Origin of the sequence: Chenggangzhangella methanolivorans, from assembly GCF_042648545.1 — a bacterium.
GTDB classification, from domain to species: Bacteria; Pseudomonadota; Alphaproteobacteria; order Rhizobiales; family Methylopilaceae; genus Methylopila; species Methylopila methanolivorans.
This window is the reverse complement of the sequence record NZ_JBHRXS010000017.1, coordinates 23883-134105: the sequence shown is the minus strand read 5'-3', so window position 1 is coordinate 134105 and position 110223 is coordinate 23883. Positions and strand designations below refer to the sequence as shown.

Below are 110223 nucleotides of genomic sequence, written 5' to 3'. Positions count from 1 at the left end.
TTCCCGATGCTGCTGGTTCTCGGCCTCGCCAGCCGCCTCTCGGCGCTCGCGCTGCTCGCCATGACGCTCGTCATCGAGATCTTCGTCTATCCCGACGCCTGGCCGACCCACGGCGTGTGGGCCGCCTGCTTTCTCTATGTGATCGCCCGCGGGCCGGGCGCGATCTCGCTCGATCGGCTGCTGTTCGCGAGGCGTTGAGCCGCCCCGCGAGGCGCTGTCGTTGATTCGTCGCGTTCTTTCGGGTTTATCGGCGCCGCGACGCAGCGACACCCGAAGGAGAGAGCGAATGACCGATTGGCCCGTCTATGGAAAGATCACCGGCCCGATCGTCATCATCGGCTTCGGCTCGATCGGCCGCGGCACGCTTCCGCTGATCTACCGCCACTTCGAGTTCGACAAGGATCGGGTCGTCGCGATCGATCCGTCCGACCTCAACAAGCACATCCTCGACGAATACGGCGTGCCCTTCATCCAGAAGCACGTCACCAAGGAGAACTATCGCGAGCTGCTGACCCCGCTGCTCACCAAGGGCGAGGGCCAGGGCTTCTGCGTCAACCTCTCCGTGGACACCGGCTCCGCCGACCTCATCGAGCTCTGCCAGGAGCTCGGCTGCCTCTACATCGACACGGTCAACGAGCCCTGGCTCGGCTTCTATTTCGACAAGACCAAAGGCCCCAGCGAGCGCTCCAACTACGCGCTGCGCGAGATGACGCTCGACCTGCGCCGCCGCTCGCCCAAGGGCCTGCCGACCGCCGTGTCGACCTGCGGCGCGAACCCCGGGATGGTGTCGTTCTTCGTCAAGCAGGCGGCGCTCAACATCGCCTCCGACCTCAAGCTCAACGCGCCCGAGCCGAAGACCCGCGAGGAGTGGGCCGGCCTCATGCGCCAGATCGGCGTCAAGGGCGTGCACATCGCCGAGCGCGACACCCAGCGCACCGCCGAGCCCAAGCCCCGCGGCGTGTTCCTCAACACCTGGTCGGTCGAGGGCTTCATCTCGGAGGGCCTGCAGCCCGCCGAACTCGGCTGGGGCACGCATGAGAAGTGGGCGCCGGCCAACGCCAAGACCCATGAGGACCCGAAGGCGGCCGCCATCTACCTGATGCAGCCGGGCGCCGCCACGAAGGTGCGCACCTGGTGCCCGACGCCCGGTCCCCAGTACGGCTTTCTCGTGACCCACAACGAGTCGATCTCGATCTCGGACTTCTTCACCGTCTGGGAGGACGGCAAGGCCGTCTATCGCCCGACCTGCCACTACGCCTACCACCCGGCCGACGTCGCGGTGCTGTCGTGGCACGAGCTGTTCGGCGCCGAGGGCAAGACGCAGGAGACCCTGCACGTGCTCGACGAGGACGAAATCGTCGACGGGATCGACGAGCTCGGCGTGCTGCTCTACGGCCACGCCAAGGGCGCGTACTGGTACGGCTCTCAATTGTCGATCGAGGAGACGCGGTCGCTCGCGCCGTATCAGAGCGCGACCGGCCTTCAGGTCACCTCCGCGATCCTCGCCGGCATGGTGTGGGCGCTCGAGAACCCGAACGAAGGCATCGTCGAGACCGACGAGATGGACTTCAAGCGCTGCCTCGAGATCCAGAAGCCCTATCTCGGCCCGGTCGAGGGCTACTATACCGAGTGGACGCCGCTCGAGAACCGCCCTGGCTTGTTCCCCGAGGAGATCGACGAGAGCGACCCCTGGCAGTTCAGAAACTTCTTTGTGGGCTAAACGCCCGCAGCGAATACTTCCGGACTCGAATAAATAGAATTTTCATAAAATAACCGACCTTCGATCTCGGGGTTTTTACCGCCGGCCGGACTTGCGACTGCAAATCCGCCGGCGGTAGACTTCCGCGCCCGCTGTGATTCGACAGCAATCGGGGGACCTTCGATGAAAAGATCTCTTGCACTTGGCCTCGCGGCCGCGACGGCGCTCGCCGGAGCGCTCGCCACCCAGCCCGCGGAAGCCCGCATCGGCCGCGGCGGCGCGCTCGTCGGCGGCCTGCTTGCAGGCGCCGTGGTCGGCTCCGCGATCGCCGACGCCAATCGCCGCCCGAGGGTCAAGTACTACTACGGCGGCCCGGCCTATTACGCGGCCCCGGCCTATCCGTCCTATTGCGGCGCTCCGCCCTATCCGCCCTGCCCGGTTCCCTACTGAAGACGGCCGCGTCTCGCGTCTGATCAACACCTCGATCTCGGGAAGAACCTGAAACATGCGTCGCACCACATTCCTCGCCGCGGCCGCGCTCGCGGCCGTGCTCGGCCAGCCCGCCTTCGCGCAGGCCCCCACGGCCCCGCAGGCCGCCGACGACGACAACCGGCCGATGGACTGCACCATCGCGGCCGCCTATTTCTGCAAGGAGGGCGGCTGCTCGAAGACCGAGAGCTTCGGCGACCTGAAGCTGCCGGGCCGCTTGCTGGTCAACTTCGAAAGCCGCGTCATCGCGAGCGTCACCGCCGACGGGCTGCCGCACATCACACCGATCGGGACCTACGCGGTCGTCGGCGACGCCCAGATCATCCAGGGCGTCGAAGGCGGCACGGGCTGGATGGTCCACGTCAACAAGGCCGACGGCGACCTGAACTTCACCGTCACCTCCGACGACAACACGCTCATCGGCGACGGAACCTGCAAGAAGCTCGACTGACGATCGTCTTGACCAAAAATCGACTCGGGCGGGGCGCCGGACCGGCGCTCCGCCCGAACGTTTTTCAGCCCCTCAGGCCGGCTCCTGCTGCGCGGAGCGCTTCGGAACGCGCTGCCGAAACACCGGGCGCGTCTCCATCTCGGCCGCCGGCGCCGGGGCCCGGTGGCTGACGTCCGCGCGGTGGCGCGGCAGCGCGTAAGGGTGTTCGGCGTTCAGCCACGTGATCATCTTCTCGCGCATCTCGCAGCGCAGATCCCAGACCTTGGGCGAGGTGCCGGCCGACACCAGCAGGCGCACCTCGATCACGAACTCCTTGGCGTCGGAGACCTGAAGATTGACCACCTGCCCGTCCCAGAGCGGGCTTTCGGCGACGAGCTCCTCGAGCTTCTCGCGCATCACGGCGATCGGGGCCGAGTGGTCGACATAGATCATCACCGTGCCGATGATCGACGCGCCGTCGCGGGTCCAGTTCTGAAACGGGTTCTCGATGAAGTATCTGAGCGGCAGCACCAGGCGCCGCCAGTCCCAGAGGCGCACGACCACGTACGTGCTGGTGATCTCCTCCACCCAGCCCCATTCGTTCTCGACCACGATGGCGTCTTCGAGCCGGATCGGCTGGGTGATGGCGAGCTGGATGCCGGCCACGAGATTGGCCAGAACCGGCTGCATCGCGAGGCCGAGGATGAGGCCCGCCGCGCCCGCCGACGCCAGCAGCGAGACGCCGTATTGCCGGACGCTGTCGAAGGTCATCAGCGCGGCCGCGAGCGTCACCACGAAGGCGAGCGTGACGCCCGCGCGCTTTAGGATCGAGATCTGGGTCGCGTGCTTGCGGGCGAGCTGGTTGTCCTCGGCGTCGAGCTTGAAACGCCGCATGTAGACGACGGTCCAGATGTGGAGCGCCGTCACCGCTGTCCAGCCGATCAGCACCATGGTGGCGATCAGCAGGCCGTGGCGCAGCGCCCCCACGGCGACCTCCGGCAGAGGCGCGGCCGCGATCGCGACGCCGAGCGTGAAGATCAGGAGCGCGAGCCGCGACGGGCCCTGCGTGCGCTGGACCAGCGAGCGCCAGAACAGCGACCGGTTCTCGACCTTGCGCTGCAGGCGACGGAAGATCGCGCCGTGAACCGCGACCGGAATCGCGATCGCGCAGGCGAACAGCAGGAGGCTCACGGCCCAGTCGGGCAGCCAGTTCAGCTGCTCTGCGCCCTGCTCGACGACGGCCGCGACATCCTCCATGGCGGAAATCCCCGGTGTTTCCTCCAGCATGGGGGGCGAACGGACCGCCCTTCCAGAGGGTTCCCGCGGATGCGAACAAAATGCGTGCGCCGCAGCGAGAAATTTTAGGCGCCGTTCGGACGGCTTGGCGCGAGGGTCGGCCCGCTATAGGGATGCGCCCTTCAGCCTCCCTCAAGTTCAGCCGATGTCTGCTTCCGCCGTCTGGCGCCCCTTCACCCAGCACGCCGTCGAACCGGCCCCGCCGCGCATCGTCCGCTCGGAGGGCGCCTGGCTTCATGACGCCGAGGGCCGCGCGATCCTCGACGCGATCTCGTCCTGGTGGGTGACGACGCATGGGCACCGCCAGCCGCGCATCATGGCGGCGATCCGGGAGGCGAGCGAGAACCTCGACCAGATCATCTTCGCAGGACTGACCCACGCGCCCGCCGAAGACCTCGCCTCACGCCTCGTCGGCGTCGCGCCGCGCGGCCTCACGCGCGTCTTCTTCTCCGACTCCGGCTCCACCGCCGTCGAGGTCGCGCTGAAGATGGCGCTCGGGACGTTCCAGAACCGCGGCGACCTCAAGCGCGTGCGGATCGCGGCGCTCGAGGGCGGCTATCACGGCGACACGATCGGCACGATGAGCGTCGGCGCGCGCGGCGTCTTCAACGCGCCTTACGCGCCGCTGCTGTTCGAGGTCGAGCGCATCCCCTTCCCTGAGCCCGGCGCCGAGCAGGCGGCCTATGACGCGCTGGAGCGCGCCGGCCGCGACGGCGCGCTGGCGGCGCTCGTGCTCGAGCCGCTGATCCTCGGGGCCGGCGGCATGCTGACCTATCGGCCCGAGGCGCTCTCCGAGATGGCGCGGATCGCGCGCGCGGCCGGGGCGCTCGTCGTCGCCGACGAGGTGATGACCGGCTGGGGCCGCACCGGGACCATGTTCGCCTGCGACCAGGCGGGCCTCGTCCCCGACATCCTCTGCACGTCCAAGGGACTGACCGGCGGCGCCGTCCCGCTCGCCGCGACGCTCGCGCGCGAAGAGATCTTCGAGGCGCATCTGTCGCAGGACCGCGCCAAGACCTTCTTCCATTCCTCCTCCTTCACCGCGAACCCGATCGCCTGCGCAGCCGCGCTCGCCAATCTCGACGTCTGGCGCGACGAGCCCGTGGCGGAGCGCGTCGCGGCGCTCGCGCAAGCTCAGACGGAGCGCGTCCGGGCTTACGAGGACGACCCGAGGTTTGCGAACGCGCGGACCTGCGGAACCATCGCGGCGGTCGACCTGAAGGTTTCTGACGCCGGCTATCTATCTGAGATCGGCCCGAGGCTGCGCGCCTTCTTCCTGGAGCGCGGCCTGCTCATCCGTCCGCTCGGCGACGTCATCTATCTGATGCCGCCCTATTGCGTGACGGCGGCCGAGCTCGACCGCCTGCACGACGCGATCCTCGAAGTGCCCGGCGCGCTGGAGGCGGCGCGATGAGGGCGGCGGGAACCCGCATTCTCGGCCTCGGCCACGCCGTTCCGGCGCGGCGCGTCGGCAACGCCGAGATCGAGGCGCGCGTCGGCGTCGAGCCCGGCTGGATCGAACGGCGAACGGGCGTGCGCGAGCGGCGATGGGCGGAAGACGGCGAGACGCTGTCGGGGCTTGCGGTGGAGGCCGGAGGCGCGGCGCTCCGGGAGGCGGGGATCGATCCGTCCGAGGTCGCGCTGCTGATCCTTGCGACCTCGACCCCCGACCGCCTGCTCCCGCCCTCCTCTCCGCTCGTCGCCCATCGGCTCGGCTTGAAGGCCGGCGCGATCGACATGGCGGGCGCCTGCGGCGGCTTCGTCTATGCGCTCGCGCTCGCCGACGCGCAGGTCCGCGCCAGCGGCCGGGCGGCGCTCGTCGTCGCCGGCAACATCCTGAGCCGCAGGATCAGCTTCGCGGACCGCGGCTCGGCCGCGCTCTTCGGCGACGCGGCGGGCGCCCTCGTGCTCGGCCCGAGCGCCGAGCCGACCGGCGTCGCCGGGCAGTCGCTCGCCTCCGAGGGCTCGGGCTACGGCCTGGTCGGCATCCCGGCGGGCGGCGGCGAGCGGCCGTTTTCGGCCGACGTCCCGATCGAGGACACCCGGATGGCGATCACCGACGGCCGGGGCCTGTTCACCGAGGCGGTGCGGATGATGACCGGTTGCGCCGAGGCCGCGCTCGATGAGGCCGGCGTCGCGGCGGCCGCGGTCGACCGCTTCCTGCCGCATCAGGCCAACAGCCGGATCTTCGCCGCCGTCGGGCGCAAGCTCGGGGTGCGGGAGGAGGCCATGGTCAGCACCATCGCCGACTACGGCAACTCCTCGGCGGCCACGATTCCGCTGTCGCTCGCGCTGTCGCACGCCGCGAAGCCGCTTGGAAAAGGCGAGACGCTGCTGATGACCGCCGCGGGCGCTGGCCTGACGGGCGGCGCCCTGGTGTTCAGGACCTAAGACGCCGTCAGTTGCCCGAGAGCTGCTTCGGCAGGTTGACCGCGTCGGTCGCGGTGTTGGCGACGTTGCGCACCGAGCCGAGGATGTCGAGGAACTTCTTGAACTCGGCGGCGGCGGAGTTCGCCACGTAGAGCACGTCGCGGTCGCGGATCGTGAAGCCCTTGGCGTAGAAATAGGCCTTCGGGTCGCGCAGGTTCACGCGATAGACCACCGGCACCTTGGCCCCGTACGAGCCCTGATAGTCCGGCTTCATCTGCCGCACGGCCGATTCCGGCTCGTAGCGGAACACGAAGAACGCGCCCGGGTCGGAGCGCTGGTCGAGCAGGCCGCCGGCCTTGCCGACCGCCTCGAGCAGCGTGAGCTTCTCGAGCCCGAACTCGATCGGACCGGGCTGCGGCACCGCGCCGAAGGCGAGGAAGATCTCGGGATCCTTCGTCACGTAGATCCGGTCGCCGGCCTGCACGAAGACGTTCTCGGCCGGGTTGTCGATCATGTCCTTCATGATCGCTGAGCCCTGCTTCGAACCGCGCTGCAGGGTGATGCGGGTCTCGTAGGTCGCCTGCCTGGCGCCGCCGGCGTTGGCGATCGCGTCGAGGATGCGGTCGCCAGCCTGGGTGATGGGCTTGCGGCCCGACGTGCCGACCTCGCCGTTGACCACGTAGCTGCGCTGCACGGTCTCGGTGATCTGGACGAGCGCCTGCGGCTGGATCGCGCGGCCCTCGAGGGCGGCCACGATGTCCTTCTCGACCGTCTGGGGCGACTTCGCGCCGGCGATCACCCGGCCCGCATACGGAACCGTGATCGAGCCGTCGCTGTCGACGCGCTGGGTGAAGGTGACGCGGGCGCCGTATTCGCTGGAGAACAGGCCGCCTTGGCCCGCCTCGAACAGCGTGATGCTAAGCGTGTCGCCGACGCCGACGATCTGGCTCGGCGCAGGCGCAGGCGCCGCGAAGCGGCTGGAAAAGGCTGTGACGCGATATTGCGAGAGAATGTCGACGGCGCGCTGGTCGAGATTGACCAGGACATAGTTCTGAAGCGCCTGCTTCTCGGAAACGATATCCTGCGTCGACGGACCCGCCGCCGGCATCGCAGAGCAGCCGGCGAGAAGACCGGCGGCCGCGGCGATGATCGCCAGGCCGGACACCGTGCTGGACCGCATCAATTCCTCACGAACCCGTAACCCCGAGCGATCGGGTTAGCATTGAAGGTATGCGCTGCCAACCGATCGAGGGGCCCGGGCGGGCCGAGCCCCATTTGCGCCATCGCTTGGGCGGCGCGCTGAGACGTTTTAGCAACATTCACCTTAACGAAGCGTGCTCAAGCACCATTCGCCCGACCTCGTCGACGTCGAGGTCGCGCCGCGCGCCCGCAGCCCCGGCCTCAGCCCCGCGCGCGTCCCAGACGATGTAGTCGGCCGCGCGCCGGTCGGGCATGCCCGGATGGATCGTGCGCGCCGGCGCGTGGTCGCCATAGACGCACAGCAGTCCCCCGCCCGGCCGGCGCTTCAGCGCCTCGGCGAGCCGGCCGATCATCCGGTCGGAGTTTTGGAGATGGCGGGCGTATTGGGCGGCGCCGTCGTTGACGCCCGGCAGGCGCCCCGGCCCCCAGGGCCCGTGGTTCTCGATCGTCACGGCGAAGATGAAGAGCGGCCCCTCCGCCGCCTCCACCTCGCCGAGAATCGCCTCCGCGACGGCCGCGTCCCCGACATAGGGGCCGAACCGATCGCTTTCGGAGAACGCGCTCTGATCCACGAACCGGTCGAAGCCGAGCTTCGGCATGAGCTCGTCTCGGGCGAAGAAGCGGCGGTCATAGGGGTGGAGGAAGACGGTCCGCCGCCCCGCCGCCTTCATGCGGCGGCCGATCGAGGCCTCCGCGTAATCCTCCGCCACCAGATAGGGGTCGAACACGTCGAAGCCGACCGAGCCGAGCGGGATCGCGGTGAGGAATCCGAACTCGGCGCGCATGGTGTAGGCGCCCTCCGCCGGAACCCGACAGCGCCCCCAGGCGAGCGCCTCCCTGGACAGCGCGCGATAGGCGGCGAGCTCCGGCCCCGCCTCGCCGCGCGCCGCCACGTCGACGAAGCTCTCGCACTGGATCGCGATCACGACGTCGGGCCCCTGTCCTGCGCGGAGGACGGGGGCCGAGGCGATCGCGGCCCGGGCCTCGGGCGAGGGACGCTCCTGCCGTCGCCAGACCAGCCAGTGCAGCGTCATGGCGGCGCCGAGGCCGAAGCGCGCGACGTCCGCGTCGAGGTCCGGCCGGGCGCCGACGAGCCCCCGCGCGACGTCCGACGCGGTTTTTGATCGGAGCGCCAGAACCGCGGCCGCGCAGACGAGAACCGGGGCCGGCAGAAGCGCCCAGCCGCCCGGCGGCAGGATCGACGGCTCCAGCGCGAACCAGACCACCGTGGCGAGCGCGACCCCGGCGAACACGGCGAGCGCGCGCGGCTCCGCGAGCTTCTCGGCGTAATAGAGCCGCGGATGACGGATCGCGAGCTTCACCAGCGCGAAGTCCGAGAACACGACCGGCTCGCCGAGGATGCGGGCCTTCATGGCGCTGCCCGCCCCGAACAGGAACGCGATCGCGACCGTGACGAAGGCGGCGTGAAACGGACGCCAGGACAGCGCGAAGGCGCCGGCGAACAGCGCAAGATGAAGCGCCAGGCGAATCGCGAGCGCCCGCCGCGGCGCGCGCAGCCCGCCAAGCGACGGCGGCTGGCTCTCGAGCGTCAGCGAGACCAAGAAGGAGAGCGCGAAGGCGACGAGGAGAGCGGTCACCGCAGAAGCCGCCCGATCGGTCCGAGAACGCGATGGCGCGCGAGCGCGTAGGCGTGGCGCCCCCGCGCCAGGAGCCGCCCCTTCGGCGTATCGGCCTTCGCGCGCGCCTCGGCGAGCCGGTCGAGCGCGGTTTCGGGGCCGCAGGGCAGGCCCGAGACCGGGTCGCGGTAAAGCGGATAGAGAATCAGCGTCGCCGCCACGAGTTCGTCGAGGCTGCGGCGCCGGCCGCGGCGGGGATGGGGGGCGAGATCCTCGGTCAGGCCCCAGCCGGCGTAGAACGGCTGGCCGTGGGTCGTCACCTCAAGCCCCCTCAGCAGCGCCTCGAAGCCGCTCAGCGACGTCATGGTCTCGACCGCGCGGAATTGCGGATAGAGCGCGGCGATCGAGCCTTCGACCACCACCGCGTCGGCGAGGCGGGCGAGGTCGGAGGCCGCCACCGCGCCGCGCCGGTAACCGGCGACGACGTCGGGATGGGGCTTGTAGACGATGAAGGCCTCGGGCCGCCGCGCCCGCGCGGCTTCGAGCAGCGCGAGATTGGTGCGCGTCGCGCCCGCGCCCTTGAGGATCGAGGCGTCGTCCTCGACCTGGCCCGGCACGAGCACGCCGAACCGCCCCTCGGGCACCACCGCGCCGGCGGCCTCGCCGACATTGTATTTCGTGACCGCCTCGGCCACGAGCCGCGCCCGGAGCTCCGCCGCGCGAGCGACGAGGCGCGGCCCGATCTCGGCCTCGGCCAGCAGGACCTCGAGGTCGCTCGGCCGCGAGGGGTCGTAGTAGACGCCGCGTTCGTCGAGCACGAGCGAGAGCGGGCCGACGAAGGCCGAGCCGAGGCCGACGGAGCGCAGAAAACCGTCCTCCAGCCGCGCGAACGGAGCGCCGGCCTCCCGCGCCGCCGCCTCGACCTTCTCGGTCGGCCGCGACGCCCATGCGACGACCCGCCCATGGCCGCCGGCCGCGTCCCGCGCCGCCGCCTGCGCCGACGCCGCGAACACCGGCGCGCCGTTGGGGCCGGCGAGGAAGCCCTGCAGGAACGGGCGCTTCCACCGCGTGATCCCCACCGCATAGGAGCGCCGGGCGAGCCGCGCCCGCGCCTCGAGAATGTCCTGCGCGACGTCGAGCGCGCGCGACAGCGGGATCCGGCGGCGGTCGTAGGGGTCGAGCCAGACGAGGCCGGGATCGAGCAGGTCCGCGCCGCTCTCGATGAGCAACTCACCCGGCCCGGTTGTGGCGATTAGACGCGCCACAGCCTCGGCGGCCTCGTCGGCGGTCAAGCCGGGCGGAGGCCCGGGCGGCGCGCCGACGGCCCGATAGCCCAGCGACCGTTTCCGCCGATCTAATTCGACTATTCTTATGGGGTTTACGGACAGCGTTATCAGCGCGGCCTTTTTCGCAGTCGCAACATCGCGCGCTTCGGCTTCGCGATCGTCTCCGGCGGTCGTTAACACTGCGGTAATCATCGAACGACTACCAAAATGTCGTGTGACCGGACGCGCCGCGATCGCCTCGGCTTCCGCGGACTTCTCCTGCAACCGGCTGGAAATGATTGCGACTTCCCCGACGCTGTGGTTCAAATGGCTGGTCCGAGGCTTGTCTATGCGATCGACGGTCCAGCGCTAGCCGCGCAGGGCCGAGGATGCAACGCTTGGCTGGCCGAATCCGGAAGCGATTGTTCGCAATCGCAACAACCGGACGGACGGGGGCATCGAGAGGACGGGGGCCGCGTTCGAGCGGGGCTCGTTCGCGGGCAGGTTTTATGACCGAAGGCGCAGACCAGACCGGGGGGCGGCCAGGCCGCACGTTCCTGTTCCTGCAAGGCCTCGCGTCTCCGTTTTTCGTGCGGCTCGGCCACGCGCTCAAGGAGCGCGGCTACGGCGTCGCGCGCGTCAATCTTAACCTCGGCGATCGACTGTTCTGGAACATCCCGGGCGCCGTCGACTATCGCGGCGCGTTCGAGGACTGGCGCGGCTTCCTCTCGCGCTTCATGGACGAGCGCGGCGTGACCGACCTCGTCCTGTTCGGCGACGGGCGCCCCTATCACCGCGTCGCCATCGCCACGGCCCAGCTCCGCGGCGTGCGCGTCCACGTGTTCGAGGAAGGCTACTTCCGGCCGAACTGGATCACGCTCGAGGAAGGCGGCGTCAACGGCTTCTCGGGCCTGCCGCGCGATCCCGAGACGATCGACCGCGTCGCCTCCGAGCTCGCCGAGACGACCGAGCCGACGCCGATCGCCGGCGACATGCGCGCCCGCACCTTCTGGGACGTGCTCTACAATCTCAGCCAGGTGTTCTTCCCCTACTTCTTCCCGCGCTATCGCCGCTACCGCCCGAACCACTGCCTGGTGGAGTATGGCGGCTGGCTCGGCCGCATGGTGCGCAAGAAGGCCGAGGCGCGCCGCGCCGAAGCGGTGGAGCGCATGCTGCGCCGGGGCAAGGCGCCTTACTTCCTGCTGCCGCTCCAGCTCGACAGCGACTACCAGATCCGCCTGCATTCGCCGTTCAGCGCGATGACCGAGGTGGTGGAGTTCGTCGCCCGCTCCTTCGCGGCCCATGCGCCGGCCAACGCCAAGCTCGTGGTGAAGCTGCATCCGCTCGATAACGGCCTCGTGAACCGCCGCAAGGCGACGCAGATCGCCGCCCACCGCACCGGCCTCGGCGACCGCCTGGTCTATCTCGACGGCGGCGACGGCGACCAGCTCGTCCAGAACGCGGCCGGCGTCGTTGTGGTCAACAGCACCATGGGCACCATGGCGCTCGAGCGCGGCGTGCCCACCATCGCCATCGGTCAGGCGATCTACGACATCGAGGGCATGACCCATCAGGGCACGCTCGAGGGCTTCTGGACCGCGCCGATCGCGCCGCAGCCGGAGCGCGTGGCCGCCTTCCGCAAGGTCGTGGCGGCCCGCACCCAGCTCAATGGCGGCTTCTACTCGCGCGAGGCGATCAGCATCGCGGTCGAGAACTCGGTCGCCCGGCTCGCCGAGATGGCCCCTGTCGGTCATGCGCGCCCGGCCGCGATCGAGTGGACGAGCGGCTACCCGCCGGCCGCAGCCTCGGTCGTTCCGGGCGAGTGACCAACCGCATTTCGAGTTCGATCGTCCTGACAGGCGCCGGTCGCGGGATCGGCGCGGCGCTCGCGCGCGAATACGCCGCCGAGGGCGCCGCGATGCTGCTGATCGGCCGCGACGCCGGCCGCCTCGAAGAGGTCGCGGCCGATTGCCGGGCCAAGGGCGCGACGGTCGAGACGGCGTCCGTGGACGTGGTCGACTCCGACGCGCTCGCGGCCTCCATCCTCGCCTTCGACGCCGCCCATCCGGTCGATGTCGTGATCGCGAACGCCGGCGTGTCGGGCGGCCTCGAACCGGGCCGCCGCGCCGAGACCTTCGCGACCGCCCAGCGGCAGCTCCGCATCAACCTCGAGGGCATGGTCGCGACCGTGACCCCGCTGATCGAGCCGATGCGCGCGCGCAAGCGCGGCCGCATCGCGGTGATGAGCTCGCTCGCGGCGCTTCAGCCGGTCGGCGACACGCCGGCCTACTCCGCCTCCAAGGCCGGCGTGCTGGCCTGGGGCGAGGCGCTCGGCGACTTCCTCGCGCCTGAGGGAATTTCGGTCAGCGTCATCTGCCCGGGCTTCGTCACCAGCGACATGAGCCAACGCTATCTCGGGCCGAAGCCCTGGGAGATGTCGGCGGAAGCTGCGGCAAAGCTCATCCGCCGCAAGATCGAGCGCGGCGCGCCGGTCATCGCCTTCCCCTGGCAGATCGTGGCGGCGATCCGGGCCGGCCGCGCGCTGCCGCGCTTCGTGCGGCGCATGTTCCTCGCGCGCGTGCCGGTCGAGATCGCGCCTGACGCGAAGGGTTGAGGCGGTGGCGGCCCGCACCGGCGCCGAGATTCTCGTCGACGCGCTGCTCGCCAACGGGCTGAGGCTCGGCTTCGGGGTTCCGGGCGAGAGCTATCTCGCCGTGCTCGAGGCGATGCGGGCCAAGGGCTTCGACTTCCTCACCTGCCGGCAGGAAGGCGGGGCCGCGATGATGGCGGACGCCGCCGGCAAGCTCACGGGCCGGCCGGGCCTCTGCTTCGCGACGCGCGGCCCCGGCGCCGCCAACGCCTTCGCAGGCGTGCATGTGGCGGCGCAGGATTCGACCCCGATGATCCTGTTCGTCGGCCAGATCGCGCGCGGCTTCCGCCACCGCGAGGCGTTTCAGGAGCTCGACCACCGCGCCGTGTTCGGGTCCGTCGCCAAATGGGCGGTCGAGATCGACGACGCCGCGCGCATTCCCGAACTCGTCTCCCGCGCGATCCGCGTGGCGACGCAAGGCCGGCCGGGACCCGTGATCATGGCCATGCCCGAGGACATGCTGGACGAGGCCGCCGAGGTCGCCGACGCGCCGCCCGTCGTCGCGGCAGAGACGTGGCCCGGCCTCACCGACATGGCGGCGCTCCAGAAGCTGCTGTGGGCCGCCGAGCGCCCGATCGCGCTCGTCGGCGGATCTCGCTGGTCGGAGACCGCGGTCGGCCGCCTCAAGCGCTTCGCGGAGCGGTTCGCGCTGCCTGTGGCCGCCACCTTCCGACGCCAGATGCTGTTTCCGGCCGACCACGCCTGCTACGCCGGCGATCTCGGCATCGCGCCCAATCCGAAACTGCGCAAGCGGGTCGAGAACGCCGACCTCGTGCTGCTGATCGGCGGGCGGCTCGGCGAAATGCCGAGCCAGGGCTACGAGGTCCTCTCCGTTCCCGCGCCGCGCCAAAAACTCGTCCACGTCCATCCGGACCCGGAGGAGCTCGGCCGGGTCTACCAGCCGGCGCTCGCGATCAACGCCTCGCCGACGGCCTTCGCGGCGGCGCTCGAGGCCGTCCAGCCGCCGCAGGAGATCGGCTGGCGGGCTGAGACCGAAGCCGCCCGCGCCGACTATCTCGACTGGACCCGCGAGGTTCCGGCCCATCCCGGCGAAGTCCAGATGCGCGAGGTGATGGCGGCCTTCGCGACGCTGCCGCCGGACGCGATCGTCACCAACGGCGCGGGCAATTATTCGGGCTGGTTCCACCGCTTCCACCGCGTCACGCGCTACGGAAGCCAGGCCGCGCCGACCTCTGGCTCGATGGGTTACGGCCTGCCCGGCGCGATCGCGGCCAAGCGCCTCAATCCCGAGCGCGAGGTGGTGGCGCTTGCGGGCGACGGCTGCTTCCTGATGACCGGGCAGGAGCTCGCGACGGCGGTCCAGTACGGGCTCGGCGTCGTCGCGCTGGTGTTCGACAACGGCCAGCTCGGGACGATCCGCATGCATCAGGAGCGCGAATTCCCCGACCGGCCGTTCGCGACCGCGCTTCGGAACCCGGACTTCGCCGACTATGCGCGGGCCTTCGGCGCGGAAGGGTTTTCGGTCACGAAGGCGGGAGAGTTCGCGGACGCCTTCGGGCTCGCGCGGGCCGCCGCGCTCGAAGGCCGGCCCGCGGTGGTGCATGTCCGCATCCACCCCGACGCCATCTCGGCGACGAAGACGCTGGACGAAATCCGCGAAGGCAAACCCAAGGGCGACTAAACCTCAGCCGTCATCCCGGCCGAAGAGCCGGGATCCAGAACCGAACCGGCCAGCCAGGCTCACGAAGCGCGTCGGCTCTGGATCCCGGGTCAGGCCCGGGATGACGGGCTGAGGTTCAGTCGCCTATTTCCCCGCGCCGGCCTTCGCCTTTTCGATTGCGGGCATCAGCTTCACGCGCACCGCCTCTTCCGAGAGCGGCCCCACGAACTTGAACGCGATCCGCCCCTGCCCGTCGACCACGAAGGTCTCGGGCACGCCATAGACGCCCCACTCGATCGAGGCGCGGCCGGCGGCGTCCACGCCCACCTTGCCGTAGGGGTTGCCGAGGCCGCCGAGGAAGCGCCGGGCGTTCTCGGGCGAATCCTTGTAGTTCAGTCCGACGATCGGCAGGCCCTGATCCTTCAGGCGCATCAGCATGGGATGCTCGTCGCGGCAGGGACCGCACCAGGAGGCAAAGACGTTGACGAGCGTGACCTCGCCAGCCGCGAGGTCGGCGCGCGAGAAGCCCGGCACGGCCGCGCCGTCGCGGGTCAGGCCCTCGAGGGCGGGCAGCGTCATGTCGGGCGCGGGACGGCCGATGAGGGCGGAAGGGAGCGCCGCGGGGTCGCCGCTGTAGAGCCGCCCGTAGAGCAGCGCCGCGAGCGCGGCGAAGATCACGAGCGGAATGAGGAGATAGCGGCGCCGGCCCGACGTCGTCCGGGGCGCGTCGCCCGTCCGGATCTCGCTCATCGGGCGGACCTGCGGCGCGGGTTCGCGGCCTCGAGCGCCTTCAGGGCGCGGGTCTGGACGCGGTGGTCGACCCATGTCCAGAGGATGAGGCCCGCCACGACCACGAAGCCGATGCCGTAGGAGGCGGCGATGAAGCCGAAATGGGGGCCGGTCATTCCGCGGGCTCCGGGACGAAGGCGGCGGCCGCCGTGGTGATGCGCAGCGTGCGCAGGCGTCGGCGGATGAGCTCCGTGCGCATCGCCACGAGATGCAGCGTCAGGAACAGCAGCGTGAAGCCGAGCGCGCAGACGAGCAGCGGGATGAGGATCGAGGAGTCCATCGCGGGCTTGCCCGCCCGGATCACCGAGGCCGGCTGGTGCAGCGTGTTCCACCAGTCGACCGAGAACTTGATGATCGGGATGTTGATCGAGCCGACGAGCGTGAGGATCGCGCAGGCCTTGGCGGCGCGCGAGGGCTCCTCGATGGCCGAGCGCAACGCCATCAGGCCGAGATACATCAGGAAGAGGATCAGGAACGAGGTGAGCCGCGCGTCCCACACCCACCAGGTTCCCCACATCGGCTTGCCCCAGAGCGAGCCGGTGGCGAGCGCGAGGAAGGTGAAGGCCGCGCCGATCGGGGCCGCGGCCTTGGCGGAGACGTCGGCCAGCGGGTGCTTCCAGACGAGCACCCCGACGCTCGCGATCGCCATGATGACGAAGCCCATCATGCCGAGCCACGCCGAGGGCACGTGCAGGAACATGATCCGCACCGTTTCGCCCTGCTGGTAGTCGGCGGGCGCGACGAACAGGCCCTGATAGAGCCCGGCCCCGAGCACGAGCGCGGTCGCGCCGACGAGCCAGGGCGTGGCGCGGCTCGCGAAGGCGTTGAAGCGCGCAGGGTTCGCGAGCGAGGAGACGGCTGAGATCAGGCCCATTGGCGAAGCGCTCGTCATCCCGCACGGCGGCGCGAGCCGACGGGCCGGGATCGTCATCAGGTTGAGGCGCCCTCTCCGGAGCACGGTCCCGGCTCTCCGCTTCGCTTCGGCCGGGACGACGCCGTTTGTTCCGCGTCTAATTAGGACGCCTTGGCGCGCGATGAAACGGTCCTTCCGTCGCAATCGCTTGAACCACCGCAGTTATGCTCGGCCGAAGGCCAGGTATCCGCGATTTCGGCTCGCTTCGCAGGGCATGACGGGACGCGCGGTCCTCAGTCCCTGAGCGCCTTCAGCGCGCCTGCGGCGGCGAACGGCCCGAGCGCCGCATAGCCGAGCGCGAGCCCGGCGAGCGCCATCAGCGCGCCGGAGGCCTCCGGCCCGTCGCCGCTCGCCGCGACGCCGAAGATCAGCACCGGGATCGACAGCGGCAGGATCAGCACCGGCACCAGCAGCCCGCCGCGCCTCAAGCCGACCGTCAGCGCCGCCCCGACGGCGCCGAGGCAGGCGAGCGCGGGCGTGCCGACGAGCAGCGCGATCGTCACCCGGCCGAGCCCTTGCGAAGCGATGTCCAGCATCACGCCGAAGAGCGGCGCGGCGAGCACCAGCGGCAGGCCCGTGGTCAGCCAATGCGCAAAAATCTTGGCCGCCACCAGCGTCCCGAGCGAGGCGGGCGCGAGATGGAGGAGATCGAGGCCGCCGTCCTCGTGATCGGCCTGCAGCAGGCGGTCGAGGCCGAGCAACGTCGCGAGCAGCGCGCCGAGCCACAGGATCGCCGGACCGATCCGCCGCAGCAGCGCGAGGTCGGGGCCGATGGCGAAGGGGGTCAGCGTGACGACGATCAGGAAGAACACGACGCCGAGCCCCGCCCCGCCGCCGCGGGCGAGCGCGAGGTCGCGCGTCAGCACGGCCGCGACGGGTGAACGCATGAGCGTGAACTGGGCCTGTGAACGAGTGCTCGGCGACGGCGTTTCATCTCAAGCCGCCCGAGAGCGGCATAGCCCCTAGGGAGACTCCTGTCATGTCCGCCGTACGCATCCCGTTCCTCGCCGGTCTCGCGCTCGCCGCAGGCCTTGGCGGGGTCTTCGCTTCCCCCGCGCTCGCCGACAGTTCTGCGGCGCAGAACGCCAAGGTCGGGATCGCGCAGGCGATCGAGGCGGCGGAGAAGGCCGGCATGGGCAAGGCCACGGAGGCCGATTTCGACGACGACGGCGGCGGCCGCTGGGAGGTCAAGGTTCTGGCCGAGGGCGGGAACAAGCTCACCGAGTTCCATGTCGACCCGAATTCCGGGCAGGTGACGGGCCAGGAAGAGCAGACCTTTGAGAAGTACTTCGTGATGCTGAAGCCCGAGAACTTCCAGAAGGCGCAGGTCCAGCTCAAGGACGCGATCGCGGCCGCCGAAGCCATGGTCAAGGGCAAGGCGACCTCCGCGGAGGTCGAGCGCGACGGCGAGGCGGTCGCCTATGAGATCGACGTCGCGACCGCTGACGGCGACAAGGACGTCAAGGTCGACGCGATGGGCAAGGCGACTCCGGACTGATTTCCGGACGCTCCCGTCAGCCGCCTCCCTCCCTTGGTGACAGGGGAGGGAGAACCGCGGCCTTACTCCGCGGGAACAGTCACGACCGTCCCCAACTCCAGCGTCTCGGCCTCGAAACCGAGCGCGAGATGGGTGGCGGCCACCACCATGCCGCCTTTGGCGCGGTGCTCGGCGACGAGTTCGCCCAGCAGTCGCTGGCCTGCGGCGTCGAGCGCCGCGGTCGGTTCGTCGAGCAACCAGACGGGACGGGGCGCGGCGAGCAGGCGGGCGATCGCGAGGCGCCGCTTCTGGCCGGCCGACAGCGTCGATCCGGGAAGCTCGGCGATCGCCCCAAGCCCGACCCGGGCGAGCGCGGCCGTCAGATCGCCCTCCCCGCCCAGCAGATCGCGAGCGAAGCGAAGATTGCGGACGACCGACAGTCCCGGCTTCACCGCGTCCTGATGGCCGAGCAGATGCATCCGTTCGCGCGGCTCGAACTCGTCCTCGCCTTCGAGCCTCACCTCGCCCGAAAGCGGCTTCAGCAGGCCCGCGATCGTCCGCAGCAGCGTCGACTTGCCGGCCCCGTTCGGCCCGACGACGGCGAGCGCGCCGCCGGCGGGAACCGCGAAGCCGACGCCCGACAGCACCGGGCGTCCGCCGCGCGTGACGACAAGGTCGCTCGCAACGAGCCTCATGAGCGCCCCGCGACCATTGCGACTGACGCCCTCGCGCCCATATTCAGAAAAACTAGCGATCTGGTTTCAGAAAAAATTGAAGCCGTGTCTTTTGCGTCGCCGTCCGGCCGGGCGTCGCGGAGATGGACGCAACTCGGCGGGAAACCGGGCGAAAGCCGCTCTGGAACGCGTCGAAAAGTGCGCCGAAACCGCATGGCGGTCACGGCGTCAAGCCGCTTCAACCGCGGGCGAACATCTCCTATAACGGCCCCTACAGCCATCTTGTGCAGCGCACGCGTGACGGGTCCGTCCTCGCGATCTTGCGCAGCCAACATCAGGAGCGTGCTCACGTGTCCCATCCCGACAGCTACCGTTCGTCCAAAACCCTGTCGGCCGGCTCGAAGAGCTATCGCTACTACAGCATCCCGGACGCGGAAAAAAACGGGCTTGAGGGCGTCGCGCGCCTGCCGTTCTCCATGAAGGTGCTGCTCGAGAACCTGCTGCGCTTCGAAGACGGCCGCACGGTCAAGAAGGAAGACATCGCGGCCGTCAAGGATTGGCTCGAGAACCGCGGCAAGGGCGAGTACGAGATCGCCTACCGCCCGTCGCGCGTCCTGATGCAGGACTTCACCGGCGTTCCGGCCGTCGTCGACCTCGCGGCGATGCGCGACGCGATGGTGGCGCTCGGCGGCTCGCCCTCGAAGATCAACCCGCTGGTCCCGGTCGACCTCGTCATCGACCATTCGGTGATCGTGAACTTCTTCGGCAACGACGCCGCCTTCGGCAAGAACGTCGAGGAGGAGTATCGCCAGAACCAGGAGCGCTACCGCTTCCTGAAATGGGGCCAGTCGGCCTTCGAAAACTTCCGCGTCGTGCCGCCCGGCACCGGCATCTGCCACCAGGTGAACCTCGAATATCTCGCCCAGACGGTCTGGACGCGCGAGCTCGGCGGCGAGACCGTCGCTTACCCGGACACCTGCGTCGGCACCGACAGCCACACCACGATGGTGAACGGCCTCGGCGTGCTCGGCTGGGGCGTCGGCGGCATCGAGGCCGAAGCCGCGATGCTCGGCCAGCCGGTGTCGATGCTCATCCCCGAGGTGATCGGCTTCAGGCTCACGGGCGAGCTCAAGGAGGGTATCACCGCCACCGACCTCGTGCTCACCGTCACGCAGATGCTTCGCAAGAAGGGCGTGGTGGGCAAGTTCGTCGAGTTCTTCGGCGACGGGCTCGACCATCTCTCGCTCGCCGACCGCGCCACCATCGCCAACATGGCCCCGGAATACGGCGCGACCTGCGGCTTCTTCCCCGTGGACGCCGAGACGATCGCGTATCTCGACGAAACCGGCCGCGACCCCGACCGCATCGCGCTCGTCGAGGCCTATTCGAAGGCGCAAGGCATGTGGCGCGACGCCTCGACGCCCGATCCGGTGTTCACCGACGTGCTCGAGCTCGACATCTCCTCGGTCGAGCCCTCGCTCGCCGGCCCCAAGCGCCCGCAGGACCGCGTGCTGCTGCGTGAGACCAAGCAGGGCTTCCTCGCCGCGCTCGAGGGCGAGTTCAAGAAGCCGGGCGAGGCCGCCAAGCGCGTGCCGGTCGCAGGCGCCGACTACGACCTCGGCCATGGCGACGTGACGATCGCGGCCATCACCTCCTGCACCAACACCTCGAACCCGAGCGTGCTGATCGCCGCGGGCCTGCTCGCCCGCAACGCGGTCGCCAAGGGCCTGAAGTCCAAGCCCTGGGTGAAGACCTCGCTCGCGCCGGGCAGCCAGGTGGTCGAGGGCTATCTCGCCAAGGCCGACCTCCAGAAGGACCTCGACGCGCTCGGCTTCAATCTCGTCGGCTTCGGCTGCACCACCTGCATCGGCAATTCCGGCCCGCTGCCCGAGGCGATCTCCGAGGCGATCAACGCCGCCGACCTGATCGCCGGCGCCGTCATCTCCGGCAACCGCAACTTCGAGGGCCGCGTCAATCCGGACGTGAAGGCCAACTACCTCGCCTCACCGCCGCTCGTCGTCGCTTACGCGCTCGCGGGCTCGCTGCAGATCGACCTCACGACCGAGCCGCTGGGCGAAGGCTCGGACGGCCAGCCGGTCTACCTCAAGGACATCTGGCCCTCGACCGCCGACGTCCAGGCGACGATCCGCGAGAGCGTCACCAAGGCGATGTTCCAGGAGAAGTACGCCGACGTGTTCAAGGGCGACGACAACTGGCGCAAGATCGACGCCCCGAAGGGCGAGACCTACGCCTGGGTCGACACCTCGACCTACGTTCAGAACCCGCCCTATTTCGAGGGCATGGAGCGCGAGCCCGAGGCGATCACCGACATCGACGACGCGCGCGTCCTCGGCCTGTTCCTCGACTCGATCACCACCGACCACATCTCGCCGGCGGGCTCGATCAAGCAGGCGTCTCCGGCCGGCGAATATCTGCGCGACCATCAGGTCCGCCCGCAGGACTTCAACCAGTACGGCACGCGGCGCGGCAACCATCAGGTCATGATGCGCGGCACCTTCGCCAACATTCGCATCAAGAACCAGATGCTGGAGGGCGTCGAAGGCGGCGTCACCAAGCATTTCCCCGACGGGGAGCAGATGCCGATCTACGACGCCGCCATGAAGTACAAGGCGGAAGGGACGCCGCTCGTGGTGTTCGCCGGCAAGGAATACGGGACCGGCTCGTCGCGCGACTGGGCCGCGAAGGGCACCAACCTTCTGGGCGTGCGCGCCGTGATCGCGCAGTCGTTCGAGCGCATCCACCGCTCGAACCTCGTGGGCATGGGCGTCGTGCCGCTCACCTTCCAGGAGGGCCAGTCGTGGCAGACGCTCGGCCTCAAGGGCGACGAGACGGTCACGATCAAGGGCCTGGCCGAAGGGCTGAAGCCGCGCGTCACGCTGAACGCCGAGATCACCTCGGCGAACGGCGAGACGCAGGTCGTGCCGCTGCTCTGCCGGATCGATACGCTGGACGAGCTCGACTACTTCAAGAACGGCGGCATCCTGCACTACGTGCTGCGGAGCCTTGCGGCGTAAGACGATCGCTCGACATTCCGGACGGCGGCCCCAGGCCGCCGTCCGGGATCGTCAGGACCGGGCGTGGCTCCCTGGGTCCGCAGGGCGTTTTCCCGATCACGAGTCGGCGCCTCGCCGTGCTGTGAGTGGAATGACGGCCCCGGCGACGCCATAAAACTGTGACGTCTCCGCCCCGATTCACCCGCCGAGGAGCAGCCGGACCCATGCGCGCAGCAAGCCTCGTTTTCGCCTTCGGATGTTTTCTGGCCGCGCCCGTCGCGGCTCAGGAGACGCCGCGCGGCGTCGGGGCTGCGGGCGCCGGCTCTCCGACCAGCGTCGTCGAGCTGTTCACCAGCCAGGGCTGCTCGTCCTGTCCGCCCGCCGACCGCCTGGCGGCCGATCTCGCGGAGAAGGGCGACGCGCTCGTCCTCACGCTCGCGGTCGACTACTGGGACTATCTCGGCTGGAAGGACACGCTGGCGAGCCCGGCGAACTCCGCGCGCCAGCGCGCCTACGCCATGTCGCGCGGCGACCGTAAGGTCTTCACCCCGCAGGTCGTGGTCAACGGTCGCGAAAGCGTGGTGGGCGGCGACCATCGCGCCGTCGAGGCCGCGATCTCGCGCGCGCAGGGCAAGAGCGATCTCGCCCTGCCTGTCGAACTCGAGGTCGAGGACGGCCGCATCGAGGTCGCGGTGTCGGGTCCACGCCGCGCGCTCGCCGAAGGCCATGGCGAGGTCTGGGCCTTCGCGCTCCGCCGCGCCCAGGAGGTCGAGATCGGCCGCGGCGAGAACGCCGGCCGCAAGGTCGTCTACGCCAACGTCGTGCGCCACATGACCCGTCTCGGCGTCTGGGACGGCGGCCCCGCGCGCTTCGAGATCGCGGCCGACGAGGTTCTGGGCGACGACGCCCAGTCGGACGGCGTCGCGGTGCTGGTCCAGGCCGGCAACGGCGGCAAGCCGGGCGCGATCCTCGGCGCGGCGAAGGCCGTCGCGGCCCAGCCGCAGCCCGCCGCCACCACCACGTCGCGGCTGCTCGGCGACCCCTACTGAGTTTTTTCGCATGCGCATCGTCTGCATCGGCCTCGCTTTCGCGGCGCTCGCCGCGCCCATGGCGGCCAAGGCCGCCGAGCATCCGGCCTACGGGCTCGAGCTCGAGGGCTTCGACTATCCCCATGAGGTGAAGCGCTTCGAGTTCGTCTCGCAGGGGCGGACGATGTCGATGGCCTATATGGACGTCGCGCCCAGGGCCTCGGGAGACGCGACCCCGAACGGGCGCACGGTCGCGCTGCTCCACGGCAAGAATTTCTGCGCCGCGACCTTCGAGCGGCAGATTCGCGTGCTGTCGGAGGCGGGCTTCCGCGTGGTCGCGATCGACCAGATCGGCTTCTGCAAGTCGACGAAGCCCGACGGCTACCAGTTCTCGTTCCAGCAGCTCGCCCAGAACACCCATGCGCTGCTGGCCTCGCTCGGCGTCGACAAGGCGGTGGTGCTCGGCCACTCGATGGGCGGCATGCTGGCGGCCCGCTACGCGCTGATGTTCCCGGCCGCGACCGAACGGCTCGTGATGGTGAACCCGCTCGGCCTCGAGGACTGGAAGGCGAAGGGCGTGCCCTACGCCACCATCGACAAGCTCAACGAAACCGAGCTGAAGACCACGTTCGAGAGCGTGAAGGCCTACCAGCTCAAGTTCTATTACGACGGCCAGTGGAAGCCCGAATACGACCGCTGGGTCGAGATGAACGCCGGCATGTACAAGGGCGCAGGCGCGAGGCAGGTGGCGTGGATCGGCGCGTTGACCCACGAGATGATCTACACGCAGCCTGTGGTCTACGAATTCCCGGAGCTCAAGGTTCCGACCACGCTGATGATCGGCCAGACCGATCGCACCGCCCCGGGCGCGAACCGCGCGCCCAAGGAGGTCGCCGCGACCCTCGGCGACTACGCCGCGCTCGGCAAGGCGGCCGCCAAGGCGATCCCTGGCGCGACGCTGGTCGAGTTTCCAGGCCGGGGCCACTCGCCCCATGTCGAGGCGCCGGAGGAGTTCGACGCCGCCCTTCTCAAGGCGCTCTCGGCCTCGCCCGCCAAGACTGCGCCCTGACGCCGCGGACGCCTTGCGAAGCGCCCCCGCGAGGAGGATCATGACGGCTCGATGAGGGAGGCGCGATGAGCGATTCCGAGCCTATACGACTGATCCCCCGCGCCGCCGCAAGCGCGCAGGACTCTCCTCCGCTGCAGTCTTCCGCGGCCGTCTCGCAGGTCTCGTTCGACCGCCGCGAGCTCCAGGATCTCCTGACCCTCTACGGACGGATGGTCGCGGCCGGCGAGTGGCGCGACTACGCCATCGACTTCCTGCGCGACCAGGCGGTGTTTTCAGTGTTCCGCCGCACGAGCGAAGCCCCGCTCTACCGGATCGAGAAGACGCCGCGGCTCGCGCGCCGCCAGGGCGCCTATGCGGTGGTGGCGGCCGGCGGCCTCATCCTGAAGCGCGGCCCCGACCTCGCCCGCGTTCTCGCGGTGCTCGAGAAGAAGACGCTGAGGCTGGTGACGGCGTGACCCTGTCGTCACGGACGTGACGAGACGTCCGAAAGGCGCCGCCGTCCGGAACGTCGTGGACGCGGGCGACGGGGCCCGACCGCCCGGGAAGCTGACGGCTCTCGTCCCGGATCACGTCCGGGACACGGAGTTCACCGCGCCCGCGGCGCCGCGGCCCGGCATTCCTGATTGATCTTGTCGAGCGCAGCCGAAAGGCCCGAGAGCGAATAGCTCTGGGTCGACTTGCGGCCGCGGGAGGGCGTCGCCTCGACGCTCATGTCGCGCCGGCCGCCGCGCATCGCCTCGACGAGCGCCGCCTGGTCCTCGTTGTTGCCCATGAAGGCGCCGTCGCCGCGGGTGAACAGCTTGAAGGTCGCGCCGTCGACCGTGAGCTCGACCTCGCTGCCGGCCTTCAGCTGGAAGCCCGGCATCACGCTCACCTCGTTGTTCACCCCGTCCTGCGGGCGGTTCGAGATGAAGAAATAGGCCCCCTCGGGCGCCTGCGCGGAACGGCGGCGCGACTTCTGGGGCGTGGCGAGCGCGTAGCAGACTTTTCCGCCCTTCACCGGCGCCGCGTAGGCGTTCCAGTCCTTGAACTCGCCGATCTGCGTCGGCTGCACGCCGGCCGGCGCCTGGGCGCTCGAAGGGGAAACCCACAGCCCGGCGATGACCGCTCCGGCGGCGGCGGCGAAGAGGAGCGGTGCGCGGTCGATCATGGAACAGCTTTCGTCTCTTAACGGCGCCGCGGGACGGCGGGCGCATTCAAACGACGCTTCGCGCCCGGCGCCAAGCCCCACAACGGCGGCGCAGCCCGGGTTTCGGGACCTTGGTCCTATCAAATCATGGTAAATGTTTAGAAAACGGCCATGCGACGCAAGAGCCGTAGGCGAGGGCCGGCAAGCGTGCTTAACTCGCCGCGAAACGCCGGATCGGCCCCGCCGAACGAGGGCCGTCCCGCATCGCCAGGGAAGGGCCGAGCCGATCGTGACGACGCCCAAGGCCGAGACCGACGCCCAGCGCGAGGAGCGCCCCGCCGCCGTCATGGCGGCGCTCGTGGCGCGCGTCGCTTCGCGGCGCGACCGGGAGGCCTTCGAGCAGCTGTTCGATCATTACGCGCCGCGCTTGTGCGCCTATCTGGCGCGGCTCGGCTGCGAGCCGGCCCTCGCCGAGGAGATCACGCAGGACGCCATGGTGGCGCTCTGGCGCAAGGCCGACCAGTTCGACCCCGCCAAGGCTTCGGTCGGCGCCTGGCTCTACCGCATCGCCCGCAACCGGCGCATCGATCTCCTGCGCCGCGCCCACGGCGGGTCGGTCGAGCTCGAGGAGACGGCGATGCCCGTCGACGACGCGCCGACGCCCGACGAGGCGCTGGCGGCGCATCAGCGCGAAACGCTCGTCGCCCGCGCCATGCGGGGCCTGCCCGCCGAACAGCTTCGCCTCGTGCGCCTCGCCTTCTTCGAAGAGCGCTCCCACAGCGAGATCGCGGACGCCACGGGCCTTCCGCTCGGCACGGTGAAATCCCGCATCCGGCTCGCCTTCGGGCGGCTGCGCCGCAGCCTCGAGGCGGACGGCCTCGCGGACGCCAACTGAGAGCCCAGATCCCTTGAAAGCCGTTCTCTGCGTCGAACTCGGCGGGCCCGAGGCGCTGAAGCTCGTCGATCTCGACGATCCCGTTCCGGCCGACGACGAGGTCGTGGTCGACGTCGCCTATGCGGCGCTCAACTTCTTCGACACGCTCATCATCGCGGGCCGCTACCAGACCAAGCCCGACCTGCCGTTCTCGCCCGGCGGCGAGATGGCGGGCGTCGTCTCCGCGGTCGGCGCGCGCGTCGAGGGCCTCGCCGAGGGCGACCGGGTGGCGGGCTATCTCGGCTACGGCGCGGCGCGCGGCAAGGTCGCGGTCAAGGCCGAACAGCTGACGCTCGTGCCCGAGGAGCTTCCGCTCGACAAGGCCGCCGGCCTCATCATCACCTATGGCACGACGCTGCACGCGCTCGCCGACCGCGGCGCGCTGAAAGCCGGCGAGACGCTCGCCGTGCTCGGCGCGAGCGGCGGCGTCGGGATCGCGGCGGTCGAGATCGGCAAGCTGCTCGGCGCCCGCGTCATCGCCTGCGCCTCCTCGGCCGATAAGCTCGCCTTCGCCAAGGAGCGCGGGGCCGACGAGCTCATCGACTACACGACGGAGGACCTCAAGAGCCGGCTAAAGGAGCTGACGGACGGCTGCGGCGTCGACGTCGTCTACGATCCGGTCGGGGGCGAGGCCACGGAGGCGAGCGTGCGCGCGCTCGCCTGGCGCGGCCGGCATCTCGTCATCGGCTTCGCGGCCGGCGACATCCCGAAGCTTCCGCTCAATCTGCCGATGCTGAAGGGCGCGGACGTGCGCGGCGTGTTCTGGAGCGCCCATGCCGAGCGCGAGCCCGCGGCGCATCGCGCCGAACTCGCCCGCATCTTCGACTGGGCGGCCGACGGCGAGATCTCCGCCCCTGTCGACTCGGTGCTGCCGCTTGCGGAGACCGCCGAGGCGATCGCCCGAATCAAGCGTCGCGAGGCGAAGGGGAAGATCCTGGTGCGGCCGTAGGGCGGCTCCGCTCGACCTCGCCGCCGCCGTCACGCCAGCGCCTTCCTGAACCACGCGGCGGCGAACTCGGCGAAGATCCTCACCCGCGGATTGGCCCGCAGGTCCGGGTGGAACAGCACCCAGAGCTCCGACCTCAATGCGGCGATCGGCTCGCCGACGCGCTCCAGCCTGTCGTCGGCCATGTAGTCCGGCAGCAAGGCGCGGCCCCAGCCCTGCGCGGCTGCGGCGGCGGCGGCCGAGAGGCTGTTGACCCGCAGGCCCACCTCGTCCTCCGAGGCGTGTTCGGCGAGCCAGCGCGCGGCCGGCGCCGCCGCGACGTCGCCGTGATAGCCGATCCACCGGTCCGGCGCCGCGCCGCCCTTCGCCCGATAGGCCGCGTAATCGAACGAGCCGGCGCGACGGCCCATCAGGGTCTCGGGCGGGCTCGTGGTCGGACGAATCGCGACGTCGGCCTCTCGTCGGGCGAGATCGAGCATCGGCGCGCCGACGTCGAGCGCGATCCGCGCCTGCGGATGCCGTTCGCCGAACGCCTTCAGGCAGGCGCAGACGCGCGGCGCCAGCGTGTCGGCCGTCGTCACCGTCAGCGGTCCGACCAGCCGGTCGTCGAGCGCGGCGACGCGGCGTTCGACCTCGGCCAGCCGATCCTCGATCGCCGCCGCGACGTCGAGGAAGGGCTCGGCGCGCGCGGTCGGCACGAGCCGCTCGCCGCGCCGCTCGAACAGCGGCCCGCCGATGCGCGCTTCGAGATCGCGCAGCCGCCGGTAGAGCGTCGCGAGATGCCCGCCGCCGGCGGCCTGCGCCCGGCGCATGCTCGTCGCCCGGGCGATCGACGCGACGAGCCGGACGTCGTCATGGGAGATCGACGTATTCGCGCTCATGCGAACTCTCTTCGCATCTGACGGCAATGACGTCTCATGGACGCAAATTACGTTGGCGGCTCCCATCACGGCAAGCGGAGCCCGCCGATGATCCGTATCCTTCATGTCGAAGCCTCGCCCCGGCGCGAGGCGTCGCGATCGAGCGAGGCCGCGGCCGCCTTCCTCGCAGAGGTCGCGACGTCGGCCGCCGACGCCGAGATCGACCGTCTCGGCCTGTGGGACGAGCCCCTGCCCGAACTCGACGGCGACGCGCTCGCGGCGAAATACGCCCGCCTCGCCGGGACGCCGCTGACCCCCGCCCAGCAGGCCGCGTGGGACGGCGTCGCAGGGCTCGTCGAGCGGCTCGACGCAGCGGACGCGGTGCTGATCTCGACGCCGATGTGGAACCTCAGCCTCCCCTACCGGCTGAAGCACTGGATCGACCTCGTCACCCAGCCGGGGCTGAGCTTCAGCTTCGATCCCGCCTCGGGCTACGCGCCGCTGCTGCGGCCCCGCCCGACCGTCGCGATCCTCGCCAGCGCCGGCGACTTCTCGAGCGGGCGGAGCTTCGGCCGCGCCGATTTCGCGAGCGACTATCTGCGCGCGGCGCTTGGCTTCATCGGGCTCACCGGCGCCGTCGTCGCGCCCGTGCAGCCGACCGCCGGGCCGCCGGATCACGTCGCGGCCGGAGTCGCGGCCGCGCGCGACCGGCTCGCAGCGCTGGCGCGGACCTTCTCCGGAGCGGGCCGATGAGCGCGGCGTGGGGCTGGGCCCTTCTCGTCGCCTCGGGACTGACGGACGTCGCCTGGGCGTTCGCGACCAAGCGCTCCAACGGCTTCACCGAGCCGCTCTGGAGCGTCGTCTCGCTCGTCTTGCTCGCGGCCTTCATCGCGATGCTGGCGAAAGCGCTGCAGGTTCTCCCGCGCGGCCCGGCCTATGCGGTCTGGACCGGCGTCGGCGCGGTCGGCGCGCTCGCCGTCGGCGTCGCCTTCCTCGGCGAGGCGCTCGATCCGGTCCGCATCTGCTTTGCGGGCGTCATCGTGATCGGCATCGCTGGCCTGAAGCTCGCGGGCTGAACCGCGGTCACCGCTTCAGGTCGGTGGGATCGCCGAGATCGCGGTTCAGCGCGACGGCCTCGGCGACGAGACGGGCGACGAGCTCGGGCGAGACCCCGTCGCCCTCGAGAAACGTTCGCGTGGCGAGCTCGTACTTGCCGCTCGGCTTCAGGGCGGGATCGACGCCGGTCAGCCGCTTTCCGCGCCAGAAGCCGAACAGCACCCTCGCTTCTTCGGCGCGGATCAGCAGGACGGGGCCGTTCGAGACATAGACGAGGTGGCCCCACTTGATCCGCTCTTCGAGCCGCCCCGCGGCGAGCACGCTCGCGCGCAACGCGCTAACGAGCTCCCGCCGCCAGCCGTCGAGCGCGGCCAGATAGGCGTCCGGGGTTTCGGCGGCGGGCGTCTTGCGCATGCGCGCGACGATAGCCGGCGCCGGCGCCGCTCGCGAGGCGCGGACTTTCCGCGCGAAAACCTGCTACTGACCGGCGATGCGCGTCCTCGCCGTCGACACCGCTCTTTCGGCCTGCTCGGTCGCCGTCGTCGAGACGGCGGAGGCGGACGCGCTCGCGCATGTCTCCTCCATCGCGATGGCGCGCGGCCACGCCGAGGCGCTGATGCCGGAGGTCGCGCGCGTGCTCGAGGCGGCCGGCGGCCTCGAAGGGATCGAGCGCGTCGCGGTCACGGTCGGCCCGGGCAGCTTCACGGGACTCCGGGTCGGGCTCGCCTGCGCGCGCGCCATCGGGCTCGGGGCGAAGATCCCCGTGGTCGGGGTCACGACGCTCTCTGCGCTCGCCGCGCCCTGGCTCGCGCTCGGCGACGGCGCCACCCCGGTCGCGGTCGCGATCGACGCCCGGCACGAGCGCGTCTTCTTCCAGGCTTTCTCCGCGGACGGTCGCCCGCTCGTCACCGCGCGGCTGATCGAGGCCCGCGACGCCGCCCGCGCGCTCGGCGACGGCGCCGCGATCCTCGTCGGCTCCGGCGCGGCGCTCGTGGCGGCCCATGCGCCGCCGTCTGCGCGAATGGTCGCGGGCGACGCGCCGGACCCGCTCTGGGTCGCGCGGCTCGGCGCGGCGTGCGATGCTCCGACATCCGCGCCGAAGCCGCTCTACCTCAAGGCGGCCGACGCGCATCCGCAGACGCAGGGGCGAATCGCCCGACGCTGAGCGGGTAAGGCAGGGGCGGGACCACGAAGGCGCGGGGGCGCGATGCTGTGGCTTTGGTTCTGGGACGCGTATTTCGCGCGGCCCGAATCCTGGGCGGTGGAGATCGCCGACGCCGGCGACGCGGACGAGCTCGCGCACATCCATGCGGGCGCCTTCGCGCGCGGCTGGAGCATCGACGAGATGGAGCAGCTCTTGCGCGACCGGTCCGTGGTCGCCTGCGCGCTGAGGCGCGAGGGGCGCCGGCAGGTGCTCGGTTTCGCGCTCTCGCGGGTCGCCGAAGACGAGGCCGAGGTGCTCTCGATCGCGGTCGCGGCCGAGCGTCGCGGCGCGGGCGGCGGCAAGGCGCTGCTCGGCCGCCATCTCGGGCGGCTCGCGGGCCAGGGCGTGCGCCGCGTCGTGCTCGAGGTCGACGAGGACAACGAGCCCGCGCTCGCGCTCTATCGCGCCTTCGGCTTCGAACAGGTCGGCCGCCGCAAGGCCTATTACGCCCGCGCCGACGGCAAGCGCGGCTCGGCCCGCGTCATGGCGCTCGAAATGGCGTGATGGCCGCTTGGCCTCCGACCGGTTTACGCCGGCTCCGCGCGATCCTATAAGCTCCCGATCCGGGACGACGAGCGACCCAGGAACTGGAATTCGACGGGACGGCGCCCGCAATTGTCCACGCATTCTTCAGACCAGATCGAAGCGATCTGCGCCCAGAAGGGCATGCGGATGACCGAGCAGCGCCGCGTCATCGCGCGCGTGGTCGCCGACGCCGACGATCATCCCGACGTCGAGGAGCTCTATCGCCGCGCCTCGGCGGTCGATCCGCGCATCTCGATCTCGACCGTCTACCGCACGGTGAAGCTGTTCGAGGACGCCGGCATCATCGCGCGGCTCGACTTCCGTGACGGCCGCTCGCGCTACGAGCCGCAGCCCGACGAGCATCACGACCATCTGATCGACCTACGCTCGGGCAAGATCATCGAGTTCCGCGACGAGGAGATCGAGGCGCTGCAAGCCGCCATCGCCGAGCGGCTCGGCTATCGGCTCGTCGACCACCGGCTCGAGCTCTACGCCGTGCCGATCGACGACAAGGACTGACCGCGACATGGTCCGCCGCCCCTTGCGCGCGATCGCCTCGGCGCTGGTCCTCGTGCCGACCGTCATCGTGCTCGCCCCGATCCAGCTCGCGCTGATGCGGATGAACTCGCCGCACGCCCAGACGCTGCCGATGAAGTTCCATCGCTTCGCCATGGCGGTGGTGGGCGTGCGCGTGAAGGTGATCGGCGAACCCTCGTCGGAACGCCCGCTGCTGATCGCCTCGAACCACGCCTCCTGGCTCGACATTCCGGTTCTCGGCTCGGTCTGCCGCATGTCGTTCGTGGCGAAGTCCGAGATCGCCGGCTGGCCGGTGTTCGGGCAGCTCGCGCGGCTTCAGCGCACCATCTTCGTCGACCGCGCCCGCCGCACCGCGACCGCGCAGGTCAATGACGAGATGGCCGCGCGCATGATCGCGGGCTCGCCCGTCGTGCTGTTCGCCGAAGGCACCTCCAGCGACGGAAACCGGGTGCTGGCCTTCCGCACCTCGCTGCTCGGCGCCGCGCGGGCGGCGATCGCGGCCTCGGGCGGCGCCAGCATCGCGGTCCAGCCGGTCTCGGTCGCCTACACCCATCGCAACGGCCTGCCGCTCGGGCGACTCGGTCGCCCCTTCGTCGCCTGGTACGGCGAGATGACCTTCGCGCATCACCTCTGGTCGATCCTGCGCGACGGCGCGATCGACGCCACCGTGACGTTCGGCGAGACCATGCGGGCCGACGCCGGCACCGACCGCAAGCGCCTCGCCGCAGTCGCCGAGCGCGAGGTGCGCCGCCTCACCACCAACGCCCTGCTCGGCCGCAAAGCCGAGGACGTCGCCCGGGCGAAGGCGATCGAGGCGGGCGAGCCGGTCCAGCAAAGCGAGCACGCGTGAGTATTTCGGAGAGCGCCGCCGCCTTCTCCCCTCCCCCTTGCGGGGAGGGGTCGGGGGTGGGGGTGGCTCAGACCGAAGCGCAAAGGGCGACGTCGCTCTACGCCGACGCTTTCTGCGCCATCCTGAACCACCCCCACCCCCACCCTCCCCGCAAGGGGGAGGGGAGCGGCGACGTCGCGCCACCCGGGGTTCGCCTCTGATGTGGTCCGCCGCCGTCCTCGCCGCGCGCCAGACCTTCTCGCCGCCGTTCCGCGCGGTGCTGTTCAAGTCGCTCGCGATCACCCTCCTGCTGCTCGTCGTCGGCTGGTTCGGCCTGCAGGCGCTCGCCGACCGGCTGCTGGTCCTCCAGAACCCGACGCTCAACCAGATCGCCCACATCGTCGCGGGCCTCGGCACGGCGTTCGGGATGCTGTTTCTGGTGACGCCGATCACCGCGGCGGTCGCGGGCCTCTTCCTCGACGACGTCGCCGAGATCGTCGAGCGCACGCACTATCCCGACGACCCGCCCGGAACGCCGGTGCCGCTCGTCCGCGGCCTGCTGCTGTCGGCGCGCTTCTTCCTGCTGGTGCTGGGACTAAACCTCCTGCTGCTGGTCCTGATCTTCATCCCCGGCGTCAATCTCTTCGCCTGGCTCGTGGTGAACGGCTACCTGCTCAGCCGAGAGTATTTCTCGCTCGCGGCGATGCGGTTTCGCGAGGCGGAGGACGCGACCGCGATGCGCCGGCGCAACCGCCTCAAGGTGTTTGCGGGCGGCGTGCTGACGGCGGCGCTCGCCGTGCTGCCCTTCGCCAACCTGCTGACGCCGCTCTTCGCCACGGCGTTCTTCGTCCACCTGCACAAGCGCGTGGCGGCCGACGAGGCCCGAAAGCTCAGGCGCGCGCCTGGGCCCGAACGCCGCATCGAGCCGTAACGCCCCTTAAACCCGCCGCATTCAAAGTGCACCCGATGAAACCAGGGAGGGGTCGTCCATGACGGGCGCCCCGCGCGTGCGGTTTGACGGGGTTGTGGCGCAATGGCGATCGGACGCGGGTCCGGGCGGGACGAACGGCGCGAGCCGACCTTCGGGGCCGGATCGGGCTCGACGGACATCCGCCTCACGGCCGACGACCGGCCGACGGGCGCGGGCTCCGCGGACGGATCCTCCCGGCCGCAGGAACCGCGCGCCGAGCCTCGGGCCGACGGTCGCCGCGAACCGAATTTCTCCGCCGAACCCTCGTTCGAACCTGGACGCCGCGAGCCGAACTTCGGCCCCGCGCAGGAGGACGGCGTGGGTGAGCGGCCAAAACTGTCCTATTGGGCCTGGGTGATGGGCCGCAGCCGTCCGAAGGCCTCGAAGGCGTCCCGCAGCCGCGCGCCGTCACGGCCGCGCCGCAGCCTGATCGGCCGCGCGATCACCTTCATGATCCTGCTCGGCGTCCTCGGCGCGATCGGCGGCGGCGGGGTCGTGGCCTATTACGCCTCGCGCATGCCGCCGCTCGAGAATCTCGAGATCCCGAAGCGGCCGCCCAACGTCGTCATCGCCGACATGAACGGCAAGCCGATCGCCAATCGCGGCGAGACCGGCGGCGCCTCGGTGCCGCTCGCCGAAATGCCGAAATTCGTGCCGCAGGCCTTCATCGCGATCGAGGACCGGCGCTTCTACGACCACTGGGGCGTCGACGCCTTCGGTCTCGCCCGCGCCGTGAAGGCCAACATCGAGCGCGGCGGCGTCGCCCAGGGCGGCTCGACGCTGACCCAGCAGCTCGCCAAGAACCTGTTCCTGACGCCCGCCCGCTCGCTGGAGCGCAAGGTGCAGGAGGCGGTTCTGGCCTTCTGGCTCGAACGCAAGTTCGGCAAACAGAAGATCCTCGAAATGTACCTGAACCGCGTCTATTTCGGCGCGGGCGCCTACGGCGTGGAGGCCGCGGCCCAGCGCTATTTCGGCAAGTCGATCCGCAAGGTGAACGTCTCCGAGGCCGCGATGCTCGCGGGCCTGGTGAAGGCGCCCTCGCGGCTCTCGCCGAGCCACGATCCGGAAGCCGCCCGCAACCGCGCCGACGTGGTGCTGCAGGCGATGGCGGACGAGAACTACATCACCCGCGAGCAGGCCAACACGGCGTTCCGGGTGAACCCGCCCTCCCCCGCCCCCAAGCCGCAAGGGGCCGTCGGCTACGCGGCCGACTGGGTGATGGACCAGCTCGACGGGCTCGTCGGCGTCTATGACGAGGACCTCGTGGTCGAAACCACGCTCGATCCGAAGCTCGAAACCGCCGCCGAGAAGGCGCTGCAGGACGGCATCGCCAAGCGCGGCGCCAAGCTCGGCGTCAGCCAGGGCGTCGTCATCTCGCTCGCGCCCGACGGCGCGGTGAAGGCGCTCGTCGGCGGCAAGAACTATTCGGAGAGCCAGTTCAACCGCGCGACGGCGGCCAAGCGCCAGCCGGGCTCGGCCTTCAAGCCGTTCGTCTATCTCGCGGCGCTCGAGGCCGAGAACCTCGACCCCGATTCGATCCGCACCGACGCGCCGCTCAAGCTGAAGGGCTGGACGCCGGAGAACTACACCCGCAAGTACGGCGGGCCGATGTCGCTGACCTATGCGCTGTCGCAGTCGGTCAACACGGTGGCGGTCCGGCTCGGGCTCGAGGCCGGCCCGGTGAACGTGGTCCACACCGCCGAGCGGCTCGGCATCACCTCGCCGCTCGTGCCCAACCCCTCGATCGCGCTCGGAACGTCGGAAGTCACGCCGCTCGAGATGACGGCGGCCTATGCCCCCTTCGCCAATGGCGGCTTCGAGGCCAAGCCCTACATCGTGCGCCAGGTGAAGACGACGCAGGGCGAGACGCTCTACAAGCGCAAGACCGAGGCTCCCAAGCAGGTCGTCGACACGTCGCGCGTGGGCATGATGAACGCCATGCTGCGCGAGACGCTGCGCTCCGGCACCGCGCGCTCGGCCCAGCTCGCCGGATGGCCCGCCGCCGGCAAGACCGGCACGAGCCAGGATTTCCGCGACGCCTGGTTCATCGGCTACACGGCCCACATGATCACCGCCGTCTGGCTCGGCAACGACGACAACTCGCCCACCAAGCACGCCTCAGGCGGCGGCCTGCCGGTCTCGATCTGGAGCCGCTACATGGGCGAGGCGCATCAGGGCGTTCAGGTCGCCAGCCTGCCGGGCGAGTGGATCCCGCCGATGGACGAGCACGAGCAGCCCGGCGACGTCTATCAGGCCGGCCCCGGCCGCGAGCAGGAGGGCGAGCCCTATTCGAGCGCGCGCGTCGACGAGGGCTATTACGACGACCGCCCGCGCGAGGAGCGCCGCGTCTATCGCGAACGCCGCGGCGACGACGGCGGCCCGATCGGCTTTCTGAAGGACCTGTTCGGCGGGTTCTGACGGCGCGGCGGCGCGCGACGCCCTGGCGAGTTCTGACCGTCATGCGACGCGCCGCGCGTTGGGCGGCGGAACGCTTGGCCTGCCTTTCGCGCCAATTTTCGCCCGATCGCTAGAATTCTCACGATCTCGAAAATTCGGCGGCAATCCAGAGGTGTGATGATGGGGACCTATCCAATCGGGGGTCCCCAATATGCGTCTCGTCGCGTCCGCTTTCGTCTTCCTCGCGCTTGCCGGCGGCGCTTCCGCCGCGCCCACCATCGTCGGAGAATGGGCCGAGAGCGCGTCCGACTGCGGCACGCCCTACGCCTACAAGATCATGCCCAAGGGAATCGCGAACGACACGCTGATGTGCATGTTCGACAGCGTCCGCCGCGAAGGCCGCGACGTGATCTGGAAGGGCTCGTGCAGCGACGGCTCGGCGAACCGCAAGGAGACCGTGGTGGCGAGCGACGCGCCGAACGGGCTGCGGATCGACTTCCTCACCAGCGGCGGCTGGGTCGGCCCGCTACGTTTCTGCGCGCCGCGCCGGAGCTGAGAGTTCAAAAGGTCTCGCGCGCGTCCGGGCGCGCGAGACCTGACGTCCTTAGGCGGCGGACTTACGCCAGTTCGCTCTCGGCCTTGCGGCTCTCGCGCTTGCGCTCGTTGGGGTCGAGCAGGCGCTTGCGCAGGCGGATCGACTTCGGCGTCACCTCGACCAGCTCGTCGTCCTGGATCCAGGCGAGCGAGCGCTCCAGCGTCATGCGGATCGGAGGGGTGAGGCGCACGGCCTCGTCCTTCGACTGGGTGCGGATATTGGTGAGCTTCTTGCCCTTGAGGACGTTGACCTCGAGGTCGTTGTCGCGGCTGTGGATGCCGATCAGCATGCCCTGATAGACCTTCCAGCCCGGCTCGATGATCATCGGGCCGCGGTCCTCGAGGTTCCACAGCGCATAGGCCACGGCCTCGCCCGACTCGTTGGAGATCAGCACGCCGTTGTTGCGGCCCGCGATCTCGCCCTTGTAGGGGCCGTAGGCGTGGAAGAGGCGGTTCATGATCGCCGTGCCCTTGGTGTCGGTCAGCAGCTCGCCCTGATAGCCGATGAGGCCGCGGGTGGGCGCGTGGAACACCAGCCGAAGGCGATCGCCGCCCGAGGGACGCATCTCCAGCATGTCGGCCTTGCGCTCCGACATCTTCTGCACGACGACGCCCGAATGCTCCTCGTCGACGTCGATCACGACCTCTTCGATCGGCTCGACCAGCTCGCCGGCGTCGTTCTTCTGCAGCACCACGCGCGGACGCGAGACGCCGAGCTCAAAGCCTTCGCGGCGCATCGTCTCGATCAGGATCGCGAGCTGAAGCTCGCCGCGGCCCGAGACGATGAACGAGTCCTTGTCCTTGGACTCCTCCACCTTCAGCGCGACGTTGCCCTCGGCCTCCTTCAGCAGGCGATCGCGGATGACGCGGCTCGTGACCTTGTCGCCCTCGGTGCCCGCGAGCGGGCTGTCGTTGACGAGGAACGTCATCGACACGGTGGGCGGATCGATCGGCTGCGCCTGGATCGGCTCGGTCACCTGCGGATCGCAGAACGTGTCGGCGACCGAGGCCTTCACGAGGCCCGCGATCGACACGATGTCGCCCGCCTCGCCGACGTCGATCGGCGCGCGCTCGATGCCGCGGAAGGCGAGGATCTTGGACACGCGGCCGTTCTCGACCACCTGCCCGTCGCGCGACAGCACCTTGACGGTCTGGTTCGGCTTCACGGTGCCGGAGATGATGCGGCCGGTGATGATGCGGCCGAGGAACTGGTTGGCCTCGAGCAGCGTGCCGAGCATGCGGAACGGCCCGGGCTCGGTCTTGGCTTCCGGCACATGGTCGAGGATCAGGTCGAACAGCGGCGCGAGGCCGTCGTCCTTCGGGCCTTCGGGCGAGGCTGCGAGCCAGCCGTCGCGGCCCGAGCCGTAGAGGATCGGGAAGTCGAGCTGCTCGTCGGTGGCGTCGAGCGCCGCGAACAGGTCGAACACCTCATTGATGACTTCCGAGGCGCGCGCGTCCGGCCGGTCGACCTTGTTGACCGCGACGATCGGGCGGAGGCCGATCTTGAGCGCCTTCGAGACCACGAACTTGGTCTGCGGCATCGGGCCTTCGGCGGCGTCCACCAGCACGATCACGCCGTCGACCATCGAGAGGATGCGCTCCACCTCGCCGCCGAAGTCGGCGTGGCCCGGCGTGTCCACGATGTTGATGCGGGTGTCCTTCCAGACGATCGAGGTCGCCTTGGCCAGGATCGTGATGCCGCGCTCTTTCTCGAGGTCGTTCGAATCCATCACGCGTTCGGCGACGCGCTGGTTCTCCCGGAACGAGCCGGACTGGGACAGCATCTTGTCGACGAGCGTGGTCTTGCCGTGGTCGACGTGCGCGATGATCGCGACGTTATGGAGTTTCATGGGGACGTAAGCCTTCCGCCCGCGCCAAAGCGGACGTCCTCGTCTGGTCTTCGGATTTGTGCGGCGCCACAGATGCCGCGCCGCGCGCAGAAAGGCAAGGCGCAGCCCGCCGAAAGGCTGCGCGAAGACGAGGAAAGGCTAACGCCGCGGCTAGATGACGACAGGCGTCGCGGGTTTCTTGGGGCCCTGTTTTTTGCCTTCGCCCTTCGGGCCGCCGCCCGGCTTGCCCGGACCTTTCTTGCCCTGCCCCTTCTTGCCGGGGCCCGCTTTGCCGGCCCCCAACTTGCCGGGCCCCGTCTTTTCAGGCTCGCCCGCGGCGAGCTTGGCGGCCGCGCCCTTGTTCTTTCCGCCGCCCTTTCCGCCCTTCGGCCCCTTTTTGAGCTTTCCGGCCGGCAGGTCTCCGGGCGCGCCCTGGATCAGCGCCACCATGGTCTCGATGACCTCGAGCACGTCGCTCTGGTCGTCCTCGCCGGCGGTCTCGAAGTCGAACTCGCGCTGGGTCATCGGGCGCGGCGGGCAGACCGACGCCCAGTCGGCTCCGAACCATTCCTGCGCGAAGGCGTCGTTGGATTCGCGGTAGCGGTCGCGGATGCGCCTCTCGTCGTCCGGGGAGACGCCGACATAGGCGGACTTCTCCCAGTCGCGCCCCTTCATCATCACCTTGAAGCTCTCATAGAGCTCCGGATAGTTCGGCATCGAGCGGACGCGGAAGCCGACGCGGCGCATGATCTCCTGCGCGGCGTAGACGCCCTTCACCCCGAGATTGGGGTTGGAGGCCTGCGGCTCCGGGATCTCGAAATCCGCCGGCGCGCCGATGGCGTCGAGGAAGCTCTTGGCCAGACCCTTCTTGATCGCCTGCTCGAAGGAGACGACCCGCACCTCGATGCGCTCGTCGTCGATGAAGCGGCGCAGGATCGCCCAGGGGTCGACGAGGCCGGTCTCGAACGCCCTGTCGAGGAACTCCGGAAAGCTCTGGCGCGACATGAAGTTGCGCTGGTCCTGGGTGTACCAGGAGTTCAGCCAGCCCGGCTGGTCGCGGAAATAGGCCACCACCACGATGCGGAAGCCGTGATCGTGGAAGAAGTCGATCGTTTTGCGGAAGCGGGCCGGGTCGCGCAGCGCGTCGGCGAAGTGCTCCGTCGAGACGATGATGGAGTGCGACGTCGCGGCGATCTTCTCGCTGAGCTCGCTCCAGAACGGCGCGCTCTTGAGGTCTTCGGCGCGCATGACGCCGAGGCGGGCGAGCGGCGTGTGGTTGCGGCGCTGGCGGCCGGGCTTGTCGCCCGACAGCGTCGGATAGCTCAGCCCGATCGCCTCGAGACGCAACGCATGGGTGAACAGCGCGTTCTGGATCGACGTGGTGCCGGTCTTGTGCGGACCGATGTGCAGGTAGCAGACCCTGCCCGACGCGCCCTGATGCTGAGAGGTGTTTTCTGTCATCGTGACGTCGCCGGGGCGCGGATCTCGCCGCGCCCGTCCGGCCTGAACTCCGATCAGCGTTCGCGGTTGCGGCGCGCGGCGAGGGTGCGAAGCCGCAGCGCGTTGAGTTTGATGAAGCCGGCGGCGTCGCGGTGGTCGTAGGCCACGGCCCCGTCCTCGAACGTCACCAGCTCCTGGTCATAGAGCGAATTCGGGCTCGACCGGCCCTGCACGATGACGTTGCCCTTGTAGAGCTTGAGCCGCACCGTTCCCGTCACCCCGGACTGGCTGTGGTCGATCGCGGCCTGCAGCATCTCGCGCTCGGGCGAGAACCAGAAGCCGTTGTAGATGAGCTCCGCATAGCGCGGCATTAGCTCATCCTTGAGGTGCGCGGCGCCGCGGTCAAGCGTGATCGACTCGATCGCGCGATGGGCCGCGAGAAGGATCGTGCCGCCGGGCGTCTCGTAGACGCCGCGCGACTTCATGCCCACGAAGCGGTTCTCGACGAGGTCGAGGCGGCCGATGCCGTTGGCCCTGCCGAGTTCGTTGAGGCGGGTGAGCAGCGACGCGGGCGACAGGGCCTCGCCGTCGATCGAGACCGCGTCGCCCTTCTCGAAGCCGATCTGAACGAGCGTCGGCTGGTCGGGCGCGTCCTCGGGCGAGATGGTGCGCATGTGGACGTCTTCGGGCGCGGCGAGCTCGGGATCCTCGAGCACCTTCCCCTCGGACGAGGAGTGCAGCAGGTTGGCGTCGACCGAGAACGGCGCCTCGCCGCGCTTGTCCTTCGAGATCGGGATCTGGTGCTGCTCGGCGAACTCGATGAGGCGCGTGCGCGAGGTGAGGTCCCACTCGCGCCACGGCGCGATCACCGTCACGTCGGGCTCGAGCGCGTAGTAGCTGAGCTCGAAGCGGACCTGGTCGTTGCCCTTGCCGGTCGCGCCGTGACAGACGGCGTCCGCGCCGGTGGCGCGCAGGATGTCGATCTGGCGCTTGGCGATGAGCGGCCGCGCGATCGAGGTGCCCAGCAGATACTGGCCCTCATAGACCGCGTTCGCCCGGAACATCGGGAAGACGAAGTCGCGGACGAACTCCTCGCGCAGATCGTCGATGAAGATGTTGTCCGGCTTGATGCCGAGCAGCTCGGCCTTCTTGCGCGCGGGCTCCAGCTCCTCGCCCTGGCCGAGATCGGCGGTGAACGTCACCACCTCGCAGCCATAGGTGGTCTGCAGCCATTTGAGGATGACGGAGGTGTCGAGACCGCCGGAATAGGCGAGCACGACCTTCTTCACGCGCTTGACTTCGGACATTTCGGTTCCGGTGCGGGGGACTTCAAGGAGCGCGCACTCTAGCCACCGACGTCCGCGGGGCAAGCCCCTCCGAGGCCGCGCGCGTCGCCCGCGGCCCTCCGCGCCCGCCCGGCGCCCTGCCGAGCGCCTGCTCGGCCCCTCCTGTCAGCCAGATCCGGCCCCCTCAGGCGACGCGGGCGGGTCGAAAGGGGATGACGGTCGCGCCGGCCTCCTGAGCCGCGCGGCGGACGGCGCGGAGATCCCCATGCGCCATCACGGATTCGATCGCGCGCTTCAGCTCGTCCGGCGTCTCGTCGCCAAGCCCGAGATCGGCCGCGACGGTCGCCGCGGCGCCGATCAGCGCCGTGAAGACCGCGCCGGAATCCTCGCCGCAGCGCTGCAGCGTGACGGCGAGACGAAGAACCACCGCATTGACGTCGTCGTTGGACATGACCATGGCTCCATCGCCCCTCGATCGAGGCGACGCGAAAGAAAAGGAAAGCGTTCGTCGCGGGCCGTCGTGTCTTTGGTCACGACGCGCGGCTTCGAATCACCGTTGACTCAAGCATTTGCGGCGGACCGCGCCGAATTGAGACATTCGGGCGGCGAAATAAGGCGAAGAGGTTTCCGGCCTTCACAAAACCTTCATCGCCTCGGGATCCGAGACCGCCTGAAGCCTCAGGGCCGAGAGCCGCGCGAAACGCAGCGTGACGGCCTTGCGCCGCGCGCCGGCGAGCGGATGCGACGGCCCGTCGCGAATCGCCGCCGCGCCGTAGCGGTCGGCCAGGATGAGCCCTGTCTCCTGCGGAATGAGCGCCTGCGGAAAGTCGCGCCCCACCGCGAAGTAGAACCGGTCGCAAAACTCGGCGTAGTCCCGCCATTTCTTGTCGGTGCGATAATCCTGCGGGCCGGACTTGATCTCGACGATGACGATCTCGCCCTTCGGCCCGAGCGCCATGACGTCCGCGCGCCGGCCCGACCGCAACGGCGTCTCCAGTAGGCAGCCAAAGCCGGCGGCGGAGAAGTACCGGCAGACGCCCCGGGCGAGAGAGGCCGCGACGCCCGAGAGCGACGTCGTCGCCGACACGGTCCGCGCGTCCTCTCCGATCAGCGACTGGGCGTCGATGTTCTCCATACGTTCGAGTATGGCACGAAAAGAGAACGGCGCAAGCGTCGAGGGACGCCAGCGCCGGGCGCTATCGCGCGCGCCCAAGGATCTCAGGGAGTCTTTCGTGATTGAGCGCGAGCCATTGCAGCGCGATCAGCAGATAGGCGTTGCGCGGCCGCGGGTCGTCGAGCGCGGCGACGGCGGCGGCGATCGGGGCGGCGAAGGGGCGGGTGAGCTCGCGCTCGTCGGCGGCTCCAGCCTCCGACGGCAGGTTTTCCGACGAGACTTCGGCAAGAAACACCATGGCGTGCTCGTCGACGATGCCCGGCGTCGGCAGGAACGAGAACAGCGGCGTGATTCGGCCGGCCGACAGGCCGGTCTCCTCCATGAGCTCGCGTCGCGCCGCCGCCTCGAGGTCCTCGCCCGGCTCGACGCGCCCCGCCACCACCTCGACGAGGTCGCCGGCGCCGGTGGCCAGATGCGCCGGCAGGCGGAACTGGCGAATCAGCACGAGTTCGCCCCGCCGGAGATCGACCGGGATCACGGCGACGCAAGGGCCGCCGCGCAGCACCTCGCGCTCCTGCACGATCTCGCCGCGCTCGCCCGCCTGCAGCCTCGCGCGCCAGCCCTCGAGCCGGCGATAGCCGTCGAACAGGAGCCTTGGCCCCTCCACCACGGCGGGCGAGGGTCGCGCGGCGAAGAGGTCCTCGTCGCTCATTGCGCCGCAGCCTTTCCCGGATCCGCCGCCACGTCGAAGGCGGCGGCGAGCAGCGCGCGGGTGTAGTCGGTCTCGGGGCTTTTCAGCACCCGCGCCGCGGGGCCGGCCTCCACCACCTTGCCGTTGCGCATCACCACCACCTCGTTGGCGAGCGCGCGCACGACCTTGAGATCGTGGCTGATGAACAGGAAGGCGAGCTTCCTCCGCGCCTGGACCGCGCGCAGGAGGTCGACGATCTGCGCCTGCACCGACATGTCGAGCGCGCTCGTCGGCTCGTCGAGCACGATGAACGAGGGCTCGAGCGCCAGCGCCCGGGCGATCGCGATGCGCTGGCGCTGGCCGCCGGAGAATTCGTGCGGGTAGCGGTCCATGGAGGCCGGGTCGAGCCCGACGTCGGCGAGCGCGCGCGCCACCGTCTCGCGCTTTTGCGCAGCCTTCAGCCGCGCGCCCTGCACGCCGAGGCCCTCCGCCACGATGTCGAGCACCGTCATGCGGGGACTGAGCGAGCCGTAGGGATCCTGAAAGACGACCTGCATGTTCTTGCGCAGCGGGCGCATCTCCGCCGAGCCGAAGCCGGAGATGTCCTGCCCGAGCCACGCGATGCGGCCTTCGCTCGAGATGAGCCGCAGGATCGCCAGGCCGAGCGTCGTCTTGCCCGAGCCGGACTCGCCAACCACGCCGACGGTCTGGCCTTCGCGCAGCGTCAGCGAGACGCCGTCCACCGCCTTCACATGGCCGACGGTCCGGCGCAGAAAGCCGCGCTTGATCGGGAACCAGACCTTGAGGTCCGCGACCTCGACCAGCGCCTTCGCATCGGCGTCGGCGGCCGGCGGCAGGCCCTTGGGCTCGGCGGCCAGCAGCTTCTTGGTGTAGTCGTGCTCGGGCGAGGAGAAGACGCGCGCGGTCTCGCCGTGCTCCACGATCCTGCCCTTCGTCATCACGCAGACCCGGTCGGCGATCTTGCGCACGATGCCGAGGTCGTGGGTGATGAACAGCATCGCCATGCCGAGCCGGCCCTGCAGCTCCTTCAGCAGCGCCAGGATCTGCGCCTGCACGGTCACGTCGAGCGCGGTGGTGGGCTCGTCGGCGATCAGCAGGTCGGGTTCGTTGGCGAGCGCCATCGCGATCATCACGCGCTGGCGCTGGCCGCCCGACAGCTGGTGCGGGAACGAGCCGAGCCGCGTCTCGGGCTCGGGGATGCCGACCTGGGCGAGCAGCTCGAGCGTGCGCGCCCGGCACTTCTCCTTCGACCAGCCGCGATGAACCGAAAGGATCTCGCCGATCTGCCGCTCGATCGTGTGGAGCGGGTTGAGCGAGGTCATCGGCTCCTGGAACACCATGGAGATGTCGGCCCCGCGCACCTTGCGGAGCGCCTTCTCCGAGACCTTCAGCAGATCCTCGCCGTTGAACAGGATCTCGCCCGAGGGGTGGCCGGCGGCCGGATAGGCCAGGAGCCGCACGACCGAGAGCGCGGTGACGGACTTGCCCGACCCGCTTTCGCCCACAAGCGCGAGCGTCTCGCCCTTGGCGAGATCAAACGAGACCCGGTCGACCGCGAGCGAGCGCCCGCCCTCGACGGCGAAGTCGACCGAGAGATCCCGGACAGAGAGCAGGGGAGCGGTCACCGGAACGTCTTCCGCGGGTCGAAGGCGTCGCGCACGGCCTCCCCGACGAAGATCAGCAGCGACAGCATCACGGCGATGACCATGAAGCCCGACACGCCGAGCCATGGCGCCTGGAGGTTCGACTTGCCCTGCGCCAGCAGCTCGCCGAGCGAGGGGAAGCCCGGCGGCAGGCCGAAGCCGAGGAAGTCGAGCGCTGTCAGCGTCGTGATCGAGCCCGACAGGATGAAGGGCATGAAGGTCAGCGTCGCCACCATCGCGTTGGGCAGCAGATGGCGGAACATGATCGCGCCGTTCGAGACGCCGAGCGCCTTCGCCGCGCGCACATATTCGAAGTTGCGGCCCCTCAGGAACTCCGCCCGCACCACGCCGACGAGCGCGACCCACGAGAACAGCAGCAGGATGAACAGCAGCACCCAGACGCTCGGCGCCAGCACCGAGGACAGGATGATGAGCAGGTAGAGCGTCGGAACCGAGGTCCAGATCTCGATGAAGCGCTGGAACAACAGGTCGGTCCAGCCGCCGAAATAGCCCTGCACGGCGCCGGCCGCGACGCCGATCACCGACGACAGCACGGTGAGCGCGAGGCCGAACAGCACCGAGAGCCGGAACCCGTAAAGCAGGCGCGCGAACACGTCGCGGCCCTGGTCGTCGGTGCCGAGCCAGTTCCACTCGATGTCGGCGCAGGATTTCGCCCGCGGCGCCGCGGCGTCGGCCTTGGCGGCGTCGCCCTCGGGCGTGCGGTCGGCCGCGGCCTTGGCGCAGGTCGCGTCGTCGAGCAGCCAGGTGGGCGGCGAGGGCGCAGGAGTGGGCAGGTTCAGGTTGATCGTGTCGTAGGAGTAGCGCACCGGCGGCCACACCATCCAGCCGCCCGACTTCTTGATCAGATCCTGCAGATAGGGGTCGCGATAGTCGGCCTCGGTCTCGAAGTCGCCGCCGAAGGTCGTCTCCGAATAGGAGGTCAGCGCGGGCGTGTAGAAGGCGCCGTCATATTTCACGAGGAACGGCTTGTCGTTCGCGATGAACTCCGCGAACAGGCTGACGAAGAACAGCGCGAGGAACAGCCAGAACGAGTGCCAGCCACGGCCGTTCGCGCGGAAATTCGCGAATCGCCGCCGGTTGATGGGCGAGAGCTTTCCGCGGGGCGCCGGGACCGGGGCGGAACCGGGCGTCGGCGGCGGAGATGCGATGGCGTCGGTCATGGGCGCAGCCCTCGTCCCGGACTTGATCCGGGACCCAGAACCGACAGCGTTACTCCAGCAGTCACGACCGTCCGCGTCTTATCCTTCGACCTCGACGCGTCTGGGTCCCGGATCAAGTCCGGGACAAGGAGGGAGGGGGCGCCGCTCATGGGCGCACCTGCCGAAAATTGCGTGCTTCGAGACGCCGTCCTGCGGACGGCTCCTCAGCATGAGGACCGTTCAGGGTCCACACCCCTCCCTCATGCTGAGGAGCGGCCGAAAGGCCGCGTCTCGAAGCACGCAGTTCGGCGGTGAGCGACCGGACCCGCATCACACCTCCCGCGTCTCGAAGTCGATCCGCGGATCGACCCACATGTAGGAGAGGTCCGAAATCAGCGCGACCACGAGGCCGAGCAGCGAGAAGATATAGAGATTGGCGAACACGACCGCATAGTCGCGGTTGACGATCGACTCGAAGCCCAGGAGCCCCAGCCCGTCGAGCGAGAAGATCGTCTCGATCAGCAGCGCGCCGGAGAAGAACGCGCCGATGAAGGCGCCCGGGAAGCCCGCGATCAGGATCAGCATCGCGTTGCGGAACACATGGCCGTAGAGCACCTGGTTCTCGGTCAGGCCCTTCATGCGCGCGGTCTGGACATACTGCTTGCGGATCTCGTCCAGGAACGAGTTTTTCGTTAGCAGCGTCGTGGTGGCGAAGGCCGAGATCGCGAGCGCGGTCAGCGGAAGCGCCATGTGCCAGGCGTAGTCCACCGCCTTCCCCCAGAGCGAGAGCTGGTCCCAGTTGTCAGAGGTCAGGCCTCTCAGCGGGAACCAGTCGAGGAAAGTGCCGCCGGCGAACAGCACGATCAGCAGGATGGCGAACAGGAAGCCCGGGATCGCGTAGCCGATGACGATGACGCTCGACGTCCAGACGTCGAAGCGCGAGCCGTCGCGCACGGCCTTGGCGACGCCGAGCGGCACCGAGATCATGTAGGAAATGAGCGTCATCCAGAGGCCGAGCGAGATCGACACCGGCATCTTCTCGAGAATGAGGTCGACGACGTCGATGTCGCGGAAATAGGAGCGCCCGAAGTCGAAGCGGGCGTAGTCCCGGATCATCTTGGCGAAGCGCTCGGGCGCCGGCTTGTCGAAGCCGAACTGCTTTTCGAGCTGCTTGATGAATTCCGGGTCGAGCCCCTGCGCGCCGCGATATTTCGAGTTGATCGGGTCGTTCGAGCCGCCGCGCTGGACGTCGCCGGAGCGTTGGAGGTCGTTGCCGGATCCGCCCGAGACGCGGGCGGTCGCGTCCGTGCCCTGCCCGGTCACCTGCGCGATCACCCGCTCCACCGGTCCGCCGGGCGCGAACTGGATGATGACGAAGGACACGAGCATGATCCCGAGCAGCGTCGGGATCATCAGCGCGATGCGGCGGAGGACATAGGCGAGCACTTAAAGCTGAGCCTCGCGGAAAGAGCCAGCAGCGGCCTCGCCGTTCCCCCCTCCCCCTTGCGGGGAGGGGTCGGGGGTGGGGGTGGTCCCGAAAGAGGCGCCGACGTTCGATCGAAGGGCTTCGACGACCAATTCCCGAACGCCTTGAGGATTGAGCAAAACCTCATTGTTCCAGAACCGTAGCACGCGCCAGCCGAGCGCCTCCATCTCAGCCGTGCGCGCGACGTCGGTGACGCTTTCGCAGTGCTGGCCGCCATCGACTTCGATGACAAGCTTCGCGCGGCGGCACGCGAAATCGGCGATGTAACCGCCGATGACGACCTGACGCCGGAAGTGCGTGCCCTCGAGTTCGAGGCCGCGCAGCAGACGCCAGAGCTTCTTCTCAGCGTCAGTCGGCCGACTTCTGTGGGCGCGCGCAAGTCGCGTGATGACCGGTGTAGGAGCGGCGGCCGTCGTCGCCCAAGGGCGCGCATCTTCGGCGTCGCGCCTCATTCTGAGCCACCCCCACCCCTAACCCCTCCCCGCAAGGGAGAGGGGGATGGCGTCGCGCCGCTCACGCCTTCACCCCTGCGGCGGCGGCTTTCTGCTCGTCCCACCACCAGGTTTCCGGCGCGCCTCTCGCGTAACGCGGCTTCTCGGCCGGATGGCCAAACGCGTCCCAGTAGGCGAGCGTGTGCGTGTCCTTGTTCCAGGCCGGCACCCAGCTGACGAGCGAGCGCAGCACCCGGTCGAGCGCGCGGCAGGCGAGGTTGAGCTTCTCGCGCGATGTCGCCGCGACGATCTTCTCCACGAGCGCGTCCACGGCGGGATCGGCGATCCCGGAGGCGTTCTGCGAACCGGGGAGGCTCGCGGACTCCGACGCATAGATCTGCCTCAGGCCTTCACCGGGGGTGTCCGACATCGTAAGTCGCCGGCTGATGACGTCGTAGTCGAAATTGTTGGTGCGCTGCTGATATTGCGCGGCGTCGACAAGGCGAATGTTGGCCGCGACGCCCAGCACCTTCAGGTTCGAAATGAACTTCGAGACGTGCGGGTCGAGCCCCTTGTCGAACTCGAGAAACTCGATGGTCAGCGCCTCGCCCGCAGCGTTGGTCGCCTGTCCGTCCTTCACCGTGTAGCCGGCTTCGCGCAGCAGCCCCGCCGCCTCACGCAGCAGCTTCCGGTCCTGCCCCGAGCCGTCGGCGATCGCCGGGACGATGGGCTCGCCGAACACCTCGTCCGGCACCTTGCCGCGGAACGGCTCCAGCAGCGCGAGCTCAGGCCCTTCCGGCTTGCCCGTCGCCATCATCTCGGGCGCGCCCTGGAACACCGAGACCGTGCGCTTGTAGGCGTTGAACATCAGGTTGCGGTTCATCCATTCGAAGTCGAGAGCGAGGTTCAATGCCTTCCGCACCCGAACGTCCTGGAACTTCTTGCGCCGCAGGTTGAAGTACCACCCTTGAGCGCCCGAAGCGGTAATGTCGGGCAGGGTTTCGCGCTTCACCTTGCCTTCGCGCACGCCGGGAAACTCATAGCCGGTCGCCCAGGTGCGGGACGTGAACTCCTCGCGGAAGAGATAGGCCTTGGCCTTGAACGCCTCGAAGGCGACGTCGCGATCTCGATAGAACTCGAAGCGGACGCGCTCGAAATTGTTCTGGCCGACGTTCACAGGAAGATCCTTGGCCCAGTAGTCGGCGACCCGGTTGAACTCGATCAGGCGCCCCTGCTCCACGCGCCCGACCTTGTAGGGACCGGAGCCAAGCGGCGGCTCGAGCGTCGCCTCGTCGAACGACTTCTTCGAGTAGTAGGTTTTGGAAAAGATCGGGAGGGCGACCAACTGGAGCGGCAGGTCGCGGGTGCGCTTGGGAGAGAGCCGCAGCACGCACACGTGCTCGCCCTCGACCTCCACTGTTTCGAGATCGCGGATCGCCTGCGCCACCAGTGGATGGCCCTTGGCCTTCAGCGTCTCCAGCGACCATTTCACGTCCTCGGCCGTGAGCCTGGAGCCGTCGTGGAAGCGGGCCTCGGGGCGCAGCGCGAAGCGATAGGCGAGCCCGTCGCCCGAGACCGCGACCGACTTCGCGACAAGCCCGTAGAGCGCGTCCGGCTCGTCATTGGCGCGCGCCATCAGCGTGTCGAAGGTGAGGCCCATCCCTTGAGCGCCGTCGCCTTTGAGGATGTAGGCGTTCAGCGTGTTGAAGGTGGTGAGGCTCTGGTTGAGCGAGGTCGTGGCCGGATAGGTGCTGAACGATCCCGCTTTGGGGGCGTCGGCGCGCACATAGTCGAACCGCGTGAAGTCGGGCGCGTATTTCAGCTCGCCGAAGGCCGAGAGACCGTGGCGCTCGGGGCCGAACGCCTTCGGGTCGCCGTCCGCGGCCGCAGGGGCGGCAGGAGCGCCCTCGGCTTGCGCGCGGGCGGCGCGGGGGAAGAGCCCGAAGGCCGCCGCCGCGCCGGCGTAGAGCAGCGCTTCGCGGCGAGTGCTCGTCAGACGCGACGTCTCCGCCCCCCTCCCCCTTGCGGGGAGGGTGAGGGTGGCTCCGGATGAGGCGAGGGGTTCGGCGTCGAGCGGCGCCGGCGGCGCTCCGTTCTGAGCCACCCCCACCCCTAACCCCTCCCCGCAAGGGGGAGGGGAACAGGAGGCGCTGTTTCGGCCGCTCATGAGCGGCCCCCGACGGCCTTGGCCTTCTCGGCGTCCCACCACCAGACGGTCGGGAACATCGCGCCGCGCGGCGGAAGCTTGGCGGGGCGCGAGAAGCGGTCCCAGCGGGCGGTGCGGTCCTCGATGCTCGTGAACTGCGGCACCACGTAATTGTGCGCGAGCAGCACGCGGTCGAGCGCGCGGGCCGCGGCGGTGAGATCGTCGCGGTCCTTGGCGAAGATGATCTTGTCGATCAGCGCGTCGACGCCCGGATCCTTAATTCCGACGAAGTTCTGCGAGCCCGAGACGTCGGCCGAAGAACTTCCCCACATGTCGCGCTGCTCGTTGCCGGGCGACAGCGACTGGCCCCAGCCGACCGTCACCATGTCGAAGTCGAAGCTGCGGATGCGGTTGATGTACTGGCTGTCGTCGAGCAGGCGCATCGTCACCTCGACGCCGAGGCGTTCGAGCGCCGGCTTGTAGAAGCTGAGCAGCCGCTCGCCGGTCGGGTCGCCATAGATGAACTCGACCTTGAACGCCTCGCCCTTCTCGTTCTTGAGCGCCGCCTTGCCGCCCTCGCGCGAGACGGTCCAGCCCGCTTCCTTCAGCAGCCGCACGGCCTCGCGCAGATTCTCGCGCGCCTTTTCGGGCGAGCCGCCCACCGGGTTCTTGTACGCGCTCGTGAAGACCTCGGCCGGGATCTTGTCCCTGACGCTTTCGAGGATCTCCTTCTCGCGGCCTTCCGGAAGGCCCTTCGACGCGAGGTCGGTGCCGTAGAAGTAGCTGTCGATCCGGACGTACTGCCCGAACATGATCGACTTGTTGATCTCCTCGAAGTCGAACGCCAGGTTGAAGGCCCGGCGCACCCGCGGGTCCTTGAACTTGTCGCGGCGGATGTTGAAGGCGTAGCCCTGCATCCGGCCCGACTGGCTGTCGACGAACTTCTCCAGCAGCACCTTCTTCTGCTGAACCGCCGGGAACGCGTAGGCCGTCGCCCAGTTCTTGGCGCTGTTCTCCTCGCGATAGTCGAACTGGTCGCCCTTGAAGGCCTCCACCAGCACGGTCGAGTCGCGGTAGTAGTCGAAGCGCATCTCGTCGAAATTGTAGATCCCGACGCGCGCCGGAAGCTTGGCGGCCCAATAGTCCGGAGAGCGCTCGTAGGAGATCCAGCGGCCCGGCGCGAAGGCCTTCACGCGATAGGGACCGGAGCCGAGCGGCTTGTCGAGCGTGCCTTCCTCGATGTTGCGCTTGCGGCCCTGCTCGTCGCTCCCCTCCCAGAATTTCTTGGGCAGGATCGGGATCTGGCCGGTGATCTGCGGCAGCTCGCGGTTGCCGGGCCCTGCGAAGGTGAACGTCACCTCGCGCTCGCCCGTGATCTCGGCCTTGGCGACGTCGTGATAGTAGCGGGAGCGCATGGGGTCGATGCGCTTCAGCGTCTCGAACGACCAGACCACGTCCTCGGCCGTCACCGGCGAGCCGTCGTTGAAGCGCGCCTCGGGGCGCAGCCGATAGGTGACCGAGGAATAGTCGGCCGGGTAGCGCACGCTTTCGGCGATCAGCCCGTATTCGGTCGCCGGCTCGTCGAGCGCGTCGGTCATCAGCGTGTCGTAGAGGAGGTTGAGGCCGGCGGCCTCGTTGCCCTTGGGCACGAAGGCGTTGAGGCTGTCGAAGGTGCCGAGCGCGCCGAGCCGGACCGTCCCGCCCTTGGGCGCGTCCGGGTTCACATAGTCGAAATGCTTGAAGTCCGCCGGGTACTTCACGTCCCCGAGCAGCGACAGCCCGTGCCGCCATTCGCCTGCGCCCGGAGCCCCGCCGGGCGACTGGGCCGCGGCGGGCAGGGTCGCGAGCGTGGCGGCGAGAAGGGCGGCGGCGAGGCGGAACGTCATGAGCGGGCGGGCTTGTCCTCGGATGGCGCGACGAGAAGAACCGTCTGGTCCCGCATTATGTCGCGAAAGAGGAGGCGCGCCAGACGTGTGAGCGACGGCGCGCCGTCGTGACGCGATCGTGAGGCGGCCAGAAGCAAAACGGCCGGGCGTCGCCGCCCGGCCGTCAGATCGTCAGCTCAAGGCCGATCGGCTCACTTGCCGGGGATCGGGGCCGGGCTGTCGGAGTTCTTGTTCAGGAACGCGATGATGTTGGCGCGCTCCTGCGCGTCCTTCACGCCCGGGAACGCCATCATCGTGCCGGGCACGGCCTTCGCCGGGTCTTCCAGCCACTTGTCCAGCAGCGCGAAGTCCCACGGGCCCTGCTCGTGCTTCTTGAACTCGTCGGAATATTCGAAGTCGGCGATGTGGCCGTGCTTCATGCCGACGATTCCGTAGAGGTTCGGGCCCGCGATCGTCTCGCCGCCCTTGTTGAGGCTGTGGCACATCGCGCACTGGGCCTCCGTCGCGGTCTTGCCGGCTTCGACGTCGGCCGAGGCGAGCAGCTTCACGACGTCGCCGCTGGCAGCGGGAGCCGCAGGAGCCGCCGCCTGGTCGGCGGGTTTGGCCGGCTCGGCGGGCTTGGCGGCTTCGGCCGGAGCCGCGGGCTTGGCCGTTTCGGCAGGCTTGGCCGGCTCGGCGGGCTTGGCTTCCGCGGCCTTCTGCTCCCCGGCGGGAGCCGGGGCGGCGGCCGGCGCTTCCGTCTTCTTCTCGCCGCCGGCGGCAGGCGCCGCGGCGCCGCCGAGATCGGCCGGCTTGTCAGAGTTCTTGTTGAGATAAGCGACCAGCGCCGCGCGCTCGTCCTCGTTCTTGACGCCCATGAACGCCATGGTGGTGCCGGGGATGTAGTTCTTCGGGCTCTCGAGCCAGTGGCCGAGATTCTCGACGTCCCAGGTCTTGTCCTTGGTCTTCTGCATGGCGTCGGAGTAGCTGAAGCCCTCCATGTGGGCGTGCTTCAGGCCGACGATGCCGTAGAGGTTCGGGCCGGCCTTGGCCGCGCCGCCCTTGTCGAAGGAGTGGCAGGCCGCGCACTTCTTCGCCGCCTGCTCGCCCTTGGCCGGATCGGCCGCCGCGACCTTGGCCGCGAAGCCGCCGCCCGCCGCCGGGGCGCCGCCGGCAGCCGCCGGCTTGGCCTCGACCTTCGGCAGGTCGAGCGGCTTGTCGGAGTTCTTGTTGAGATAAGCGAGCAGGTTCGCGCGCTCCTGCGGATCCTTCACGCCCATGAACGCCATCGTGGTGCCCTGGATGTAGCCCTTCGGGTTCTCCAGCCAGTGGTCCATGTTCTCGAAGTCCCACGTCTTGTCCGCGGTCTTCTTCATGGCGTCCGAATAGCCGAAGCCCTCCATGTGGGCGTGCTTCAGACCGATGACGCCGTAGAGATTCGGGCCGGCCTTGGCGGGCTCGCCCTTGCCGAAGGAGTGGCAGGCCGCGCACTTCTTGGACGACTGCTCGCCCTTGGCCGGATCGGCCGAAGCAAGGAGCGCCAGCGCGCCTGCGGGCGCGGCTGCGCCGCCGCCTGCGGCCTCGCCGCCTTCCTTCTTCTCCGCGACCTCGTAGCCGGGCTTTTCGGGCTTCTTCTGGTGGAAGACTTCTTCGACGAGCACGTTGACGCCGAGCAATACGGTCAGCGTGCCGAGCACCGCGCCCGCGATCTTGTTCAGTTTAAACGTGTCCATTTCCGCTCCGGCTGTCCGCCGACCGCAGCGTCGTCGCCGCCGGCGCGTCCCGTCCCTGATTGTTTTCATTGGCGCGGGCGAGCCGAAGGCAGGCCCGCTAAGGCGGGCGGCACGCTAACCGCTTTTGATCCGGCGTCGCAACTCAGCTATGACCGCGACACATTGCTACCTTATGCTGAGGGCTTGATTTCCCAACCCTCGGTCCCGGCTCGAAAATCACCGCTTGTCTGGATTTAGGATGCCTACAGTCCGCGCTCCGATGCGCCCTCTCGTGCTTGTTCCGGCGCGGCTCGCCGCGACCCGCCTTCCGAGGAAGCCGCTCGCCGACATCCACGGCGAACCCATGGTGGTCCACGTGTGGCGCAGGGCCGTCGAGGCCGGCGTCGGGACGGTGGTGGTGGCGGCCGATTCCGACGAAGTCGCCGAGGCCGTGGTCGCGGCCGGGGGCCAGGCGGTGATGACCCGGCCGGACCATCCGTCAGGCTCCGACCGCATCCACGAGGCGCTCGAGGCGCTCGATCCGGACCGCGATTTCAACGTAATCGTGAACGTGCAGGGCGACCTGCCGACGATCGAGCCGGAGGCGATCCGCGCCTGTCTCGCGCCGCTCGCCGATCCGGAGGTCGACATCGCGACGCTCGTCGCCGAGATCACGCGCGAGGAGGAGAAGACCGCCCCGAGCGTCGTGAAGATGGTCGGGACCGAGACCTCGCCCGGCCGCTTCCGCTGCCTCTACTTCACGCGCGCCACGGCGCCGACGGGCCCCGGCCCGCTCTTCCATCATATCGGCCTCTACGGCTACCGCCGCGAGGCGCTGGAGCGCTTCGTGAAGCTGCCGCCCTCCCCGCTCGAGATCCGCGAGAAGCTGGAGCAGCTCCGCGCGCTCGAGGCCGGCATGCGGATCGACGCCGTGAAGGTCGACGTGACGCCGCTCGGGGTCGACACCCACGAGGATCTGGAGCGCGCCCGCGAGATGCTCGCGCCGGGAGCCCGGTCATGAGCACCGCTGTAAGCGGCCGCATCGCCTATCAGGGCGAAGCCGGGGCGAATTCGCATCTCGCCTGCGTCAACGTCTATCCGGACATGGAGCCCGTCCCCTGCGCGAGCTTCGAGGACGCGCTCGCGGCGGTCGCCTCCGGCGACTGCGCGCTCGGCATGATCCCGATCGAGAACTCGGCGAACGGCCGTGTGGCCGACATCCACCACCTGATGCCGTCCGCGGGCCTCCACATCATCGGCGAGTACTTCATGCCGATCCATCACCAGCTGATGGCGGTGCAGGGCGCGACGCTCGACACGGTGAAAACCGTCCAGAGCCACGTGCAGGCGCTCGGCCAGTGCCGCGGCACGCTGAGGAAGCTCGGCCTGACGCCGCTCATCGGCGCCGACACGGCCGGCTCCGCCCGCGAGATCCGCGACGCGGGCGATCCGACCCGCGCGGCGCTGGCCTCGACGCTTGCGGCGCAGGAGTACGGGCTCGAGATCCTCGCCCGAGACATCGAGGACTTCGCCAACAACACCACCCGCTTCGTGGTGCTGTCGCGCGCCAAGGACTGGGCCAAGCCCGGCCGCGGGCTGACGGTGACGACCTTCGTGTTCAAGGTGAAGAACCTGCCGGCCGCGCTCTACAAGGCGCTCGGCGGTTTCGCGACCAACGGCGTCAACATGACGAAGCTCGAGAGCTACCAGCTCGAGGGCAAGTTCACCGCGACGCAGTTCTACGCCGACGTCGAGGGGCACCCGAAGGACGCCGGCCTGAAGCGCGCGCTGGACGAGCTGAAGTTCTTCTCCTCCGAGCTCGCGATTCTGGGCGTCTACGAGGCCCACGAGTTCCGCATCGCCGCGCGGGCGCTGGAGACGGAAGCCGCGCTTCGGCGGTGACGGGCGCCGACCCCGCCCTTTCCCTCATGCCCGCGCGGGGCCGCCGCCTTGTCCCGGACGTGATCCGGGACCCAGAACCGACGCCGCTTCAGAAGCGACCGCCGAACCCGGGCCGCCCTTCTCGGAACGCCCATCGGTTCTGGGTCCCGGATCACGTCCGGGACAAGGACAGGGGTGGGTTCACCCGCCTCTCTGGACGAACCGCCTCAGCAGGTGATGCGCGATCGCCGACGGCGGCGGGGCGAACAGCCCGTCGCCATGCGTGCGCGCCAGCATCAGGGCCGCCTCGTCGCGGGCGAACCAGCGGGCGTCCTCGAGCTCCTCGAAGTCCGGCGTGATCTCGTCCGACAGCGCCTCGCAGCTCACCCCCAGCATCAGCTGCGAGGGAAACGGCCAGGGCTGCGACAGCTCGTAAGCCACGGGGCCGACGTCGAGCCCCGCCTCTTCCTTGATCTCGCGGCGGGCCGCGTCCTCCACCGTCTCGCCGGGCTCGACGAAACCCGCGAGGCACGACCACATGCCGGGCGGAAACCGCGCCTGCCGGCCGAGCAGGCACCTGTCGCCCCGCGTCACCAGCATGATCGCCACCGGATCGACGCGCGGAAAATGCAGCGCCCCGCAGGAGGCGCAGACGCGCCGCCATCCGCCCGGCGCGGCGTCGGTCGCAGAGCCGCAATTGGCGCAGAACCGGTGGCGGGCGTGCCAGGCCGCCATGCTCTTGGCGTAGCCGCCGAGCGCGAGCGCCTCGCCGGCGAGCCGTGCCTCGACCGCGAGCGCGCGCAGGTCCGAGGCCGGAAGGTCGTCGTCGCCGGGCGCGTCGGTCAGGCTGGCGGCGAATCGCGGCGCGCCGTGATGGCGGCCGAGATAGGCGGCGCGCGACGAGGGCCCGAGCGCCGACAGCGCGGCGGCGTCGAGCAGGGGCCCGCCGTCCTCGCCCGCCATCACCAGCGCGTCTCCGGCGAAGGCGAGAAACCGCGCGTCGTCCCGCGCGGCCTCTGCTTCGACGAAGGCGGCGTCGTCGCGCTTTTCCGCCATGCGGTCCATGCGCATCCGCGCATAACCGAGCTCGGGCGTTTCGTCGCTCATGCGAAGTTCCCTTGATCGGCGCCGCCGCCGCCCTTGCGCGGGGGGCCGCCGCGGGGCCATATAGCGCCCGGGAGGTTGGCGATGGGCGTGTTCCTCGCCAACCGGGTCAGGTCCGAAAGGAAGCAGCCCTAACGAGACCTTCACGGGTCGTCGACCGGCCTCCCACCTTTCGCCCATCGCGAGGCTCTTGCCGCAAGCGGCGACGGCCTGCGTGCTTCGAGACGGCCCTTCGGGCCTCCTCAGCATGAGGACCGTTGGATTGCTGGCGAACCGTCCCGACAGGGCGATGATTTCCGAGACCCTCGCCGCTCCTCAAGCCGAGGAGCCCGCGTCGGCGGGCGTCCCGACGCGCGCAGCTCGCGTCCGCCGCGCATGACCGCTCCCGTCCCCTACCGCGTCCTCGCCCGAAAATACCGCCCCCAGCGCTTCGAGGACCTGATCGGCCAGGAGCCGATGGTCCGCACGCTCCGGAACTCCTTCTCCTCCGGCCGCATCGCGCAGGCTTGGATCCTCACGGGCGTGCGCGGCGTCGGCAAGACCACGACGGCCCGCATCCTCGCGCGCGCGCTCAACTACGAGACGGAAGGCGGACAGGGCGGCCCGACGGTCGACCTCTCGGAGAAGGGCGTCCACTGCGACGCCATCATGGAGTCGCGCCACGTCGACGTGGTGGAGATGGACGCCGCCTCCCACACCGGCGTCGCGGACGTGCGCAACATCCTGGAGACCGTGCACTACGCGCCCGTGATGGCGCGCTACAAGGTCTTCATCATCGACGAAGTCCACATGCTCTCCACGAGCGCCTTCAACGCGTTCCTGAAGACGCTCGAGGAGCCGCCGCCGCATGTGAAGTTCGTGTTCGCCACGACCGAACTCCGCAAGGTGCCGGTGACGGTGCTCTCGCGCTGCCAGAGCTTCTCGCTCCGCCGCGTGAAGGCCGAGGAGATGACGGCGCATCTCGCAAAGATCTCCGCGGCCGAGGAGGTCGCGATCGAGGACGAGGCGCTCGCCGTCATCGCCCGCGCCTCGGAGGGCTCGGTGCGCGACGCGCTCTCGCTGCTCGACCAGTCGATCGCCCATGGGCAGGGCCGCGTCGAGGCGCAGGCCGTGCGCGCGATGCTCGGCCTCGCGGACCGCGGCGGCGTTCTCGACCTCTTCGACGCCGTGATGCGCGGCGACGCGGCCGCCGCCCTCGACGGTTTCCGCGCGAGCCACGACGCCGGCGCCGAGCCCGCGGCCGTGCTCGCCGACCTCGCCGAGACCGTGCATCTCGTCACCCGGATAAAACTCGCGCCGAAGGCCGCCGACGACCCGGCGCTCTCCGAAAGCGAGCGGCTGCGCGGCAAGGAGTTCGCCGACAAGCTGTCGATGCGCGCGCTCTCGCGCGCCTGGCAGATGCTGCTGAAGGGCATTTCGGAGACGCAGGTCGCGGTGAAGCCCGCGCAGGCCGCCGACATGGTTCTGGTGCGCCTCGCCTACGCCGCCGACCTGCCGACCCCCGACGAGGCCCTGAGGGCGCTCGCACGCCAGGGCGGCGACGACGCGCCCCGCCCGCCGTCGGGCCCCTCGGGCGGCCATCCCGCCCCCGAGCCGATGGGCCCGGGAGCCGGCCGCGCGAGCCCCGCCTTCGCGGCCGCCCGCGCGCCGGAGAGCGCCCAGGCGCCGCAGGCCTATTCGCGGCCAGCGGCGCGCGCCGAGGCCGAGCCGTGGATCCGCCTGCAGCGCTTCGAGGATCTCGTCGCGCTCGCCACCAAGCACCGCGACATCATCCTGCAGACGCAGATGTCGCGGCACGTGCGGGTGGTGCGCTTCGAGGACGGTCGGCTCGAATTCCAGCCGACCGCCGACGCTCCGCCCGACCTCGCGGGCGCGATCGCGAAGAAGGCGCAGGAATGGACCGGCCAGCGCTGGATGGTCTCGGTGGTTTCGGGCGAAGGCGCGCCCACCATCCAGGAGCGCGAACAGGCCGAGGAGGCCGCGCTGATGGCCGGCGTCCAGGCCCATCCGCATGTCCGCGCCATTCTGGAGCGCGCGCCCGGCGCCAAGATCGTCGACATCCGCGTGCGCGCCGAGGAGCCGGAAGCGGCCGCCGTTGACGCCGCCGGCGCCGAGGCCCTACCTCCGGTCGAAGACGACGACGACCTCTGACGAAGGATCTTTGATGCGCGACCTCATGGGCATGATGGCCAAGGCCAAGGAGCTCCAGCAGAAGATGCAGGAGGCCCAGAGCGAGCTCGACCAGGTGGTGGTCGAGGGCTCGTCCGGCGGCGGCCTCGTGACCGTCAGGCTGACGGCCAAGGGACAGCTCGTCGGGATCAAGCTCGATCCGAGCCTGCTGAAGCCCGACGAGGCCGAGATCGTCGAGGACCTGATCGTGGCCGCCCACACCGAAGCCCGCAACAAGGCCGAGGCCGCGATGCAGGAGAAGATGCAGGGGCTGACCGCGGGTCTCCCGATCCCTCCCGGCATGAAGCTGTTCTGACGATCGGCTAGAGAGAGCCCTTCATCGATCGACTGCGTGCTTCGAGACGCCCGCTCGCGCGGGCTCCTCAGCATGAGGGCCGTTAGAGTTCTGCAGCGCCCCGACGTTCCTCATGCTGAGGAGCCTCGGCGAAAAGCCGGGGCGTCTCGAAGCACGCAATTCGCCGATGCAGGCTTCACACCGCCGCCGCGCCGCCCGCCACGAGCCACTGCGGGTCGAACCAGCGGTCGGCCTCGCCGTCGTAGGGCAGCCGGTTGATGTCCCAGTGGCGGATGAAGGGCGCGTAGACGCCCCAGGCCACCGGCCCGCCGCCCACATAGACGACGCGGTCGGAAAACTGCGCCAGCACCTGCGCGGGATCCATCGAGCGGCGGATCACGAACAGCGTCCGGTCGTGACGCGCGAACTCCGGGATCGCCGTGATCGTCTTCTCGCCCGCGATCAGCACATGGCCGCGGGTGATGTCGAAGAACCGCGCGACGTCGGCGATGAACTCCGGATGCTGCTCGCCTTCCCACGGCAGCACGCCGTTGAGCCCCATCTGGCCGCGCAGGCCAATGGCGCAGATCGAACGGACGTCGGGCATGGGAAGAGCTCCTGATGATGACGGCGCACCGCTAGCCTCGTCCACGCGCCTCGTCAAAGCGACGAGGGGCGTCATCCCGGCCGATCGTCTTTCAGAAAGAGGCGCCTTTCCAGGGTCGCGATCCCGGGTCCGCCTTGCGGCGGTCCGGGACGGCGCGTGTCCCCGACTTGCGATTCCCGCCCGCCTTGCGTATATCGACCTCACTCAATGACATCGTCGATCGGCTCGGTTGAGCCTTTCGAGGGTGGGTCCGGAAGGGCCCGCCCCAAACGCGCTTTACCCTTTGGAGCCGACCATCTCGGATCTCGTTGCAGCCGGCATCGCCGCCGACGTCGACAGCCCCCTGGACGAACCCCGCCTCGTGACAGAGAGCGGGGTCGACGCGCGCGTGGCCGCGATCGTCGGTCCGACGCTGATGGACCTCGGGTTCAGGCTCGTGCGCGTCAAATCGTCGGGCCGCGACGGCTACACGCTGCAGATCATGGCCGAGCGCGCCGACGGCACCTTCACGGTCGAGGACTGCGAGGTCGCCTCGAAGGCGATCTCCCCGGTGCTCGACGTCGAGGATCCGATCGACCGCGCCTACAATCTCGAGATGTCGTCGCCCGGCATCGACCGGCCGCTCGTGCGCGTCACGGATTTCGCCCGCTGGGCCGGCCACATCGCCAAGATCGAGATGGAGGCTCCGGTCGCGGGCCGGAAGCGCTTCAAGGGCGTGATCGAGGGCGCGGAGGGCGAGTTCGCCCTGTTCCGCCGCGACGACGCCAAGAAGGACGAGCCGGCGCGCGTGAAGCTGCCGATCCGCGACGTCGCGGAAGCCCGCCTCGTGCTCACCGACGAACTGATCCGAGAGGCGCTGCGCCGCGCGAAGGCCGCCGGCCGCGCGCCCGAGGATGCCGACGACGTCGCCGAAACGGACGACGCGCCGCAGAAGACCGACGGCCCCAAGGCCGACAAAGGACCCGAAAAGGGACGGAGATAACCGCAATGGTCAGCGCCAACCGGCTCGAGCTTCTGCAGATCGCCGAAGCCGTCGCCCGCGACAAGGTGATCGACAAGTCCATCGTGCTCGAAGCGATGGAGGACGCGATCCAGAAGGCCGCGAAATCGCGCTACGGCCAGGAGACCGAGATCCGCGCCGAGATCAACCCGAAGTCCGGCGAGATCCGCCTGTCGCGCCTGATGCTCGTCGTCGACGCGGTCGACAACGACAACATCGAGATTTCGGTCGACGACGCCCGCCGCAAGAACCCGGCGGCGCAGACCGGCGACTACATCGCCGAGACCCTGCCGCCCTTCGACTTCGGCCGCATCGCGGCGCAGTCGGCCAAGCAGGTGATCGTGCAGAAGGTCCGCGACGCCGAGCGCGACCGCCAGTACCAGGAGTACAAGGACCGCATCGGCGACATCGTCAACGGCCTCGTCAAGCGCGTCGAATACGGCAACGTCATCGTCGATCTTGGCCGCGGCGAGGCGATCGTGCGCCGCGACGAGCTGCTGCCGCGCGAGCTGTTCCGCGTCGGCGACCGCGTCCGCGCCTATGTGTACGACGTGCGCCGCGAGCCGCGCGGGCCGCAGATCTTCCTTTCGCGCACCCATCCGCAGTTCATGGCCAAGCTCTTCGGCCAGGAAGTGCCGGAGATCTATGACGGCGTGATCGAGATCAAGGCGGTGGCCCGCGACCCGGGCTCGCGCGCCAAGATCGCGGTGATCTCGCGCGACGGCTCGATCGATCCGGTCGGCGCCTGCGTCGGCATGCGCGGCTCGCGCGTCCAGGCCGTGGTGCAGGAGCTCCAGGGCGAGAAGATCGACATCATCCCGTGGAACCTCGACGCCGCGACCTTCATCGTGAACGCGCTGCAGCCGGCGCAGGTCGTCAAGGTCGTGCTCGACGAGGACTCCGAGAAGATCGAGGTGGTGGTTCCCGACGACCAGCTCTCGCTCGCCATCGGCCGCCGCGGCCAGAACGTGCGTCTGGCCTCGCAGCTCACCGGCTGGGACATCGACATCCTGACCGAGGCCGAGGAGAGCGAGCGCCGCCAGAAGGAGTTCGTCTCCCGCTCGCAGCTCTTCATGGACGCGCTCGACGTCGACGAGACGCTCGGCCAGCTGCTCGCGGCCGAGGGCTTCACCTCGATCGAGGATCTCGCTTATGTCGAGATCATGGAGCTCGCCTCGATCGAAGGTTTCGACGAGGACATGGCGGCGGAAGTGCAGAACCGCGCCGTCGACCATCTTGCCCGCATCGAGGCGGAGCACGACATGAAGCGTCGTGAGCTCGGCGTCGAGGACGAGCTCAAGGAGGTTCCCGGCGTCACCACCGCGATGCTGGTGGCCTTCGGCGAGAACGACATCAAGAACGTCGAGGACCTCGCGGGCTGCGCCACTGACGACCTCGTCGGCTGGATCGACCGCTCGGGTCCCGAGCCCCGCCGCGAGGCCGGCGCGCTCGACGGTTTCGAGGTCTCGCGCGACGAGGCCGAAAGCATGATCATGCAGGCGCGCCTCAAGGCGGGCTGGATCACCGAGGCCGATCTCGCTCCTGCTCCTGCGCCCGCGCCGGAAGGCGAAGAAGCGGAGGCCGAGGCGGCGCAGGCGTGATGCGTGGCCGCGGGGCAGCCGATGGAGGACGAGGACCCGACTGCGGTCGAGGACGACGCGCCGGCTCGGCCCGCCGGGCCTGAGAAGGACGACCGCAGGGCGCCCGAGCGCACCTGCGTGGCGACCCGGGAGGTCAAGGCGGTCGGCGAGCTTATCCGCTTCGTCCGGGCGCCGGACGGAACGGTGGTCCCCGACCTGAAGCGAGAGCTTCCCGGCCGGGGCGTGTGGGTGACGGCGTCGCGAGAGGCCGTTCGCCTCGCGGTGAAGAAGAAGGCCTTTTCGCGCGGCTTCAAGGAGCCCGCGACCGTCGATCCCGCGATCGACGAGCAGGTGGCCGGGCTGATCGGGCGCTCCGCGCTCGGGCTGCTCGGCTTTGCGAACAAGGCGGGGCTCGTGATCACGGGCTTCGCCAAAGTCGAGGCGGCGCTCTCGAAAGAGAACGTCGTCGCGTTGATCGAGGCGAGCGAGGCCAGCGAAGACGGCGTTCGCAAGCTCGGACAGGTTTTGAGGCGGCTCGGCATGTCTTCGGACACGCCGGTCGTGCGGCTGTTCCAGGGTCCGCAATTGGACTTGGCGTTGGGGCGGTCGAATGTGGTACATGCAGCGCTGCTCGCAGGCCCCGTCAGCGCCGCCTTTCTCGCGCGATGCGACGCATATGCGCGCTATCTAGGCATGAACGATGGGCTTGGCCCGGCGTGACGCACGCCCGGCCGTCGAACTGAGGTTCGGGCGGGAGCCCGTAAGAACGGACAGGGCATGACGGATACGAAGACTACCGGCGACAAGACTTTGACGGCTTCCCCCAAGACGCTGACGCTGAAGGGTCGGACGGAGTCCGGCCTGGTGAAGCAGAGCTTCAGCCATGGGCGGACGAACGCCGTGGTCGTCGAAAAGGTGAAGCGGCGCGTGCTGTCCCCGGGCGAAAAGCCGGCGGGCCAGGCGAGCGCGCCCGCGCCCCAGCCGCAGGCCCCCGCGGCGCCCCCCGCTCCGGCCGCGCCGAAGCCCGCGCCCCAGCGGCCGTCGAGCCCCGGCGTCGTGCTGCGCACGCTGACGAACAACGAGGTGGGCGCCCGCGCCCAGGCGCTTGCAGGCGCCAAGGCGGTCGAGGCCGAAGCCGAGCGCAAGCGCGCCGAGGCCGACGCCCGCGCGCGGATCATCCGCGAGGCCAACGAAGAGCGCGAGCGTCTCCAGGCCGAAGCCCGCAAGCGCGAGGAAGACGCTCGCCGCGCGGCCGACGAGGAAGCCAAGCGCCGCGCGGAGGTCGAGGCCTCCCGTCGCCTTGGCGAGGAGACCGCCCCCGCCGAGGCGGCCGCAGCCCCCGCCGCTCCGGAGCGGCCCCGCGACCGCCAGCGCGACGCCGCGCCGAGGCCTGCCGCGCCGGCCCGCCCGACCGAGACCCAGGTGTTCCGCCACACCGACAACGCCCGTCCGGCGCGCCCCGGCGACCGGCCTTCGGGCCCGGCCGGCGCCCGTCCGCCGCGTCCCGCCGGCGCGCCCGCCGGTCCCGGCGGCGGTTTCCGCCGTCCTGCGACCACGCCCGAGAGCGAAGAGCCGATGCGCGCCGTGCGCCGGCCCGGCGGCGGTGCCTCGCGCCCCTCGACGCCCGCCAAGCCCGAGCAGCGCGCTCCGGCCCGCGCCGCCGCGGGCGCTCCCAAGGAGCGCACGCGCCTCACCATCACGGCCGCGACCGGCGGCGCGGAGGAGCGCACCCGCTCGGTCGCGTCCTACCGCCGCCGCGTGCAGCGCATGTCCGGCAAGGGCCATCAGGAGCCCAAGGAGAAGCTGATCCGCGAAGTGGTGGTGCCTGAGACGATCACCGTTCAGGAACTGGCGAACCGCATGTCGGAGCGCGCGGTCGACGTCGTGCGCCTGCTGATGAAGCAGGGCGTCATGAAGAAGATCAACGAGCTGATCGACGCCGACACAGCCCAGCTGATCGCCGAGGAGCTCGGCCACACGGTTCGCCGCGTGGCCGAGTCCGACGTCGAGGAAGGCCTGTTCGACGCCCCCGACGCCGAGGGCGCGCAGACCTCGCGTCCGCCGGTCGTCACCATCATGGGCCATGTCGACCACGGCAAGACGTCGCTGCTCGACGCCATCCGCCACACCAAGGTGGTGAAGGGCGAGGCCGGCGGCATCACGCAGCACATCGGCGCCTATCAGGTGACCTCGCCGCTCGGCGGCCTGATCACCTTCATCGACACGCCGGGCCACGCGGCCTTCACGGCGATGCGCCAGCGCGGCGCGAAGTCGACCGACATCGTGGTGCTGGTGGTCGCGGCCGACGACGGCGTCATGCCGCAGACGGCCGAGGCCGTGAACCACGCCCGCGCCGCCGGCGTGCCGATCATCGTGGCGATCAACAAGATCGACAAGGAAGACGCCAACCCGCAGCGCGTGCGCACCGACCTGCTCCAGTACGAGATCCAGGTCGAGTCGCTCGGCGGCGAGACGCTCGAGGTCGAGGTGTCGGCCAAGACCGGCGACGGCCTCGACAAGCTGCTCGAGGTCATCCAGCTGCAGGCCGAAATCCTCGATCTCAAGGCCAACGCCGACCGCACCGCGGAAGGCACCGTGATCGAGGCCAAGCTCGACCGCGGCCGCGGCCCGGTGGCGACCGTCCTCGTGCAGCGCGGCACGCTCAAGCAGAGCGACATCGTGGTCGCTGGCTCCGAATGGGGCCGGGTCCGGATGCTGGTCGACGACAAGGGCGGCACGGTTCCCGAGGCGCTGCCCTCGACGCCGGTCGAGATCCTCGGCTTCAACGGCGCGCCGGAGGCGGGCGACCGCTTCGCCGTGGTCGAGAACGAGGCCCGCGCCCGCGAGATCGCCGACTATCGCCAGCGCCAGAAGCGCGAGCAGGCGGCGGCGCGCGCCACGGTGCGCGTGTCCGGCCTCGAGGAGATGATGTCGCAGATCAAGACGGCGGGCCGCAAGGAGCTGCCGCTCGTGATCAAGGGCGACGTCCAGGGCTCGGTCGAGGCGATCGTCCAGTCGCTCGAGAAGGTCGGAAACGACGAGGTCGGCGTCCGCATCCTGCTCTCCGGCGCAGGCGGCATCACCGAGAGCGACGTGATCCTGGCCGCGGCCTCGAAGGCGGCCGTGATCGGCTTCAACGTCCGCGCGCTGAAGGAGGCGCGCGACGCCGCCGACCGCACCGGCACCGAGATCCGCTACTACAACATCATCTACGACCTCGTGGACGACATTAAGTCGACCATGTCGGGGATGCTGTCGCCGGAGCGGCGCGAGGAGTTCCTCGGCAACGCCAAGATCCTCGAGATCTTCTCGGTTTCGAAGGTCGGCAAGATCGCCGGCTGTCTCGTCACCGACGGCGTGGTGCAGAAGGGCGCGGGCGTCCGTCTCATCCGCGACAACGTCGTCATCCACGAGGGCAAGCTCGCGACGCTCAAGCGCTTCAAGGAAGACGCGCCGGAGATCCGCGCCGGCACCGAGTGCGGCATGTCGTTCGAGAACTACCAGGACATGCGCGCCGGCGACGTCATCGAGTGCTACCGCGTCACGGAAGTGAAGCGGACGCTCTGAGGCGCCCGCTTGCTCGCTGCGGAAAGCGACTGCGTCCTTCGAGACGGCCCTGTCGGGCCTCCTCAGGATGAGGACCGTTGAGGAACCAGACTCCTCCCTCATGCTGAGGAGCGGCCGTCAGGCCGCGTCTCGAAGCACGCGCTTCTTTTCCGCCGCTCTTGATTGAACCATCCGCTCGGTCCCGGTCCGATCCCGGTCCCGACGGCTCAGCCCCGATGGGCGGCCGCGAAGGCGAAGAAGGACGCTGATGATCTCCCTCGCCGGGCCGTTCGGCCCGTTCCTTTCCGCGCCTCGGCCAGGCGCCCGATCGCGCGTCGGCGCGGTCGCCGCGGCGGCCGTAGCGCTGACGCTTGCGAACAGCCCCGCATCCGCCGAGGTCTGCGACAAGATCGAGGAGGCGCGCGCCGGGTGGCTCGCTTTCGTCGCGCTGATGGCGACCGTCGCGTTCCTGGCGGCGAGCGCCTTCCGCAAGCTCTGGCCCGCGCTGCTCGCGGCCGGGCTGATGTTTTTCCTCGCGGCCGCCGATCTCTACGAACTCGCGATCGGCCACCCGGTCGAGACCGCCGCCTGGGCCGAGGGCTGCGGCCGCACCGCGGTCGCGCTCGATCTTCTGGCCGGCTGCGGCCTCCTGCTGCTCGGCGCGCTCGGCCTGCGGGTCGCCGCCAGGCGCGCGGCCGACCCATCCGCCTCAAAACGCTCACGGACCTAAAGAGACGCCATGTCCCGCAATTCCGGGTCGAAAGCCCCGTCCCAACGCATGCTCCGCGTCGGCGAACTCGTCCGCCATGCGCTCGCCGACGTCCTCCAGCGCGGCGAGGTCATGGACCCCGTGCTCGAGACCCACGTGATCACCGTGCCGGAGGTCCGCATGACCCCGGACCTCAAGCTCGCGACGGCTTACGTCATGCCGCTCGGCGGCAAGGACAGCGACAAGGTGCTGAAGGCGCTTGAAGCCAACCGCAAGCAGCTGCGGATGATGGTGGTGAAGCGTCTCGAGCTGAAGTCCGCGCCCGATCTGCGCTTCCGCATCGACGACTCGTTCGACCGCGGCGCCCATATCGACGAGCTGTTGCGCTCGCCCGAAGTCGCCCGCGATCTCGCAGGCGACGACGACGGGGACGGGGAGACGCAGCGTTGAGCCGCCTCTCCGATCTGGCGCGACGCAAGGGCCCCCTTCTCCCGCTTGCGGGAGAAGGTAGGGATGAGGGGGGACGGCGGCGCCCTGTTGAAATGGCCCTCACCCTTACCCTCTCCCGCACGCGGGAGAGGGGAGCGGCCAACGTCGCGCTCATTCTCGAAAGGGCCGCCCATGTCGCGCCGTAAAAAAGGCCTCGACATCTCCGGCTGGCTGATCCTCGACAAGCCCGTCGGGGTCACGTCCACGCATGCGGTGTCGAAGGCGCGCTGGCTCTATCAGGCCAAGAAGGCCGGCCACGCCGGCACGCTCGATCCGCTCGCCTCCGGCATCCTGCCGATCGCCTTCGGCGAGGCGACCAAGACTGTGCCCTTCGTCATGGACGGCGAGAAGGAATACCGCTTCGAGGTGCTCTGGGGCGTCGAGACCGATTCCGACGACGCCGAAGGCGCGCCCGTCGCAATCTCGGAGAACCGCCCCGCCCGCGAGGCCATCGAGGCGGCGCTGCCGGCCTTTATCGGGTCGATCAGCCAGACGCCGCCGAAATTCTCCGCTCTCAAGATCAATGGCGAGCGCGCCTACGACCTCGCGCGCGACGGAGAGGAGGTCGTGCTCGAGCCGCGAACGGTCGAGATCACGCGGCTCGAGCTCGTCGACATGCCCTCGGCCGACCGCGCCGTGTTCGAATGCGAGTGCGGCAAGGGCACCTATGTGCGCGCCATCGCGCGCGACCTCGGCCGTGCGCTCGACACCCGCGCGCATGTCGTCGCGCTCCGCCGGACGGCGGTCGGCGCGTTCACCGAAGACGACGCGGTGACTCTGGAGGAGCTCGAACGCTTGCGGGCGGAGCCTTCCACGTCTAAAGACATCGTCCAAGCTCTCCTTCCTGTCGAGACGGCGCTGGACGACATCCCGGCGCTCGCCGTCGACAGGGCGGAAGCCGCCCGGCTTCTCAACGGACAGCCGGTGCTCCTGCGCGGACGGGACGCCCCGATGCATCGGGGTCCGGTCTCCGTGACGACCGACGGCGCGTTGATCGCGCTCGGCGAGATCGATCGCGGCGAGCTTCATCCCCGACGCATTTTCCATCTCGATCGGCCTTGAGCCGGTCGGGCCCAAAAATCCGATCGAACGAGAGAGACGATGTCGATCACCCCGGAACGTAAAAAAGAACTCGTCAGCCAGTACGCCGTCAAAGAGGGCGACACCGGCTCCCCCGAAGTGCAGGTCGCGATCCTCACGGAGCGCATCACCAACCTCACGCAGCACTTCAAGTCGCACGCCAAGGACAACCACTCGCGCCGCGGCCTGCTGAAGCTCGTCAGCCAGCGTCGTTCGCTGCTCGACTACGTCAAGCGCAACGACCAGGCGCGATACCAGACCCTGATCGAGCGTCTCGGCATCCGCCGCTGACGCTTTGAACGGCGGCCCAAGGGCCGCCGTTTCCGCTTTCGCGGCGCGCGTTTCGCGCCGCGCGCACTGCCCATGAAGGACGCCGGCGCAATGGGGCGGCGGCGTCGAACCAGATGAAGGGACCCGGGACGCCATCGGGCCCGAACGTCATGGGGCAGGATCGCAGGGCGCTGTCGTCGGACGTCTCGTCCGACCCTCACAACAGCGCCCCGCCGTCTTGCCCGTGGCGTCAAGCGTAAAGCCCGACGGCATCCTTCGGTCCCTTAGACCGCAAGGACAAAGACGTATGTTTGAAATTCATCGCGAAACCATCGAATGGGCCGGCCGCACGCTGACCTTCGAAACCGGCCACGTCGCCCGTCAGGCCGACGGCGCCGTGCTCGTCACCTATGGCGACACCACCGTGCTCGGCGCGGTCGTCTCGCAGCGCCAGCCCAAGGCCGGCATCGACTTCTTCCCGCTCACGGTGAACTACACCGAGAAGTACTACGCCGCCGGCCGCATACCGGGCGGCTACTTCAAGCGCGAGCGCGGCCCCACCGAGAAGGACACGCTGACCTCGCGCCTGATCGACCGGCCGATCCGTCCGCTGTTCGCCGACGGCTACAAGAACGACACCCAGGTCACGCTGACCGTCCTCTCCTATGACCTCGAGAACGATCCCGACATCGTCGGCATGATCGCGGCCTCGGCGGCGCTGACGCTGTCGGGCGTGCCCTTCATGGGCCCGATCGGCGGCGCGCGCGTCGGCTACATCGACGGCGACTACGTGCTGAACCCCGTGGCCGACCGGATGCCGTCCTCCGACCTCGACCTCGTGGTCGCGGGCACGCAGGACGCGGTGCTGATGGTCGAGTCGGAAGCCAAGGAGCTCTCCGAAGAGGCCATGCTCGGCGCCGTGATGTTCGGCCACAAGGGCTTCCAGCCGGTGATCGACGCGATCATCCGCCTGGCCGAAAAGGCCGCCAAGGAGCCGCGCGAGCACACCCCGGCCGACACCTCGGAGCTCGAGGAGAAGCTGAAGGCCCTGGTCGAGGACGACCTGCGCGCCGCCTACAAGATCAAGAAGAAGCAGGACCGCCAGGACGCGGTCTCCGTCGCCAAGAAGAAGGCGCTCGAGGCGCTTTCCGGCGAGGGCGTCGAGAACCCGGTCGACCCGCAGAAGCTCGGCGGCGTGTTCAAGGAGCTCGAGGCCAAGATCGTCCGCTGGGGCATCCTCGACGACAAGATCCGCATCGACGGCCGCGACCTCTCGACCGTCCGCCCGATCCTCCCCGAGGTCGGCGTCCTGCCGCGCACCCACGGCTCGGCGATCTTCACCCGCGGCGAGACGCAGGCGCTGGTCGTCGCGACGCTCGGCACCGGCGAGGACGAGCAGTTCATCGACGCGCTCGGCGGCACCTACAAGGAGCGCTTCCTGCTCCATTACAACTTCCCGCCCTACTCCGTGGGCGAGACCGGCCGCATGGGCGCTCCGGGCCGTCGTGAAGTCGGCCACGGCAAGCTCGCCTGGCGCGCCGTCCACCCGATGCTGCCGAAGGCGGACGAGTTCCCCTACACGATCCGCATCGTGTCGGAGATCACCGAGTCCAACGGCTCCTCGTCGATGGCGTCGGTCTGCGGCGCCTCGCTTGCGGCCATGGACGCGGGCGTCCCGCTGAAGCGTCCGGTGGCGGGCATCGCCATGGGCCTGATCCTGGAAGGCGAGAAGTTCGCCGTGCTCTCCGACATCCTCGGCGACGAGGACCATCTCGGCGACATGGACTTCAAGGTCGCGGGCACCGAGGAAGGCGTCACCGCCCTCCAGATGGACATCAAGATCGCCGGCATCACCGAGGAGATCATGAAGGTCGCCCTCGCGCAGGCGAAGGACGGCCGCATCCACATCCTCGGCGAGATGGCGAAGGCGATCTCGGCCGGCCGCACCGAGCTCGGCGAATACGCGCCGCGCATCGAGGTCATCAAGATCCCGACCGACAAGATCCGCGAAGTGATCGGCACCGGCGGCAAGGTCATCCGCGAGATCGTGGAGAAGACCGGCGCCAAGGTGAACGTCGAGGACGACGGCACGGTCAAGGTCGCCTCCAGCGACGGCAAGGCGATCACCGCCGCGCTCAACTGGATCAAGTCGATCGCCTCAGACCCGGAAGTCGGCGTCGTCTATGACGGCACCGTCGTGAAGGTCGTCGAGTTCGGCGCCTTCGTGAACTTCTTCGGCGCCAAGGACGGCCTCGTGCACGTCTCCCAGATCTCCCAGGAGCGCGTCGCCAAGGTCTCGGACGTCCTCAAGGAGGGCGACAAGGTCAAGGTGAAGCTCATGGGCTTCGACGATCGCGGCAAGACGCGCCTGTCGATGAAGGTCGTCGACCAGACCACCGGCGAGGACATCGCGGGCTCCGAGCAGCCGGGCGATGCGTCCGAGGGCGGCGAGGAGCGCAGCAGCGGCGGCCGTCGCGAGCGCGGCCCGCGCCGCAAGCGCGAAGAAGCGGCCGAGTGATCCTCAGCGCCCGTTTCGACGGCTGAACAAAATCGAGAAGGCGGCCCCTGGGGCCGCCTTCTTTCGTTTCGGGCGGCGAGGGCGGCTCCGCAGCGCGCGCCTACGCCTCGGCCGCTGAAGCGTCACGATTTCACGTCGACCCGCCGCGTCATGCCCGAGCTTTGCTCGGGTATCCACGACTTCGGCGTCGCGCTCCGCGTTCCCAGAAAGTCGTGGATGCCCGGCTGCCGCCGGGCATGACGTCGGCGATCGGTTTTCGCTCTACGGCCCGACCGTGACCGTCAGGCCGAGCCGGTAGGCGCCCGTCTCCGCGTCCCACCCGAAGTCGGCCCCCGACCCGTTGGCGAAGCGCGCCGCATAGGCCGGGTCGCCCGCAAGCGAGGCCGCGGCGTCCGGCAGCGCCGCGGACAGGTCGTAGACGCCGGCCGGCGCGTCGGCCGGCACGGTCAAGGCGAAGCGGAAGCCCTTGGGCGAGGCCTTTTCGGGCTCGACAGAGCGGATGTCGCCCGACGTCTCGGCCTCGAAGCTCCGACCGCTGTCGCGATGGGTCGCCACCAGCTTGAAGGGGCGCGGGTTGGAGATCCGCGCCCAGCCGTCGTTCGCGACGCGCAGCCGCGCCTCGACGAGCTCGCCGGGCCTCGCCCGGTCGCCCGCCTCGGCCTCCTTCAGCATGAGGCGGTAGCCGAGCGAGCGGCTGACCTCGTCGTAGCAGCCGCCCTCCTTCCAGGCCTTGATGAATTTCGGGCTGTATTCGCCGTTGAGCGCGCTCACATGGAAGCGCGCGCCTTCGGCCCGGATGTCGTCGCAGGTCAGCCGCTCGGACTTCGAGCCGACATTGCAGGTCTCGCCGCTGAAGAACGTCGCGCGGCTGAGCTTGGCCACGTAGTCGCGCTGGGCCTCGCGCTGCTTCCTGTTCGACGCGTAGGTGCCGACGTCGGTGTTGGACGACATGAAGCAGTCGTTGTGGACGCCGAGCGTCGCGAGCTTGCCGGGCCGCGGCGGCTCCGGCGACCAGTCGATCACGTCGGCCGGATAGCGCCACTGCAGCATCCGCCCCTCGGGAAGCGCGGCGAGCAGCGCGTCGCGGATCGCCGCCTTGTTCTTCGGCGAGGTGAGCTTGTTGGACGAGGTGTGCCCCTCGCCCCAGGCGCCGATGAACCCGGCCTGCATCACTGCGACGACGTCCGCGTTCCTGGCGAGCGCAGGCTTCAGCTGCTCGATATGGCCGAGCACCACGTCGAGCGGCGCGTCCTTGGCGTTCTGGTACTCGTGTTCGTCCTGCGGGTAGTTGTAGACGAAGCGCAGGATGATCTTGAGCTTGGCCTCGCGCGTGCGTTCGAAGGCGCGATCGAGCGAGGCGAGGAGCTCGTCCGACAGCGGCGTCTTGCGGAACTTGTCGAGCCGCACGACGCCGTAGGCGAGCGTCAGGCCCTTCGATCGGAGATAGCCGAGATCGCCCTTGGTGACCTTCGCGAAGTCGTCCGCCGCGAACGCCCAGAAGCCGCGCTCGGGATTGCGGATCTCGAGGTCGGAGGCCGGATAGGTCCGGCGCACGGTCTCGGCGGACACAGGCTGCGCGAGGCACGCGGCCCCGGCCAGAGCCGCAAGCCAGATCGAAGCACGTCCCATCGCCAGTCTCCTCCGGCTCTCGCCTTCGTGAAGCGGCCTCCCATGCTTCGCGAAAAAACGCCATTCACATGTCGGCTACGACTGACGGCGGCCGTCTTTCAGACGCGGGGCGCGGCGCGCGCCCGACGGAGACCCACACCGATGCGCTTCATGATCATCCGCAAGGCGACGCCGGAGAGCGAATCCGAGACCGACGCCGCCCCCTCGGCCGAGCTGATGGAGGCGATGGCGGCCTACAATCTCGAAATGATCAAGGCCGACGTCTTCCGCGGCGGCGACGGCCTCTGGCCGAGCGCCACGGGCTTCCGGGTCGCGATCTCGCGCGACGGCGCCAAGCCCATCGTGACCGACGGCCCCTTCGCCGAAACCAAGGAGCTGGTGGCCGGCTTCACCATGATCGAGGTCGCCTCGCGCGAGGAGGCGCTCGACTGGGCGCGGCGCTGGCCCAAGGAGGACGGGCCGGTCGAGCTCGAGATCCGGCGAGTCTACGAGTTCGAGGACTTTCAGACGTCGCCCGACGCCAAGCTCGAGACATGGAACGAGATGGAGGCCGCGTTCAAGACGCTCGACCCGAAGCGCTGACGCCTCGGCGGCGAAGCCCCATGGGCGCGGCCACGCGCCCTCTACCGCATCGCAGCGCGGACGCTAGGTTGGGCGGCGGGCGCCCAGTCGCGCGCCCGCCATCCCTCGCTGCACGGAGCCGTCCCGATGAGCCTCAAGGGCAAGACCGCCGTCGTCACCGGATCGACCAGCGGCATCGGCCTCGCGGTCGCGCGCGGCCTTGCGCGCGACGGCGCGAACGTCGTGCTGAACGGGTTCGGCAAGTCGCAGGACATCGAGGCGGCGCGTGAGGCGATCGAGCGCGAGTTCGGCGTCAGGGCGATCCATTCGCCGGCCGACATGACCAGGCCCGACGAGATCGACGCAATGGTCGCGCTCGCGGCCGAGACCTTCGGCTCGGTCGACGTTCTGGTGAACAACGCCGGCGTCCAGTTCGTCTCGCCGGTGGAGGAGTTCCCGCGCGAGAAGTGGGACCTGATCATCGCCATCAACCTGTCGTCGGCGTTCCACGCGATGAAGGCCGCTATCCCCCACATGAAGAAGGCCGGCTGGGGCCGCATCATCCAGACGGCCTCGGCGCATTCGATCGTCGCCTCGCCGTTCAAGTCGGCCTATGTGGCGGCCAAGCACGGGATCGTCGGCCTCAGCAAGGCGGCGGCGCTGGAGCTCGCCAAGGACAAGATCACGGTCAACTGCATCTCGCCCGGCTATGTCTGGACGCCGCTCGTCGAGGCGCAGATCCCCGACACGATGAAGGCCCGCGGCCTCACGAAGGAGCAGGTCATGAACGACGTGCTGCTCGCCGCGCAGCCCACCAAGGAGTTCGTGACCGTCGAGCAGGTCGCCGCGCTCGCCGCCTTCCTCTGCTCGGACGCCGCAAGCCAGGTCACCGGCGCGAACTTCTCCATGGACGGCGGCTGGACGGCGCAGTGAGCCGCGCTCACGCCAAGCTGACAGGAAGCTGACGCGCCGCGTCAGCTTCCGCTCGGGCGCCCTCATTTACCTTCCGCGAGGCTTCGCCTTCGGAAGGACACCGCCATGCGCGCCCGCGCCGCCTCCAAGCTTCTCATCCTCGCGGCGTTCGGCGCCGCGCTCTCGACCGCGGCGAAGGCCGACGTCGAGGACCGGCTCTACGACTTCACCGACGCCTATTATTCGCAGAACGGCGTCGACCCCGCGCTGATCGACGGCCGCCGGCAGGTCGGCCCGCTCGCGGCCGAGACCAGGCCGAACTTCTCCTACCAGCGCCCGGTGCGCGCCTTGCTGACGCTGCCGGCCTACGACCACAGCGGCAACGTCGAGTTCTTCACCGTGCTGGGCGGCCTCAGCGACGGGGCCTTCACCAAGAACGCCGCCGGCCAGAAGGCCCGCCAGATCGCCGACGCCAGCCCCGAATACGTCTTTCCCCGCCAGGGCACGGATCCGCTCGGTCTTGGCGCGCTCCGCCAGTCGGTGCTGCTCGACATGCGCAACGGCTATTTCAGCAAGAACAAGCTCGGCCTCTGGCTCCATGTCTGGGTGAGCTACACGCCGAAGGCGCTGACGACGGCGTCCGGCAAGAAGGCGCTGTCCGACCTCGCGAAGAAGAACGGGACCGACCTCGACGGCACCCCGATCATCGCCTCGGTCGGCGACGTCGAGGACCTCTACAAGAAGGGCTACGTCACCAAGACCATGCGCCCGCTCGAGGACCCGCTGCGCTACGCGATCTGCCCGGTGATCAAGGATCCGACCGACGGCGGCGTCGCGCCCGACCAGTTTCTGGCGATCACCACCAAGGCCGACGGCAAGCCGCTGGAGCCGGAATTCCTCAAGGAGTTCCAGGAGCATCAGGCCGACAAGCCGAAGTGAGGCCGTGCTGCCCGGCGGAGCCGGGCATGACGGGGCGCTCGAACCACCGCCCTCGTCCCGGACTTGATCCGGGACCCAAACCGACGCGCGTTCCGGAGAGAATCCGGCGCGCGTCGTCATTGTTTGAAAACTCATCGGTTCTGGGTCCCGGATCAAGTCCGGGACGAGGGCGGCGGCGCTAAATAGCCGTCGCCCTCAACCTCAGCGCATTACCGATGACGCTCACCGACGACAGCGCCATCGCGGCGGCCGCGATCACCGGCGACAGCGTCAGGCCGAACGCCGGATAGAGGACGCCGGCCGCGATCGGCACGCCGGCGGCGTTGTAGAGAAACGCGAAGGCGAGGTTCTGGCGGATGTTCGCCATGACGGCCTTCGAAAGCTTGCGCGCCTTCACGATCCCGGCGAGGTCGCCGCCCGGAAGCGTGATCCCGGCGCTCTCGATCGCGACGTCGGCGCCGGTCCCCATCGCGATCCCGACATCGGCGGCGGCGAGCGCCGGCGCGTCGTTGACCCCATCGCCCGCGACCGCGACGACCCGGCCCTCGCGCTTCAACCGCACGACGGCCGCGTGCTTGTCCTCAGGCAGCGCCTCGGCCTCCACCTCGTCGATCCCGAGCCGTGCGGCCACCGCCTCCGCGGTCGCGCGCGCGTCGCCGGTCAGCATGACGATGCGCAAGCCCTGGGCCTTCAGCGCGCGGATCGCGTCCGCCGTCGTGGGCTTCAGCGGGTCGGATATTGCGAGGAGGCCCGCCGCCACACTCTCCACCGCGACGAACGCCACGGTCGCGCCGCCTGCGCGCAGCTCCCCGGCGCGCGCGTCGAGCCCCGCGACGTCGACGCCCAACGTCTTGAGAAATTTGGCGTTTCCGAGCGCGACCGACCGCCCCTCGACGCGGCCCGATACGCCTTTTCCGCTCGGCGCTTCGAAATTCTCGACGCCCGGGATCGCAAGTCCGCGCCCCTCTGCCGCCGCGACGACCGCCGCGCCGAGGGGATGCTCGGAGGGCCGCTCCACCGCGGCCGCAAGCCGTAGCAGCTCCGCCTCGCCGACCCCCTCGGCCGGGACGATCGCGGTCACGGAGGGCTTTCCTTGCGTCAGCGTCCCGGTCTTGTCGACCACGAGAACGTCAACCTTTTCAAGTCTTTCGAGCGCCTGCGCGTCGCGCGCCAGCACGCCGAGCCCCGCCCCCTTGCCAACCCCGACCATGATGGACATCGGGGTCGCGAGTCCGAGCGCGCAGGGGCACGCGATGATCAGCACCGCCACCGCCGCCACCAGCCCATGGGCGAACCTAGGTTCGGGTCCGAAGAGCCCCCAGGCCAAGAAAGCCAGGGCCGCGACCGCGACGACCGCGGGCACGAACCATCCCGCGACGGCGTCGGCGAGGCGCTGGATCGGCGCGCGGGTGCGCTGGGCGGTCGCGACCATCTGGACGATGCGCGACAGCGTCGTCTCGGCGCCGACCCTCTGGGCCTTCACCACCAGAGCGCCCGACTGGTTGACCGTGCCGCCCGTCACCGGATCGCCTGCATCCTTGGCGACCGGCGCGGGCTCGCCGGTGACGAGCGACTCGTCGATCAGCGAACGCCCCTCGGTCACCAGGCCGTCCACCGCCACCTTCTCTCCGGGTCGCACGCGGAACAGGTCGCCGACCTTGAGGTCGTCGATCGAGACCTCCTCGTCCGAGCCGTCGGCCTTGAGGCGTCGCGCGGTCTTGGGCGCCAGCCCCATCAACGCGCGGATGGCCCCGGCCGTCTGGTCGCGGGCGCGCAGCTCCAGCACCTGACCGAGCAGCACCAGCACGGTGATGACGGACGCTGCTTCAAAGTAGACCGCGACGGTCCCGTCGGGGCCCCGGAAGGTCTCGGGGAAGAGGCCGGGAGCCAGAACCGCCACGACGCTGTAGGCGTAGGCGACGCCGACGCCGATCGCGATCAGCGTGAACATGTTGAGGTTTCTGGTCACGATCGACGCCCAGCCGCGCTGGAAGAACGGCCAGCCGGCCCAGAGCGCCACCGGCGTGGCGAGCGCGAACTGGATCCATGTCGACCACGCGGGCGGGATGAGATGATGGAGCGCGGGGATCAGATGCCCGCCCATCTCCAGCAGGAACACCGGCGCGGCCAGCGCGAGGCCGATCCAGAACCGCCGCGTCATGTCGGCGAGTTCGTGGTTGGGCCCGGCCTCGGCCGAGAAGACCTCGGGTTCGAGCGCCATGCCGCATTTCGGGCAGGCGCCCGGTCCGACCTGCCGGACTTCCGGGTCCATCGGGCAGACATAGATCGTCCCGGCGGGGGCCTCGGGCTGCTTCCGCGCCTCTTTGGGCGCAAGGTACTTGTCGGGGTCGGCCTCGAACTTCGTCTTGCAGCCGTTGCAGCAGAAATACCGCGTCTCGCCCTTGTGCTCGAAGCTGTGGCGCGCGCCCTCGATCGTGACGCTCATGCCGCAGACCGGGTCGACGGCCTTTTCGGGCGCGGCCCCGTGGCCGCCGCCGCAGCATCCGCCGCCATGGGAATGGGCGTGGCCGCCATGGCCGTGATGCGCGTGATAGAACATCGGACCTCCGGGATACCTGCAAGGGGTATTGCACCGCTTTCTATATACCCCTCATGGGTATCTGATCAAGCGAGCTTCATGACGCGTTTCTCAATGGCTTTTCGCCGCCGACGCGCCAGAATGCCAGAACCATGATCGCCCGCCTCCTCCTCCTCGCGCTGCTGCTGCTCGCGCCGCTTCCCGCCGCCGCCAAGGAGTTCGTCGACTCCGCCGGCAGACGGGTCGAGATCCCCGAGAAGCCGAAGCGTGTGTTCCCTGCCGGCCCCCCGGCCGCCGTCGCGCTCTATGCGGTCGCGCCGGACCTGATGGCGGGCTGGGTGCGCGCGCCGAGCGAAGCCGAGAAGCCCTATCTCCTGCCTGCGGTGCGCGAGCTGAAGGCCTATGGCCGCATCGCCGGGCGCGGCGGCACGGCCAACATCGAAGCGGTGCTGGCCGCCAAGCCCGACCTCATCATCGACGTCGGCTCGGTCGACCAGACCTACGCCTCGCTCGCCGATCGGGTGCAGAAGCAGACCGGCATCCCCTACATCCTGATCGACGGCGCGTTCGACCAGTCGGCGACCGCGCTGCGGACGCTCGGCACGGTGCTGGACCGCGAGACCCGCGCCATCGAGCTCTCGGCCTACGCCTCCGAGACGCTCGAGTCCCTGTCGCTCGCCGTCGCGCAGATCGTCCCCTCGGATCGCCCGCGCGTGTTCTACGCGCGCGGCCCCGATGGGCTCGAGACCGCGCCCAAAGGCTCGATCACGGTCGAGACGCTGGACGCGGTCGGGGCCAACAATGTCGTGGAGGGCGGTCAGGGCCTGTCGCGGGCGTCGCCCGAACAGGTGCTCGGCTGGAACCCGGACGTGATCGTGACGATCGACGCCAATTTCGCCGCGCGCGCAAAAAGCGATCCGGTGTGGTCGGGCGTGAAGGCGGTGCAGGACGGGCGGATCTACGCCGCGCCGTCGCTGCCCTTCGGCTGGCTCGACGCGCCGCCGGCGATCAATCGGCTGATCGGCGTGCGCTGGCTCGCGAAGTCGCTCTATGGCGACAAGATCCCGGGCGACCTCAGGGCCGAGACCAAGCGCTTCTACAAGCTGTTCTATGGCGTCGAGCTCGATGACGCTCGCCTCGACGCGCTGCTGGCCGGGGCGAGCGGGGCCAAGTGAGCGAGGCGCGGGCCACGGCGGCCGCAGCGGCGCGAACTCTCGGCCTCATCCGCTTCGCGCCCGCCGCCCTCCTGGTCGCGGTGGTGATCCTCGCGCTCTTCACCGGCAAATACGCCGCTTCGCCGGGCGACGTCCTCACCGTGCTCGCCACAAAACCCTTCGGGCTCGCCTCCGGCCTTCCGATCGCGACCGAGACCGCGATCTGGCAGGTGCGCCTGCCGCGGGTGCTGGCGGGGCTCGCCGTCGGCGCGGCGCTCGCGGCCGCCGGCGCGACCTATCAGGGACTGTTCCGCAATCCGCTGGTCTCCCCCGACATTCTGGGCGTCTCGGCCGGCGCGAGCCTCGGGGCCGCGCTCGGCATCTTTCTGTCGCTCAACGTGCTGGTGATCCAGACGCTCGCCTTCCTCGGCGGGCTCGGCGCGGTGGCGGCGGTCTATGCGGTGGGCTCGGCGATCCGCACGCGCGATCCCGTCCTCGTGCTGGTGCTGGCGGGCGTCGCGGTCGGGGCGCTGCTCGGATCGGCGCTCTCGCTCATCAAGATTCTCGCCGACCCGTACAACCAGCTCCCGGCCATCACCTATTGGCTGCTTGGGAGCCTCGCCTCTGTCACACGCGGCGACCTCGGTTCAGTCCTCCCCGCGATCCTGATCGGCCTCGCGCCGCTCGCGCTGCTGCGCTGGCGCATGAACCTGATGACGCTTGGGGAGGAGGAGGCGCAAGCGCTCGGCGTGGAGACGAGAGTGCTTCGCCCGCTCCTGATCGCGGCCGCGACCCTGATGACCGCCGCCGCGGTCTCGATCACGGGCGTCATCGGCTGGGTCGGCCTCATCGTGCCGCATGTCGCGCGGATGCTGGTCGGGCCGGACTTCTCAAAACTGCTGCCCGCCTCGCTGATGCTGGGCGGCGGCTTTCTGGTCGCGGTCGATCTCGTGGCCCGCTCGGTCGCCACCATCGAGGTTCCGCTCGGCGTGCTGACGGCGGCGCTCGGCGCGCCGTTCTTCCTGTGGCTGCTCGCGACCGCCAGGCGTGGCTGGTCATGAGCCTCGCGGCCGAAAAGCTCTCGACCGGCTATGGCGGCGCGCTCGTCGGCGAGAACATCGATCTCGAGCTCAAGGCCGGCGAGGCGCTCTGCCTGCTGGGTCCCAACGGCTGCGGCAAGACCACCCTGTTCAAGACGCTGCTCGGCCTTCTCCCGGCAAGGGCCGGCCGCGTGACGTTCGCCGGCGAGGACATGGCGGGCTGGCCGCGCAAAAAGCTCGCGCGCACAGTCGCCTATGTGCCGCAGGCGCACGCCGCCTTCTTTCCGTTTCTTGCCCGGGACGTCGTGCTGATGGGCCGGGCGGCGCGCGTCGGCCTGTTCGACCAGCCCGGCGAGGCGGACCGGGCGGCGGCCATCGCGGCGCTTGACAGCCTCGGGATCGGGCGCCTCGCGAAGCGCAGCTACACCGAGCTTTCGGGCGGCGAGCGACAGCTCGTCCTGATCGCCCGCGCGCTGGCGCAGGAGCCGCAGATCCTCGTCATGGACGAGCCGACCGCGAGCCTCGACCTCGGCAACGAGACGAAGGTGCTGCAGCAGGTTCGCGCGCTCAAGGGGCGGGGCCTGTCCGTGGTGCTTTCGACCCACGATCCCGACCACGCCTTCTTCGCCGCCGACCGCGTCGCGCTTATGGCCGATGGAGGAATCGTGGCGCTGGGCGCGCCCGAAGACGTCATCACGCCGACGAATCTGATGCGTCTTTACGGCGTCGCGGTTTCGGTGGTCTACGTCCCCGAACTCGGACGGCGCATCGTCGCGCCGTCGATGCGAAACGAAGGAACAGCCCCATGAAGATCAGCGCCCGCAACGTGCTCAAGGGCAAGGTCGTCGAAATCCAGAAGGGCGCGACGACGGCGCATGTGAAGCTCGACGTGAACGGCACGATCGTCACCTCCGCCATCACCAACGCGGCGGTCGACGAGCTGAAGCTCGAGGTCGGCCAGCAGGCCTACGCCGTGGTGAAGGCCTCCGACGTGATGATCGGGATCGACTGATCCGTCGGGCCAAGCGTCCTTGACGCGAGGCGGCGGGTCGACCGCCGCCTCGCGTCAAGGACGCGTTCACACCGCCGCGGCGAGCACGTCGTCCATCGTCACCTGCCCCTCGAACCCGTTGCAGAGGTTGAGGAGACGGGACAGGCGGAAGCGCGGATCGCCCGTCACCTCCTCGCCGAGCCAGTCCGGCGCGGCGAAACTCTGGGCCTCGTCCTTGAGCTCGACCTCGGCCAGCACGATGCCGGCGAGCGCGCCGCCGAAGACGTCGACCTCCCAGGTCAGCCCGGCGTAGGGCACGCTGTGGCGCGCCTTCTCGATGAGGCAGCCGGTGCAGACGTTGCGCAGCATGGCCTCGGCGTCGACCCGCGGGATCTCGTATTCGAACTCCGGACGCGCGATGCCGCCGCTGCGCACGCCCTTCACCGTCAGCCACGCCCGGTCCTGCTCAAGGCGCACGCGCGCCTTGCCGCGCGCGGCCTGACCGATCAGCCCGTCGGTGAGGCGGCGCACGCCGGTCGCGGCCGCGCGCCAGCCGTCATTGGCGACCAGAAACTTCCGTTCGATCTCAAACCGCATGCGTCACGTCGCACGCCCCGCGCCCGCCCAGGCGGCGCCGTTTGAAGCGCGTCTTCGTCATCGATGCTCCTTCCGAACCGATACGCGGACTGCGACGCCCGCGCCTCTTCCAAATCTTCGCCGGGCAAGTCTGCGCCTGGCGGGCCGAGCTATCTCGCCGCCGGGCCGAACGGGTCAAGGGCCGCGCCCATCAGTTCTCCGGGACATTAGAGCGGCGATCACGCCGCGTCGCCGAACCCGCCCCCGCGTTTCCGCATCCACGGATTTGCGATAACGTTTGAGTTAACGACCCGCCGCCTGTCGGCGGCGTGGAACGAGTGAGCGAGTTGATCGGAATGGCAGGGCATATGGGAGAGTCGACGAAGTCGAAGCGCGCAGAAATCGGCGACGACGAACGCGACATCATTCCACGCGATTTCCGCTTCGACATCCCCGGAAACGCCACGCGCAACTGGTTCGCGGGCGACATCGCCAAGACGTCGATGATCGACGCGATGTCGATCTTCCTGCCGGAGGGCGAACGGTTCTTCATCCGCTCGCTGAAGCACTATTCCGGCAAGTTGAAGGACAAGGCGCTCTCGAAGGAGATCAACGGCTACGCGGTGCAGGAGGCGTTCCACACGCGCGAGCACGAAGACTATAACCGCGCCATCGCCTCGCTCGGCTACGACGTGGCCGAGATGGAGCGCCCCATCGGCCAGGCGCTCGGCCTGCTCAAGAACCCGCTCTATCGGCTGGCGGCGACCTGCGCGATCGAGCATCTGACGGCGTCGTTCTCGTCCGCGCTGCTGCGCCGGCCCCACCTCATGGACGGCGCGCACCCGGCCTATCGGCGTCTCTGGATGTGGCACGCGCTCGAGGAGCTGGAGCACAAGGCCGTGGCGCTCGACGTCCTGAACGCCGCGACGAAGGACATTTCGAGCTTCAAGCGCTACTGGCTCCGGGTCTGGGCCATGAACGCCGTGCTCGCGCCCTTCCTGCTCATCTTCCTGCGCAACGTGCGGATTTACGTGCGCGCCGACGGGGTCAAGCCCGGCTTCCGCTTCTGGGCGAAGTTCTTCTGGGCGAACTTCGGCAAGCCCGGCCTCCTGCGCCACACGGCGGCGCCGCTTCTGCGCTACTACACGCCGTGGTTCGACCCGCGAAACGGCGACGACTCCAAGCTCATCGCCAGGGGACGGGAGTGGCTCGACCGCGAGTTCCGGCCTGTCGCGCGCAGCCGAGCGGAGCCGCCGTCCGGCGCCGTCGCGGCGGCGGGCTGAGCGACGCGACATTGGCGAGCCGCGTCTTCACCCATGTCCTGCGCCTGATCGAGCGCGACGCCTTTCCGCGGACCCGCAAATGGGCCTGGCGCGGGCTCTACGACACGCTGTCGCGCTTCTGGCGCGACGGCGACTGGCGCTTCATGAACTACGGCTACGCGCCCGAGACGCCGTTTGCGCTCAATCCCGAGGACGAGCCCGAGCGCGTCTTCATCGGGCTCTACCATCAGGCCGTCGACGGGCTCCCGATCGCGGGCGCGCGCGTGCTCGAGATCGGCTCCGGCCGCGGCGGCGGGGCGCGCTACGTCGCGCGCTACTTCGCGCCGGCCTCGGTCGTCGGGCTCGATTATTCGCCGGCCACGGTCGCCCGCGCGGAACGTCTCAACGCCGACACGCCGGGCCTGACCTTCCGGCAGGGCGACGCCGAGCGCCTGCCCTTTCCGGACGGCTCCTTCGACATCGTGGTCAACATCGAATCATCGCACTGCTACGCCGACGTGCCGGCCTTCGCGCGCGAGGCCGCGCGGGTGCTCGCGCCCGGCGGCTGGTTCACCTTCGCGGACATGCGCGCGAAATCGATGGCGGCCGATCTCGACCAGAAGCTCGCCGCGTCCGGGCTCGAACAGGTGTTTGCGAAGAACATCTCGGCCGGCGTCGTCCGGGCGCTCGACGCGGCGGAGGCGCGCAAGCGCGCCAACATGATCAAGCTGCCGGTGGCGCGCCGCTTCATGACCGAGTTCTCGGGCGCGCAGGGCTCGATTCTTTACAAGGAGCTGAAGAAGGGCGGCGTGGTCTATCTCGCCCGCCGCTTCCGCAAGGCAGGCTGAAGCAGACGCCCGTCGCGGCTGGCGCGCGTCGCTTGCAGACTTGGCGATTTCAGACGGAGGTTCGGGAGGCTGGTGGAGCCGAGGGGATTCGAACCCCTGACCTCTGCAGTGCGATTGCAGCGCTCTCCCAACTGAGCTACGGCCCCGCGTCCCGAAGGCGCGCCATTTAGGTGGCGGGCCCCACCCCTGTCAAGGCGCGACAGACGCTTCGCTGCGACGTCGCGGCGGCCATGCGCAAAGCGTGGCGCGAAGGCCTCTCCGCGACGCCGTCCGCGCCGACCTCGTGACCGCGGGCCGCCTTGCCGCGCTGCGCCGCGGTCGCTAAATCACGGGAGACCCCGCGGCCGCCTCCCGGCCGCGCCCTAGCCGGACATGAAGGACTGCGCCAGGAATGAAAGCGATCCTCGACGTCATCCTGCTCGCGCTCAACCTCTATGTCTGGATCCTGATCGTCTCGGCGATCCTGTCCTGGCTCATCGCCTTCAACGTCGTGAACACCCGCAACCAGGTGGTGGCCACGATCTGGGACTTCCTCTACCGGATCACCGAGCCGGTGCTGCGCCCGATCCGCAACGTGCTGCCCAATATGGGCGGCATCGACCTGTCGCCGATCGTGGTGCTGCTGCTGATCTTCCTGATCCAGCGCGTGATCGTGCTCTACCTCTATCCGAACGTGTTCTGAGCGGAACGAGCGGCGCACGTCAGAGCGCTGGAGCCGACGCCCGTCATCCCGGGCTTGACCCGGGATCCGGACGCGCCGGCCGCGCAGAGATTTTTTGAAAGGTCGTGTTCCTGGATCCCGGCTCCTCGGCCGGGATGACGGCCGAGGCTGCGCCGGCTCACGGCCGCCATGCCCCCCGTTCGCCCGAAAGCTCGCGGTCGAGGTAATGCGCGGCCGAGATCAGCGCGAGATGGGTCAGCGCCTGCGGGAAGTTGCCGAGGTGGCTGCCGTCCATGCCGATTTCCTCGGCGAACAGGCCGAGATGGTTGCCGTAGCCGAGGATCTTCTCGAAGCTCTCTCGGGCCTCGTCGACGCGGTTGGCGCGCGCGAGGCACTCCACGAACCAGAAGCTGCAGGCTGTGAAGGCGCCTTCCTGGCCGGGTAGCCCGTCATCCTGCCGGTAGCGGAACACGAGGCTGTCGTCGGTGAGCTTCTTGCCGATGGCGTCGAGCGTCGCGAGCCATTGCGGGTCGGTGGCCGAACAGAAGCGCACGAGCGGCATCAGCAGCATCGCGCCGTCGACCTCCTTGGATCCCTTGCTCTCGACGAAATGGCCGAGCTCGTCGTCCCAGAACGTCTTCCAGATGTCGCGGTGGATCTCGTCGCGGGTCTCGAACCAGCGCACGCCGGGCGAGGGGAACGAGCGCTGGCGCGCGAGGCGTATGGCGCGGTCGATCGCCACCCAGCACATCAGCCGCGAATGCAGGAACTCGCGCGGTTCGGCGCGAATCTCCCAGATGCCGGCGTCGGGATCCTTCCAGTGCTCGCAGACGTGGTCGACGATCGCGATCACGCTGTTCCAGCCGTCATGGCTCAGCGCGCGGCCGTACTTGTCGTTGAGGTAAACGGCGTCGAGCAGCTCGCCGAAGATGTCGAGCTGGATCTGGTCGACGGCGGCGTTGCCGACGCGCACCGGCCGCGCGCCGCCATAGCCTGAGAGGTGGTCGAGCTCGATCTCCTCGAGATCGGTCGAGCCGTCGAGCGCATACATGATGAGGAGGCCTTCCTCGCTCTCCTTCAGCCGCGAATGGGCCCAGGCCATGAAGTTCAGCGCCTCCTCGCGAAAGCCGAGCCTCATGAAGGCGTAGACCGTGAAGGAGGCGTCGCGGATCCAGGTGGCGCGATAGTCCCAGTTGCGCACGCCGCCGGGAGCCTCCGGCAGACCGAAGGTCGGCGCGGCGATGATCGAGCCATGGTCGCGCGAGCACATCAGCTTCAGCGCGAGCGCCGAGCGCAGCACCGTCTCGCGCCAGCGGCCCTTATAGGTCGATTGCGCGGCCCAGGAGCGCCAGAACCCGACGGCGTCGGCGAGCGCCTCCTCGGCGTCGTCGCCGAGCGGCGCGGCCTCGCCGCCGCCGTCGAGCGCGAACCAGGCGACCTCGCCCTTCCCGAGCGAAAAATCGGCGACCGCGTCCGGGCCGTCGACCTCGAGAAGGACCGTCGAGGTCAGCCGCAGCACCGCGTTGCCGGCGAGAAACGCCACGCCGTCCCGCACCTTTTCGGGCCGCGCTTCGACGCGGGCGTAATCCATGCGCGGCGCGCAGCAGACGCGGAAGCGGACGTTCCCACGGGTCGCCTCCACGCGGCGAAAGACCTGCGGTTCGCCGCCGTCGCGGCCGCGGGCGGGGCGCATGAAGTCGGTGACCTCGGCGCTGCCCTCCTCCGAGAGCCAGCGGGTCAGCGCGACATTGGTGTCGGGCAGGTAGATCTGCAGGGTGCGGGCGTCCGCGAGCTCCGGCTGGATCGAGAATTCGCCGCCTTTGTCCTCGTCGAGAAGCGCGGCGAACACCGTCGGGCTGTCGAAGCGCGGCCAGCACATGAAGTCGATGGAGCCGCGCCGCGACACGAGCGCGGCCGTCGCCATGTCGCCGATGAGCGCATGGTCCTCGATGGCGACCGCAGGCTTTCTCGCCGGCGCAGGCTTCTTCGCCGGCGCGGCCACGCCTTGCTTGGCCTGCGCCTTCGAGGCGGCCTGCGGCTTCGCCTTGTTCGGCTTGGCCGCCTTGCCCTTGCGCTCAGCCATTGCCGCGGAACTCCGGATAGAGCGTCATCCCGCCGTCGACATAAAGCGTCGCGCCGACCATGTAGTCGGCGAGGTCCGACGCCAGCCACACGGCGGCGTTGGCCACGTCCTCGGCCGCGCCGATGCGGCCGTAGGGGATGAGCTTCAGCAGCTCCTTCCCCGCCTCGCCTTCGGTCTCCTCCTCATTGATCGCGGTGCGGATCGCGCCGGGAGAGATCGCGTTCACGCGCACGCGCTCCTGCGCGAATTCCTGCGCCAGCGTCTTCATCATCATCGAGATCCCGCCCTTCGAGGCGGCGTAATTGACGTGGCCTGCCCAGGGAATCAGGTCGTGCACCGACGACATGCAGATCAGCTTTCCGCGCGCCTTCGAGACCCCGCGGTCGCCCTGCGCGCGAAAGCGGCGCAGCGCTGCGCGGGCGCAGAGGAACTGGCCGGTGAGATTGACGTCGATGACCTTGCGCCAGTCGTCGAGGCTCATCTCGGCGGAGGCCGCGTCCTTCTGCATGCCGGCGTTCGCCACCACCACGTCGACCGCGCCGAAGCGTTTCGCCGTCGCCTTGAACATCGCCTCGACGTCAGCCTCGTCGGAGACGTCGGCCCCGATGGCGATCGCCTCGCCGCCGGCCTTCTCGATCGCGGCGACGACGTTCTTGGCTTCGTCTTCTTGCGAGCGGTAATTGACCGCGACCTTCGCGCCGGCCGCGCCCATGGCTTGGGCGGTCGCGCGCCCGATCCCGGAGCTCGCGCCAGTGACGAGCGCCACCTGTCCTTCCAGTGAAATCCGCATGAGCCTCGAGGAGGTCGTTGTCCCGCGAGGGGTCAACGGCCGTCGGGCGAGCCCCGTTCCCTGAACCGCTCGTGATGGGTTCTCGACGTGAGACGCCTCCCTCCCTGGGACAGGGGAGGGTAAGGGTGGGGTGGGCGCCAGAAAGAGGCGATGGCCGCCGATACATCCGGGACTGCTTAAGCTCTACGCCCAGCGACCCCACCCGACCCCGGCTCCGCCGGGGCCGCCCTCCCCTCTTCGAGGGAGGGAGGGTGCGCGCTTACTTCCGCTCCGCCAGCGTGAACCAGCCCACCCCCGCGAGCACGAGCGCCGCGCCTGCGAAGTCGATCAGCGTCACGGGCTCGGCCAGCAGAACCGCCGCGAGCGCGAGCGTCGCGATCGGGCTCACCGTGCCGATCACGGCGTTGGCCTGCGCGGTGATCTTGTGAAGGGCGGCCGAGAGCAGGAAGGTCGGCAGCAGCGTGCCGACGAAGGCGAGCACGAAGGCGACGACCCACGCGCGGGTCGTGAGCTCCCACAGCACCGACAGATCGCGCAGGATCAGGAACTGCACGATCGCGCCGATCGCCGCCCCCGTCATCGCGATGCAGGTGAAGAGTTTCGGGCCGAGCGCGCCGATCCGGGGCTTGGCCAGCAGCTGGTAGAGCGCGAAGGCGACCGCCGAGCACAGGACGAGCGCAGCCCCGATCTGGGTGGCTTCCGCGCCAGAAACCGTCATGTCCTTGGTGAAGACGAGCGCGAGGCCGGCATAGCTCAGCGCGAAGGCGCCGAGCGCCTCAAGGCGAAAGGGCTGTCCGAAGAACGCCGCGCCGAGCAGCACCGTGAACAGCGGATAGGTGAACAGGATCAGCCGTTCGAACGGCGCGGAGATGTAGTTGAGGCCCAGAAAGTCCGTGTAGGACGCGAACCAGTAGCCGAGCAGCCCGACGCCCAGCACGGCGACGAACATCCGCGCGTCAAGCGCCGCGGGCCTTCCCTCGCGCGCCACCGCCATGAAGCCGATCGCGACATAGACCGGGACCGAGAGCCCCATGCGCAGCGCAAGCAGCGTCTCGGTGTCGACGCCCTCCGCATAGGCGAACTTGATGATGACGCCCTTGGCCGAGAACAGGATCGCGCCCGCGGCCGCCAGCGCATATCCGGCCCAGGGTGCGCCGGCCGCGGGAGGCGGCGCGGCCGCCGGCTCGGACAGGCGCGCGGCTTCCGGGTCCGCGGATGCGGCGGAGGGCGTTGCTGGGGCCTGCGGCGTCGACATGGTCCCGAGCCGCTAGCACGCGCGCTCAGGGGCGGCCAGCGGCGTCGGCGCAAGCCTGCCGCGCGTCGGGCGGAATAGCCCGGCCGCTCCCCCGCGACCGGGCCAGACTCGCGTCTTTCGCAGCGGAGAGGGGCGGGAATCCGCTTTGACGCCCTTTCGGGGCGGGGGAAGCCACGCGAGACCGTTCCGGAAGCCGTCCGGCCGAACCGCGGCGCGACCTTAGCGCTCCATCCTGTCGCCCGACTGTCGGGGGCCGGAGATTTCTGCGGCTGGAATTCTTCGGGGGGAGGCCGTAAAGACGGTCTGGGGCTGGGGCGTAGACCGTTTGCGCGCCGGAGTTCGATAGCGCCGATGAGGCTCCTACTCATAGAAGACAGCGAGCGCCTGCGAGAGCTCGTGACCGAGGCGGTCCGCGCGGCCGGCTGGCGGATCGACGCGGTCGGCAGCATGGCCGAAGCGGAGGCCGCGACCGCGGTCGCCCAGTACGACGCGCTCCTGCTCGACCTCGGCCTGCCGGACGGCGACGGGGTCGAGCTGATCCGCGCCCGCCGCGCGGCGCGCGACCAGACCCCCATCCTCGTGCTCTCGGCCCGCGCCGGCGTCGACGACCGGATCGGCGGGCTCGACGCCGGGGCCGACGACTATCTGGCCAAGCCCTTCAACAGCCGCGAGCTGCTGGCGCGCGTCCGCGCTTTGATGCGCCGCGCGCCGCTGTCGGCGCAGCCGGTGCTCGAGGCCGGCCGGCTGCGCTTCGACCCCGCGGCCGGCTCCGCCTTCTGCGGCGACGAGCCGGTGAAGCTGTCGCCGCGCGAACGCGCCCTGCTCGAAATCCTGATGCGCAACGTCGGGCGCGTCGTCACCTCCGGCCATCTCGAGGAGGCGCTGTCGGAGTTCGAGGGCACGACGAGCCGCAACGCCGTCGAGCTCGTGCTGTCGCGGCTTCGGCGCAAGCTCTCGCCCTTCGACGTCGGGGCCGCGATCGAGACCGTGCGGAGCGTCGGCTACCTGCTGCGCGAGGTCGGGTGACCGCCAGGCCGTCGCGGCCCGAGACGCTCGGCCGCGTCGTCGCCCGGCGGATCGTGCTGTTCGCGCTCATCGCCATGGTGGCGCAGTCGGCCTGGATGCTGTGGCGCTATCTCGGCGACCCCGACCATATGGCCGACCATCTCGTCGACATGGAGGTCGACGCGCTGTCGGAAGGCGTCAAGCTGCGCGACGGGCAGGTGACGTTCGAGCTGCCGCCCGGGCTCGCGGGCCGCTATGGCGGCGCGGCGACCGGCTACGCGGCGAGGGTGCGCGGGCCTGACGGCGCGACGCTGTGGCGAAGCTGCGACGAGGCCTGCATCGCCAAGGCGTTTCCGATCGACGAGCCGCTCGCCTCCTCGTGGATGCGGCGCAACGACAGCGGCTACCCGCTGTCGGTCAAGGGCGGCCACGAGGTTCTCGTCGGCGGGCGGAGCGTCTATGTCGAGGCGGCGATCGACGAGGATCCGGACGGCGTCGTCGCCAACGTCATCATCGCCGAACTCGTCGAGGAGATGCTCCTGCCCACGGGCGTCGCGCTGGCGTTTGCGATCGGCGCCTCGCTCTATTCGATCGGGCGCTCGCTCGCGCCCGTCTCGGAAGCCGCCCGGGCGGCCGGGGGGCTCGACCCGCTCGGGCCGATCGTGCGGCTCGACGCCGAAGGCATGCCGCTCGAGGTCGCGCGCTTCGTCGACGCGGTGAACCGAAGCTATGGGCGGGTGCGCGAGCTCGTCGCCGCGCAACGGCTGTTCACCGCCGCCATCAGCCACGAGATCCGCACGCCGCTCGCGGCGATTCGGCTCGAGCTCGAGCGCGTCGACCATCCCCGCGCCCGTCGCGCGACCGCGGAGCTCGACGAGCTCGTGGCCTTCGTCGAGCAGCTCACCGCGCTCGCCCGCATCGAGGCCGCCGACCGGCCGGTCACGGCGCCGGTCGACCTGACGGCGGCGCTGCGAGAGGTCGTCGCCGGCGTCGCCCCCTGGGTGTTCGACAAGGGCGCGACCATCGCGCTCGTCGAGGATGGGGCCGCCGCCGTGAACGGCGACGAGCGCCTGATCCGCAACGCGGCCCGCAATCTCGTGGAGAATGCGGTGAGGCACGGCGGAAAGGGCGTAGCCGTGACGGTGCGGGCGGGGCCCGGCGCCGCCTTCTCGGTCGAGGACGACGGCCGCGACGCGCCGGCCGCGGAGGAGATCGCCGCCCCCGGCCAGGCCCGCCTCGGCGACGGGCTCGGGGTCGGCCTCGAGATCGTGCGCCGTATCGCGGCGATGCACGACGCGCGGTTCGAGATCGCGCCGCTCCCCCCGCGCGGCGTCGGCGCGCGGTTGCTGTTTCCCGAGGCCTCGGCGGCGCCGCGCAGGACGACGTGACCCTCCGGCCGTAGGACAGGACGCCGCATACGCAGTTTCACGAACTGCGGCGGGATCACGTTCCCGTCATTCCAAAGCGCCCCGCGCATGGGGCGCTTTGGGGGGCGACATGAAAAGACTTCTCACTCTCGCGGCCTGCGCCGCGGTTCTCTCGGCCGCCGCGCCGTCGCGCGCCGACGAATCCGTCCAGCAGCTCGTCGACATCCTGCGCGCCCAGTCGGCCGAGAAGACCGCGGTCAAGGAACGCTTCACGCCGGCCGCGGGCGTGAAGGTGTCCCAGGTCCAGATCACCGTGAAGATCAACATCAGGTCGGACATCCCGGCCGACGCCAAGCCGACCTGCTCGGGCTACCTGCTGCACAACAACAGCAACAACGTCTCCTTCCAGGAGAACGCGACGATGATCAGCACCCGCAAGGGCGCGACGGCGACCTGCGTCCTCACCATCCCGTTCGCCTGGCCGGACGCGAACCTCGCAGGGATCGTCTACGCCAACGCCAGCATCTACTGGGGCGCCGGCCAGTCGAGCGGCCTGATCAACCGCAGCAGCTCCCGCTCCGCGGTGCCGCTCCCGATGCCGCCGGAAGGCGGGACGGCGAAGACGAGCCTCGACTTCACGCTCTGATCGGAATGCTGGCTGGCTGGGCTCAGCCCGGCCAGCCCTCGATCCTGAGGCCGCTCGCGGCCTCGGCCTCCTCGCGCGACACATGGCGCTTCGGCTCGGCGAAGGTCCAGACATGGCCCTGCGGGTCGCGCGCCTGATAGACGCGATCGCCGTAGAACTGGTCGGACGGCTCCATCAGGATCTCGGCGCCGGCCTCGCGCGAGCGCGCGCAGTGGGCGTCGACGTCCTCGTCGAGATGGACGTGGAGGATCTGGGTGCAGCGCCCGCCGACGGAAGCCGGGCTTGCGGTGAAGTCGGCCCATTCGGAGCCGACATAGACCAGCCCGCCGCGATGGCGCATCTCGGAATGGACGATCGCGCCGGCTTCGTCGCGGATCACCATCACGCGCTCGAAGCCGAAGGCCTTTTCGAGCCAGTCGAGCGCCGCGGCGGGATCCGCGTAGAACACGGCGCTCGCCAAGGCCGGGCGGCGGAACGGATCTTCCATGACGGCTCCGTATGGTCGGACGTCGCTTAGAGCCCGCGCACCTTCGCGGCGGAGTCCAGGAAGCCCTTGGTGGTGGCGAACAGCTCCGGCACCTCGAGCAGGAAGGCGTCGTGGCCCTTGTCGGTCGCGATCTCGACGAAGGAGACGTTGGCGGCCGCGGCGTTGAGCGCATGCACGACCTGCCGAGACCCTTCGGTCGGGAACAGCCAGTCCGAGGTGAAGGAGACGACGCAGAACCGCGTCTTCGTGCCCTGGAAGGCGCCCGCGAGCGTGCCGTCGGCCGCGAGGTCGAAATAGTCCATCGCGCGGGTGACGTAGAGATAGGAGTTCGCGTCGAAGCGCTCGACGAAGCTCGCGCCCTGGTGGCGCAGGTAGCTCTCGATCTGGAAATCGGCGTCGAAGCCGAAGGTGCGCGCGTCGCGGTCCTGCAGGTTGCGGCCGAACTTGGTCTGGAGCGCCGGCTCCGACAGATAGGTGATGTGCGCCGCCATGCGCGCGACCGCGAGGCCCTTGCGGGGCGTCGAGCCCTCGACGAGATAGCGGCCCTGCCGCCAGTCGGGATCGGCGGTGATGGCCTGGCGCCCGACCTCGTGGAACGCGATGTTCTGCGCCGAGTGCTTGTGCGCGGTCGCGATCGGCAGCGCGCAGAACACGCGGTCTGGATGGCGCGCCGCCCATTGCAGCACCTGCATGCCGCCCATCGAGCCGCCGGCTACGCAGAACAGCGACTCGATGCCGAGATGGTCGATCAGCATCGCCTGCGCGTCGACCATGTCGCGGATGGTCACGAGCGGCAGGTCGAGGCCGTAGGGCTCGCCGGTCGCGGGATTGGTGCTGGCCGGTCCCGTCGTGCCCATGCAGCCGCCGAGCACGTTCGAGCAGATGATGAAGAACCGGTCGGTGTCGATCGGCTTGCCGGGCCCGACCATGGTGGTCCACCAGCCGGGCTTGCCCGTGACGGGACTGACGTTCGCCACGTGCTGGTCGCCGGTCAGCGCGTGGCAGACCAGGATCGCGTTCGACTTCTCCGCGTTCAGCGTTCCATAGGTCTGGTAGGCGATGCGCAGGCCGGACAGGCTTTGGCCCGACTCGAGCGTGAGCGGCGCCGCGAATTCGGCGACGAGCGAATGCGGCGCGTCCGCCTCGCGGCGGGCGGCGGCGTTCGTTGAAAGCTCGATGGTCGCCTCGTTCATGGCGCCAAGGGTGAAGCGCCCGGGGGCGTTCCTGTCAATCATGGAAGGCGCGGACCCACGTGTCGGCGCGCCAGCGGCGCTGTCACGGCCCGTTCAGCACCGCGGCGCAGGCGGCCGGCATCTTGGCGAGCGTGAGCGGCGGCGCGGGCTTCGGCGGAACCTTGGGCGGGCGCGGGAACAGGCGGCCGGGCGTGAACCACCAGTCGAGCGCCTTGCCGCAGCCGTCGCCGGGCACGACGTCCGCCTGGCTCTTGCACGAGGCGTCGCTGCCCGAGCAGCCGAGCCGGATGTGGGTGTGGTAGTCGTGGCCCCAGACCGGCCGCACCTTCTGCAGCCAGGCCCGGTCGTTCCCCGCGTCCATGCAGAGCCGCCGCTTGATCGCCGGGTTGATCAGCACGCGCTCGACCTCCGGGTCGGTGGCGAAGATCTTGATGATCTGCAGCGTGTTCTTCGTGTAGTAGGCGTTGAGGTCGGTGCGGTTCTCGGCCACGAGATTGGTCGACATGATCTGCTCGCGCGCCTGCATGTTCATCTCGGCGGTCGGCATCGGGCGCAGCCACACGTCGACGTCGAGGCCGATCTGGTGCGAGGCGTGGCCCTTCAGCATCGGGCCGCCGCGCGGCTGCGACATGTCGCCGATGAGCAGGCCCGGCCAGGACGTGTTGGCCGCCACCTTCTTCGAGATGCGCTGGATGAACGAGACGAGCTTGGTGCGGCCGTAATAGCGGTTTCGCGAGGGCCGCATCACCTGCCAGGTCGCGCCCGAGAGCGGCAGCGCCTTGGCCCCCGCCATGCAGCCGTTCGAGTAGAAGCCGATCGACTCCTCGCGGCCCTGGCTCGGTTTTTCGACGCGGCCGAACAGCTCTTTCGCAGGCGTGCCGGGTCCGACGGATTTGAGCGCCGGCACCGCATAGCCCGGCGGCGTGATGTCCTGCGCGGCGACCGGCGCTGACATCGTCAGGGCGAAAGCGGCGCACAGGCGAACTGCGCGCTTCGAGACGCCGCTTCGCGGCTCCTCAGCATGAGGATTCGCGGCGCGCTGCGCGAAACGCAGAAACTTCATCCTCGACATCCCTCATGCTGAGGAGCCGCCCGCAGGGCGGCGTCTCGAAGCACGCAGTCGGCCTCGACCAGCCTCATCCGCGCGCCTCCGACGCCCGACGCTCGATCGCGTCCCAGGTCGCGGCCGCGGCGTCCGGGCCTCCAAGACGCTTCACCGCGCGGATGCCGGTCGGGGAGGTCACGTTGATCTCGGTCAGAAATCCGTCGATCACGTCGAAGCCTACGAAAATCAGCCCGCGCCGCTTGAGCTCGGGTCCGATGGTCTCGCAGATTTCGCGTTCGCGCGAGGACAATTCGGCGGTGTGCGCCGCTCCGCCGCGGATCATGTTGGAGCGGAGGTCGCCCGCCGCCGGAACGCGGTTGACCGCGCCCGCGAACTCGCCGTCCACCATCAGGATGCGCTTGTCGCCCTTGGACACGTTCGGCAGGAACTTCTGGACCATCCAGGGCTCTCGGAAGCTCGTGGAGAAGAAATCCAGCAGCGAGCCGTAATTGAGGTCGTCGCTCGTGAGGCGAAACACCGCCGAGCCGCCATGGCCGAACAGCGGCTTCACGACGATGTCCTTGTGCTCCTCGCGGAAGGCCGCGACCTCGGCCTTGTCGCGGGTGACGAGCGTCGGCGGCATCAGGTGCGCGTAGTCGAGCACGAAGATCTTTTCGGGCGAGTTCCGCACCTGAACGGGATCGTTGACCACCAGCGTGTTCGGATGGACGCGCTCCAGCATGTAGGTGGTCGAGACGTAGAGGTTGTCGACCGGCGGATCCTGCCGCAGCAGCACGACGTCGATTTCGCTTGCGACGTCGACGCGGGTCTCCTCGCCGAGGCTGGCATGGTCGCCGACCACATCGCGCACCTCGCAGGGGCGGACGCGCGCATGGACCTGCTGGCCGGTCTGGCTGAGGCGGTCGGGCGTGTAGACGGCGAGTTCGTGGCCGCGCGCCTGAGCCTCCAGCATCAGCGCGAAGGTCGAGTCGCCTGCGATGTTGATCCGTTCGATCGGATCCATCTGGACGGCGACGCGGAGCTTCATGGGGACCGGATCTCTTACAGGCCGAAGGCGTTCGGCACGCGCTGCGGAAGCCGGCCGGGAACCACCAGCACGACGTCGAAGCTGACGACATATCTGGCGAATTCGGGCCGCTTCGCAAGGAAGGCTTCGGCGCCGCGGCGGATGCGGGCCTGCTGGCGCGGCGTCACCGCCTCGGCCGCGTCTCGAAACGTCGAGCGCGCCTTGACCTCGACGAAAGCGAGCGTGCGGCCGCGCAAGGCCACGACGTCGACCTCGCCCACGCCCGCCGACCAGCGCCGGGCGACGATGCGCCAGCCGGTGAGGCGCAGCAGCCAGACGGCGCGCGATTCGGCCGAGAGGCCGAGCCGGAAGGCGCGGATGCGCTCGGGCGCCGCGGCCACGGATCAGTCGGACTTCGCAAGGTCGAGCGCGCGGGCGTAGACCTCCCGCCGCTTGACGCCCGTCGCGGCCGAGACCTCCGCCACCGCGTCCTTGAGCGAGACCCGCTTCAGCGCCGAGACGAGCGCCGCGTCGAGATCCTGCGCCTGCGGGGCCGCCTCCTCGCCGGGCGGTCCGACCACCAGCACGATCTCGCCCTTGGGCGCGGGCTCCTCGGCGAGCTGCGCCGCGAGTTCGGCGAGCGTTCCCCGCCGCACCTCCTCGAACCGCTTGGTGAGCTCGCGCGCAAGCGCGGCCTCGCGGGGGCCGAGGCCGTCCGCGAGATCGGCCATGGCGGCCGCGACCCGCGGGCCGGTCTCGTAGAACACGAGCGTCGCGGGAATGCGGACGAGCTCCGCGATCCGCGCCTGTCGCGCGCCCTGCTTGGGCGGCAAGAAGCCTTCGAAGAAGAACCGGTCGGTCGGCAGCCCCGCGACCACCAGCGCGGTCAGCGCCGCCGAGGCGCCGGGCGCGGCGACGACATGAAAGCCGCCGACGATCGCGTCCCTCACGAGCTTGTAGCCAGGGTCCGAAATCAGCGGCGTGCCGGCGTCGCTGACGAGCGCGATCCGCTCGCCCTCGGCGAGCCGGGCGAGCACGCGCGGCCGCATCTCGGCGGCGTTGTGCTCGTGATAGGGCTGAAGCTGCGTCGAGATCCCGTAATGACTCGTCAGCTTGCGGGTGACGCGGGTGTCCTCGCACAGAACGAGGTCCGCGGCGGCCAGCGTCTCGAGCGCCCGAATGGTGATGTCGGCGAGCGCGCCGATCGGGGTCGCGACGACGTGAAGGCCCGGAGCGAGCGCGCCCGGCGACACCCGCGAGCCCGCAAGGACGTAGCCGCGAGCTTCGGGAGGTCGACGATCGGACGGGTCTTCGGAAGCCGGGCGAGGGCTCGCGGGCCTTGGCATGGGTGCGCTCGTCTTGTACTCAACGGCGAAGTCTATCGGGCCAAGCCTGCGGCGCAAACCGGCCGCGCGGCTCCCGGGACTGACCATCGGGGCGGTGTCTTCGCCGGTCGCCATCGGGGCGGCGACCGGTCGAACTGGCGGTGGCGGTAATGTTTCTCAACTGGCGACCGATGTGGCGCGGCGCGATCGTCGCAGGCCTGTGCGCGTTCGTCGCGGCCTGCGACTCCGACAGCGGCATGGACCGGGCGGCGCTCGACCCGATGCCCCAGGCCGCCCCGACGCCGCAGGTGGAGTCCAAGCCGCTCGACGCGGTGGTGGGCCAGGGAGCCGTCAAGGTCGCGCTCGTGCTGCCGCAGAGCGCGGCCGGAAACGCCGGCGCGGCCGCGCAGTCGATGCGCAACGCCGCCGAGCTCGCGCTCGCGGAATTCAACACGCCCGACATCCAGCTCGTGGTGAAGGACGACGGCGGCACCGCGCAAGGCGCGCGCGCGGCCGCGACCGCGGCGACCGACGAGGGCGCCAAGCTCGTGCTCGGGCCCCTGTTCGCCCATTCGGTCGCGAGCGCCGGCCAGGTCGCCAAGCAGCGCAACGTGCCGATGCTCGCCTTCTCCACCGACCAGAACGTCGCGACCAACGGCGTCTTCCTGCTGAGTTTCATGCCGGAGTCCGACGTCCAGCGGATCGTCTCCTACGCGGTCGCGCAGGGGAAACGCTCCTTCGCGGCGCTGCTGCCCGAGACCGGCTACGGCTCGGTTGTCGAGGCCGCGTTCCAGACGGCGGTCGCCAAGGCCGGCGGGCGCGTGGTGGGTCTCGAGCATTACTCGTCCGACAAGACCAAGATGTCGGAGGCGATCGCCCGGCTCTCGAGCGCCCTGCCCCAGGCCGACGCGCTCCTCATCCCCGACTCGGCCTCGGACGTCCAGACCGTCGTCGGCATGCTGGCGACCAACGGCGTCAACCTGAAGCGCCTCCAGCTGCTCGGCACCGGGCTTTGGGACGATCCGGCGATCGCGCGCGACGAGAGCCTTTCTGGCGCCTGGTACGCAGCGCCCGACGACCGCAACTACAAGAACTTCGCCGAGCGCTACCGGGCGAAATACGGCTCTTCGCCGGTGCGCACCGCCTCGCTCGCCTATGACGCGACCGCGCTCGTGGCCGCGCTCGTGAAGACCCAAGGGGCGGGCGCGCTGACCTCGGACACCTTCGTCAATCCGTCGGGCTTTTCAGGCGTCGACGGCGCGTTCCGGTTCAAGTCTGACGGCGGCAACGAGCGCGGGCTCGCGGTCTACAAGGTGCAGCCCGGCGGCGCCGTGATGGTGAGCCCGGCGCCCACGAGCTTCTCCGGCCAGACCGCGCAGGCCTCGCCGCCGGTTGCGCCGGGCCAGAGCGAATGACCACCTGAGAGTGTATGACTGGTATGCCATAAACGTAATGGTGCGGGAGGCCGACTCGGCTCAGCGTCCCGCGCCATGGCATACGTCATCACATACGGCCCTCTGGGCCATGAGCTGGAAGCCTCCTGCGAGACGGCGACGCAGGCGGTCTCGATCCTGACCGATCTCGTCCAGCGCAGCGAGAAGGCCATCATGGTCTCGATGCACGAGACCGGGGCCTTCGCGCTCGATCTGCTGCGCACGCTCGCCGATCACGAGCAGAGCGACGCGCCAGCCCAGGACCGCCTCGCGGCGCTCTGAGCCTCACCAGATCCGCGTCACCGAGAACCCCGCCTGCCGGATGAGCTGGACGAGGCCTCGGTCGCCGGGAAGGTGCAGCGCGCCGACAGCGATGAAGGCCTCCCCGGAGCCGAGCAGCGGCAGAGCCCGCTGCAGCATGCTGGCGTTGCGGCGGGTGATGAAGGACGAGATGAACTCGGCGTAGCCGTCGACGTCGAAGGCGCCCGCCCAGTCGGGCCCGCGCATCGCCAGCAGATAGCCGATCCGGCGGGTCGAATAGAGCCCCATGATGGTGCTCTCGACGTCTTCCGGCTTCAGCCCCTTTTCGGTCGCCTCGCGCATCATCCGGAGCGCGACCTCGTCGGGGATCGAGGCGAGCGCTTCGACCTGCTCGGCCGGCGTCTCGAGCCCCGTCAACCGCGCCCCCTGCTCGACCGCGAGCCGCTCGATCCGCGCGTCGGCCGTCTCGGTGTCGACGCCGGCCGGCGGCGGGCCGCAGCGCGAGCGCGACAAAGCGAGCGCCAGATACCAGGGCTGCAGCTGCTCGGCGACCGGCGCGGGGATGCCGGCGCGCGCGATGCGCTCCTCGACCTGCGCGCGCAGGTCCGGCGACAGCGCGCCGAGCGAGTCGCCGCCCGGCCGGAAACTGCGATTGGCCACGAGCCGGCGCAGCTCCGCCGCGACCCGGCGCGTGCTCGCGCCCGGAAGCTCGGTCGCCACGATGCGAGAGCGGCGCAACGCGGCGAGCACAAGCTCGTCGAACGACTTCGCGATCGCCTCGCTCGAATGCATCGTGCCGAAGAGATAGGAGGGCTTCGAGCCCCGGCCTTCGACGCGCCACAGCAGCCCCTGGCCGTTGGCGACCGCGCGCGCCGAATTCTCGAACCGGGCGAAGCCGGCGGCGTCGCTCGTCTGCAGGGATTTGACGAGGTCGACGCCGACGCAGTCGGCCGCCCGCAGCACCGGCGCCTGGGTTTGATCGCTCGGGGCGGGGCCCGCCGAGGGGCCGGTCTCGCGCCAGCTTCCGGCCTGCATCGCGGGAGCCGCGGGCTGCTGTCCGCCCGCGAGCGCGGGAGCGGCGGAAGCCAAGGCGAGCGCGATCGCCAGGAGCGTCGTGCGGCGCGCCCGGCGTCGTCCGGCCCCGTCGAGCTCGACCGTCGCAACCGCCATCGGCGCGGATGATGCGCCGCGCCGCGCCGCTCGCCAACCGGAATTTCGGACGGGCAGGATCCCGTCCACGGACCGCTTGGGCCCGTGACGATCGTCAGGTCGAGACGACGGTCTTCAGGCGGCCTCTTCGTCGGCCGCGCCGAGATCGCGCCAGCCGGCCACGGTCGAGTCGGCGTTCATCTCGTAGATGATCGGCGCGCCGGTCTTGAGCTCGCGCTTGAGAAGCTCGTCGGGGGTGAGACGCTCGAGCGTCATGATGAGCGCGCGCAGCGAGTTGCCGTGGGCGGCCACCAGCACGGTCTCGCCGTTCAACACGCGCGGCAGGATCTCGCGCACGAAATAGGGAAGCGACCGCGCGACCGTATCGCGCAGGCTCTCGCCCCCGGGCGGCGGCACCTCGTAGGAGCGGCGCCACATCAGCACCTTCTGCTCGCCCCAGGTCTTGCGGGCGTCGTCCTTGTTGAGGCCGGTGAGCTCGCCGTAGTCGCGCTCGTTCAGCGCCTTGTCCTCGATGGTCTCGAGGCCCTTCTGGCCGAGCGCGTCGAGCATCAGCTGGCAGGTGCGCTGGGCGCGCTTGAGCTTCGACGTGAAGGCGACGTCGAAGACGAGACCCTCGGTCTTCAGCAGCTCGCCGGCCGCCTTGGCTTCCTCGACGCCCCGCTCCGTAAGGTCCGGGTCCTTCCAGCCAGTGAAGAGGTTCTTCAGATTCCACTCGCTCTGGCCGTGACGGACGAGGACGAGGCGACGCTGCATCGAGAAGCTCCAGGGGCAAAGGCCGGGGAAGGCGCGGGCGGGCGCTGTCCGCTCCCTTAGCGCAAGTGCGAAGAGAATGCGACGTCGCTCGACGTCAGCTCCGGTCGAGACCGAGCACGTCCGCCATGCCGTAATGGCCGGGCTTGGCGCCCTTGCCCCAGAGCGCGGCCTTCACCGCGCCGCGGGCGAAGATCATCCGGTCCTCGGCGCGGTGGCCGAGCTCGACCCGCTCGCCGGGCCCGGCGAGGATCACCATGTGGTCGCCCACCACGGTGCCGCCGCGCAGCGTCGCGAAGCCGATCGTCCCCTCGACCCGCGCGCCGGTATGGCCGTCGCGGACCCGCACGGACTGTTCGGCGAGGGCGACTTCCCGGCCCTTGGCCACCGCCTCGCCGAGCAGCAGGGCGGTGCCCGAGGGCGCGTCGACCTTCATGCGGTGGTGCATCTCGACGATCTCGACGTCCCACTCCGGCCCGAGCGCGCGCGCCGCCTGCCGGGCGAGGCCGGCCAGAAGGTTGACGCCGAGGCTCATGTTTCCGGAGCGGATCACGACAGCGTGGCGCGCGGCGGCGTCGAGGCGCTGCAGGTTCGTCTCCGACATGCCCGTGGTGCCGATGACATGGACGATGCGGGCCTGCGCGGCGAGCTCGGAGAGCGCGACTGTCGCGTCCGGGACCGTGAAGTCGATGACGCCCTCGGCGGCTGCGACCAGCGGCAGCGGATCGTCGGTCACCGCGACGCCGAGCGGCCCCACGCCGGCGAGTTCGCCCGCATCCTTGCCGATGGCGTCCGAGCCCGCGCGCTCGAAGGCCCCGGACAGCTCGGCTCCCTCGGTCTCCGCGATCGCGCGGATCAGCGCGCGGCCCATCCGGCCGGCGGCTCCGGCGACGACAAGGCGCATGGGCATGGCGACTGGCTCCGTACTTCGCGGCGTGGCGCGCCCTCATAGCAGGGGGATGGGTCGTGGAGCGAGAGAAGAGGAGCGGGCTCCGGGTCTCCCTCCCCTGGGACAGGGGAGCGTTAGGGTGGGGTGCGCTTCAGGAAGGGGCGCAGTCGCCGCGTCATCGAGCAGGACGGCGGCGCACTAGGCCCTGCGACCCCACCCGTCACGCCGCTCCGCGGCGCGCCACCCTCCCCTCTCCGAGGGAGGGAGGAAGGAAGGAAGGAAGGAAGGAAGGCTGGTCGCGCGCAGGCCCGCCGCCCCTGTTGATTTGAATCATTCTCATTCGAAACCGTTGAACTTTCCGAGCGCCGATTGATTCCGCCTCGGCCGAGCGTCAAGGAAATCACGCCTCGTGTGGCCTCAAAGGTCCGCAACCGCGCGCGGCGTGGGGAGGCGCGGACCCAAGGCCACACCCGATGACCGCACGTCTTCTCGCCGGCGCCGCCGCGCTTCTCGCCAGCGCCCTCGCCGCCCCGGCCTTCGCCGCGGAGGTCAACGTCTACACCACCCGCGAGCCCGGCCTGATCAAGCCGCTGCTCGACGCCTATGCGGAAAAGACCGGGACCAAGGTCAACACCGTCTTCGTCGAGAAGGGGCTGGCCGAGCGCGTCGCCGCCGAAGGCGCGAATTCGCCGGCCGACATCCTGATGACGGTCGACTTCGGCAACCTGATCGACCTCGTGGACAAGGGTCTTGGCCAGAAGGTCTCGTCCTCGACGCTCGACGGCGCGATCCCCGCCGCGTTCCGCGATCCGGGCGGCCAGTGGTACGGCCTCTCGATGCGCACCCGCGTCGCCTATGTGGCCAAGGAGGACGCCGCGGCCGCCAAGGGCCTCACCTATGAGAACCTCGCCGACCCGAAGTGGAAGGGCAAGGTCTGCATCCGCTCGGGCCAGCACCCCTACAACACCTCGCTCATCGCCGCGATGATCGCCCGCGACGGGCGCGACGCCACCAAGGCGTGGCTGCAGGGCGTGAAGGCGAACCTCGCCCGCAAGCCCGCCGGCGGCGACCGCGACGGCGCCAAGGACATCGCCGCGGGCACCTGCTCGGTCGCGATCGGGAACTCCTACTATGTCGGGCTGATGCGCTCGGGCAAAAGCGGCCCCGAGCAGCAGAAATGGGCCGACGCCATCGAGGTCGTGCTCCCGACCTTCAAGAACGGCGGCACCCACGCCAACGTCTCGGGCGCGGCGGTCGCCAAGAACGCCCCGAACAAGGACGAGGCGGTGAAGCTGCTCGAATATCTCGTCTCCGACGAAGCTCAGGGCATCTACGCCAAGGCGAACTACGAATACCCCGTGAAGGCCGGCGCCCCGGTCGACCCGATCCTGGCGGCCTTCGGCGCGCTCAAGATCGACGAGACCCCGTTGGTCGACATCTCGAAGAACCGCAAGGACGCCGCCGCGCTGATCGACGAGGTCGGCTTCGACAGCTGACCTTGTCCGGCTGGTGGGGCTCAGGTCGCTCGGACGCCGTCATGCCCGGCGGAGCCGGGTATCCACGACTTGGGCGCCCACCGCGCTTTACGAGCAAGTCGTGGATACCCGCGAAGACGCGGGCATGACGGTGGAGCTTTGGCTTCGATGACGCGGGGCTGGCTGATCGCAGGTTTCGGCGCGGCCGCGCTCGCGCTCGCGCCGGTCCTGGGGCTCGCGGGACTGGCGGCGCAGGGCTCGGGCGAGCTCTGGCCGCATCTCTGGTCCTTCGTTCTGCCCCAGGCCGCGAAGGAGACCACGACGCTTCTCCTCGGCGTCGGCCTCGTGGTCTCGATCGTCGGCGTCGGGACCGCATGGACGGTCGCGGCCTTCCGGTTTCCGGGCCGCGGCCTCTTCGAATGGGCGCTGCTGCTGCCGCTCGCCATGCCGGCCTATGTGGCGGCCTTCGCCTACGCCGACCTGCTGCATCCGCTCGGCCCCGTGCAATCGGGGCTGCGATGGCTGCTCGGCTTTTCGAGCCCCCGCGAATTCCGCCTGCCCGACATCCGCTCGATGGGCGGCTGCGTCCTGCTGCTCGGCGCGACCCTCTACCCTTACGTCTACCTCACCGCCCGCGCGACCTTCGCGATGCAGTCCGCGGCGGTGCTCGAGGTTCCGCGCACGCTCGGCGCCGGCCCGCTGCGCGCCTTCTTCACCGTGGCGCTGCCGCTCGCCCGTCCCGCCATCGCGGTCGGCGCGGCGCTTGCGCTGATGGAAGCGCTGAACGACGTCGGCGCGGCGGAGTTCCTCGGCGTGCGGACGCTCACCGTCTCGGTCTACTCCACCTGGGTGAACCGCTCCTCCGTCGAAGGCGCGGCGCAGATCGCGCTGATGATGCTGGCGCTCGTCGTCGCGCTCGTCGCGCTCGAACGCTGGGCGCGGCGAAAGCAGCGCTCGATGAGCTCCGCCCGGCAGGGCCGCCGCGCGAGCCCCCGCGAGCTCGGGCCTCTGGGCCAGGCGCTCTGCGTCGCGATCTGCGCGGCGCCGGTGCTGGTCGGCTTCGGAGCGCCTGCGCTTCATCTCGCCGGCGAGGCCTTCGCCCGCGTCCGCGCCTTCGGCATGCCGCCGGAACTCTTCCGGGAAGCCGCCAACAGCTTCGCCTTCGCAAGCCTCGCCACCGCCGCAGCCGTCGCGCTCGGCTTCGCGGCGGCCTATGCGGTCCGCGTCTGCGGCGCGCCGGCCCGGCCGGCGCTGCGGGCCGCAGGCGTCGGCTACGCGATGCCGGGCGTCGTGGTGGCGGTCGGCCTGCTGACGCCGCTCGCGGCCTTCGACAACGCCGTCGACGGCTTGGCGCGCGAGTGGCTCGGCGTCTCCACCGGCCTGCTGCTGTCGGGCTCGGGCGCGGCGCTGATCTACGCCTATGTGGTGCGTTTCCTCGCGATCCCCGCGGGCGCGATCGAGGCGGGGCTGGCGCGCATACCGACGAGCCTCGACGACACGGCGCGCAGCCTCGGCCAGACCCCGACGGGCGTCGCGTGGCGCATCCACGCCCCGCTGGCCGCGCCCGCGATCGGGGCCGCGGCGCTCTTGGTCTTCGTCGACTGCATGAAGGAGCTGCCCGCGACGCTGCTGCTGCGACCGCTCAATTTCGAGACGCTCGCGACCCATGTCTATGGCGAGGCGGCGCGCGGGTCCTACGAGAGCGGCGCGGTGGCGGCGCTCGCGATCGTGATCGTGGGTCTGGCGCCCGTGGCGCTCATCGCCAAGGCGAGCGGACGCGCGGCGGTGGCGCACGCGGCGGCCGGTCCCGCACAAGCAGCCGCGCCGGAACCTGCGTAACCATTCTGCGCGGCCATCTGTCGCCGTCATCCCTTCTGATGACGACATTTCGGCCTAGAATGATTATGAACTCGCCCAGGATGGGACGTTCGATGAGTTACAACGACGTTTTCCGCCGTGCGGTCGAACAGCTGCACACCGAGAAGCGCTATCGCGTGTTCGCCGACCTCGAGCGACGAGCAGGCGACTTTCCGCGCGCCACCTGGCATGCGCCCGAGGGGCCGCGCGAGGTCGTGGTGTGGTGCTCCAACGACTATCTCGGCATGGGCCAGCATCCGAGCGTGATCTCGGCGATGACCGAGACCGCCGAGAAGGTGGGCGCAGGCGCCGGCGGCACGCGCAACATCGCGGGCACCAACCATCCGCTCGTCCTGCTCGAGCAGGAGCTCGCCGACCTCCACGGCAAGGAGGCGGGCCTCGTCTTCTCTTCCGGCTACGTGTCGAACGAAGCCTCGATCTCGACCATCGCGCGGCTGATGCCCGACTGCCTGATCCTGTCGGACGCGCTGAACCACGCCTCGATGATCGCCGGCATGCGCGGCTCGGGCTGCGCGCGCAAGATTTTCCAGCACAACGATCTCTATGACCTCGAGCGCCTGCTGAAGGAAGCCGGCCGCGACCGGCCGAAGCTGATCGCCTTCGAGAGCGTCTATTCGATGGACGGCGACGTCGCGCCGATCGGCGCGATCTGCGACCTCGCCGAAGAACACAACGCCATGACCTATCTCGACGAGGTCCACGCGGTCGGCATGTACGGTCCGCGCGGCGCCGGCATCGCCGAGCGCGACGGGGTGATGCACCGCGTCGACGTCATCGAGGGCACGCTCGCCAAGGCCTATGGTGTGATCGGCGGCTACGTCACGGCCTCGCAGCCGGTGGTCGACGCGATCCGCGGCTATGCGCCGGGCTTCATCTTCACCACCGCCATGCCGCCGGCGATCGCGGCCGCGGCGCGCGCCTCGGTGGCGCATCTCAAGAGCAGCCAGGCCGAGCGCGACCGTCACCAGCGCCAGGCCAACCAGACCAAGCTCGCGCTCGCGGGCCGCGGCCTGCCGGTGATGGCGTCCGAGACCCACATCGTGCCGGTGCTGGTTGGCTGCCCGGAGAAGGCCAAGGCCGCCTCCGACATGCTGCTCGCCGACCATGGGATCTACATCCAGCCGATCAACTACCCGACGGTGCCGCGCGGCACCGAGCGGCTGCGCATCTCGCCCTCGCCGCTCCACGACGACGCGCTGGTGCGCGATCTCGCGGACGCGCTCGACGCGGTGTGGTCGAAGCTCGACCTGCCGCGCCGCTACCAGGCGATGGCCGCAGAGTAAGTAAGGCCGCAACGCCGCAGAGGCGCTCGAGCCCCCGCCGGTCATCCCGGGCCTGTCCCAGGATCCAGAACCGACGCGCTCCGGGATTCTCAATCCACCGTTCCGGTTCCGGATCCCGGCTCTTCGGCCGGGATGACGGGCGCCGCCGCCCGCTCAAAACGCCGGAGGCAGTCGCGTCAGGCGGATGGGGCCGAGCGACAGCCGCCCCTTGTCGAGCTTCAGCCGGTAGGTGGTGGCGGGCTTGCCGTCGAGCTCGGCGGGCTTGCCCAGCAGCTTCGCGCCGACCCCGAACAGCGACGACAGCCCGCCCTTCTCCTCGCCCGCGAAGGACTGGACGAGACTGTCGACGCCGCGCGCGGTGACGTCGAAGCGGCCGTTCGCCCGACCCTCGACGTCGAGCTGCGCCTCGCCCTTGGCCTCGGCGGCGACGTCGCCGCGCGAGATCTTCAGCAGGTCGACGCGCGCCCGTCCGCCGGCCTCGGCGAAGCGGCGCAGACGGTCGGGGAGCGATCCCGGATGCAGATCCTCGAGGCCGCTCGCGCGGATCTGGAGTTCGGCGGCGACGGGTCCGGAGCCGACCGGCGCCGCGTCGAAGAACGGCGAGACCGCCTCCTCGAGCGCCGCGGCGAGGTCGTAGGTGCCGCGCTCCGCGTCGGGCGCGCGGCGCAGATGCGCCTCGAGCGCCTTCGCCGTCCCGACCTCTTCGCCGCCCATCGTCAGGCGCGGGGTCTCGACGCGCAGCGACGCCTGCTCGACCGTCCTTCCCTCGACCCGCGCGCTTCCGCGCGCGTCGGAGAACGACAGGTCGATCCGCGTCCCGTCCGGCGCGGTTCCGGCCACCGGGCCGTGGAGAATTCCGATCAGGCGCTTGGGATCATAGACCTGCGCCAGCGCGACGAATCGCGGGGCGGTCGCGGCGATCTCACCGCCCTCGGCCGCGAGCCGGACGCTGACGTCGCGGCAGTCGACCTCGATCCGGAACGGGAAGCCCTGAATGTCGCGGCCGCCGCAGGCGTAGGTCCGGCCGAGCTTCGCCTCGCGGGCGAGCCAGACGTCGATCGCCTCGCCGGCGCGGCCCGCGGCCCAGAACCAGAAGCCCGTCCACGCCGCGCAGCCGACGAGCAGCAGCAGGGTGGGCGCGAAGAGGCGCCAGCGCCCGCGGCGCGGGCCGGGTGATGGGGCGGCGTCCGTCATCGCGTGGTGGACCTCGATGCTGCGGCGCGGCGCCGACCTTGCCGGACCCGCGCGGGGCTGGTACCCGAGACATGCGGGTCGGCCGCCGTCAAGCGCCCGCCGATTCGCGCCGGTTGAGCGACCGATGACCGACAGCGGAATACCGACAGACATCGATCTCTGGGTGTTCGCCTATGGCTCGCTGATGTGGCGGCCAGGCTTCGAGGCGGCCGAGCGCTCCTGCGCCACCGTCGACGGCTATCATCGCGCGCTCTGCATCGAATCCCATCGCCATCGCGGCACGCCCGAGCGTCCCGGCCTCGTGCTCGGGCTCGACGAGGGCGGTTCGTGCTGCGGGGTGGCGTTTCGCGTCGAGGCGGCGCGCGTCGCCGACACGCTCGCTTATCTGCGCGAGCGCGAACTCGTGACGCGGGTCTATCTCGAAACGATGCTGCCGGCGAAGCTGCAGGACGGGCGCACGGTCGAAGCGGTCGCCTATGTGGTAGACCGCGACCATCCGCAATATGTCGGGCTGCTGTCGCCGGAGGAGACGCTGGAGCGCGTCGCGGGGAGCGTCGGGCTCGCAGGCCCAAACCCCGATTACGTCGTGAACACCGCTCGGGAGCTCGACCGGCTCGGCGTCGGCGATCCGACCTTGTCTTGGCTCGCGGCGGCGTTGACGGTCAGCACAGAGGAATAGGCCTGCGTGCCGCTGACGAGATCCTCGAGCGCCTCCTTGCGGCGCTGGGGATTGGCCGCGAGCAGGTGGACATGGGCTTCGAGCTGCGCGGCGGGCGAGAGCATGAGTCCCGGGAGCAGGTCTCCGCTCTGGCCGGCCCAGACGATCTCGCGGCCGCCGCCGGGCTCGATCGCGACGAGCAGGACGATGGCGCCTTCGACGCGCATCGCGTCGCCGAGCGGCATGACGGTAACGAGATAGCGGCGGCCCGAGCGCCCGCGCCAGATGCGGTAGCGATCCTCGAAACCGCCTTCCCGGGCCACAAGCGCAAGGCCGTCGTCTTCCGGCGACACGGCCTCCGGCGAAGCGGCGGCGAGCGCGTCGATCTGACCTTCTTCGGACTTGCCCTCGATCATACGAATCACCTTCACGGCAACCCTACTCAAGTAGGGACACTATAATTGTCGAAAGTCAAATTATCGATAGAATACAAATGCGCGATTCAATTGCGCTTTCCGTACCTTGCTTCCGCCACCAACGCCTCAGTCGCGGTTTCGATCCTCTGGCGCACCATTTCCTGAAACGCCACGCGGTCGAGACCTGCGGGGATAGGATCGAGAAATTCGATCACGGCCCGTCCCTGGCGGCGCGCGATCGTGCCCTTGGGCCAGAACACGCCCGCGTCGATCGCGACCGGATGGCAGGGCAGGCCGAGCCGCTCGTAGAGATGGCCGACGCCCAGCTTGTAGCGCGGCGCCTCGCCGACCTTGCGGCGCGTGCCCTCCGGATAGATCACGATCTGCCGGCCGTCGGCGGCCGCCACCTTGGCCTGCTCGATGATCTGGACGAGCGCCTCGCTCCCGGCCTTCCGGTCGATCGCGATCATCTTCATGCGGAGCAGGAACCAGCCGAAGAACGGCAGCCAGGTGAGTTCGCGCTTCAGCACGAAGGCGGGGTCGCTGAGCGACGGCATCAGGCCGAAGGTCTCGAGCGCGGAATGGTGCTTGGCCGCGACGAGCGCCGCGCCCTTCGGGATGTTCTCGACGCCGCGGATCTCGAGGTCGATGCCGACCAGCGCGCGCAGCAGCTTGAGATTGGCGCGGCACCACCAGTCGGCGACCGAGATCGCGACGCCGCGCGGCAGGATCAGCACGAACGGTCCCGTCACGAGCGCGACCGCGCAGACGAGCGCCGCCATCGCGACGTTGAAGACGACGACGCGCTTGCGCACGGTCTTGCCGGCGCGGGGCGCGCCGGGGGCGTAAGGCTCGACGGCGGCGTCGGGCTCTGCGGGAAGGATCGCGCTCAGGAGCGGGCGGCCGGCTCAGCCGGTCCCTGCACGGTCTCCGCCCCGACAGGCGCCTTGGCGAGGCGCGGCGCGAGCCGGACCCTGACGAGCGCCGCCACATACTTCACATATTCGCCGGCGAGCAGGCGCGCGGTGTCCAGGTCCCGCCACCAGTGCTCGCCCTTGAGGCGGTCGGTGACGACCGCATAGGGGATCAGTTCGACGTTCGGCATTTCACGCGCGAGCTCCATCATCGTGCGGGGCATGTGATAGCCCGAAGTCACCACGATGAGCGAGCGGAAGCCGTGGCCCACCGCCCAGCGGCGGGTCTCGACCGCGTTCCCCGCGGTGTTGAGCGCGCGCCGGCCGAGATCGACGCAGCAGCGCGCGAAAGCGGCGTAATCCGGCTGGGCGCGGGCGAGCTCCCGCTCGGTGGTTTCGGGATGGACGCCGGAGATCAGCAGCCGCTTGCCGCGGCCCGACGCCAGCAGGCGCAGCGCGTCCGACAGCCGCTCCGCGCCGCCCGTCAGCGCCACGATGCCGTCGCCGGCGGCCGGCGTCGACTGTTCGGCGCCCGGCACCAGCTGCACGAAATGCAGGAAGCCGGCGAACATCAGCGCCGCGCAGCCGCCCGTGATCACGGCGAGCGTCGCCAGCGCCCTGCGGAAGGGCGAGGCGTCCGGCCCGCGGGCCGGCTCCGTCGGTATGCTGTCAGACCGGGTCGCCATCGTCGCGATGTCGCTTCGAGCCTCCAGAGTGCGCCTCGCCGGACGCGGCGTCCAGTCGCCGCCGACGAGATGCAGGTTCAGTCCATGGCGCGCAAGGTCTTGTAGACCGTGAGCCGGGACGTCGCGGCGGTGAGGCCTGCGACCACGAATGCGAGGACGGCGACGCCGAGATAGGCCGACAGGCCGATCTCGAACGAGCCGAAGAGCGCGTCCATCTGGTCGACGGTCGCGCTGCCGACCCCCTGGGACGCCGTCATGCCGGCGGCGAAGAAGGTCGCGATCGCAGCGCCGCCGCCGACGAGCGCGCCCCGGAGCCCGAGCCGCAGGAAGCGGTTCTGGAACTGTCCGGCGATGTAGCTGTCGCGCGCGCCTACGAAATGCAGCACCTGCACGATGTCGCGGTTCGACGCCATCGCGCCGCGCGTCGCGAACACCACCGAAAGCGCGGTCGCGACCAGCATCAGCGCGAGAATGCCGATGCCGAGCCACACGACGGCCCGGGCCATCGCCACCAGCCGGTCGAGGAAGCGGCGATGGTCGTCGAGCGTCGCGCCCGGCGCCTCCTGGGCGAGCGCCTGCTTCAGCCCGTCGGCGTCGAACGCCTGTTCGGCCGAGAGCTTGAGCACCACCAGGCGCGGGATCGGCAGGTCGTCGAGCGCAAGGCCCGAGCCGAGCCAGGGCTCGAGCAGGCGCGCGGTCTCGTCCTTCGAATAGGTCCGCACCTCCGAGACGCCGCGCGTCGCGCGCGCCAGCCGCTCGACGGTCGCGGCCTCGACGTCGAGGTCGCGGCCCTCCGCCGGCCGGATCTGCACAGTGGTCTCGCGCACGACGTCGCGCTCCCAGGCGTCCGCCGCCCCGAGCGTGAGGTCGACGGCCCCGAGCGTCAGCGAGGCGAGGTAGGTCATGATCGCGATGACGATCAGCAGCGTGCGGCCCGAGACCGAAGACGACGGCACGATCGGCCCGAGCCTGCGGTTCTGCCGCGACGCGGGCTTGCCGGCCGGCCGGGCGGCGGGTGACGCCTTCGAGGACGTGGGGGAGGCGCTCATTCGTAGACGTGCAGCCGGCCGTCATGCAGCACGAGGCGCCGCGCGTCGACGAGGTCCATGAGGGCGATGTCGTGGGTCGCGATCACGACCGACGTGCCGGATTTGTGCAGCTCGACGAACAGCCGGAGGATCCGGCGCGCGAGCTGCGGATCGACGTTGCCGGTCGGCTCGTCGGCGAGCAGCAGCTCGGGCTGTCCGACAAGCGCGCGGGCGATCGCCGCGCGCTGCTTCTCGCCGCCCGACAGAACCAGCGGCAGCGCGTCGAGCTTGTCGCCGAGCCCGACCCAGCCGAGCAGCTCGGTCACCTCGGCGCGGTAGCTCGCCTCCTCGCGGCCGGAGACGCGCAGGGGAAGCGCGACGTTCTCGTAAGTCGTCATGTGGTCGAGCAGGCGGAAATCCTGGAACACGACGCCGACGCGGCGGCGCAGGGAGGGAAGATCCCGGGGCGGCAGGGTGACGATGTCTCGCCCGAACACCTTCACGAGGCCGCGCGTCGGCTTCAATGCGAGGAACATCAGGCGCAGCAGCGACGTCTTTCCAGCGCCCGACGGGCCCGTCAGGAACTGGAACGAGTTCGGCTCGATGGAGAAGGTCAGGTCGCGCAGGACCTCGGGCCCCAGCCCGTAGCGCAGACCGACATTCTCGAAACGCAGCATGTGACGCGTCCTTGGCCTCCGGCGAAACCGGCTCCGACCGTTGTGGCGCGGAGATTTTAACGAGCCATTAACGATAAAGTGGCGTGGTCGTCGACGGCTCGAGCGCGCGTGGCGACATGCGTCCGCGCCGATCTTCGCCCAGTGTCCGCTTCCGAGACCGACGAAACCGCCGATGCTGACGTCGATCACCTGTCCTTCCTGCGAGGCGAGCTACCGGGTTCCGGCCGACAGGCTTGGCGCCGGCCGCAAGGTGCGCTGCCAGCGTTGCCGCGACGAATGGTACGCGACGCCGGACCACGAGACGGCGCCGGTCGACGCCCCGGAAGCCGCGGCGGAGGCCGAGATCGAAACCGAGGCTCCGGCCGTCGTCGCGCAGCCCTTGGAGGCGCCGGTCGTCGTCGTGACGGCGCCTGAACCCATTCTCAGCCTCGAAGAAGCGAGCGAGATCGAGGTGATCGAACGCCCCGAGCGGATCGACGGGGCCGCGCCGAAGCCGGCGCGCGGCGCTCCGCGGGGCGTCGGCGGGTATCTCGCCCGTCGTCGCCGGACGAGCGCGGCGGGC

The 110223-nt window shown here is 69.8% G+C and carries 106 protein-coding genes, 1 tRNA gene and 1 other RNA gene (1 of these 108 cut by a window edge); 59 read left to right on the top strand and 49 right to left on the bottom strand.

The genetic code is table 11. The features are described 5' to 3' along the window. The 4 genes from ACFOWB_RS24785 to ACFOWB_RS24770 form a co-directional block, all read left to right on the top strand. Window positions 1–198 carry the final stretch of a DoxX family protein gene (locus ACFOWB_RS24785; protein WP_261405233.1) on the top strand. Its footprint begins 273 nt before the window's first position, so the window shows 198 of its 471 coding nt (coding positions 274–471); its start codon lies off the left edge, out of view; its stop codon occupies window positions 196–198. Window positions 199–286: 88 nt separating this feature from the next. Next, entirely contained in the window at window positions 287–1720 is a 1434-nt protein-coding gene (locus tag ACFOWB_RS24780) for a homospermidine synthase (RefSeq protein ID WP_261405234.1), read from the top strand. A 162-nt stretch (window positions 1721–1882) separates the two neighbouring features. Further along, the gene (locus tag ACFOWB_RS24775; protein ID WP_261405235.1) at window positions 1883–2149 is read left to right on the top strand and encodes a hypothetical protein; all 267 of its coding nucleotides are present in this window, start codon (window positions 1883–1885) and stop codon (window positions 2147–2149) included. 55 nt (window positions 2150–2204) lie between these two features. Next, on the top strand, window positions 2205–2639 hold the full coding sequence (locus tag ACFOWB_RS24770; protein ID WP_261405236.1) for a hypothetical protein: 435 nt from the start codon (window positions 2205–2207) through the stop codon (window positions 2637–2639). 72 nt (window positions 2640–2711) lie between these two features. Here ACFOWB_RS24770 and ACFOWB_RS24765 read toward each other — a convergent pair whose 3' ends face one another. After that, window positions 2712–3875 (bottom strand): mechanosensitive ion channel family protein, encoded by a 1164-nt coding sequence (locus tag ACFOWB_RS24765; RefSeq protein WP_261405237.1) that lies wholly within the window; start codon window positions 3873–3875, stop codon window positions 2712–2714. A 184-nt stretch (window positions 3876–4059) separates the two neighbouring features. Between ACFOWB_RS24765 and ACFOWB_RS24760 the strand changes: the two genes are divergently transcribed. Both ACFOWB_RS24760 and ACFOWB_RS24755 read left to right on the top strand, forming a co-directional pair. Further along, entirely contained in the window at window positions 4060–5328 is a 1269-nt protein-coding gene (locus tag ACFOWB_RS24760) for an adenosylmethionine--8-amino-7-oxononanoate transaminase (RefSeq protein WP_378149985.1), read from the top strand. Continuing rightward, window positions 5325–6305 (top strand): beta-ketoacyl-ACP synthase III, encoded by a 981-nt coding sequence (locus ACFOWB_RS24755; RefSeq protein WP_378149983.1) that lies wholly within the window; start codon window positions 5325–5327, stop codon window positions 6303–6305. Before ACFOWB_RS24760 ends, ACFOWB_RS24755 begins: the two co-directional genes overlap by 4 nt. Window positions 6306–6312: 7 nt before the next feature. On the opposite strand, the gene ACFOWB_RS24750 is transcribed toward ACFOWB_RS24755, so the two are convergent. The 3 genes from ACFOWB_RS24750 to ACFOWB_RS24740 all read right to left on the bottom strand — a co-directional run bounded on the left by ACFOWB_RS24750 (window position 6313) and on the right by ACFOWB_RS24740 (window position 10353). Further along, window positions 6313–7464: a polysaccharide biosynthesis/export family protein gene (locus ACFOWB_RS24750; protein WP_378149981.1), complete on the bottom strand. Its 1152-nt coding sequence runs from the start codon at window positions 7462–7464 to the stop codon at window positions 6313–6315. A 139-nt stretch (window positions 7465–7603) separates the two neighbouring features. Beyond that, complete coding sequence (locus ACFOWB_RS24745; RefSeq protein WP_261405240.1) at window positions 7604–9082, bottom strand: LTA synthase family protein; 1479 nt, start codon at window positions 9080–9082, stop codon at window positions 7604–7606. Further along, a complete protein-coding gene (locus ACFOWB_RS24740; protein WP_261405241.1) occupies window positions 9079–10353 on the bottom strand; it encodes a capsular polysaccharide export protein, LipB/KpsS family in 1275 nt (424 codons plus the stop codon). Before ACFOWB_RS24740 ends, ACFOWB_RS24745 begins: the two co-directional genes overlap by 4 nt. A gap of 482 nt (window positions 10354–10835) precedes the next feature. Here ACFOWB_RS24740 and ACFOWB_RS24735 point away from each other — a divergent pair, with 482 nt between their 5' ends. The 3 genes from ACFOWB_RS24735 to ACFOWB_RS24725 are packed head-to-tail and all read left to right on the top strand — an operon-like array spanning window position 10836 to window position 14618. Next, entirely contained in the window at window positions 10836–12152 is a 1317-nt protein-coding gene (locus tag ACFOWB_RS24735) for a capsule biosynthesis protein (RefSeq protein ID WP_261405242.1), read from the top strand. Continuing rightward, on the top strand, window positions 12149–12940 hold the full coding sequence (locus ACFOWB_RS24730; protein ID WP_261405243.1) for an SDR family NAD(P)-dependent oxidoreductase: 792 nt from the start codon (window positions 12149–12151) through the stop codon (window positions 12938–12940). Before ACFOWB_RS24735 ends, ACFOWB_RS24730 begins: the two co-directional genes overlap by 4 nt. A gap of 4 nt (window positions 12941–12944) precedes the next feature. After that, window positions 12945–14618, top strand: a complete 1674-nt coding sequence (locus ACFOWB_RS24725) for a thiamine pyrophosphate-binding protein (RefSeq protein WP_261405244.1) — start codon at window positions 12945–12947, stop codon at window positions 14616–14618. Window positions 14619–14741: 123 nt separating this feature from the next. Here ACFOWB_RS24725 and ACFOWB_RS24720 read toward each other — a convergent pair whose 3' ends face one another. The 4 genes from ACFOWB_RS24720 to ccmB all read right to left on the bottom strand — a co-directional run bounded on the left by ACFOWB_RS24720 (window position 14742) and on the right by ccmB (window position 17186). Continuing rightward, a complete protein-coding gene (locus tag ACFOWB_RS24720; protein ID WP_261405245.1) occupies window positions 14742–15347 on the bottom strand; it encodes a DsbE family thiol:disulfide interchange protein in 606 nt (201 codons plus the stop codon). Then, the gene (ccmD, locus tag ACFOWB_RS24715; protein ID WP_261405246.1) at window positions 15344–15502 is read right to left on the bottom strand and encodes a heme exporter protein CcmD; all 159 of its coding nucleotides are present in this window, start codon (window positions 15500–15502) and stop codon (window positions 15344–15346) included. The genes ACFOWB_RS24720 and ccmD overlap by 4 nt, the downstream gene beginning before the upstream one ends. Next, window positions 15499–16260 (bottom strand): heme ABC transporter permease, encoded by a 762-nt coding sequence (locus ACFOWB_RS24710; RefSeq protein ID WP_261405715.1) that lies wholly within the window; start codon window positions 16258–16260, stop codon window positions 15499–15501. Before ACFOWB_RS24710 ends, ccmD begins: the two co-directional genes overlap by 4 nt. A gap of 272 nt (window positions 16261–16532) precedes the next feature. Next, entirely contained in the window at window positions 16533–17186 is a 654-nt protein-coding gene (ccmB, locus tag ACFOWB_RS24705) for a heme exporter protein CcmB (RefSeq protein WP_261405247.1), read from the bottom strand. A 92-nt stretch (window positions 17187–17278) separates the two neighbouring features. On the opposite strand from ccmB, the gene ACFOWB_RS24700 reads away from it, so the two are divergent. After that, a complete protein-coding gene (locus ACFOWB_RS24700; protein ID WP_261405248.1) occupies window positions 17279–17797 on the top strand; it encodes a PepSY domain-containing protein in 519 nt (172 codons plus the stop codon). A gap of 62 nt (window positions 17798–17859) precedes the next feature. Here the strand turns inward: ACFOWB_RS24700 and ccmA are convergent, their stop codons facing one another. Further along, on the bottom strand, window positions 17860–18471 hold the full coding sequence (gene ccmA, locus ACFOWB_RS24695; RefSeq protein ID WP_261405249.1) for a heme ABC exporter ATP-binding protein CcmA: 612 nt from the start codon (window positions 18469–18471) through the stop codon (window positions 17860–17862). 329 nt (window positions 18472–18800) lie between these two features. Between ccmA and acnA the strand changes: the two genes are divergently transcribed. From acnA to ACFOWB_RS24675, 4 genes are all read left to right on the top strand, one after another. Next, the gene (gene acnA, locus ACFOWB_RS24690) at window positions 18801–21485 is read left to right on the top strand and encodes an aconitate hydratase AcnA (protein WP_378149973.1); all 2685 of its coding nucleotides are present in this window, start codon (window positions 18801–18803) and stop codon (window positions 21483–21485) included. A gap of 203 nt (window positions 21486–21688) precedes the next feature. Then, entirely contained in the window at window positions 21689–22513 is an 825-nt protein-coding gene (locus ACFOWB_RS24685; protein WP_378149970.1) for a DUF1223 domain-containing protein, read from the top strand. A 10-nt stretch (window positions 22514–22523) separates the two neighbouring features. Continuing rightward, on the top strand, window positions 22524–23561 hold the full coding sequence (locus tag ACFOWB_RS24680; RefSeq protein ID WP_261405252.1) for an alpha/beta fold hydrolase: 1038 nt from the start codon (window positions 22524–22526) through the stop codon (window positions 23559–23561). Between the two features lie 65 nt (window positions 23562–23626). Further along, on the top strand, window positions 23627–24016 hold the full coding sequence (locus ACFOWB_RS24675) for a DUF2794 domain-containing protein (RefSeq protein ID WP_261405253.1): 390 nt from the start codon (window positions 23627–23629) through the stop codon (window positions 24014–24016). 131 nt (window positions 24017–24147) lie between these two features. On the opposite strand, the gene ACFOWB_RS24670 is transcribed toward ACFOWB_RS24675, so the two are convergent. Then, window positions 24148–24711, bottom strand: coding sequence for an invasion associated locus B family protein (locus ACFOWB_RS24670; RefSeq protein WP_261405254.1), 564 nt, complete (start codon window positions 24709–24711; stop codon window positions 24148–24150). Between the two features lie 325 nt (window positions 24712–25036). On the opposite strand from ACFOWB_RS24670, the gene ACFOWB_RS24665 reads away from it, so the two are divergent. Together ACFOWB_RS24665 and ACFOWB_RS24660 are read left to right on the top strand one after the other, a co-directional pair. After that, the gene (locus ACFOWB_RS24665; protein ID WP_261405716.1) at window positions 25037–25585 is read left to right on the top strand and encodes a sigma-70 family RNA polymerase sigma factor; all 549 of its coding nucleotides are present in this window, start codon (window positions 25037–25039) and stop codon (window positions 25583–25585) included. 13 nt (window positions 25586–25598) lie between these two features. Then, window positions 25599–26573, top strand: a complete 975-nt coding sequence (locus ACFOWB_RS24660; protein WP_378149967.1) for an NADPH:quinone oxidoreductase family protein — start codon at window positions 25599–25601, stop codon at window positions 26571–26573. 29 nt (window positions 26574–26602) lie between these two features. Here ACFOWB_RS24660 and ACFOWB_RS24655 read toward each other — a convergent pair whose 3' ends face one another. Beyond that, window positions 26603–27451 carry a LysR family transcriptional regulator gene (locus ACFOWB_RS24655; RefSeq protein ID WP_261405256.1) on the bottom strand — a complete coding sequence of 283 codons (849 nt, stop codon included), beginning with the start codon at window positions 27449–27451 and terminating at the stop codon, window positions 26603–26605. Between the two features lie 87 nt (window positions 27452–27538). Between ACFOWB_RS24655 and ACFOWB_RS24650 the strand changes: the two genes are divergently transcribed. Together ACFOWB_RS24650 and ACFOWB_RS24645 are read left to right on the top strand one after the other, a co-directional pair. Beyond that, window positions 27539–28183, top strand: a complete 645-nt coding sequence (locus ACFOWB_RS24650; protein WP_261405257.1) for an FMN-dependent NADH-azoreductase — start codon at window positions 27539–27541, stop codon at window positions 28181–28183. Further along, complete coding sequence (locus ACFOWB_RS24645; RefSeq protein ID WP_261405258.1) at window positions 28180–28506, top strand: DMT family transporter; 327 nt, start codon at window positions 28180–28182, stop codon at window positions 28504–28506. Before ACFOWB_RS24650 ends, ACFOWB_RS24645 begins: the two co-directional genes overlap by 4 nt. A 7-nt stretch (window positions 28507–28513) precedes the next feature. Here the strand turns inward: ACFOWB_RS24645 and ACFOWB_RS24640 are convergent, their stop codons facing one another. Beyond that, on the bottom strand, window positions 28514–28900 hold the full coding sequence (locus tag ACFOWB_RS24640; RefSeq protein WP_261405259.1) for a DUF1801 domain-containing protein: 387 nt from the start codon (window positions 28898–28900) through the stop codon (window positions 28514–28516). Between the two features lie 76 nt (window positions 28901–28976). On the opposite strand from ACFOWB_RS24640, the gene tsaB reads away from it, so the two are divergent. The 7 genes from tsaB (at window position 28977) to ACFOWB_RS24605 (ending at window position 35504) form a co-directional block, all read left to right on the top strand. Then, entirely contained in the window at window positions 28977–29651 is a 675-nt protein-coding gene (tsaB, locus tag ACFOWB_RS24635; RefSeq protein ID WP_261405260.1) for a tRNA (adenosine(37)-N6)-threonylcarbamoyltransferase complex dimerization subunit type 1 TsaB, read from the top strand. Between the two features lie 42 nt (window positions 29652–29693). Beyond that, a complete protein-coding gene (locus tag ACFOWB_RS24630; protein WP_378149963.1) occupies window positions 29694–30194 on the top strand; it encodes a GNAT family N-acetyltransferase in 501 nt (166 codons plus the stop codon). Between the two features lie 162 nt (window positions 30195–30356). Next, on the top strand, window positions 30357–30734 hold the full coding sequence (locus ACFOWB_RS24625; RefSeq protein WP_261405717.1) for a Fur family transcriptional regulator: 378 nt from the start codon (window positions 30357–30359) through the stop codon (window positions 30732–30734). Between the two features lie 7 nt (window positions 30735–30741). Further along, complete coding sequence (locus ACFOWB_RS24620) at window positions 30742–31602, top strand: lysophospholipid acyltransferase family protein (RefSeq protein ID WP_378149961.1); 861 nt, start codon at window positions 30742–30744, stop codon at window positions 31600–31602. A gap of 199 nt (window positions 31603–31801) precedes the next feature. Continuing rightward, on the top strand, window positions 31802–32512 hold the full coding sequence (locus ACFOWB_RS24615; protein ID WP_378149959.1) for a sulfate transporter family protein: 711 nt from the start codon (window positions 31802–31804) through the stop codon (window positions 32510–32512). Window positions 32513–32614: 102 nt separating this feature from the next. Next, a complete protein-coding gene (locus tag ACFOWB_RS24610; RefSeq protein WP_378149957.1) occupies window positions 32615–34969 on the top strand; it encodes a transglycosylase domain-containing protein in 2355 nt (784 codons plus the stop codon). A 190-nt stretch (window positions 34970–35159) separates the two neighbouring features. Continuing rightward, on the top strand, window positions 35160–35504 hold the full coding sequence (locus tag ACFOWB_RS24605; protein WP_378149954.1) for a hypothetical protein: 345 nt from the start codon (window positions 35160–35162) through the stop codon (window positions 35502–35504). 61 nt (window positions 35505–35565) lie between these two features. Here the strand turns inward: ACFOWB_RS24605 and typA are convergent, their stop codons facing one another. From typA to ACFOWB_RS24540, 13 genes are all read right to left on the bottom strand, one after another. Beyond that, window positions 35566–37392 carry a translational GTPase TypA gene (typA, locus tag ACFOWB_RS24600; RefSeq protein ID WP_261405264.1) on the bottom strand — a complete coding sequence of 609 codons (1827 nt, stop codon included), beginning with the start codon at window positions 37390–37392 and terminating at the stop codon, window positions 35566–35568. 150 nt (window positions 37393–37542) lie between these two features. After that, a complete protein-coding gene (locus ACFOWB_RS24595; protein ID WP_378149952.1) occupies window positions 37543–38832 on the bottom strand; it encodes a hypothetical protein in 1290 nt (429 codons plus the stop codon). A gap of 53 nt (window positions 38833–38885) precedes the next feature. After that, on the bottom strand, window positions 38886–40118 hold the full coding sequence (locus tag ACFOWB_RS24590; RefSeq protein WP_261405266.1) for an argininosuccinate synthase: 1233 nt from the start codon (window positions 40116–40118) through the stop codon (window positions 38886–38888). 163 nt (window positions 40119–40281) lie between these two features. Next, complete coding sequence (locus ACFOWB_RS24585) at window positions 40282–40548, bottom strand: hypothetical protein (protein ID WP_378149949.1); 267 nt, start codon at window positions 40546–40548, stop codon at window positions 40282–40284. Window positions 40549–40731: 183 nt separating this feature from the next. Then, on the bottom strand, window positions 40732–41232 hold the full coding sequence (locus tag ACFOWB_RS24580; RefSeq protein WP_261405268.1) for an MmcB family DNA repair protein: 501 nt from the start codon (window positions 41230–41232) through the stop codon (window positions 40732–40734). A 61-nt stretch (window positions 41233–41293) separates the two neighbouring features. Next, the gene (locus ACFOWB_RS24575) at window positions 41294–41923 is read right to left on the bottom strand and encodes an NUDIX domain-containing protein (RefSeq protein WP_378149947.1); all 630 of its coding nucleotides are present in this window, start codon (window positions 41921–41923) and stop codon (window positions 41294–41296) included. Beyond that, window positions 41920–43548: an ABC transporter ATP-binding protein gene (locus ACFOWB_RS24570; RefSeq protein ID WP_378149945.1), complete on the bottom strand. Its 1629-nt coding sequence runs from the start codon at window positions 43546–43548 to the stop codon at window positions 41920–41922. The genes ACFOWB_RS24575 and ACFOWB_RS24570 overlap by 4 nt, the downstream gene beginning before the upstream one ends. After that, complete coding sequence (locus tag ACFOWB_RS24565) at window positions 43545–44747, bottom strand: ABC transporter permease (protein WP_378149943.1); 1203 nt, start codon at window positions 44745–44747, stop codon at window positions 43545–43547. Before ACFOWB_RS24565 ends, ACFOWB_RS24570 begins: the two co-directional genes overlap by 4 nt. Window positions 44748–45056: 309 nt before the next feature. Continuing rightward, complete coding sequence (locus ACFOWB_RS24560; protein ID WP_261405270.1) at window positions 45057–46172, bottom strand: microcin C ABC transporter permease YejB; 1116 nt, start codon at window positions 46170–46172, stop codon at window positions 45057–45059. Next, on the bottom strand, window positions 46173–46664 hold the full coding sequence (locus ACFOWB_RS24555; protein ID WP_378149941.1) for an endonuclease domain-containing protein: 492 nt from the start codon (window positions 46662–46664) through the stop codon (window positions 46173–46175). A 61-nt stretch (window positions 46665–46725) separates the two neighbouring features. Then, window positions 46726–48747, bottom strand: coding sequence for an extracellular solute-binding protein (locus tag ACFOWB_RS24550; protein ID WP_378149939.1), 2022 nt, complete (start codon window positions 48745–48747; stop codon window positions 46726–46728). Between the two features lie 59 nt (window positions 48748–48806). Continuing rightward, window positions 48807–50675 carry an extracellular solute-binding protein gene (locus ACFOWB_RS24545; RefSeq protein WP_261405272.1) on the bottom strand — a complete coding sequence of 623 codons (1869 nt, stop codon included), beginning with the start codon at window positions 50673–50675 and terminating at the stop codon, window positions 48807–48809. A gap of 191 nt (window positions 50676–50866) precedes the next feature. Then, the gene (locus tag ACFOWB_RS24540; RefSeq protein ID WP_378149936.1) at window positions 50867–52387 is read right to left on the bottom strand and encodes a c-type cytochrome; all 1521 of its coding nucleotides are present in this window, start codon (window positions 52385–52387) and stop codon (window positions 50867–50869) included. A gap of 259 nt (window positions 52388–52646) precedes the next feature. On the opposite strand from ACFOWB_RS24540, the gene ACFOWB_RS24535 reads away from it, so the two are divergent. Further along, window positions 52647–53387 (top strand): 3-deoxy-manno-octulosonate cytidylyltransferase, encoded by a 741-nt coding sequence (locus ACFOWB_RS24535; RefSeq protein ID WP_261405274.1) that lies wholly within the window; start codon window positions 52647–52649, stop codon window positions 53385–53387. Next, complete coding sequence (locus ACFOWB_RS24530) at window positions 53384–54268, top strand: prephenate dehydratase (RefSeq protein ID WP_378149934.1); 885 nt, start codon at window positions 53384–53386, stop codon at window positions 54266–54268. Before ACFOWB_RS24535 ends, ACFOWB_RS24530 begins: the two co-directional genes overlap by 4 nt. A 180-nt stretch (window positions 54269–54448) precedes the next feature. On the opposite strand, the gene nudC is transcribed toward ACFOWB_RS24530, so the two are convergent. Then, the gene (nudC, locus tag ACFOWB_RS24525) at window positions 54449–55354 is read right to left on the bottom strand and encodes an NAD(+) diphosphatase (protein WP_261405275.1); all 906 of its coding nucleotides are present in this window, start codon (window positions 55352–55354) and stop codon (window positions 54449–54451) included. A 69-nt stretch (window positions 55355–55423) separates the two neighbouring features. Here nudC and ffs point away from each other — a divergent pair. The 3 genes from ffs (at window position 55424) to ACFOWB_RS24510 (ending at window position 57836) form a co-directional block, all read left to right on the top strand. Then, window positions 55424–55521: signal recognition particle sRNA small type (gene ffs, locus ACFOWB_RS24520), an RNA gene on the top strand. A gap of 205 nt (window positions 55522–55726) precedes the next feature. Then, window positions 55727–57502 (top strand): DNA polymerase III subunit gamma/tau, encoded by a 1776-nt coding sequence (locus tag ACFOWB_RS24515; protein WP_378149931.1) that lies wholly within the window; start codon window positions 55727–55729, stop codon window positions 57500–57502. 13 nt (window positions 57503–57515) lie between these two features. After that, entirely contained in the window at window positions 57516–57836 is a 321-nt protein-coding gene (locus ACFOWB_RS24510) for a YbaB/EbfC family nucleoid-associated protein (protein WP_261405276.1), read from the top strand. Between the two features lie 175 nt (window positions 57837–58011). Here ACFOWB_RS24510 and ACFOWB_RS24505 read toward each other — a convergent pair whose 3' ends face one another. After that, window positions 58012–58422 carry a diacylglycerol kinase gene (locus ACFOWB_RS24505; RefSeq protein ID WP_261405277.1) on the bottom strand — a complete coding sequence of 137 codons (411 nt, stop codon included), beginning with the start codon at window positions 58420–58422 and terminating at the stop codon, window positions 58012–58014. 283 nt (window positions 58423–58705) lie between these two features. Between ACFOWB_RS24505 and rimP the strand changes: the two genes are divergently transcribed. The 9 genes from rimP (at window position 58706) to pnp (ending at window position 69614) form a co-directional block, all read left to right on the top strand. Continuing rightward, window positions 58706–59404 carry a ribosome maturation factor RimP gene (gene rimP, locus ACFOWB_RS24500; protein WP_261405278.1) on the top strand — a complete coding sequence of 233 codons (699 nt, stop codon included), beginning with the start codon at window positions 58706–58708 and terminating at the stop codon, window positions 59402–59404. Window positions 59405–59409: 5 nt separating this feature from the next. Next, complete coding sequence (gene nusA, locus ACFOWB_RS24495; protein ID WP_261405279.1) at window positions 59410–61023, top strand: transcription termination factor NusA; 1614 nt, start codon at window positions 59410–59412, stop codon at window positions 61021–61023. A gap of 3 nt (window positions 61024–61026) precedes the next feature. Beyond that, window positions 61027–61722, top strand: coding sequence for an RNA-binding protein (locus ACFOWB_RS24490; RefSeq protein ID WP_261405280.1), 696 nt, complete (start codon window positions 61027–61029; stop codon window positions 61720–61722). Between the two features lie 57 nt (window positions 61723–61779). Beyond that, window positions 61780–64569, top strand: coding sequence for a translation initiation factor IF-2 (gene infB / locus ACFOWB_RS24485; RefSeq protein ID WP_261405281.1), 2790 nt, complete (start codon window positions 61780–61782; stop codon window positions 64567–64569). A 247-nt stretch (window positions 64570–64816) separates the two neighbouring features. After that, a complete protein-coding gene (locus ACFOWB_RS24480) occupies window positions 64817–65278 on the top strand; it encodes a hypothetical protein (protein ID WP_378149926.1) in 462 nt (153 codons plus the stop codon). A 9-nt stretch (window positions 65279–65287) separates the two neighbouring features. Further along, a complete protein-coding gene (gene rbfA, locus ACFOWB_RS24475; protein ID WP_378149924.1) occupies window positions 65288–65707 on the top strand; it encodes a 30S ribosome-binding factor RbfA in 420 nt (139 codons plus the stop codon). Window positions 65708–65878: 171 nt separating this feature from the next. Continuing rightward, the gene (truB, locus tag ACFOWB_RS24470) at window positions 65879–66808 is read left to right on the top strand and encodes a tRNA pseudouridine(55) synthase TruB (RefSeq protein ID WP_378149922.1); all 930 of its coding nucleotides are present in this window, start codon (window positions 65879–65881) and stop codon (window positions 66806–66808) included. A gap of 39 nt (window positions 66809–66847) precedes the next feature. After that, entirely contained in the window at window positions 66848–67117 is a 270-nt protein-coding gene (gene rpsO / locus ACFOWB_RS24465) for a 30S ribosomal protein S15 (RefSeq protein ID WP_378149920.1), read from the top strand. Between the two features lie 286 nt (window positions 67118–67403). Continuing rightward, on the top strand, window positions 67404–69614 hold the full coding sequence (pnp, locus tag ACFOWB_RS24460; RefSeq protein WP_378149918.1) for a polyribonucleotide nucleotidyltransferase: 2211 nt from the start codon (window positions 67404–67406) through the stop codon (window positions 69612–69614). 261 nt (window positions 69615–69875) lie between these two features. Here the strand turns inward: pnp and ACFOWB_RS24455 are convergent, their stop codons facing one another. Next, window positions 69876–71243, bottom strand: a complete 1368-nt coding sequence (locus tag ACFOWB_RS24455; RefSeq protein ID WP_261405283.1) for a DUF4832 domain-containing protein — start codon at window positions 71241–71243, stop codon at window positions 69876–69878. Between the two features lie 141 nt (window positions 71244–71384). Between ACFOWB_RS24455 and ACFOWB_RS24450 the strand changes: the two genes are divergently transcribed. From ACFOWB_RS24450 to ACFOWB_RS24440, 3 genes are all read left to right on the top strand, one after another. Next, window positions 71385–71825 carry a YciI family protein gene (locus ACFOWB_RS24450; RefSeq protein ID WP_261405284.1) on the top strand — a complete coding sequence of 147 codons (441 nt, stop codon included), beginning with the start codon at window positions 71385–71387 and terminating at the stop codon, window positions 71823–71825. Window positions 71826–71951: 126 nt separating this feature from the next. Then, entirely contained in the window at window positions 71952–72737 is a 786-nt protein-coding gene (locus tag ACFOWB_RS24445) for a 3-hydroxybutyrate dehydrogenase (RefSeq protein ID WP_261405285.1), read from the top strand. Window positions 72738–72842: 105 nt separating this feature from the next. Continuing rightward, window positions 72843–73655, top strand: a complete 813-nt coding sequence (locus ACFOWB_RS24440) for a hypothetical protein (protein WP_261405286.1) — start codon at window positions 72843–72845, stop codon at window positions 73653–73655. A 178-nt stretch (window positions 73656–73833) separates the two neighbouring features. On the opposite strand, the gene ACFOWB_RS24435 is transcribed toward ACFOWB_RS24440, so the two are convergent. Then, window positions 73834–76215, bottom strand: coding sequence for a heavy metal translocating P-type ATPase (locus ACFOWB_RS24435; RefSeq protein WP_315855186.1), 2382 nt, complete (start codon window positions 76213–76215; stop codon window positions 73834–73836). A 131-nt stretch (window positions 76216–76346) separates the two neighbouring features. Between ACFOWB_RS24435 and ACFOWB_RS24430 the strand changes: the two genes are divergently transcribed. The 4 genes from ACFOWB_RS24430 to ACFOWB_RS24415 are packed head-to-tail and all read left to right on the top strand — an operon-like array spanning window position 76347 to window position 79400. Further along, complete coding sequence (locus ACFOWB_RS24430) at window positions 76347–77369, top strand: iron ABC transporter substrate-binding protein (RefSeq protein WP_261405287.1); 1023 nt, start codon at window positions 76347–76349, stop codon at window positions 77367–77369. After that, entirely contained in the window at window positions 77366–78409 is a 1044-nt protein-coding gene (locus tag ACFOWB_RS24425) for a FecCD family ABC transporter permease (RefSeq protein ID WP_261405288.1), read from the top strand. The genes ACFOWB_RS24430 and ACFOWB_RS24425 overlap by 4 nt, the downstream gene beginning before the upstream one ends. After that, complete coding sequence (locus ACFOWB_RS24420) at window positions 78406–79197, top strand: ABC transporter ATP-binding protein (RefSeq protein ID WP_378149913.1); 792 nt, start codon at window positions 78406–78408, stop codon at window positions 79195–79197. Before ACFOWB_RS24425 ends, ACFOWB_RS24420 begins: the two co-directional genes overlap by 4 nt. After that, a complete protein-coding gene (locus tag ACFOWB_RS24415; protein ID WP_261405289.1) occupies window positions 79194–79400 on the top strand; it encodes a TOBE domain-containing protein in 207 nt (68 codons plus the stop codon). Before ACFOWB_RS24420 ends, ACFOWB_RS24415 begins: the two co-directional genes overlap by 4 nt. A 66-nt stretch (window positions 79401–79466) precedes the next feature. On the opposite strand, the gene ACFOWB_RS24410 is transcribed toward ACFOWB_RS24415, so the two are convergent. Next, window positions 79467–79976 (bottom strand): CYTH domain-containing protein, encoded by a 510-nt coding sequence (locus ACFOWB_RS24410; RefSeq protein WP_261405290.1) that lies wholly within the window; start codon window positions 79974–79976, stop codon window positions 79467–79469. Window positions 79977–80293: 317 nt separating this feature from the next. On the opposite strand from ACFOWB_RS24410, the gene ACFOWB_RS24405 reads away from it, so the two are divergent. Both ACFOWB_RS24405 and ACFOWB_RS24400 read left to right on the top strand, forming a co-directional pair. Then, window positions 80294–81238, top strand: a complete 945-nt coding sequence (locus tag ACFOWB_RS24405) for a metal-dependent hydrolase (protein WP_261405291.1) — start codon at window positions 80294–80296, stop codon at window positions 81236–81238. An 11-nt stretch (window positions 81239–81249) separates the two neighbouring features. Further along, window positions 81250–82065: a class I SAM-dependent methyltransferase gene (locus tag ACFOWB_RS24400; protein WP_261405292.1), complete on the top strand. Its 816-nt coding sequence runs from the start codon at window positions 81250–81252 to the stop codon at window positions 82063–82065. Between the two features lie 70 nt (window positions 82066–82135). Here the strand turns inward: ACFOWB_RS24400 and ACFOWB_RS24395 are convergent. Beyond that, a tRNA-Ala gene (locus tag ACFOWB_RS24395) sits at window positions 82136–82211 on the bottom strand. Between the two features lie 245 nt (window positions 82212–82456). Between ACFOWB_RS24395 and ACFOWB_RS24390 the strand changes: the two genes are divergently transcribed. Next, the gene (locus ACFOWB_RS24390) at window positions 82457–82747 is read left to right on the top strand and encodes a YggT family protein (protein WP_261405721.1); all 291 of its coding nucleotides are present in this window, start codon (window positions 82457–82459) and stop codon (window positions 82745–82747) included. Window positions 82748–82904: 157 nt separating this feature from the next. Here ACFOWB_RS24390 and ACFOWB_RS24385 read toward each other — a convergent pair whose 3' ends face one another. The 3 genes from ACFOWB_RS24385 to ACFOWB_RS24375 all read right to left on the bottom strand — a co-directional run bounded on the left by ACFOWB_RS24385 (window position 82905) and on the right by ACFOWB_RS24375 (window position 86854). Continuing rightward, a complete protein-coding gene (locus tag ACFOWB_RS24385) occupies window positions 82905–84809 on the bottom strand; it encodes a glycoside hydrolase family 15 protein (protein ID WP_378149910.1) in 1905 nt (634 codons plus the stop codon). Continuing rightward, window positions 84802–85575 carry a glucose 1-dehydrogenase gene (locus tag ACFOWB_RS24380; protein ID WP_378149907.1) on the bottom strand — a complete coding sequence of 258 codons (774 nt, stop codon included), beginning with the start codon at window positions 85573–85575 and terminating at the stop codon, window positions 84802–84804. The genes ACFOWB_RS24385 and ACFOWB_RS24380 overlap by 8 nt, the downstream gene beginning before the upstream one ends. A gap of 283 nt (window positions 85576–85858) precedes the next feature. After that, a complete protein-coding gene (locus tag ACFOWB_RS24375; RefSeq protein ID WP_261405293.1) occupies window positions 85859–86854 on the bottom strand; it encodes a DMT family transporter in 996 nt (331 codons plus the stop codon). Between the two features lie 351 nt (window positions 86855–87205). Here ACFOWB_RS24375 and ACFOWB_RS24370 point away from each other — a divergent pair, with 351 nt between their 5' ends. The 3 genes from ACFOWB_RS24370 (at window position 87206) to ACFOWB_RS24360 (ending at window position 89872) form a co-directional block, all read left to right on the top strand. Beyond that, a complete protein-coding gene (locus ACFOWB_RS24370; RefSeq protein ID WP_261405294.1) occupies window positions 87206–87880 on the top strand; it encodes a response regulator transcription factor in 675 nt (224 codons plus the stop codon). Next, on the top strand, window positions 87877–89247 hold the full coding sequence (locus ACFOWB_RS24365; RefSeq protein ID WP_261405295.1) for a sensor histidine kinase: 1371 nt from the start codon (window positions 87877–87879) through the stop codon (window positions 89245–89247). The genes ACFOWB_RS24370 and ACFOWB_RS24365 overlap by 4 nt, the downstream gene beginning before the upstream one ends. Window positions 89248–89356: 109 nt before the next feature. Continuing rightward, on the top strand, window positions 89357–89872 hold the full coding sequence (locus ACFOWB_RS24360) for a hypothetical protein (protein ID WP_261405296.1): 516 nt from the start codon (window positions 89357–89359) through the stop codon (window positions 89870–89872). A 22-nt stretch (window positions 89873–89894) separates the two neighbouring features. Here the strand turns inward: ACFOWB_RS24360 and ACFOWB_RS24355 are convergent, their stop codons facing one another. The 6 genes from ACFOWB_RS24355 to rsmI all read right to left on the bottom strand — a co-directional run bounded on the left by ACFOWB_RS24355 (window position 89895) and on the right by rsmI (window position 94970). After that, window positions 89895–90359, bottom strand: a complete 465-nt coding sequence (locus ACFOWB_RS24355; protein WP_261405297.1) for a VOC family protein — start codon at window positions 90357–90359, stop codon at window positions 89895–89897. A 26-nt stretch (window positions 90360–90385) separates the two neighbouring features. Then, window positions 90386–91552 (bottom strand): homoserine O-acetyltransferase MetX, encoded by a 1167-nt coding sequence (gene metX, locus ACFOWB_RS24350; RefSeq protein ID WP_261405722.1) that lies wholly within the window; start codon window positions 91550–91552, stop codon window positions 90386–90388. Between the two features lie 82 nt (window positions 91553–91634). Further along, complete coding sequence (gene mepA, locus ACFOWB_RS24345) at window positions 91635–92507, bottom strand: penicillin-insensitive murein endopeptidase (protein WP_378150035.1); 873 nt, start codon at window positions 92505–92507, stop codon at window positions 91635–91637. A 181-nt stretch (window positions 92508–92688) separates the two neighbouring features. Next, entirely contained in the window at window positions 92689–93645 is a 957-nt protein-coding gene (gshB, locus tag ACFOWB_RS24340; protein WP_261405298.1) for a glutathione synthase, read from the bottom strand. A 14-nt stretch (window positions 93646–93659) separates the two neighbouring features. Further along, window positions 93660–94025: a YraN family protein gene (locus ACFOWB_RS24335; RefSeq protein WP_261405299.1), complete on the bottom strand. Its 366-nt coding sequence runs from the start codon at window positions 94023–94025 to the stop codon at window positions 93660–93662. 3 nt (window positions 94026–94028) lie between these two features. Further along, entirely contained in the window at window positions 94029–94970 is a 942-nt protein-coding gene (gene rsmI, locus ACFOWB_RS24330) for a 16S rRNA (cytidine(1402)-2'-O)-methyltransferase (protein ID WP_378149901.1), read from the bottom strand. Between the two features lie 149 nt (window positions 94971–95119). On the opposite strand from rsmI, the gene ACFOWB_RS24325 reads away from it, so the two are divergent. Together ACFOWB_RS24325 and ACFOWB_RS24320 are read left to right on the top strand one after the other, a co-directional pair. Further along, a complete protein-coding gene (locus ACFOWB_RS24325) occupies window positions 95120–96364 on the top strand; it encodes a penicillin-binding protein activator (RefSeq protein ID WP_378150033.1) in 1245 nt (414 codons plus the stop codon). Between the two features lie 75 nt (window positions 96365–96439). After that, the gene (locus tag ACFOWB_RS24320; protein WP_378149899.1) at window positions 96440–96664 is read left to right on the top strand and encodes a hypothetical protein; all 225 of its coding nucleotides are present in this window, start codon (window positions 96440–96442) and stop codon (window positions 96662–96664) included. A gap of 3 nt (window positions 96665–96667) precedes the next feature. Here the strand turns inward: ACFOWB_RS24320 and ACFOWB_RS24315 are convergent, their stop codons facing one another. The 3 genes from ACFOWB_RS24315 to dapB all read right to left on the bottom strand — a co-directional run bounded on the left by ACFOWB_RS24315 (window position 96668) and on the right by dapB (window position 99467). Further along, a complete protein-coding gene (locus ACFOWB_RS24315; protein ID WP_261405303.1) occupies window positions 96668–97813 on the bottom strand; it encodes a TraB/GumN family protein in 1146 nt (381 codons plus the stop codon). Window positions 97814–97927: 114 nt separating this feature from the next. Next, a complete protein-coding gene (locus ACFOWB_RS24310; RefSeq protein ID WP_261405304.1) occupies window positions 97928–98566 on the bottom strand; it encodes a 2,3-bisphosphoglycerate-dependent phosphoglycerate mutase in 639 nt (212 codons plus the stop codon). A gap of 94 nt (window positions 98567–98660) precedes the next feature. Next, window positions 98661–99467 carry a 4-hydroxy-tetrahydrodipicolinate reductase gene (gene dapB, locus ACFOWB_RS24305; RefSeq protein WP_261405723.1) on the bottom strand — a complete coding sequence of 269 codons (807 nt, stop codon included), beginning with the start codon at window positions 99465–99467 and terminating at the stop codon, window positions 98661–98663. Window positions 99468–99925: 458 nt separating this feature from the next. Here dapB and ACFOWB_RS24300 point away from each other — a divergent pair, with 458 nt between their 5' ends. The 3 genes from ACFOWB_RS24300 (at window position 99926) to hemA (ending at window position 104088) form a co-directional block, all read left to right on the top strand. Next, entirely contained in the window at window positions 99926–100948 is a 1023-nt protein-coding gene (locus tag ACFOWB_RS24300; RefSeq protein ID WP_261405305.1) for a Fe(3+) ABC transporter substrate-binding protein, read from the top strand. A 147-nt stretch (window positions 100949–101095) separates the two neighbouring features. Beyond that, window positions 101096–102766, top strand: coding sequence for an ABC transporter permease (locus tag ACFOWB_RS24295; RefSeq protein WP_261405306.1), 1671 nt, complete (start codon window positions 101096–101098; stop codon window positions 102764–102766). Window positions 102767–102858: 92 nt separating this feature from the next. Continuing rightward, entirely contained in the window at window positions 102859–104088 is a 1230-nt protein-coding gene (hemA, locus tag ACFOWB_RS24290) for a 5-aminolevulinate synthase (RefSeq protein ID WP_261405307.1), read from the top strand. A 153-nt stretch (window positions 104089–104241) separates the two neighbouring features. Here the strand turns inward: hemA and ACFOWB_RS24285 are convergent, their stop codons facing one another. Next, entirely contained in the window at window positions 104242–105282 is a 1041-nt protein-coding gene (locus ACFOWB_RS24285) for a DUF2125 domain-containing protein (protein WP_261405308.1), read from the bottom strand. A gap of 124 nt (window positions 105283–105406) precedes the next feature. Here ACFOWB_RS24285 and ACFOWB_RS24280 point away from each other — a divergent pair, with 124 nt between their 5' ends. Then, window positions 105407–105961 (top strand): gamma-glutamylcyclotransferase, encoded by a 555-nt coding sequence (locus tag ACFOWB_RS24280; protein ID WP_261405309.1) that lies wholly within the window; start codon window positions 105407–105409, stop codon window positions 105959–105961. On the opposite strand, the gene ACFOWB_RS24275 is transcribed toward ACFOWB_RS24280, so the two are convergent. From ACFOWB_RS24275 to ftsE, 5 genes are all read right to left on the bottom strand, one after another. After that, window positions 105862–106371, bottom strand: a complete 510-nt coding sequence (locus ACFOWB_RS24275) for a hypothetical protein (protein ID WP_261405310.1) — start codon at window positions 106369–106371, stop codon at window positions 105862–105864. The genes ACFOWB_RS24280 and ACFOWB_RS24275 overlap by 100 nt on opposite strands. Window positions 106372–106442: 71 nt before the next feature. Beyond that, window positions 106443–107171, bottom strand: a complete 729-nt coding sequence (locus ACFOWB_RS24270; protein WP_261405311.1) for a lysophospholipid acyltransferase family protein — start codon at window positions 107169–107171, stop codon at window positions 106443–106445. 74 nt (window positions 107172–107245) lie between these two features. Then, the gene (locus tag ACFOWB_RS24265) at window positions 107246–107956 is read right to left on the bottom strand and encodes a YdcF family protein (protein ID WP_378149893.1); all 711 of its coding nucleotides are present in this window, start codon (window positions 107954–107956) and stop codon (window positions 107246–107248) included. A gap of 77 nt (window positions 107957–108033) precedes the next feature. Continuing rightward, window positions 108034–109005, bottom strand: coding sequence for a cell division protein FtsX (locus tag ACFOWB_RS24260; protein WP_378149891.1), 972 nt, complete (start codon window positions 109003–109005; stop codon window positions 108034–108036). After that, a complete protein-coding gene (gene ftsE, locus ACFOWB_RS24255; protein ID WP_378149889.1) occupies window positions 109002–109661 on the bottom strand; it encodes a cell division ATP-binding protein FtsE in 660 nt (219 codons plus the stop codon). Before ftsE ends, ACFOWB_RS24260 begins: the two co-directional genes overlap by 4 nt. Before the next feature lie 172 nt (window positions 109662–109833). Here ftsE and ACFOWB_RS24250 point away from each other — a divergent pair. Beyond that, the coding region (locus tag ACFOWB_RS24250) for an MJ0042-type zinc finger domain-containing protein (RefSeq protein WP_378149886.1) at window positions 109834–110223 on the top strand (390 nt) is incomplete at its 3' end.

Excerpts from the sequence above, each read along its gene's own strand:
- ACFOWB_RS24780 (WP_261405234.1), top strand. The coding sequence starts at position 287 with ATGACCGATTGGCCCGTCTATGGAAAGATCACCGGCCCGATCGTCATC.
- ACFOWB_RS24775 (WP_261405235.1), top strand. The coding sequence starts at position 1,883 with ATGAAAAGATCTCTTGCACTTGGCCTCGCGGCCGCGACGGCGCTCGCC.
- ACFOWB_RS24770 (WP_261405236.1), top strand. The coding sequence starts at position 2,205 with ATGCGTCGCACCACATTCCTCGCCGCGGCCGCGCTCGCGGCCGTGCTC.
- ACFOWB_RS24765 (WP_261405237.1), bottom strand. The coding sequence starts at position 3,875 with ATGGAGGATGTCGCGGCCGTCGTCGAGCAGGGCGCAGAGCAGCTGAAC.
- ACFOWB_RS24760 (WP_378149985.1), top strand. The coding sequence starts at position 4,060 with ATGTCTGCTTCCGCCGTCTGGCGCCCCTTCACCCAGCACGCCGTCGAA.
- ACFOWB_RS24755 (WP_378149983.1), top strand. The coding sequence starts at position 5,325 with ATGAGGGCGGCGGGAACCCGCATTCTCGGCCTCGGCCACGCCGTTCCG.
- ACFOWB_RS24750 (WP_378149981.1), bottom strand. The coding sequence starts at position 7,464 with ATGCGGTCCAGCACGGTGTCCGGCCTGGCGATCATCGCCGCGGCCGCC.
- ACFOWB_RS24735 (WP_261405242.1), top strand. The coding sequence starts at position 10,836 with ATGACCGAAGGCGCAGACCAGACCGGGGGGCGGCCAGGCCGCACGTTC.
- ACFOWB_RS24720 (WP_261405245.1), bottom strand. The coding sequence starts at position 15,347 with ATGAGCGAGATCCGGACGGGCGACGCGCCCCGGACGACGTCGGGCCGG.
- ccmD (WP_261405246.1), bottom strand. The coding sequence starts at position 15,502 with ATGACCGGCCCCCATTTCGGCTTCATCGCCGCCTCCTACGGCATCGGC.
- ACFOWB_RS24710 (WP_261405715.1), bottom strand. The coding sequence starts at position 16,260 with ATGGGCCTGATCTCAGCCGTCTCCTCGCTCGCGAACCCTGCGCGCTTC.
- ccmB (WP_261405247.1), bottom strand. The coding sequence starts at position 17,186 with ATGCGTTCACCCGTCGCGGCCGTGCTGACGCGCGACCTCGCGCTCGCC.
- ACFOWB_RS24700 (WP_261405248.1), top strand. The coding sequence starts at position 17,279 with ATGTCCGCCGTACGCATCCCGTTCCTCGCCGGTCTCGCGCTCGCCGCA.
- ccmA (WP_261405249.1), bottom strand. The coding sequence starts at position 18,471 with ATGAGGCTCGTTGCGAGCGACCTTGTCGTCACGCGCGGCGGACGCCCG.
- ACFOWB_RS24685 (WP_378149970.1), top strand. The coding sequence starts at position 21,689 with ATGCGCGCAGCAAGCCTCGTTTTCGCCTTCGGATGTTTTCTGGCCGCG.
- ACFOWB_RS24680 (WP_261405252.1), top strand. The coding sequence starts at position 22,524 with ATGCGCATCGTCTGCATCGGCCTCGCTTTCGCGGCGCTCGCCGCGCCC.
- ACFOWB_RS24675 (WP_261405253.1), top strand. The coding sequence starts at position 23,627 with ATGAGCGATTCCGAGCCTATACGACTGATCCCCCGCGCCGCCGCAAGC.
- ACFOWB_RS24670 (WP_261405254.1), bottom strand. The coding sequence starts at position 24,711 with ATGATCGACCGCGCACCGCTCCTCTTCGCCGCCGCCGCCGGAGCGGTC.
- ACFOWB_RS24665 (WP_261405716.1), top strand. The coding sequence starts at position 25,037 with ATGGCGGCGCTCGTGGCGCGCGTCGCTTCGCGGCGCGACCGGGAGGCC.
- ACFOWB_RS24655 (WP_261405256.1), bottom strand. The coding sequence starts at position 27,451 with ATGAGCGCGAATACGTCGATCTCCCATGACGACGTCCGGCTCGTCGCG.
- ACFOWB_RS24650 (WP_261405257.1), top strand. The coding sequence starts at position 27,539 with ATGATCCGTATCCTTCATGTCGAAGCCTCGCCCCGGCGCGAGGCGTCG.
- ACFOWB_RS24645 (WP_261405258.1), top strand. The coding sequence starts at position 28,180 with ATGAGCGCGGCGTGGGGCTGGGCCCTTCTCGTCGCCTCGGGACTGACG.
- ACFOWB_RS24640 (WP_261405259.1), bottom strand. The coding sequence starts at position 28,900 with ATGCGCAAGACGCCCGCCGCCGAAACCCCGGACGCCTATCTGGCCGCG.
- tsaB (WP_261405260.1), top strand. The coding sequence starts at position 28,977 with ATGCGCGTCCTCGCCGTCGACACCGCTCTTTCGGCCTGCTCGGTCGCC.
- ACFOWB_RS24630 (WP_378149963.1), top strand. The coding sequence starts at position 29,694 with ATGCTGTGGCTTTGGTTCTGGGACGCGTATTTCGCGCGGCCCGAATCC.
- ACFOWB_RS24625 (WP_261405717.1), top strand. The coding sequence starts at position 30,357 with ATGCGGATGACCGAGCAGCGCCGCGTCATCGCGCGCGTGGTCGCCGAC.
- ACFOWB_RS24620 (WP_378149961.1), top strand. The coding sequence starts at position 30,742 with ATGGTCCGCCGCCCCTTGCGCGCGATCGCCTCGGCGCTGGTCCTCGTG.
- ACFOWB_RS24615 (WP_378149959.1), top strand. The coding sequence starts at position 31,802 with ATGTGGTCCGCCGCCGTCCTCGCCGCGCGCCAGACCTTCTCGCCGCCG.
- ACFOWB_RS24610 (WP_378149957.1), top strand. The coding sequence starts at position 32,615 with ATGGCGATCGGACGCGGGTCCGGGCGGGACGAACGGCGCGAGCCGACC.
- ACFOWB_RS24605 (WP_378149954.1), top strand. The coding sequence starts at position 35,160 with ATGCGTCTCGTCGCGTCCGCTTTCGTCTTCCTCGCGCTTGCCGGCGGC.
- typA (WP_261405264.1), bottom strand. The coding sequence starts at position 37,392 with ATGAAACTCCATAACGTCGCGATCATCGCGCACGTCGACCACGGCAAG.
- ACFOWB_RS24595 (WP_378149952.1), bottom strand. The coding sequence starts at position 38,832 with ATGACAGAAAACACCTCTCAGCATCAGGGCGCGTCGGGCAGGGTCTGC.
- ACFOWB_RS24590 (WP_261405266.1), bottom strand. The coding sequence starts at position 40,118 with ATGTCCGAAGTCAAGCGCGTGAAGAAGGTCGTGCTCGCCTATTCCGGC.
- ACFOWB_RS24585 (WP_378149949.1), bottom strand. The coding sequence starts at position 40,548 with ATGTCCAACGACGACGTCAATGCGGTGGTTCTTCGTCTCGCCGTCACG.
- ACFOWB_RS24580 (WP_261405268.1), bottom strand. The coding sequence starts at position 41,232 with ATGGAGAACATCGACGCCCAGTCGCTGATCGGAGAGGACGCGCGGACC.
- ACFOWB_RS24575 (WP_378149947.1), bottom strand. The coding sequence starts at position 41,923 with ATGAGCGACGAGGACCTCTTCGCCGCGCGACCCTCGCCCGCCGTGGTG.
- ACFOWB_RS24565 (WP_378149943.1), bottom strand. The coding sequence starts at position 44,747 with ATGACCGACGCCATCGCATCTCCGCCGCCGACGCCCGGTTCCGCCCCG.
- ACFOWB_RS24555 (WP_378149941.1), bottom strand. The coding sequence starts at position 46,664 with ATGAGGCGCGACGCCGAAGATGCGCGCCCTTGGGCGACGACGGCCGCC.
- ACFOWB_RS24545 (WP_261405272.1), bottom strand. The coding sequence starts at position 50,675 with ATGACGTTCCGCCTCGCCGCCGCCCTTCTCGCCGCCACGCTCGCGACC.
- ACFOWB_RS24540 (WP_378149936.1), bottom strand. The coding sequence starts at position 52,387 with ATGGACACGTTTAAACTGAACAAGATCGCGGGCGCGGTGCTCGGCACG.
- ACFOWB_RS24535 (WP_261405274.1), top strand. The coding sequence starts at position 52,647 with ATGCGCCCTCTCGTGCTTGTTCCGGCGCGGCTCGCCGCGACCCGCCTT.
- ACFOWB_RS24530 (WP_378149934.1), top strand. The coding sequence starts at position 53,384 with ATGAGCACCGCTGTAAGCGGCCGCATCGCCTATCAGGGCGAAGCCGGG.
- nudC (WP_261405275.1), bottom strand. The coding sequence starts at position 55,354 with ATGAGCGACGAAACGCCCGAGCTCGGTTATGCGCGGATGCGCATGGAC.
- ACFOWB_RS24515 (WP_378149931.1), top strand. The coding sequence starts at position 55,727 with ATGACCGCTCCCGTCCCCTACCGCGTCCTCGCCCGAAAATACCGCCCC.
- ACFOWB_RS24510 (WP_261405276.1), top strand. The coding sequence starts at position 57,516 with ATGCGCGACCTCATGGGCATGATGGCCAAGGCCAAGGAGCTCCAGCAG.
- ACFOWB_RS24505 (WP_261405277.1), bottom strand. The coding sequence starts at position 58,422 with ATGCCCGACGTCCGTTCGATCTGCGCCATTGGCCTGCGCGGCCAGATG.
- nusA (WP_261405279.1), top strand. The coding sequence starts at position 59,410 with ATGGTCAGCGCCAACCGGCTCGAGCTTCTGCAGATCGCCGAAGCCGTC.
- infB (WP_261405281.1), top strand. The coding sequence starts at position 61,780 with ATGACGGATACGAAGACTACCGGCGACAAGACTTTGACGGCTTCCCCC.
- ACFOWB_RS24480 (WP_378149926.1), top strand. The coding sequence starts at position 64,817 with ATGATCTCCCTCGCCGGGCCGTTCGGCCCGTTCCTTTCCGCGCCTCGG.
- rbfA (WP_378149924.1), top strand. The coding sequence starts at position 65,288 with ATGTCCCGCAATTCCGGGTCGAAAGCCCCGTCCCAACGCATGCTCCGC.
- truB (WP_378149922.1), top strand. The coding sequence starts at position 65,879 with ATGTCGCGCCGTAAAAAAGGCCTCGACATCTCCGGCTGGCTGATCCTC.
- rpsO (WP_378149920.1), top strand. The coding sequence starts at position 66,848 with ATGTCGATCACCCCGGAACGTAAAAAAGAACTCGTCAGCCAGTACGCC.
- pnp (WP_378149918.1), top strand. The coding sequence starts at position 67,404 with ATGTTTGAAATTCATCGCGAAACCATCGAATGGGCCGGCCGCACGCTG.
- ACFOWB_RS24455 (WP_261405283.1), bottom strand. The coding sequence starts at position 71,243 with ATGGGACGTGCTTCGATCTGGCTTGCGGCTCTGGCCGGGGCCGCGTGC.
- ACFOWB_RS24450 (WP_261405284.1), top strand. The coding sequence starts at position 71,385 with ATGCGCTTCATGATCATCCGCAAGGCGACGCCGGAGAGCGAATCCGAG.
- ACFOWB_RS24445 (WP_261405285.1), top strand. The coding sequence starts at position 71,952 with ATGAGCCTCAAGGGCAAGACCGCCGTCGTCACCGGATCGACCAGCGGC.
- ACFOWB_RS24440 (WP_261405286.1), top strand. The coding sequence starts at position 72,843 with ATGCGCGCCCGCGCCGCCTCCAAGCTTCTCATCCTCGCGGCGTTCGGC.
- ACFOWB_RS24435 (WP_315855186.1), bottom strand. The coding sequence starts at position 76,215 with ATGTTCTATCACGCGCATCACGGCCATGGCGGCCACGCCCATTCCCAT.
- ACFOWB_RS24430 (WP_261405287.1), top strand. The coding sequence starts at position 76,347 with ATGATCGCCCGCCTCCTCCTCCTCGCGCTGCTGCTGCTCGCGCCGCTT.
- ACFOWB_RS24420 (WP_378149913.1), top strand. The coding sequence starts at position 78,406 with ATGAGCCTCGCGGCCGAAAAGCTCTCGACCGGCTATGGCGGCGCGCTC.
- ACFOWB_RS24415 (WP_261405289.1), top strand. The coding sequence starts at position 79,194 with ATGAAGATCAGCGCCCGCAACGTGCTCAAGGGCAAGGTCGTCGAAATC.
- ACFOWB_RS24410 (WP_261405290.1), bottom strand. The coding sequence starts at position 79,976 with ATGCGGTTTGAGATCGAACGGAAGTTTCTGGTCGCCAATGACGGCTGG.
- ACFOWB_RS24390 (WP_261405721.1), top strand. The coding sequence starts at position 82,457 with ATGAAAGCGATCCTCGACGTCATCCTGCTCGCGCTCAACCTCTATGTC.
- ACFOWB_RS24385 (WP_378149910.1), bottom strand. The coding sequence starts at position 84,809 with ATGGCTGAGCGCAAGGGCAAGGCGGCCAAGCCGAACAAGGCGAAGCCG.
- ACFOWB_RS24375 (WP_261405293.1), bottom strand. The coding sequence starts at position 86,854 with ATGTCGACGCCGCAGGCCCCAGCAACGCCCTCCGCCGCATCCGCGGAC.
- ACFOWB_RS24370 (WP_261405294.1), top strand. The coding sequence starts at position 87,206 with ATGAGGCTCCTACTCATAGAAGACAGCGAGCGCCTGCGAGAGCTCGTG.
- ACFOWB_RS24360 (WP_261405296.1), top strand. The coding sequence starts at position 89,357 with ATGAAAAGACTTCTCACTCTCGCGGCCTGCGCCGCGGTTCTCTCGGCC.
- ACFOWB_RS24355 (WP_261405297.1), bottom strand. The coding sequence starts at position 90,359 with ATGGAAGATCCGTTCCGCCGCCCGGCCTTGGCGAGCGCCGTGTTCTAC.
- metX (WP_261405722.1), bottom strand. The coding sequence starts at position 91,552 with ATGAACGAGGCGACCATCGAGCTTTCAACGAACGCCGCCGCCCGCCGC.
- mepA (WP_378150035.1), bottom strand. The coding sequence starts at position 92,507 with ATGTCAGCGCCGGTCGCCGCGCAGGACATCACGCCGCCGGGCTATGCG.
- gshB (WP_261405298.1), bottom strand. The coding sequence starts at position 93,645 with ATGAAGCTCCGCGTCGCCGTCCAGATGGATCCGATCGAACGGATCAAC.
- rsmI (WP_378149901.1), bottom strand. The coding sequence starts at position 94,970 with ATGCCAAGGCCCGCGAGCCCTCGCCCGGCTTCCGAAGACCCGTCCGAT.
- ACFOWB_RS24325 (WP_378150033.1), top strand. The coding sequence starts at position 95,120 with ATGTTTCTCAACTGGCGACCGATGTGGCGCGGCGCGATCGTCGCAGGC.
- ACFOWB_RS24320 (WP_378149899.1), top strand. The coding sequence starts at position 96,440 with ATGGCATACGTCATCACATACGGCCCTCTGGGCCATGAGCTGGAAGCC.
- ACFOWB_RS24315 (WP_261405303.1), bottom strand. The coding sequence starts at position 97,813 with ATGGCGGTTGCGACGGTCGAGCTCGACGGGGCCGGACGACGCCGGGCG.
- ACFOWB_RS24310 (WP_261405304.1), bottom strand. The coding sequence starts at position 98,566 with ATGCAGCGTCGCCTCGTCCTCGTCCGTCACGGCCAGAGCGAGTGGAAT.
- dapB (WP_261405723.1), bottom strand. The coding sequence starts at position 99,467 with ATGCGCCTTGTCGTCGCCGGAGCCGCCGGCCGGATGGGCCGCGCGCTG.
- ACFOWB_RS24300 (WP_261405305.1), top strand. The coding sequence starts at position 99,926 with ATGACCGCACGTCTTCTCGCCGGCGCCGCCGCGCTTCTCGCCAGCGCC.
- ACFOWB_RS24295 (WP_261405306.1), top strand. The coding sequence starts at position 101,096 with ATGACGCGGGGCTGGCTGATCGCAGGTTTCGGCGCGGCCGCGCTCGCG.
- hemA (WP_261405307.1), top strand. The coding sequence starts at position 102,859 with ATGAGTTACAACGACGTTTTCCGCCGTGCGGTCGAACAGCTGCACACC.
- ACFOWB_RS24285 (WP_261405308.1), bottom strand. The coding sequence starts at position 105,282 with ATGACGGACGCCGCCCCATCACCCGGCCCGCGCCGCGGGCGCTGGCGC.
- ACFOWB_RS24280 (WP_261405309.1), top strand. The coding sequence starts at position 105,407 with ATGACCGACAGCGGAATACCGACAGACATCGATCTCTGGGTGTTCGCC.
- ACFOWB_RS24265 (WP_378149893.1), bottom strand. The coding sequence starts at position 107,956 with ATGGCGACCCGGTCTGACAGCATACCGACGGAGCCGGCCCGCGGGCCG.
- ACFOWB_RS24260 (WP_378149891.1), bottom strand. The coding sequence starts at position 109,005 with ATGAGCGCCTCCCCCACGTCCTCGAAGGCGTCACCCGCCGCCCGGCCG.
- ftsE (WP_378149889.1), bottom strand. The coding sequence starts at position 109,661 with ATGCTGCGTTTCGAGAATGTCGGTCTGCGCTACGGGCTGGGGCCCGAG.